The 115,343-nt window shown below is 42.3% G+C and carries 113 protein-coding genes, 5 tRNA genes and 3 other annotated features (1 of these 121 running past the window's edge); of the genes, 18 read left to right on the forward strand and 100 right to left on the reverse strand.

Annotation, left to right across the window (positions count from 1 at the left end; all coding sequences use genetic code 11):
• Nucleotides 1-452 precede the first annotated feature (452 nt).
• The 5 genes from PGY05_RS12670 to PGY05_RS12690 are packed head-to-tail and all read left to right on the forward strand — an operon-like array spanning nucleotide 453 to nucleotide 5,662.
• Nucleotides 453-992, forward strand: coding sequence for a helix-turn-helix domain-containing protein (locus PGY05_RS12670; RefSeq protein ID WP_008374904.1), 540 nt, complete (start codon nucleotides 453-455; stop codon nucleotides 990-992).
• A gap of 21 nt (nucleotides 993-1,013) precedes the next feature.
• Nucleotides 1,014-2,087: an ABC transporter ATP-binding protein gene (locus PGY05_RS12675; protein ID WP_270476072.1), complete on the forward strand. Its 1,074-nt coding sequence runs from the start codon at nucleotides 1,014-1,016 to the stop codon at nucleotides 2,085-2,087.
• Nucleotides 2,077-2,895, forward strand: a complete 819-nt coding sequence (locus PGY05_RS12680) for an ABC transporter permease (protein ID WP_270476073.1) — start codon at nucleotides 2,077-2,079, stop codon at nucleotides 2,893-2,895. The genes PGY05_RS12675 and PGY05_RS12680 overlap by 11 nt, the downstream gene beginning before the upstream one ends.
• Entirely contained in the window at nucleotides 2,895-4,778 is a 1,884-nt protein-coding gene (locus PGY05_RS12685; protein ID WP_270476074.1) for an extracellular solute-binding protein, read from the forward strand. Before PGY05_RS12680 ends, PGY05_RS12685 begins: the two co-directional genes overlap by 1 nt.
• Entirely contained in the window at nucleotides 4,754-5,662 is a 909-nt protein-coding gene (locus tag PGY05_RS12690) for an RluA family pseudouridine synthase (RefSeq protein WP_330673018.1), read from the forward strand. Before PGY05_RS12685 ends, PGY05_RS12690 begins: the two co-directional genes overlap by 25 nt.
• A 241-nt stretch (nucleotides 5,663-5,903) precedes the next feature.
• On the opposite strand, the gene PGY05_RS12695 is transcribed toward PGY05_RS12690, so the two are convergent.
• The 7 genes from PGY05_RS12695 to pap form a co-directional block, all read right to left on the reverse strand.
• A complete protein-coding gene (locus PGY05_RS12695; protein WP_270476075.1) occupies nucleotides 5,904-7,577 on the reverse strand; it encodes a nucleoside kinase in 1,674 nt (557 codons plus the stop codon).
• A gap of 70 nt (nucleotides 7,578-7,647) precedes the next feature.
• Nucleotides 7,648-8,445 (reverse strand): Nif3-like dinuclear metal center hexameric protein, encoded by a 798-nt coding sequence (locus tag PGY05_RS12700; RefSeq protein WP_044999230.1) that lies wholly within the window; start codon nucleotides 8,443-8,445, stop codon nucleotides 7,648-7,650.
• A 10-nt stretch (nucleotides 8,446-8,455) separates the two neighbouring features.
• Nucleotides 8,456-9,172 carry a tRNA (adenine(22)-N(1))-methyltransferase gene (locus tag PGY05_RS12705; RefSeq protein ID WP_270476076.1) on the reverse strand — a complete coding sequence of 239 codons (717 nt, stop codon included), beginning with the start codon at nucleotides 9,170-9,172 and terminating at the stop codon, nucleotides 8,456-8,458.
• Nucleotides 9,173-9,176: 4 nt separating this feature from the next.
• Nucleotides 9,177-10,292, reverse strand: coding sequence for an RNA polymerase sigma factor RpoD (rpoD, locus tag PGY05_RS12710; protein ID WP_008374891.1), 1,116 nt, complete (start codon nucleotides 10,290-10,292; stop codon nucleotides 9,177-9,179).
• A 39-nt stretch (nucleotides 10,293-10,331) separates the two neighbouring features.
• Nucleotides 10,332-12,107 (reverse strand): DNA primase, encoded by a 1,776-nt coding sequence (dnaG, locus tag PGY05_RS12715; RefSeq protein WP_270476078.1) that lies wholly within the window; start codon nucleotides 12,105-12,107, stop codon nucleotides 10,332-10,334.
• A gap of 84 nt (nucleotides 12,108-12,191) precedes the next feature.
• Nucleotides 12,192-13,196 carry a deoxyguanosinetriphosphate triphosphohydrolase gene (locus tag PGY05_RS12720; RefSeq protein ID WP_055155673.1) on the reverse strand — a complete coding sequence of 335 codons (1,005 nt, stop codon included), beginning with the start codon at nucleotides 13,194-13,196 and terminating at the stop codon, nucleotides 12,192-12,194.
• A 3-nt stretch (nucleotides 13,197-13,199) separates the two neighbouring features.
• Nucleotides 13,200-14,663, reverse strand: a complete 1,464-nt coding sequence (gene pap / locus PGY05_RS12725) for a polyphosphate:AMP phosphotransferase (RefSeq protein ID WP_270476079.1) — start codon at nucleotides 14,661-14,663, stop codon at nucleotides 13,200-13,202.
• A gap of 277 nt (nucleotides 14,664-14,940) precedes the next feature.
• Here pap and PGY05_RS12730 point away from each other — a divergent pair.
• A tRNA-Leu gene (locus tag PGY05_RS12730) sits at nucleotides 14,941-15,025 on the forward strand.
• Nucleotides 15,026-15,063: 38 nt separating this feature from the next.
• Nucleotides 15,064-15,148, forward strand: a tRNA-Leu gene (locus tag PGY05_RS12735).
• 295 nt (nucleotides 15,149-15,443) lie between these two features.
• On the opposite strand, the gene PGY05_RS12740 is transcribed toward PGY05_RS12735, so the two are convergent.
• The 11 genes from PGY05_RS12740 to PGY05_RS12790 form a co-directional block, all read right to left on the reverse strand.
• The gene (locus PGY05_RS12740) at nucleotides 15,444-16,202 is read right to left on the reverse strand and encodes a prolipoprotein diacylglyceryl transferase (protein ID WP_270476080.1); all 759 of its coding nucleotides are present in this window, start codon (nucleotides 16,200-16,202) and stop codon (nucleotides 15,444-15,446) included.
• Nucleotides 16,203-16,256: 54 nt separating this feature from the next.
• A complete protein-coding gene (locus PGY05_RS12745; RefSeq protein WP_270476081.1) occupies nucleotides 16,257-16,424 on the reverse strand; it encodes a hypothetical protein in 168 nt (55 codons plus the stop codon).
• A 100-nt stretch (nucleotides 16,425-16,524) separates the two neighbouring features.
• Nucleotides 16,525-18,597: a heavy metal translocating P-type ATPase gene (locus PGY05_RS12750; protein ID WP_270476082.1), complete on the reverse strand. Its 2,073-nt coding sequence runs from the start codon at nucleotides 18,595-18,597 to the stop codon at nucleotides 16,525-16,527.
• A gap of 13 nt (nucleotides 18,598-18,610) precedes the next feature.
• The gene (locus PGY05_RS12755; RefSeq protein WP_173687698.1) at nucleotides 18,611-18,931 is read right to left on the reverse strand and encodes a DUF6110 family protein; all 321 of its coding nucleotides are present in this window, start codon (nucleotides 18,929-18,931) and stop codon (nucleotides 18,611-18,613) included.
• A gap of 306 nt (nucleotides 18,932-19,237) precedes the next feature.
• A complete protein-coding gene (locus tag PGY05_RS12760; protein ID WP_055155676.1) occupies nucleotides 19,238-19,630 on the reverse strand; it encodes a Fur family transcriptional regulator in 393 nt (130 codons plus the stop codon).
• Between the two features lie 27 nt (nucleotides 19,631-19,657).
• Entirely contained in the window at nucleotides 19,658-20,026 is a 369-nt protein-coding gene (locus PGY05_RS12765) for a heavy-metal-associated domain-containing protein (RefSeq protein WP_118217274.1), read from the reverse strand.
• A gap of 1 nt (nucleotide 20,027) precedes the next feature.
• On the reverse strand, nucleotides 20,028-20,159 hold the full coding sequence (locus PGY05_RS12770; protein ID WP_008374867.1) for a hypothetical protein: 132 nt from the start codon (nucleotides 20,157-20,159) through the stop codon (nucleotides 20,028-20,030).
• A gap of 14 nt (nucleotides 20,160-20,173) precedes the next feature.
• Nucleotides 20,174-20,347 carry a FeoB-associated Cys-rich membrane protein gene (locus tag PGY05_RS12775; protein ID WP_117833987.1) on the reverse strand — a complete coding sequence of 58 codons (174 nt, stop codon included), beginning with the start codon at nucleotides 20,345-20,347 and terminating at the stop codon, nucleotides 20,174-20,176.
• Nucleotides 20,348-20,430: 83 nt separating this feature from the next.
• Nucleotides 20,431-22,608 (reverse strand): ferrous iron transport protein B, encoded by a 2,178-nt coding sequence (gene feoB, locus PGY05_RS12780; RefSeq protein ID WP_055155678.1) that lies wholly within the window; start codon nucleotides 22,606-22,608, stop codon nucleotides 20,431-20,433.
• A 49-nt stretch (nucleotides 22,609-22,657) separates the two neighbouring features.
• Nucleotides 22,658-22,876 (reverse strand): FeoA family protein, encoded by a 219-nt coding sequence (locus PGY05_RS12785; protein ID WP_055260881.1) that lies wholly within the window; start codon nucleotides 22,874-22,876, stop codon nucleotides 22,658-22,660.
• Nucleotides 22,877-22,948: 72 nt separating this feature from the next.
• The gene (locus PGY05_RS12790) at nucleotides 22,949-23,158 is read right to left on the reverse strand and encodes a FeoA family protein (RefSeq protein ID WP_022220531.1); all 210 of its coding nucleotides are present in this window, start codon (nucleotides 23,156-23,158) and stop codon (nucleotides 22,949-22,951) included.
• Nucleotides 23,159-23,456: 298 nt separating this feature from the next.
• Here PGY05_RS12790 and PGY05_RS12795 point away from each other — a divergent pair, with 298 nt between their 5' ends.
• Nucleotides 23,457-23,822 carry a metal-dependent transcriptional regulator gene (locus PGY05_RS12795; protein WP_008374860.1) on the forward strand — a complete coding sequence of 122 codons (366 nt, stop codon included), beginning with the start codon at nucleotides 23,457-23,459 and terminating at the stop codon, nucleotides 23,820-23,822.
• 129 nt (nucleotides 23,823-23,951) lie between these two features.
• Here the strand turns inward: PGY05_RS12795 and PGY05_RS12800 are convergent, their stop codons facing one another.
• The 14 genes from PGY05_RS12800 to PGY05_RS12865 form a co-directional block, all read right to left on the reverse strand.
• Nucleotides 23,952-24,728 carry an ATP-binding protein gene (locus tag PGY05_RS12800; RefSeq protein ID WP_055260879.1) on the reverse strand — a complete coding sequence of 259 codons (777 nt, stop codon included), beginning with the start codon at nucleotides 24,726-24,728 and terminating at the stop codon, nucleotides 23,952-23,954.
• 180 nt (nucleotides 24,729-24,908) lie between these two features.
• Nucleotides 24,909-25,265 (reverse strand): 50S ribosomal protein L20, encoded by a 357-nt coding sequence (gene rplT, locus PGY05_RS12805; protein ID WP_055260877.1) that lies wholly within the window; start codon nucleotides 25,263-25,265, stop codon nucleotides 24,909-24,911.
• Between the two features lie 34 nt (nucleotides 25,266-25,299).
• The gene (rpmI, locus tag PGY05_RS12810; RefSeq protein ID WP_022220532.1) at nucleotides 25,300-25,497 is read right to left on the reverse strand and encodes a 50S ribosomal protein L35; all 198 of its coding nucleotides are present in this window, start codon (nucleotides 25,495-25,497) and stop codon (nucleotides 25,300-25,302) included.
• A gap of 33 nt (nucleotides 25,498-25,530) precedes the next feature.
• Nucleotides 25,531-26,025: a translation initiation factor IF-3 gene (infC, locus tag PGY05_RS12815; protein WP_008374852.1), complete on the reverse strand. Its 495-nt coding sequence runs from the start codon at nucleotides 26,023-26,025 to the stop codon at nucleotides 25,531-25,533.
• Between the two features lie 318 nt (nucleotides 26,026-26,343).
• On the reverse strand, nucleotides 26,344-28,866 hold the full coding sequence (locus PGY05_RS12820) for a heavy metal translocating P-type ATPase (protein WP_270476085.1): 2,523 nt from the start codon (nucleotides 28,864-28,866) through the stop codon (nucleotides 26,344-26,346).
• 90 nt (nucleotides 28,867-28,956) lie between these two features.
• Complete coding sequence (locus tag PGY05_RS12825) at nucleotides 28,957-29,265, reverse strand: metal-sensing transcriptional repressor (RefSeq protein WP_022220535.1); 309 nt, start codon at nucleotides 29,263-29,265, stop codon at nucleotides 28,957-28,959.
• Between the two features lie 225 nt (nucleotides 29,266-29,490).
• Nucleotides 29,491-30,849, reverse strand: a complete 1,359-nt coding sequence (locus PGY05_RS12830; RefSeq protein WP_270476087.1) for an RNA-binding domain-containing protein — start codon at nucleotides 30,847-30,849, stop codon at nucleotides 29,491-29,493.
• Between the two features lie 114 nt (nucleotides 30,850-30,963).
• Complete coding sequence (locus PGY05_RS12835) at nucleotides 30,964-31,761, reverse strand: carbon-nitrogen hydrolase family protein (protein ID WP_211133229.1); 798 nt, start codon at nucleotides 31,759-31,761, stop codon at nucleotides 30,964-30,966.
• A 162-nt stretch (nucleotides 31,762-31,923) separates the two neighbouring features.
• The gene (locus PGY05_RS12840; RefSeq protein WP_173824579.1) at nucleotides 31,924-32,076 is read right to left on the reverse strand and encodes a hypothetical protein; all 153 of its coding nucleotides are present in this window, start codon (nucleotides 32,074-32,076) and stop codon (nucleotides 31,924-31,926) included.
• Nucleotides 32,077-32,406: 330 nt separating this feature from the next.
• Nucleotides 32,407-32,643 (reverse strand): hypothetical protein, encoded by a 237-nt coding sequence (locus tag PGY05_RS12845; protein WP_211133227.1) that lies wholly within the window; start codon nucleotides 32,641-32,643, stop codon nucleotides 32,407-32,409.
• Nucleotides 32,644-32,835: 192 nt separating this feature from the next.
• Entirely contained in the window at nucleotides 32,836-33,270 is a 435-nt protein-coding gene (locus PGY05_RS12850) for an NUDIX hydrolase (RefSeq protein WP_270476088.1), read from the reverse strand.
• The gene (locus PGY05_RS12855; RefSeq protein WP_147326313.1) at nucleotides 33,264-33,452 is read right to left on the reverse strand and encodes a hypothetical protein; all 189 of its coding nucleotides are present in this window, start codon (nucleotides 33,450-33,452) and stop codon (nucleotides 33,264-33,266) included. Before PGY05_RS12855 ends, PGY05_RS12850 begins: the two co-directional genes overlap by 7 nt.
• A gap of 117 nt (nucleotides 33,453-33,569) precedes the next feature.
• On the reverse strand, nucleotides 33,570-34,046 hold the full coding sequence (locus PGY05_RS12860) for an adenylate kinase (RefSeq protein WP_270476089.1): 477 nt from the start codon (nucleotides 34,044-34,046) through the stop codon (nucleotides 33,570-33,572).
• Nucleotides 34,047-34,330: 284 nt separating this feature from the next.
• Nucleotides 34,331-34,615, reverse strand: a complete 285-nt coding sequence (locus tag PGY05_RS12865) for a hypothetical protein (RefSeq protein ID WP_306464891.1) — start codon at nucleotides 34,613-34,615, stop codon at nucleotides 34,331-34,333.
• A 147-nt stretch (nucleotides 34,616-34,762) separates the two neighbouring features.
• Between PGY05_RS12865 and PGY05_RS12870 the strand changes: the two genes are divergently transcribed.
• Complete coding sequence (locus PGY05_RS12870; RefSeq protein ID WP_207730833.1) at nucleotides 34,763-34,963, forward strand: aldo/keto reductase; 201 nt, start codon at nucleotides 34,763-34,765, stop codon at nucleotides 34,961-34,963.
• 83 nt (nucleotides 34,964-35,046) lie between these two features.
• Here PGY05_RS12870 and PGY05_RS12875 read toward each other — a convergent pair whose 3' ends face one another.
• Both PGY05_RS12875 and PGY05_RS12880 read right to left on the reverse strand, forming a co-directional pair.
• The gene (locus tag PGY05_RS12875; protein WP_270476090.1) at nucleotides 35,047-35,460 is read right to left on the reverse strand and encodes an EamA family transporter; all 414 of its coding nucleotides are present in this window, start codon (nucleotides 35,458-35,460) and stop codon (nucleotides 35,047-35,049) included.
• Nucleotides 35,461-35,498: 38 nt separating this feature from the next.
• Entirely contained in the window at nucleotides 35,499-35,837 is a 339-nt protein-coding gene (locus PGY05_RS12880; RefSeq protein WP_008374833.1) for a winged helix-turn-helix transcriptional regulator, read from the reverse strand.
• A 617-nt stretch (nucleotides 35,838-36,454) separates the two neighbouring features.
• Here PGY05_RS12880 and PGY05_RS12890 point away from each other — a divergent pair.
• Nucleotides 36,455-38,623, forward strand: coding sequence for a TaqI-like C-terminal specificity domain-containing protein (locus tag PGY05_RS12890; protein ID WP_330673019.1), 2,169 nt, complete (start codon nucleotides 36,455-36,457; stop codon nucleotides 38,621-38,623).
• A 74-nt stretch (nucleotides 38,624-38,697) separates the two neighbouring features.
• Here the strand turns inward: PGY05_RS12890 and PGY05_RS12895 are convergent, their stop codons facing one another.
• Entirely contained in the window at nucleotides 38,698-39,426 is a 729-nt protein-coding gene (locus tag PGY05_RS12895; RefSeq protein WP_195368176.1) for a restriction endonuclease subunit M, read from the reverse strand.
• Nucleotides 39,427-39,451: 25 nt separating this feature from the next.
• Nucleotides 39,452-40,318 carry a DegV family protein gene (locus PGY05_RS12900; RefSeq protein ID WP_270476091.1) on the reverse strand — a complete coding sequence of 289 codons (867 nt, stop codon included), beginning with the start codon at nucleotides 40,316-40,318 and terminating at the stop codon, nucleotides 39,452-39,454.
• Nucleotides 40,319-40,573: 255 nt separating this feature from the next.
• Here PGY05_RS12900 and PGY05_RS12905 point away from each other — a divergent pair, with 255 nt between their 5' ends.
• On the forward strand, nucleotides 40,574-41,932 hold the full coding sequence (locus PGY05_RS12905) for a spore germination protein (RefSeq protein WP_117556251.1): 1,359 nt from the start codon (nucleotides 40,574-40,576) through the stop codon (nucleotides 41,930-41,932).
• A 346-nt stretch (nucleotides 41,933-42,278) separates the two neighbouring features.
• On the opposite strand, the gene PGY05_RS12910 is transcribed toward PGY05_RS12905, so the two are convergent.
• The 7 genes from PGY05_RS12910 to PGY05_RS12940 form a co-directional block, all read right to left on the reverse strand.
• Nucleotides 42,279-42,794, reverse strand: a complete 516-nt coding sequence (locus tag PGY05_RS12910; RefSeq protein WP_173687888.1) for a deoxyuridine 5'-triphosphate nucleotidohydrolase — start codon at nucleotides 42,792-42,794, stop codon at nucleotides 42,279-42,281.
• The gene (nrdG, locus tag PGY05_RS12915) at nucleotides 42,778-43,275 is read right to left on the reverse strand and encodes an anaerobic ribonucleoside-triphosphate reductase activating protein (protein ID WP_008374816.1); all 498 of its coding nucleotides are present in this window, start codon (nucleotides 43,273-43,275) and stop codon (nucleotides 42,778-42,780) included. Before nrdG ends, PGY05_RS12910 begins: the two co-directional genes overlap by 17 nt.
• Nucleotides 43,276-45,408: an anaerobic ribonucleoside-triphosphate reductase gene (gene nrdD / locus PGY05_RS12920; protein ID WP_195368174.1), complete on the reverse strand. Its 2,133-nt coding sequence runs from the start codon at nucleotides 45,406-45,408 to the stop codon at nucleotides 43,276-43,278.
• A gap of 340 nt (nucleotides 45,409-45,748) precedes the next feature.
• Nucleotides 45,749-46,522, reverse strand: coding sequence for an ABC transporter ATP-binding protein (locus tag PGY05_RS12925; protein ID WP_008374812.1), 774 nt, complete (start codon nucleotides 46,520-46,522; stop codon nucleotides 45,749-45,751).
• Nucleotides 46,509-47,396 (reverse strand): ABC transporter permease, encoded by an 888-nt coding sequence (locus PGY05_RS12930; RefSeq protein ID WP_055158458.1) that lies wholly within the window; start codon nucleotides 47,394-47,396, stop codon nucleotides 46,509-46,511. The genes PGY05_RS12925 and PGY05_RS12930 overlap by 14 nt, the downstream gene beginning before the upstream one ends.
• A 30-nt stretch (nucleotides 47,397-47,426) precedes the next feature.
• The gene (locus tag PGY05_RS12935) at nucleotides 47,427-48,446 is read right to left on the reverse strand and encodes an ABC transporter substrate-binding protein (protein ID WP_022220543.1); all 1,020 of its coding nucleotides are present in this window, start codon (nucleotides 48,444-48,446) and stop codon (nucleotides 47,427-47,429) included.
• 182 nt (nucleotides 48,447-48,628) lie between these two features.
• Nucleotides 48,629-48,879, reverse strand: a binding site (T-box leader).
• Between the two features lie 71 nt (nucleotides 48,880-48,950).
• Nucleotides 48,951-49,244, reverse strand: coding sequence for a hypothetical protein (locus PGY05_RS12940; RefSeq protein ID WP_055297095.1), 294 nt, complete (start codon nucleotides 49,242-49,244; stop codon nucleotides 48,951-48,953).
• Between the two features lie 122 nt (nucleotides 49,245-49,366).
• Between PGY05_RS12940 and PGY05_RS12945 the strand changes: the two genes are divergently transcribed.
• Nucleotides 49,367-49,714, forward strand: coding sequence for a helix-turn-helix domain-containing protein (locus PGY05_RS12945; RefSeq protein WP_022220545.1), 348 nt, complete (start codon nucleotides 49,367-49,369; stop codon nucleotides 49,712-49,714).
• 144 nt (nucleotides 49,715-49,858) lie between these two features.
• On the opposite strand, the gene PGY05_RS12950 is transcribed toward PGY05_RS12945, so the two are convergent.
• The 8 genes from PGY05_RS12950 to PGY05_RS12985 form a co-directional block, all read right to left on the reverse strand.
• On the reverse strand, nucleotides 49,859-50,731 hold the full coding sequence (locus PGY05_RS12950) for a bifunctional 5,10-methylenetetrahydrofolate dehydrogenase/5,10-methenyltetrahydrofolate cyclohydrolase (RefSeq protein WP_270476092.1): 873 nt from the start codon (nucleotides 50,729-50,731) through the stop codon (nucleotides 49,859-49,861).
• 25 nt (nucleotides 50,732-50,756) lie between these two features.
• Nucleotides 50,757-51,386, reverse strand: coding sequence for a cyclodeaminase/cyclohydrolase family protein (locus PGY05_RS12955; RefSeq protein WP_055246961.1), 630 nt, complete (start codon nucleotides 51,384-51,386; stop codon nucleotides 50,757-50,759).
• A gap of 115 nt (nucleotides 51,387-51,501) precedes the next feature.
• Complete coding sequence (gene metA / locus PGY05_RS12960; protein ID WP_008374805.1) at nucleotides 51,502-52,428, reverse strand: homoserine O-acetyltransferase MetA; 927 nt, start codon at nucleotides 52,426-52,428, stop codon at nucleotides 51,502-51,504.
• 6 nt (nucleotides 52,429-52,434) lie between these two features.
• On the reverse strand, nucleotides 52,435-53,817 hold the full coding sequence (locus PGY05_RS12965; RefSeq protein ID WP_215633995.1) for an AI-2E family transporter: 1,383 nt from the start codon (nucleotides 53,815-53,817) through the stop codon (nucleotides 52,435-52,437).
• A 159-nt stretch (nucleotides 53,818-53,976) separates the two neighbouring features.
• The gene (locus tag PGY05_RS12970) at nucleotides 53,977-54,297 is read right to left on the reverse strand and encodes a DUF1540 domain-containing protein (protein WP_022220546.1); all 321 of its coding nucleotides are present in this window, start codon (nucleotides 54,295-54,297) and stop codon (nucleotides 53,977-53,979) included.
• A gap of 76 nt (nucleotides 54,298-54,373) precedes the next feature.
• Nucleotides 54,374-56,305 carry a threonine--tRNA ligase gene (gene thrS / locus PGY05_RS12975; protein ID WP_055157604.1) on the reverse strand — a complete coding sequence of 644 codons (1,932 nt, stop codon included), beginning with the start codon at nucleotides 56,303-56,305 and terminating at the stop codon, nucleotides 54,374-54,376.
• A 37-nt stretch (nucleotides 56,306-56,342) separates the two neighbouring features.
• On the reverse strand, nucleotides 56,343-57,206 hold the full coding sequence (locus PGY05_RS12980; RefSeq protein WP_008374798.1) for an aldo/keto reductase: 864 nt from the start codon (nucleotides 57,204-57,206) through the stop codon (nucleotides 56,343-56,345).
• A 282-nt stretch (nucleotides 57,207-57,488) separates the two neighbouring features.
• Nucleotides 57,489-57,698, reverse strand: a binding site (T-box leader).
• Between the two features lie 70 nt (nucleotides 57,699-57,768).
• Entirely contained in the window at nucleotides 57,769-58,278 is a 510-nt protein-coding gene (locus PGY05_RS12985) for an SEC-C metal-binding domain-containing protein (RefSeq protein ID WP_022220547.1), read from the reverse strand.
• 136 nt (nucleotides 58,279-58,414) lie between these two features.
• On the opposite strand from PGY05_RS12985, the gene PGY05_RS12990 reads away from it, so the two are divergent.
• Entirely contained in the window at nucleotides 58,415-58,636 is a 222-nt protein-coding gene (locus PGY05_RS12990) for a hypothetical protein (RefSeq protein WP_055260855.1), read from the forward strand.
• A gap of 4 nt (nucleotides 58,637-58,640) precedes the next feature.
• On the opposite strand, the gene PGY05_RS12995 is transcribed toward PGY05_RS12990, so the two are convergent.
• Nucleotides 58,641-58,799 carry a hypothetical protein gene (locus tag PGY05_RS12995; RefSeq protein ID WP_008374787.1) on the reverse strand — a complete coding sequence of 53 codons (159 nt, stop codon included), beginning with the start codon at nucleotides 58,797-58,799 and terminating at the stop codon, nucleotides 58,641-58,643.
• Nucleotides 58,800-59,081: 282 nt separating this feature from the next.
• On the opposite strand from PGY05_RS12995, the gene asnA reads away from it, so the two are divergent.
• On the forward strand, nucleotides 59,082-60,092 hold the full coding sequence (gene asnA, locus PGY05_RS13000) for an aspartate--ammonia ligase (RefSeq protein WP_008374783.1): 1,011 nt from the start codon (nucleotides 59,082-59,084) through the stop codon (nucleotides 60,090-60,092).
• A gap of 86 nt (nucleotides 60,093-60,178) precedes the next feature.
• On the opposite strand, the gene PGY05_RS13005 is transcribed toward asnA, so the two are convergent.
• Together PGY05_RS13005 and cls are read right to left on the reverse strand one after the other, a co-directional pair.
• Nucleotides 60,179-61,462, reverse strand: a complete 1,284-nt coding sequence (locus PGY05_RS13005; RefSeq protein WP_055157598.1) for an adenylosuccinate synthase — start codon at nucleotides 61,460-61,462, stop codon at nucleotides 60,179-60,181.
• A gap of 219 nt (nucleotides 61,463-61,681) precedes the next feature.
• On the reverse strand, nucleotides 61,682-63,268 hold the full coding sequence (cls, locus tag PGY05_RS13010; protein ID WP_172676493.1) for a cardiolipin synthase: 1,587 nt from the start codon (nucleotides 63,266-63,268) through the stop codon (nucleotides 61,682-61,684).
• 250 nt (nucleotides 63,269-63,518) lie between these two features.
• On the opposite strand from cls, the gene PGY05_RS13015 reads away from it, so the two are divergent.
• On the forward strand, nucleotides 63,519-63,848 hold the full coding sequence (locus PGY05_RS13015) for a hypothetical protein (RefSeq protein ID WP_022220550.1): 330 nt from the start codon (nucleotides 63,519-63,521) through the stop codon (nucleotides 63,846-63,848).
• A 152-nt stretch (nucleotides 63,849-64,000) separates the two neighbouring features.
• On the opposite strand, the gene PGY05_RS13020 is transcribed toward PGY05_RS13015, so the two are convergent.
• The 16 genes from PGY05_RS13020 to PGY05_RS13095 all read right to left on the reverse strand — a co-directional run bounded on the left by PGY05_RS13020 (nucleotide 64,001) and on the right by PGY05_RS13095 (nucleotide 79,830).
• The gene (locus tag PGY05_RS13020) at nucleotides 64,001-65,665 is read right to left on the reverse strand and encodes a glutamine--tRNA ligase/YqeY domain fusion protein (RefSeq protein WP_055297102.1); all 1,665 of its coding nucleotides are present in this window, start codon (nucleotides 65,663-65,665) and stop codon (nucleotides 64,001-64,003) included.
• Nucleotides 65,666-65,871: 206 nt separating this feature from the next.
• A tRNA-Thr gene (locus PGY05_RS13025) sits at nucleotides 65,872-65,944 on the reverse strand.
• 72 nt (nucleotides 65,945-66,016) lie between these two features.
• Entirely contained in the window at nucleotides 66,017-66,655 is a 639-nt protein-coding gene (locus PGY05_RS13030) for a sigma-70 family RNA polymerase sigma factor (RefSeq protein WP_117835247.1), read from the reverse strand.
• 12 nt (nucleotides 66,656-66,667) lie between these two features.
• Complete coding sequence (gene rlmB / locus PGY05_RS13035) at nucleotides 66,668-67,417, reverse strand: 23S rRNA (guanosine(2251)-2'-O)-methyltransferase RlmB (protein WP_008374767.1); 750 nt, start codon at nucleotides 67,415-67,417, stop codon at nucleotides 66,668-66,670.
• Between the two features lies 1 nt (nucleotide 67,418).
• Nucleotides 67,419-67,886: a Mini-ribonuclease 3 gene (locus tag PGY05_RS13040; RefSeq protein WP_055157593.1), complete on the reverse strand. Its 468-nt coding sequence runs from the start codon at nucleotides 67,884-67,886 to the stop codon at nucleotides 67,419-67,421.
• Nucleotides 67,871-69,277 (reverse strand): cysteine--tRNA ligase, encoded by a 1,407-nt coding sequence (gene cysS, locus PGY05_RS13045; protein WP_055157591.1) that lies wholly within the window; start codon nucleotides 69,275-69,277, stop codon nucleotides 67,871-67,873. Before cysS ends, PGY05_RS13040 begins: the two co-directional genes overlap by 16 nt.
• Nucleotides 69,278-69,297: 20 nt before the next feature.
• Entirely contained in the window at nucleotides 69,298-69,972 is a 675-nt protein-coding gene (epsC, locus tag PGY05_RS13050; protein WP_008374760.1) for a serine O-acetyltransferase EpsC, read from the reverse strand.
• A 52-nt stretch (nucleotides 69,973-70,024) separates the two neighbouring features.
• Nucleotides 70,025-70,265, reverse strand: a binding site (T-box leader).
• Between the two features lie 60 nt (nucleotides 70,266-70,325).
• On the reverse strand, nucleotides 70,326-71,456 hold the full coding sequence (locus PGY05_RS13055) for a GNAT family N-acetyltransferase (protein WP_270476094.1): 1,131 nt from the start codon (nucleotides 71,454-71,456) through the stop codon (nucleotides 70,326-70,328).
• Nucleotides 71,457-71,493: 37 nt separating this feature from the next.
• Entirely contained in the window at nucleotides 71,494-72,045 is a 552-nt protein-coding gene (ispF, locus tag PGY05_RS13060) for a 2-C-methyl-D-erythritol 2,4-cyclodiphosphate synthase (RefSeq protein ID WP_055157585.1), read from the reverse strand.
• Nucleotides 72,046-72,048: 3 nt separating this feature from the next.
• A complete protein-coding gene (locus PGY05_RS13065) occupies nucleotides 72,049-72,585 on the reverse strand; it encodes a hypothetical protein (protein WP_270476095.1) in 537 nt (178 codons plus the stop codon).
• Between the two features lie 463 nt (nucleotides 72,586-73,048).
• Nucleotides 73,049-73,122 (reverse strand) — tRNA-Met (locus PGY05_RS13070).
• A gap of 106 nt (nucleotides 73,123-73,228) precedes the next feature.
• Nucleotides 73,229-73,301 (reverse strand) — tRNA-Val (locus PGY05_RS13075).
• A 268-nt stretch (nucleotides 73,302-73,569) separates the two neighbouring features.
• A complete protein-coding gene (gene gdhA, locus PGY05_RS13080) occupies nucleotides 73,570-74,904 on the reverse strand; it encodes an NADP-specific glutamate dehydrogenase (RefSeq protein ID WP_175306099.1) in 1,335 nt (444 codons plus the stop codon).
• A gap of 311 nt (nucleotides 74,905-75,215) precedes the next feature.
• The gene (locus PGY05_RS13085) at nucleotides 75,216-78,974 is read right to left on the reverse strand and encodes a phosphoribosylformylglycinamidine synthase (RefSeq protein ID WP_156333098.1); all 3,759 of its coding nucleotides are present in this window, start codon (nucleotides 78,972-78,974) and stop codon (nucleotides 75,216-75,218) included.
• 150 nt (nucleotides 78,975-79,124) lie between these two features.
• Nucleotides 79,125-79,442, reverse strand: coding sequence for a lipoprotein intramolecular transacylase Lit (locus PGY05_RS13090; RefSeq protein ID WP_330673020.1), 318 nt, complete (start codon nucleotides 79,440-79,442; stop codon nucleotides 79,125-79,127).
• Complete coding sequence (locus PGY05_RS13095; protein WP_270476098.1) at nucleotides 79,336-79,830, reverse strand: DUF1461 domain-containing protein; 495 nt, start codon at nucleotides 79,828-79,830, stop codon at nucleotides 79,336-79,338. Before PGY05_RS13095 ends, PGY05_RS13090 begins: the two co-directional genes overlap by 107 nt.
• 128 nt (nucleotides 79,831-79,958) lie before the next feature.
• On the opposite strand from PGY05_RS13095, the gene PGY05_RS13100 reads away from it, so the two are divergent.
• A complete protein-coding gene (locus tag PGY05_RS13100) occupies nucleotides 79,959-80,837 on the forward strand; it encodes a LysR family transcriptional regulator (RefSeq protein ID WP_173691940.1) in 879 nt (292 codons plus the stop codon).
• 8 nt (nucleotides 80,838-80,845) lie between these two features.
• Here the strand turns inward: PGY05_RS13100 and PGY05_RS13105 are convergent, their stop codons facing one another.
• The 20 genes from PGY05_RS13105 to PGY05_RS13200 all read right to left on the reverse strand — a co-directional run bounded on the left by PGY05_RS13105 (nucleotide 80,846) and on the right by PGY05_RS13200 (nucleotide 106,702).
• On the reverse strand, nucleotides 80,846-83,218 hold the full coding sequence (locus PGY05_RS13105) for an ATP-dependent DNA helicase (RefSeq protein WP_270476099.1): 2,373 nt from the start codon (nucleotides 83,216-83,218) through the stop codon (nucleotides 80,846-80,848).
• A 156-nt stretch (nucleotides 83,219-83,374) separates the two neighbouring features.
• Complete coding sequence (locus tag PGY05_RS13110) at nucleotides 83,375-84,211, reverse strand: Mrp/NBP35 family ATP-binding protein (protein ID WP_022220556.1); 837 nt, start codon at nucleotides 84,209-84,211, stop codon at nucleotides 83,375-83,377.
• Between the two features lie 39 nt (nucleotides 84,212-84,250).
• On the reverse strand, nucleotides 84,251-84,628 hold the full coding sequence (locus PGY05_RS13115) for a RidA family protein (RefSeq protein ID WP_022220557.1): 378 nt from the start codon (nucleotides 84,626-84,628) through the stop codon (nucleotides 84,251-84,253).
• 84 nt (nucleotides 84,629-84,712) lie between these two features.
• Nucleotides 84,713-86,077: an MATE family efflux transporter gene (locus tag PGY05_RS13120; protein ID WP_227084508.1), complete on the reverse strand. Its 1,365-nt coding sequence runs from the start codon at nucleotides 86,075-86,077 to the stop codon at nucleotides 84,713-84,715.
• Nucleotide 86,078: 1 nt separating this feature from the next.
• Nucleotides 86,079-87,263, reverse strand: a complete 1,185-nt coding sequence (locus tag PGY05_RS13125; RefSeq protein ID WP_173685037.1) for an iron-containing alcohol dehydrogenase — start codon at nucleotides 87,261-87,263, stop codon at nucleotides 86,079-86,081.
• A gap of 74 nt (nucleotides 87,264-87,337) precedes the next feature.
• On the reverse strand, nucleotides 87,338-87,886 hold the full coding sequence (locus tag PGY05_RS13130; RefSeq protein WP_070097332.1) for a DUF6465 family protein: 549 nt from the start codon (nucleotides 87,884-87,886) through the stop codon (nucleotides 87,338-87,340).
• Between the two features lie 356 nt (nucleotides 87,887-88,242).
• The gene (gene dnaJ / locus PGY05_RS13135; protein WP_008374725.1) at nucleotides 88,243-89,430 is read right to left on the reverse strand and encodes a molecular chaperone DnaJ; all 1,188 of its coding nucleotides are present in this window, start codon (nucleotides 89,428-89,430) and stop codon (nucleotides 88,243-88,245) included.
• Between the two features lie 218 nt (nucleotides 89,431-89,648).
• Nucleotides 89,649-91,544 carry a molecular chaperone DnaK gene (gene dnaK / locus PGY05_RS13140; RefSeq protein ID WP_173686432.1) on the reverse strand — a complete coding sequence of 632 codons (1,896 nt, stop codon included), beginning with the start codon at nucleotides 91,542-91,544 and terminating at the stop codon, nucleotides 89,649-89,651.
• Between the two features lie 88 nt (nucleotides 91,545-91,632).
• On the reverse strand, nucleotides 91,633-92,271 hold the full coding sequence (gene grpE, locus PGY05_RS13145; protein WP_173691958.1) for a nucleotide exchange factor GrpE: 639 nt from the start codon (nucleotides 92,269-92,271) through the stop codon (nucleotides 91,633-91,635).
• A gap of 36 nt (nucleotides 92,272-92,307) precedes the next feature.
• Entirely contained in the window at nucleotides 92,308-93,369 is a 1,062-nt protein-coding gene (gene hrcA / locus PGY05_RS13150) for a heat-inducible transcriptional repressor HrcA (protein WP_022220707.1), read from the reverse strand.
• An 887-nt stretch (nucleotides 93,370-94,256) separates the two neighbouring features.
• Nucleotides 94,257-94,703, reverse strand: coding sequence for an RrF2 family transcriptional regulator (locus PGY05_RS13155; protein ID WP_008374709.1), 447 nt, complete (start codon nucleotides 94,701-94,703; stop codon nucleotides 94,257-94,259).
• Nucleotides 94,704-94,706: 3 nt separating this feature from the next.
• Nucleotides 94,707-95,639: a cysteine synthase A gene (gene cysK, locus PGY05_RS13160; RefSeq protein ID WP_270476100.1), complete on the reverse strand. Its 933-nt coding sequence runs from the start codon at nucleotides 95,637-95,639 to the stop codon at nucleotides 94,707-94,709.
• 114 nt (nucleotides 95,640-95,753) lie between these two features.
• Nucleotides 95,754-96,935, reverse strand: a complete 1,182-nt coding sequence (gene hemW / locus PGY05_RS13165) for a radical SAM family heme chaperone HemW (protein ID WP_055157567.1) — start codon at nucleotides 96,933-96,935, stop codon at nucleotides 95,754-95,756.
• A 209-nt stretch (nucleotides 96,936-97,144) separates the two neighbouring features.
• Nucleotides 97,145-98,956, reverse strand: a complete 1,812-nt coding sequence (gene lepA / locus PGY05_RS13170; protein ID WP_008374702.1) for a translation elongation factor 4 — start codon at nucleotides 98,954-98,956, stop codon at nucleotides 97,145-97,147.
• Between the two features lie 38 nt (nucleotides 98,957-98,994).
• A complete protein-coding gene (gene holA / locus PGY05_RS13175; RefSeq protein ID WP_195479461.1) occupies nucleotides 98,995-99,984 on the reverse strand; it encodes a DNA polymerase III subunit delta in 990 nt (329 codons plus the stop codon).
• Nucleotides 99,981-101,603 (reverse strand): DNA internalization-related competence protein ComEC/Rec2, encoded by a 1,623-nt coding sequence (locus tag PGY05_RS13180; protein ID WP_330673021.1) that lies wholly within the window; start codon nucleotides 101,601-101,603, stop codon nucleotides 99,981-99,983. Before PGY05_RS13180 ends, holA begins: the two co-directional genes overlap by 4 nt.
• A gap of 305 nt (nucleotides 101,604-101,908) precedes the next feature.
• A complete protein-coding gene (locus tag PGY05_RS13185; RefSeq protein WP_118622595.1) occupies nucleotides 101,909-102,298 on the reverse strand; it encodes a DUF6262 family protein in 390 nt (129 codons plus the stop codon).
• On the reverse strand, nucleotides 102,273-103,562 hold the full coding sequence (locus PGY05_RS13190; protein ID WP_270476102.1) for a tyrosine-type recombinase/integrase: 1,290 nt from the start codon (nucleotides 103,560-103,562) through the stop codon (nucleotides 102,273-102,275). The genes PGY05_RS13185 and PGY05_RS13190 overlap by 26 nt, the downstream gene beginning before the upstream one ends.
• Before the next feature lie 214 nt (nucleotides 103,563-103,776).
• Nucleotides 103,777-105,744, reverse strand: a complete 1,968-nt coding sequence (locus PGY05_RS13195) for a tyrosine-type recombinase/integrase (protein ID WP_270476103.1) — start codon at nucleotides 105,742-105,744, stop codon at nucleotides 103,777-103,779.
• Between the two features lie 13 nt (nucleotides 105,745-105,757).
• Nucleotides 105,758-106,702 carry a tyrosine-type recombinase/integrase gene (locus PGY05_RS13200; RefSeq protein ID WP_270476104.1) on the reverse strand — a complete coding sequence of 315 codons (945 nt, stop codon included), beginning with the start codon at nucleotides 106,700-106,702 and terminating at the stop codon, nucleotides 105,758-105,760.
• Nucleotides 106,703-107,075: 373 nt separating this feature from the next.
• Here PGY05_RS13200 and PGY05_RS13205 point away from each other — a divergent pair, with 373 nt between their 5' ends.
• Nucleotides 107,076-107,765, forward strand: coding sequence for a helix-turn-helix domain-containing protein (locus PGY05_RS13205; RefSeq protein ID WP_270476105.1), 690 nt, complete (start codon nucleotides 107,076-107,078; stop codon nucleotides 107,763-107,765).
• A gap of 255 nt (nucleotides 107,766-108,020) precedes the next feature.
• Nucleotides 108,021-108,641: an AAA family ATPase gene (locus PGY05_RS13210; protein ID WP_270476107.1), complete on the forward strand. Its 621-nt coding sequence runs from the start codon at nucleotides 108,021-108,023 to the stop codon at nucleotides 108,639-108,641.
• Here PGY05_RS13210 and PGY05_RS13215 read toward each other — a convergent pair.
• The 10 genes from PGY05_RS13215 to PGY05_RS13260 form a co-directional block, all read right to left on the reverse strand.
• Complete coding sequence (locus tag PGY05_RS13215) at nucleotides 108,638-109,726, reverse strand: toll/interleukin-1 receptor domain-containing protein (protein ID WP_118622605.1); 1,089 nt, start codon at nucleotides 109,724-109,726, stop codon at nucleotides 108,638-108,640. The two genes, PGY05_RS13210 and PGY05_RS13215, sit on opposite strands and share 4 nt — an antisense overlap.
• A 261-nt stretch (nucleotides 109,727-109,987) precedes the next feature.
• A complete protein-coding gene (locus PGY05_RS13220; RefSeq protein WP_118622607.1) occupies nucleotides 109,988-110,902 on the reverse strand; it encodes a tyrosine-type recombinase/integrase in 915 nt (304 codons plus the stop codon).
• A 249-nt stretch (nucleotides 110,903-111,151) separates the two neighbouring features.
• Nucleotides 111,152-111,472, reverse strand: coding sequence for an LPD28 domain-containing protein (locus PGY05_RS13225; RefSeq protein ID WP_118622609.1), 321 nt, complete (start codon nucleotides 111,470-111,472; stop codon nucleotides 111,152-111,154).
• Nucleotides 111,473-111,547: 75 nt separating this feature from the next.
• A complete protein-coding gene (locus PGY05_RS13230) occupies nucleotides 111,548-111,733 on the reverse strand; it encodes a hypothetical protein (protein ID WP_118622611.1) in 186 nt (61 codons plus the stop codon).
• A gap of 45 nt (nucleotides 111,734-111,778) precedes the next feature.
• Nucleotides 111,779-112,093 (reverse strand): hypothetical protein, encoded by a 315-nt coding sequence (locus tag PGY05_RS13235; RefSeq protein WP_073962193.1) that lies wholly within the window; start codon nucleotides 112,091-112,093, stop codon nucleotides 111,779-111,781.
• A 21-nt stretch (nucleotides 112,094-112,114) separates the two neighbouring features.
• On the reverse strand, nucleotides 112,115-113,512 hold the full coding sequence (locus PGY05_RS13240; RefSeq protein WP_270476109.1) for a phosphoadenosine phosphosulfate reductase domain-containing protein: 1,398 nt from the start codon (nucleotides 113,510-113,512) through the stop codon (nucleotides 112,115-112,117).
• A gap of 9 nt (nucleotides 113,513-113,521) precedes the next feature.
• Nucleotides 113,522-113,719 (reverse strand): hypothetical protein, encoded by a 198-nt coding sequence (locus PGY05_RS13245; protein WP_073962192.1) that lies wholly within the window; start codon nucleotides 113,717-113,719, stop codon nucleotides 113,522-113,524.
• A gap of 93 nt (nucleotides 113,720-113,812) precedes the next feature.
• Nucleotides 113,813-114,244: a hypothetical protein gene (locus tag PGY05_RS13250; RefSeq protein WP_118622615.1), complete on the reverse strand. Its 432-nt coding sequence runs from the start codon at nucleotides 114,242-114,244 to the stop codon at nucleotides 113,813-113,815.
• A gap of 14 nt (nucleotides 114,245-114,258) precedes the next feature.
• On the reverse strand, nucleotides 114,259-114,585 hold the full coding sequence (locus PGY05_RS13255; protein ID WP_118622617.1) for a hypothetical protein: 327 nt from the start codon (nucleotides 114,583-114,585) through the stop codon (nucleotides 114,259-114,261).
• A 16-nt stretch (nucleotides 114,586-114,601) separates the two neighbouring features.
• Nucleotides 114,602-115,343, reverse strand: the 3' portion of a protein-coding gene (locus PGY05_RS13260; RefSeq protein ID WP_270476110.1) for a PcfJ domain-containing protein. The gene runs 1,430 nt beyond the window's last position; the window shows 742 of its 2,172 coding nt (coding positions 1,431-2,172); its start codon lies off the right edge, out of view; its stop codon occupies nucleotides 114,602-114,604.

Below are 115,343 nucleotides of genomic sequence, written 5' to 3' on the forward strand. Positions count from 1 at the left end.
CAACCTGTATAAAATTTTCAATGTTCTTCAATTTAGCCTTGACTTTTTATTTGCAGGCTGCTTCTATTATAACATTCAATCATTTTTTACGCACTAAAAAAGGATGTAGGAATCAACTTCCCACACCCTCATTAGTATCCTACCATTTCCGCTTCCAAACATATGGAATCGACAAATCAAAACTTTCCGGTAATCAGCTAAAATCCCTCGGATTTCCTTTCGATTCGGAGGATTTTTTCATGCAATTTTTTCAAAAGCGATCTGAAGATAATCTAAACTAAAATTAGTCAATTCTTACCCGTTTTTTATTTTTCAAAAAAGCCTCCATTTTCCTTATAAAACGGTTGCTTTTTCTCTAAACTATAGTATAATAAACCTTGTCGTGTGTATAGAAATACTAAACTCTAGGTTTATTTTTATTTTTACAAACAATTTACAGAAAGGAGCTATTTATGAACATAGGACAGAAAGTAAGGGAACTCCGTATTGCGAAAAATCTTACCCAGGAAGAACTTGCAGACCGGAGTGAGCTTTCGAAGGGATTCATTTCCCAGCTGGAACGGGATCTTACTTCTCCTTCTATCGCCACACTGGTTGATATTCTGCAGTGTCTCGGCACCAATCTGAATGAATTTTTCAGCGATGACGAGGAAGAACAGGTTGTCTTCGGTGATGAGGATTATTTTGAAAAAAAGGATACTGATCTGAAGAATACGATTGAATGGATCATTCCAAATGCCCAGCGCAATATGATGGAACCGATCCGTCTTACCCTGGCTCCGGGCGGTGCAACCTACCCGGATCTTCCACACGAAGGTGAGGAATTCGGATACGTGCTTCAGGGTTCCGTCAAAATCCACGTAGGCAATAAGGTCTACAAAGCTAAAAAGGGAGAATCCTTTTATTTTACTCCCCACGCAAAGCATTATATAGAAGCATCGTCTTCTTCCGGGGCACGCCTGATCTGGGTCAGCACTCCCCCAAGTTTTTAAGTACACAGGAGGATTATACATATGCCAAACAAACTGATTGACATTGTTGGTGTTTCCAAATCATATGGAGACAATCTGGTTCTGGACGACCTGAACCTTTATATCAGAGAAAATGAATTTCTCACACTTTTAGGACCTAGCGGCTGCGGAAAGACAACGCTTCTGCGTATCCTCGGCGGATTCGAAAATCCGGACTCCGGAAAAGTAATTTTCGATGGAAAGGACATTACATCCCTTGCACCGAATAAACGACAGCTCAACACTGTTTTCCAGAAATATGCGCTTTTCACCCATATGACCATTGCTGAAAATATTGCTTTTGGTCTGAAGATCAAAGGGAAATCAAAATCTTACATCGATGATAAGATTCATTATGCATTAAAACTGGTCAATCTGGAAGGTTACCAGAACCGTTATCCGGATTCTTTAAGTGGGGGGCAGCAGCAGCGTATTGCCATCGCCCGCGCCATTGTAAATGAACCAAAAGTTCTTCTTCTGGATGAACCTCTCGGTGCCCTGGATTTAAAGCTCCGCCAGGACATGCAGTATGAACTGATCCGTTTAAAAAATGAGCTGGGAATTACATTTATCTACGTTACCCACGATCAGGAAGAAGCCCTCACCATGTCTGACACGATTGTTGTCATGAATCAGGGATACATCCAGCAGATCGGTACACCGGAAGATATCTACAACGAGCCGGAAAATGCTTTCGTAGCCGACTTCATTGGCGATAGCAACATTTTCAATGCCATCATGGTACGCGATAAGCTGGTCAATATTGTCGGTGCCGAATTCCCGTGTGTGGATACCGGATTCGGAACCAACAAACCGGTCGATGCGGTCATCCGTCCGGAGGACATCGATCTTGTAAAACCAGAAGAAGGCATATTAAAGGGTGTCGTTACCCATCTGATTTTCAAAGGAGTCCACTATGAAATGGAAGTCCTTGCCAACAATTATGAATGGCTGGTACACAGCACCGATATGTTCCCGGTTGGCACTGAGGTTGGAATCCATGTTGACCCGTTTGATATTCAGATCATGAAAAAACCGGAATCTGAAGATGAGGAGGCTGTAGGAATTGAAGAATAGCAAACGTCTCCTGGCTGGGCCATACCTTTTCTGGGCAGTTTCTTTCATTATCATTCCTCTGATCATGATCTTCTATTATGGTCTGACTGACAATGACGGAAAATTCACCTGGATGAACCTTGCCAAAATCACAACACCTGAGAATTTAAAGGCTCTGGGGCTTGCACTTCTGCTTGCATTTGTCAGCACAGTGATCTGCCTGATCCTTGCCTATCCTCTGGCAATAATCCTTGTCGGAAGAAATGTAAACCAGTCCAGCTTCGTAGTACTTGTTTTCATCCTTCCGATGTGGATGAACTTTCTGCTCAGAACTCTTGCATGGCAGAACCTCCTGGAGAAAAACGGTGTCATCAACTCCGTTCTCCATTTCTTCGGGCTGCCTTCATGGAACATTATCAACACACCGACAGCGATCATCCTCGGTATGGTCTACAACTTCCTGCCGTTCATGGTGCTGCCGATTTACAATGTACTTGTAAAGATTGACAAAGATGTTATTTCCGCAGCCAGAGATCTCGGTGCCGGAAATATCCAGACATTTACCAAGATCATCCTTCCGCTTAGTGTTCCGGGTATCATCAGTGGAATCACTATGGTATTTGTACCTGCACTTACAACCTTCGTCATTTCCAACCTCCTCGGTGGAAGCAAGATCCTTCTGATCGGAAATGTCATCGAACAGGAATTCCAGCAGGGAAGCAACTGGCATGTAGGAAGTGGACTTTCACTTGTCCTGATGATCTTCATCATTGCAAGTATGGCTCTGATCGCCAAATACGATAAAGACGGGGAGGGCACAGCATTCTAATGAAAAAGAAATTACAGAATTTATATTTACTGCTGATCGTGATCTTCCTCTATGCTCCGATCATGACACTGATGGTTCTGTCCTTTAACAGTTCCAGAACCCGTGCCAAATGGGGCGGATTTACCGGAAAATGGTATGTATCCCTTTTCCAGGATGAAGCGATCATGAGCACCTTATACAACACCCTGATCATCGCACTTCTTTCTGCGCTGATTGCAACCGTGATCGGAACTTTGGCTTCCATTGGAATCCAGAGTATGAACCGCAAGTTCCGTACCTTTATGCTGGGTGTCACCAACATTCCGATGCTGAACGCAGATATTGTGACTGGTGTATCTATGATGCTGCTGTTCATCGCATTCCGTATGACCATGGGATTTTCGACAATCCTGATTGCACATATAACCTTTAATATCCCATACGTCATTTTAAGCGTCATGCCAAAACTAAAGCAGACCAACCGGCGGACCTATGAAGCCGCACTGGATCTGGGTGCTTCCCCGATCTACGCTTTTTTCAAAGTCGTATTTCCGGATATCCTTCCAGGAATTCTTTCCGGTTTCCTGCTTGCATTTACCATGTCGCTGGATGATTTTGTGATCACCCACTTTACCAAAGGACCTGGAATCGATACCCTGTCCACCAAAATTTACAGTGAAGTACGAAAAGGAATCCGTCCGGAAATTTACGCACTCTCAACGATCATGTTTGTAACGGTGCTCTTCCTTCTCTTCCTGATCAATTTAAAACCGGAAAAAGAAGTTCACGAAAAAGACGGCACGATCCGCAAGCCATCCCGTGCACGCCACACGATGCGTCTCGTCGTAACACGTGTCGTACCGGCACTGCTCGTGATCGTCATTACAGCCGGAGGATTTTTCTACAATTCAAAGACAAAGATTTCTGGCTCCGAAAAGGTAATTGTCTACAACTGGGGCGAATATCTGGATCCGGATGTTCTGGATATCTTTGAAGAAGAAACCGGTATCCAGGTAGTTTATGAAGAATACGAAACCAATGAGATCATGTACCCGAAGGTGCAGTCCGGCGCCATTTCCTACGATGTGGTCTGCCCTTCTGACTATATGATCCAGCGTATGATCGAGAATGATCTCCTCGCCGAGATCAACTGGGATAATATTCCGAATATCAAAAATATTGGACAGACTTACATGGATCAGTCCAAAGCATTTGATCCGGAAAATAAATACTCTGTTCCTTATTGCTGGGGAACTGTCGGGATCCTTTACAACAAAACCATGGTAGACGAACCAATTGATTCCTGGTCTGTTCTCTGGGATCCAAAGTACAAGGACAGCATTCTGATGCAGGACAGCGTCCGCGATGCATTCGGTGTTACCTTAAAATATCTTGGATATTCCCTGAACTCAACCGACCTGGACGAGCTGAACGAAGCGAAGAATCTTCTGTTCAGACAGAAACCACTGGTTCAGGCATACGTCGTTGACCAGGTGCGTGACAAGATGATCGGAAATGAAGCAGCCATCGGTGTTATTTACTCCGGTGAAGCCATTTACACACAGAAAGAAAATCCAAACCTGGAATACGTGATCCCGAAAGAAGGATCCAATATCTGGATCGACTCCTGGGTAATTCCGAAGAATGCAGAGCATAAGGAAAATGCAGAAAAGTTCATCAACTTCCTCTGCCGTCCGGACATCGCACTGAAGAACTTTGAGTACATCACCTACTCGACTCCAAATGAAGCAGCGCGGGAACTGATTGAAGACGAGTCCATCCGCAACAGCAAGATTGCATTCCCGGATGCAAGCGAGCTCTCCGGATGTGAGACCTTCAAATTCCTTGGAGATAAAAACGATGCTGTCTACAATGAATTATGGCGGGAAGTGAAATCAAAGTAATGTGGGAAAGAATTCTGAATTATACAATAACCGAACAGAAAACTTCCAATATCCATGAGTTTTTAAAAGCTCATGGATATTCTTCTTCTCTGATCCGGGCAATCAAAGAAGATCCGGAAGGAATCCGTCTGAACGGGGAACCGGTACTGGCACGCACCCTTCTTACTCCCGGCGACCAGCTTGCCATCCGGATTACCGAAACAAAATTCTCCGAAAATATTGTTCCGTCAGATCTGCCTCTTTCGATCGTATATGAAGATCCGGATCTGCTGGTCATCAATAAACCTGCCGGAATGCCAATTCACCCTTCCCAGGGAAATTATGACAACACACTTGCCAATGCCTGTGCATGGTATTTCAAAGAGAAAGGCGAGCCTTTTGTCTACCGCTGCATTAACCGGCTTGACCGGGACACCACCGGTCTTCTGATCATTGCCCGGCATCTTTACAGTGCCTCTCTCCTCTCTGCCATGACGGCACGCCGGGAAATCCACCGGGAATATCTGGCACTTGCCACGGGAATCGTCCCGGAAGACGGAATCATCACTGCTCCAATTGCCAGAAAAGAAGGTTCTACCATCGAGCGCATGGTCGATTTTAAACATGGTGAATATGCCTGCACCCATTACCGCAGGCTTTCCATCACAAATACAGATCCGGTCTACTCTCTGGTTGCCTTAAAGCTGGATACCGGACGCACTCATCAGATCCGGGTGCATATGAATTACATCGGTCATCCGCTTCCGGGAGATTTTCTCTATAATCCGGATTACAGCCATATCAGCCGTCAGGCACTGCACTCACATCATCTGCGTTTCCGGCATCCAATCACAGGAGAAGAAATGCATTTCACAGCGCCTGTGCCTGAAGATATGTTACTCTGATAAATATATTTAAGTGATCCCCTTCCCCGGCACATAATACTCTTTTTATGGAAGAATTTTCCATATGTATTTTCCGGTCAAACAGAAGAAGAGCTCCTGAGAGAACAAAGATATTCATTCTCCCAGAAGCTCTTCTTCTGTTTATTTCTGACGACGAATCACACTAAAAAAACAGCGGAACGGATTCAAACTGCCTCTATAATCTATATCGCTCTCTTACCATGTGACCAGCTTCAACATTCTACAAATCGAAACATCCGCCTCCAATAAATTCCCTCAAAATCGAATTCTGCGGAACATACTCACTTCCGATCCCCACAAAATAATCCAGGAATTTGAGCAGTCTCTTCGCTTCCTGATATTCGGCGCAGTCCTTCTCAATTCCGAACAGAATCGGTTCTGCATAAGCTTTCAGAACTGCCAGCTCATAAAGAAGAGCTGAATTGAACATCACATCCGCGTCTTCCTGATACGGGAAAATATTGTTCTCTTCCCCTCTTCGCACCGACTGCCACATAGCGATCGTCTGCTTTGCCGAAGTACCTCTGGTTCTTGCATCACGCACCATCCGGCGGATCAGACGTCCATCTGTTGATGCGATCCGGTTATGCTCATCGATATTCAGCTGGGTCAGTGCACTGATATAGATCTTGAATTTATTTTCTTTTGGCAGATCATGGGTCAACGCATCATTCAGACAATGAATGCCTTCGATCACCAGAATATCCTGCTCACCAAGCTGCATATAATGTCCGTTATATTCCCGTTTTCCGGTCTTGAAATTGAACGTCGGAAGCTCAATCCGTTCTCCTGCAAGCAGCTTTTTCAGATCGTGATTAAAAAGTTCCACATCCAGTGCTTCCAAACACTCATAATTCGGCTTTCCTTCTGCGTCCAGCGGTGTATCCACACGGTTCTTAAAGTAATCATCCACCGAAATCGGATGCGGGACCAGACCGCTTACCCGGAGCTGGATGGAAAGCCGTCTGGAAAATGTAGTCTTTCCTGACGAAGAAGGACCGGCGATCAAGACAAACTTTTTCTGCGGATTTCCTGCAATCTGCTCTGCGATCTGCGCAATCTTCTTCTCCTGCATTGCCTCCTGTACCAGAAGCAGTTCCTTTGGATTGGTGCTGCCGCCTGTCACATAATCATTCAGTGCCCCTACCGTCTCAATTCCAAGCATATCACCGCCACGCGTAGATTCCTTCAGCACATGAAACAGCTTATTCTGAGGCTGAAACGGAGGTATCTTTTCCGGTTCAGCTGCCTCCGGCATCTGCACTACAAATCCCTCATCATATAAATATAATTTAAAATATTTCAGATAGCCGGTTGATGGAACCATATAGCCGTAATAGTAGTCCTCAAATTCATTGATACTGTAAATATTGACTGTAGACACTCTGCGATACCGGAACAAACGCTCTTTATCCTTCATACCGTACTTGCGGAACATTTCAACCGCTTCATCGGTATGAACCGATCTCTTCCGGATTGAAAGATCCATATCTGCCATTTCATGCATCCGTTCTTCAATCCTTGCAAGCAGTTCCTGATCCAGCTTCTGATCTCCTTTTATTGTACAATAATACCCTTTATCTACAGAAAAATGGATTCTCACCTGTTCTATCTTATCGTGTCCGATTGTATCATATACTGCCTTCACCAGCAGAAAACTTACACCACGGCGATAGGTAAGATTTCCAATTGTCTCGCCTGTCGTCACAAAATGGAGCGCACAGTCCTTTTTCAGCTTCTTTCCAAGCTCCTGAAGCTTTCCATTTACATATACAAGAACAATATCATGTGGGTATCTTTCCTGATATTCCCCGGCAATCTGCAGATATGTGGTTCCTGCCGGAAAACTTCTCTCTTCCCCGTCAATCTGTACTTTGTACATCTGCTGTTCCATATTTACCGCCTTCTTTCTGCCTTACGGCGCTTTGACAAATCTGTCTGTTTTCTCCCCGCTCCCAAACACCTTACGTCAAAACCCAGAATGGCTGCCGGATCTTTGCTGTCCGGATCTCTGCCTCTGGAAATTTCTCCCGGCAAAAATGTTCCATATCTGCAATAAAGATATGCTCCACGCCATAGTGTCCGGCATCAATTACTGCCATTTTTTGCGCAACCGCATCAATCCCCTCATGGTGATCAATGTCACCTGTCACCAGTACATCCACACCTTTTTCCAAAGATACGGAAATTGCGCTCTTCCCGGAGCCCGGAAAAACACCAAGGCGATGTACCTGCATATCCGGCTCTCCAAAAATTTTCACATTCGGAAGATCAAATGCTTTTTTTACCATTTCCGCACAGGATTTTAAATCCATCGGCTGTGCCAGATCAGCAACTCTTCCGATTCCAACCGGAACTTCGCCGGATTCTGAATGCATGCTTCCCGTCACTTCCAGAACCTCCGGTTCACTCAGTTCAAGTACCTTCCCAGCAAGCTCTGCCATTCCCATTACATCATAATTGGTATGCATCGCATAGTAAGAAATGTCATCCCGGATCAACTTCAGTACTCTTCTGCCAATAAAATCCTCGTCATTGATCTTTTTCATTGCTTTAAAGATCATCGGATGATGTGTGATCAGCATATCTGCGCCCCAGTCTGCTGCTTCTTCGATCACTTCATCCGTCGCATCCAGTGCAAGATAGATCCGCTTTACTTCTTTATCGCTTCTTCCGACCTGCAGTCCTACATTATCCCACTCCATAGCATAGTGCTTTGGAAAACGTGCTTCTATTTCTTTTATAATTTCTCTGCAAATCATCATTTTCCTCCTAAAAATACCGGTCAAGCAGGTCTTCTGCTCTCTTTATCATATGCAAAACCTCTGCACTTCTCTCCTTCGTGCGTTCACTCTCCTGCACCCGAAGCTTTTCATACACGCCCTGATTCACAGACAGTTCCTTTTTCAGATATTCTCCCATCACCGGGTGACCCTTCTCTAATAAATATTTTCCATATTCAAGCTCTTCTTCTGCTGCCGGAACACCTTCCGCATAAAGACCTTTCTGCTCTGTCGGGATCACCTTCATCATCGGATAGTATTTGCCATCCTCTTCCACCATGTCCTCTGCAACGATACGAAATCTATGTTCTTCCAGATAACGGCGAACTTTCGCAAGCTCTGACTGCGGCTGCAGGATCAGTTCCTTTAAGCTTCTGGTTTTTGCCAGATCCTCATTCAAAATGTGTATGACAAGACCGCCGCCCATTCCGGCGGCGATCATTGTGTCAGCTTCTTCCATTTTCAAATTCACCAGACCATCAGAAAGACGGGTAACGATCTTCCCATCCAGTCCATGTTCAAGGATATGTGTATCCGCTCTCTCTAATGGTCCTTTGTTAATATCCATGGCAATTGCGGATGGAACCAGCCCGTTCTGTGTCAGATAGATTGGGATGTAAGCGTGATCTGTTCCCACATCCGCAAGACGCATTCCCGGTGTGACAAGATCCGCCACTGCCTGTAATCTTTTTGATAATTCAGCCATCTTCTTAATCCAAATAATCTCTTAATTTTCTGCTGCGGCTTGGATGACGAAGCTTGCGGAGTGCTTTTGCTTCAATCTGACGGATACGCTCACGGGTGACATCGAACTCTTTTCCGACCTCTTCCAGTGTACGTGCTCTTCCATCACTCATGCCAAAACGCAGGCGGAGAACCTTCTGCTCTCTCTCTGTCAGTGTACTTAAAACTTCATCCAGCTGTTCTTTCAGAAGTGTCTGCGCTGCTGCTTCTGCCGGAACAGGTACATTGTCATCCTGGATAAAGTCGCCCAGGTGGCTGTCCTCTTCCTCACCGATCGGAGTCTCAAGAGAAACCGGTTCCTGGGAAATCTTTAAGATTTCACGCACACGGTCTACCGGCATGTCCAACTCTGCAGCGATCTCTTCCGGCGTAGGTTCACGTCCAAGCTCTTGCAGTAACTGTCTGGATACACGGATCAGTTTGTTGATCGTCTCTACCATATGAACCGGTATACGGATGGTTCTCGCCTGGTCAGCAATCGCACGTGTGATTGCCTGACGGATCCACCATGTTGCATAGGTACTGAACTTAAATCCCTTCTGATAATCAAACTTCTCTACCGCTTTGATAAGTCCAAGGTTTCCTTCCTGTATAAGATCCAGAAACAGCATACCACGTCCCACGTAACGCTTTGCAATGCTGACTACCAGTCGCAGGTTGGCTTCTGCAAGACGCTTTTTCGCTTCTTCATCACCATCTGCCATTCTCTTTGCCAGCTCAATCTCTTCTTCTGCTGAAAGAAGCGGAACCTTACCGATCTCCTTCAGATACATACGGACCGGATCTTCGATGCTGATTCCGTCCGGAACAGACAGGTCGATCTTCTCCATATCCACTTCGTCTTCATCCGAAAGCATGATCTCCAGATCATCATCATCCACATTGGAGTCATCATTCATCTGAAGCACATCGATCCCATTGGCCTCCAGGTACTCAAATACCTTGTCCATCTGTGTCGGTTCCAGCTCCATATCCCGGAATGCATCATTGATTTCCTGAATTTCAAGAATGTTCTTCTTTTTCTTCGCAAGGGCAACCAGATTTTTTAATTTTTCCTGAAACTTTACTACGTTCTCTTCCATGTAGTGTCCTTCCTCTCATCGCTTGTTTATATTCTATCCCTAATTAATGGAAATATGCAGTTTATGAAGGTCCTGCACTGCCTTCTTCGCATTCATAAGCCTTTGCAGCCCCTGAATGTCTGTCGGATCCAGATTCCGGGTTGCGGTTTCGATACTGTACTCCTTTACCCGGAGAATCGTCTCCTTGATCGCTTTTTCCTGCTCTCCCGCAGTCGTCAGCTCTTTGATTCTCGTATTGAAAAGTGCTGCCACCGCGCGGTGTTCCTCTTCCTCTGTAAAATAATTCATGATCTGCGCAGGATTCAGTTCTCCTTTTGCATGCTGTTCATACAGAAGTTCAGCAACTTTCCGGTACAGCTCCACCGTAAAATCCTCCGGCGTAACATAACGGCTTACCTGATCAAACAGCTCTTCCCTGTCAATCAGCCAGGTAAGCAGAATCTTCTGTGACCGGATATGACCATCCTCTTTTGGCGTTTCCTGGCGGATCATCTGTCTCGGCTTTGTGGCCGGAGCTGCCATTCCGCTCTGGACTGCTACCTTGACAACCAGCTTCTTAAGTTCTTCGTAGCCGACGTGATAAGTCTTTGCCACCGCTTCTATGTAATTATCACGTTCAATTTCTTCTTCAAAACGTGCCAGCCTTCTCGCCGCCTCTCTGAGGAATTCCGTCTTTCCTTCCGGTGCATTCAGGTCATAACCTTTTTCCAGCATCTCAAGACCGAACATAAAGCTGTTCCTTGCTTTCCTGATCCGCTCTTCAAATGCCTCAGCTCCAAGATTCTTGATGAATTCATCCGGATCCTTGTACGGTTCCATTCGGATCACGCGGGTCGTCACACCGGCCTCCCGAAGGAGCGGAGCTGCCCGGAGTGCCGCTTTAGTTCCGGCTTCATCACTGTCATAGGTCAGATAGACTTCATTCACATACCGTTTGATCAATGCTGCATGTCCTGCTGTAAGTGCAGTTCCAAGTGATGCAACTGCATTGGTAAATCCCGCCTGATGGAGCGAAATTACATCCATATAGCCTTCACATACAATAAAATACGGCTTTCTTGATGTTCTCGCCCGGTGAAGTCCGTACAGATTCCGGCTCTTATCAAAGATCAGAGTCTCCGGTGAGTTCAGGTACTTTGGCTTCCCGTCGCCCATCACACGCCCGCCAAATCCGATCACTCGGTTATTCACATCCATAATCGGAAACATGACACGGTTCCAGAATTTGTCGTAAACTCCATGCTTTTCATCGACATTTACCAGACCGGCTTTGATGATCATCTCTTCACTATAACCCTTCATCTTCAGGTATCGAAACAGATCATCACTGTATTTGCTGGAATATCCAAGTCCAAATGCGGTGATCGTCTCCTGGCTCAACTGACGGTTCTGCAGGTATTCTCTTGCCTGCCTTCCTCCCTCCGTCTTCAGCTGCGCATAATAATACTTGGCCGCCAGCTTGTTCATCTCAAGCAGCGCACTTCTCGTATCTGCTCTTTCTTTCGCTTCTTTTGAATATTCCTCTTGCGGAAGCTCCACACCGGCACGCTGTGCCAAAAACTTGAGTGCTTCTACAAAAGAATAATTCTCATACTCCATAATGAAGGTAAATACATTTCCTCCCGCTCCGCAGCCAAAGCAGTAATACATCTGCTTATCCCTGCTCACAGAAAAAGAAGGAGATTTCTCACTGTGAAACGGGCAAAGTCCGAAATACGAACTCCCCTGCTTCTTCAGCTTCACATATCCGGAAATCACATCTACGATATCATTTTTCGATCTTACTTCTTCTATAATCTCATCTGAATAATACATTATGTCCTACACCTTCCTGGCAGGGTTCGCGCACCTTGCGCAACCCCTACATAATATATATTCGACAAAACTTTTTTATTTCCTTTAAAATTTCCAAGATTGTGGAATAAAAATTTCTTCAAACTTTTTTACGGCAAAATTATCCGTCATTCCTGCTATGTAATCACACACTGCGATCTCCGGCATTTCCCCCTTCTGCAGCTGTTTCAGATACTGCTCCGGCATCTTTTCCATGTGCGTTTCATAATAAGAATACAGATCTTCGACCATTCGGATTGCTTTGTCCTCTTCGCCCTTTGCAAGTGGATTCTCATAAACATGGGTAAACATATATGCCCGCAGCTCCATCAATGCTTCACGGACTTCCTCTGACATGCAGATCTTCGGTTTGTCCATGCTGTTTACGATCACATCATGGGTAAGTGTGTTCAAACGCTCTCTTTTACTGTTGCCCAGAACTTTTCGCAGCTCTTTGGGCAGTTCCTCTTCATTCATGATCCCCGCCCTTACTGCGTCATCAATATCATGGTTCACATAAGCAATCTTATCAGACAGTCTGACGATCTGCCCTTCCAGTGTCGCAGGCATTCCCGCACTTTTGTGATTGCGGATTCCATCGATCACTTCCCAGGTCAGATTCAGTCCCTCCCCCTGTTTCTCCAACACCTCTACTACACGGACACTTTGTTCATTGTGTTTAAATCCACACGGACACACATTGTTCAGAGCTCTCTCTCCTGCATGCCCAAACGGAGTATGCCCAAGATCATGCCCCAGTGCAATTGCCTCCACCAGATCTTCGTTCAGCCTGAGCGCCTTTCCGATCGTCCGGGCGTTCTGCGATACTTCCAGCGTATGCGTTAGCCGTGTCCTGTAATGGTCTCCGATTGGTAGGAGAAACACCTGCGTCTTCTGCTTCATGCGCCGGAATGCCTTACTGTGCAGGATCCGATCTCTGTCCCTCTGAAAAACCGGTCGGATGTCACACTGTGGCTCATTTCTCTTTCTCCCCCGGGAAGCCATGCTTAATGTGGCACAGGGGCTTAGATATTCCTTTTCTCTTTCTTCCATCTGTTCCCTAATTGTCATTTTTTATTTTCTCTCTTCTTTCAGTCGTTTCTCGATTGCTTCTGTCACGCATTCCAGAACTTTAATACGTGCATAGTATTTATCATTTCCTTCCACTACGATCCACGGTGCATGTGGCATAGAAGTCTTTTCCAGCATTTCTTCTACCGCCACCTCATACTGATCCCATTTTTCCCGGTTTCTCCAGTCTTCATCGGTAATCTTCCACTGTTTTTTCGGATTTTCCTGTCTGGCTTTAAACCTTCTCGCCTGCTCATCCTTGTCAATCTGCATCCAGAATTTCAGCACGATTGCTCCTGCATTTACCAGATCCTGCTCCATGGCATTGATTTCCCCATAAGCTCTCTTCCATTCTTTTTCGGTGCAAAATCCTTCAATCCTCTCTACCATCACTCTTCCGTACCAGGTTCTGTCAAATATCGCAATATGGCCGGCTTTCGGCATTGCACGCCAGAAACGCCACAGATAATGATGTGCTTTCTCTGTATCACTCGGTGACGCTGTCGGATTCACCACATATCCCCTCGGATCCATATGTGAAGTCAGACGTTTGATCGCACCTCCTTTTCCTCCGGCATCCCACCCCTCAAAGCCAAGGACAACCGGGATTCTCCTGCGATAAAGCTCTCCATGCAGATGTTCCATCTTTTTCTGAAGCTCTTTTAAGCGTTCCTCATAAACCTCTTTTGGCATGGATTTGGAAAGATCCGTCTTTGCCAGAATGGATTCTGCTGTTTCCCTTTTCATTTCTGTTTTCTTTTCCAGACTGCCTTTTTCTTCCAGTTCCTTTCTTGCGACTGCTTCTTTCATTGCCTGGATCACCGCCTGATAAACAGCCACTTTGGCTTCTTTCTTCTTTGTAGCATTGATCACTGTCCACGGTGCGTAATCTGCATCCGTTTTCCGCAGCATCTCTTCATTGATTGCTTTATACTCTTTAAAATCATGGTTCCGCTTCAAATCGCCTTTGCTTACCCGCCATGCAGTATCCTTGGAAGCAAGCAGTTTCTCAAAGCGCTTTTTCTGTTCTTTCCGGTCAATCTTTAAAAACAGTTTGATGATCACCATTCCATCATCCGTCAGCTGTTTTTCAAACGCACGGATCGATGCAAAATCCTTTTCCAGCTCTTTTTCCGGTGTTTTTCCTTCAAAACGTTCAATCATAACTCTCCGGTACCAGCTGGTATCAAAAATCGCAATTCTTCCCTTTTCCGGGATCTTCGTCCAGAAACGCCACATAAAAGGATGCATCCATTCCTCTTCCGTTTCATTTTTTACCGCATATACTTTAAAGCCTCTTGGATCGAATGCCTGGATCAGATTACCAATCTGAAGCCCTTTTCCTGCTGCTCCATAACCCTCAAACGCGATCATCACCGGGATTTTTTTCTCCCTGCACACTCTTTGCAGTTCTCCAAGCTGCTCTCCCAGTTCTTTTATATCCTTCATTTTTATATTTTTCTCCATAAAATGCCTCCATTTCACCAGTTTCTGCTCTTATTATCCCCAAATTCATTGATAAAACGCGCATTTAACGCACACAATTATATATTATATTACTATATTTTCTCATAATAAGAAAGTAAATTTGTAAAATTATTGAATTATTTATCTTTTCGATATTTTTTGTAATATATTGCGAATTAAAATTTCTTTTAATTTTTTGTTGACTTTGTGTTTAGAATATAGTATTATAGCTTTTGTCAGCGGCGAGCAGTTAAAAACAAAGCTTACTGAGTGATATGCGGAAGTGTCGGAACTGGCAGACGAGCAAGACTAAGGATCTTGTAGGCATTGCGCCTGTGTGGGTTCAAGTCCCATCTTCCGCATTCGGATTTATCCGAATCTGGTAATTAAATATTTTTGTGCGGAAGTGTCGGAACTGGCAGACGAGCAAGACTAAGGATCTTGTAAGCATTGCGCTTGTGTGGGTTCAAGTCCCATCTTCCGCATTATAAAAAGGAATCTCTGATTTTATCAGAGGTTCCTTTTTATAGTACCGAAGCGTGACCTGAACCCATGGTTCAGGTCTTCGCTCCGCTACGGTCGGCGCAGAACACTCGTCCACCGGACGAGTTGCGCCCCATCTTCCGCTTCCTTACCGTAAAATTATCTCTGTTTTTTATCAGAGGTTTTCTTTTTATAGTACCAAAACGTGACCTGAACCCATGGTTCGAGTCTTCGCTCCGCTACGGTCGGCGCAATGCATTCGTCCACCGGACGAACCTGGCCCTATCTTCCGCTTCCTTACCATTTATGCCTTTTTTTATTTACAAGATACAATACAATTCCACCTGCTACGATCACCATGGAGATCCACTGGGAGGTTGAAAACATCCAAGCTCCCCCTCTGTTATCATTTCTCAAAAACTCAACAAGAAATCTTCCCACACCATACAGCAGCATATACAAAAAACCTACGTTTCCCGGTGTACCGTCTTTTTTATTCTTTCTATAATATAGAAGTAACACGATCATGATCAGGAAATCGCCCGCCGACGAAATAAGCTGTGTCGGGATCAGTTTTACACCTGCCGGAGCAAGCCCACCTTCCGGGAAGACCACACCAAATCTGGAGGTCGTCTCCCTTCCATAGCAGCATCCTGCAAGAAAACATCCGATTCTTCCAAATCCCTGTGCCATCGAAATACTTGCCACAGCGAGATCAAAATATTCCAGAAAATAAAGCTTCTTGATTCTGCAATATACAATTGCTGTCAGAAAACCGGCAATAATTCCACCATATACGACAAACCCTTCTGAACCGAGTACCGTCTTCGGATCCTTGATAAACGTCTTAAACTCCACGATCACATATAGAATTTTTGCACCTAAAAAACCGCCGATTACACCGTAAATTCCAATATCCACAATTGCTTCCTGATCCAGACCATTCTTTTTTGCCCGATAAGAAGCCATTACCACACAACAAAGGATACCGATTGCGATCATCAGTCCATATCCATGTATCGTAAACTTTCCTATTGAAAACAGATCAATTTTCACGCTTTTTTCTTCCTCCCTTTTATCAATCTATTTATCATTGTATGGATTATCCCTTCATTTGTCAATCTTATCCTTTTGGATACTATCTGCTATTTTGTTACTGTTCACAGTACCTGTGACCAGCAACGCATCTCGCCATTTTAAATCGCCTTTGGCGATGGGCGAGATGCCATTCAAGATAAAACGTGCATCCTCCGTGCCAATCAGCGTAGTGATTGACACGGGAGTGAACAGTAACGCTATTTTGCCTCTTAATCCAGCAATGGGGCATGATTCAGAGAATCACCCCCCACGTTTAGAGCTATCATTAAATTGTTCTGCCTTACAGAAGATTCTTCATACTCTTCAGCCCAATTGCCAGAGTTGAAGTATTGTGTAAAAGTGCTGATGTCGTCGGCTGGATCACACCGGTTACTCCAAGTACGATCAGACCGGAATTGAATCCAACGATAAAACGGTAATTACTTTGAATCCTCTTCATCAGCCTATTGCTGAGATGTCTTAAGGTCACGATCTGTCCAAGATCATCTGCACCTACCGTAATATCTGCAATCTCACGTGCAATCTCTGCGCCGTTGCTGATCGCAATTCCCACATCTGCCGCAGAAAGCGCCGGAGAATCATTGATACCATCGCCGATCATAATAACTTTTCTTCCGGCTGCTTTTTCTTTTTCTACAAATGCAGCCTTATCTTCCGGCAGTACTTCTGAATAATATTCATCCACACCGACACGCTTTGCGATCGCCGAAGCTGTACGGTCGCTGTCACCTGTCATCATAACAATCTTTCCAAATCCTGTTTTCTTGAGCTCGGCAACTACTGTCTTCGCCTCTTCTCTCAATGGATCTTCAATACAGATCACTCCTGCAAGCTGATTCTCGATTGCAAGATACAGATGTGAATATTCTTCCGGAAGACTGTCAAATAACTCCTGTTTTCCTTCCGGAATTGTACATTTTTCATCTTCAAATACAAAATGAGAGCTTCCGATAATTACATTTTTATCATCAATCGTTGTAGAAATACCATGTGCAACCACATACTCTACCTTGGAATGCATTTCCTCATGATCCAGATTTTTCTCTTTTGCTGCATTTACTACTGCTTTTGCCATAGAATGTGGAAAATGTTCTTCCAGACACGCTGCAATACGGAGCAGTTCATCCGGTGTTCTTCCATCAAATGGAACCACATCCACCACGGTAGGTGTTGCTTTTGTAAGTGTACCAGTCTTGTCAAATACGATCGTATCTGCCTCTGCCACGGCTTCCAGATATTTTCCGCCCTTTACGGTAATATTGTAAAGGTTTGCTTCACGGATTGCAGACAGCACCGAAATCGGCATTGAAAGCTTAAGGGCACACGAAAAATCTACCATCAGGATTGAAAGGGCCTTTGTGACATTTCTCGTCAGCAGATAGGTAAGAGCTGTTCCACCAAGTGAATACGGTACAAGCCTGTCTGCAAGATGTTCTGCCTTGCTTTCTACTCCTGATTTTAACTTCTCAGATTCTTCAATCATCGTAACGATCTTATCAAAGCGGCTGTTTCCGCTTACCTGTTTGACTCCGACTGTGATCTCACCTTCTTCAACCACCGTTCCTGCATATGCATAGCTTCCAACCGGCTTGCGGACAGACACTGACTCTCCGGTAAGAGATGCCTGATTGATCATCGCTTCACCATCCACGATATCGCCGTCAAACGGAATCACAGTTCCCATACGAATCACAATCCGGTCTCCTGCTTTTATCTTGGATGCAGGAACCAGAACTTCCTGATCTTCTGTCTTCAGCCATACCTTACTTACGTTCAGAGACATGGTCCTTGCCAGGTCATCTACGGATTTCTTATGTGTCCACTCTTCCAGAATCTCACCGATTCCAAGCAGGAACATGACGGATCCGGCTGTACTGAAATCCCCACGTGCAACGGATACACCGATTGCAGTCGCATCCAGCACCGGAACCTCAATTTTGCGTGCCCACAGACACTTGATTCCCTTCCAGATATACTTCAGTGACATGACCGATGTATAGCATGCATTCAGTGGATACGGAAGCAACCATTTTCTTGCATAATGAAATACTACTTTATTGAACAGCTTTTCCTGATACTGCGCATTCACTTCACGACCGGAAGTTGCAAGTACGTCTGCCGGAACTTCCACTGTCTGATAGTGAAATTTCTGCAGAAGACGGATTACATCTTCTCTGTCGCCGGTATAATTAATGACTGCATCACAGGTTCTGTCATATACCTTTGCTAATTTGACTGATTCATTGCAGAGCAGATAATACTGTAATATATCAGCCTGTTCATATGTCATTCTTTTTTGAAAAAGCCGGACTCTCATCCGGCCTTTCATCTCATGTTTAATTATAAACTTCACGTTCAGGCGCCTCTTACTCTGTTACTTCGTTGAACTCTGTATTTTCAGCTTCTTCAGCCTCTGCTGCTGTATCTGCATCAGAAAATTCTTCCATTTCAGCAGCTCTTTCTTCGTTGATGCTCTTAGCTTCAGCGTAAATATCCTCTGCATTTTCCTGGATATTTGTAGCTGTTTTCATAACACAGTCTTTTGCGCGAAGAACTGCTGCTGTACAATTTGTGTACACGTTCTTAGCATCCTTGCTTGAAAGCGCTTTGATTCCAGCTGTTCCAAAAAGAACTCCTGATGCAAAAATTCCAACCTTTTTCCAATTTACTTTAGTAATATCAAACATATCTATGTACCTCCTGTTTTTTCATTAACGCCTATTATATGACACGAATCTGAAAATTTCCAGTCTTTTTTTGCTTCTGATAAATTTTCTCACTTTTGCGTAAAATCAGTTTTGTCAAACTTTTTTTCATTATATCTGACACGAATTCGCTATTTTCACCTTAATTTTTACACAACTTTTCACAGTTATCTATATCCATATTTATATAGAAGAAACTCATTTCCCGGTATCTTAAAGAGACAGATACAACCACGGTACCTGCCTCCATATCCGAACCGTTCCGTTTCAGAACGTTTTTTTACAATGTTATGCTTCTTTGAGTGTGATGTTTCTCACATTCTGTCCACCCGAAAATCCACAGGCATCCAGACCAGATTTAATTACTGCTGTCCATTTATCTTCCGGAAGATCAAGAACCGTTCCATCCTCCAGTTCTACCATGCATTCCATCTTATTGCCATCATCCGAAATACGATACATATTCTTGCGGCTGATCGCTCCGATCTGTTCCAGCGTATTGACCATACGGTATACCGTCGCCGGTCCGATACTCGGATCCTTCAGAGACGCCTGATAATAAATTTCCTTGCAGCAATTACATTTTCCTTCCAAAATAACATCGATCAGCATGAGCCGCTGCTTCGTAACCCTACAGCCACTTCTTTTCAGCTGCTCGATTATTCTTTCTTTCGCGTCCATGATAGCCCCTTTCCATGCTGTCGCCTGTTAGGCTCTGATATCAACTACCTTAAATCCTGCTTCCTCGACAGCTTTTTTCAGATCATCATCATCAATTTCTCTGTCATAGCTTACAACTGCTTCTTCTTTTTTGAGATTCACCTTTGCAGATGCACCTTCAATTTTGTCGATTGCTTCCGTTACACTTTTCACGCAATGATCACAGTGCATACCGGAAACCATCACCGTCTTTTTACCGATTGCCGGATGATCCAGAACCTTTTCTTCAATTTCTGTCTTGATCAGTCCAGATCCACCACCACAGCAAGGACTTTCCCCTTTAAAATGTTTAAGCGTACCCTTTAATGCAAAAATAAGAAGTACGATCACGATCAGAACAATAATTGCATCAACCATCTTATTCCTCATCCTTCCGGCGTTCACGCCATTTCTTTATCCATAAAACCAACTGATATATGCTGACTCCTACAAGATAAATGATCAAGAATGCTCCGAATGCGTAGAACATAGAGCCTGTTGAACTTCCCATATGCCTTCCGCCTTTCAGTCTTTCTTCTTTGGTACGGTTTTTCCACTACATCCGCTACACGAACCGCAGTTACCGCTGCATCCAGCGCAACCGACCGGTTTTCCTTCTTTATGGTTTTTATAACCTTTGTAAATCAGATAAATACAATATGCTGCGATCAGTGCCACTATCACAATATTTGCGATCATAACCTTCACCTTGTCTTTCTTTTACACTGGAAGCCGGACACAGGCTTCTGCATCCGGCTTCCGCCTTAAAGTTCTTATAAATCTTATGCGTTTACAGAACGTTTTGAATAAACTTTCTGATTTTTATACGGATCTGGTCTGAACAGCATGAAAAGGATTGCGATAAGGAAAAGGAATCCAACTGCTGTACCAACTCCGAATGCTCCGCCTGTTACGAATGAACCGATCTGATATACACAGAGGCATACGATGTAAGCGAAGATGTTCTGGAAGAGAATTGCGAACCAGAACCATTTTCTTGACTGCATCTGCTGTGCCATTGTAGCAATTGCTGCAAGGCAAGGAGAATCAAGAAGGTTGAACATCAGGAATGTAAATGCTGCAATTGAGCTTGGGAACCAAGATGCAACACCAGCTGCTACGTTGACTGCATCTTCTGTATCACCAGATACATTTGCAAGTACACCCATTGTTGAAACAATTGCTTCTTTTGCTGTAAATCCAGAGATAGAAGCTGCTACCGGCTGCCACTCGCCAAATCCAAGTGGTGCAAAGAGCGGTGCGATCACGCCACCAATCATTGCCATAAGACTGTCTGCGCTGTCTTCTACCATGCCAAAGCTTCCGTCTACAAATCCGAATCCGCCAAGGAACCACATTACGACGCAGGCAAGGAACAGGATTGTTCCGGCTTTGATGATGAAGCCTTTCAGTCTTTCCCATACATGAAGGAGAACTGTCTTAGCCTGTGGAATATGGTACTGTGGAAGTTCCATTACGAACGGTGCCGGTTTTCCTGAGAACGGTTTTGTCTTCTTCAGGATGATCGCAGCCACAAGTACTGCAACGATCCCAATGAAATACATAAGCGGTGCGATAAATGAACTTTCCTGATATCCTGCTACTTCACCGGAAATAACACCACCCATCAGAGCGATAACCGGAAGCTTAGCTCCACACGGGATAAAAGTTGCTGTCATAATTGTAAGACGTCTGTCATTGTCCTGTTCAATAGTCTTAGAAGCCATGATTCCAGGAATACCGCAGCCTGATGAAATCAGAAGCGGGATAAAGCTCTTTCCCGAAAGTCCGAAATGTCTGAACACACGGTCCATGACGAATGCGATACGAACCATGTATCCACAGTCTTCAAGGATAGACAAGAAAAGGAACAGAATCGCCATCTGTGGAACGAAACCAAGAACGGCTCCAAGACCACCGATGATACCATCAACAACAAGTCCCATAACCATGTCGCCGGCACCGATCGCTGAAAGTGCGCTTGTTGCTGCATCCTGAATTGCTACTACAAATACATCATTTGTCCAATCTGTTACAAAGGTACCGACTGTCGTTACAGAAACATAATATACGATCCACATTACCAGCATAAAGATCGGGATTCCGAGGAACCGGTTGGTAACGATACGGTCGATCTTATCAGAAGTTGTAAGTTTTTCTTTTCCCTTCTGAACAGTTGTTGAAACAATCTTCTGGATGAATTTGTAACGTTCGTCTGTTACAATACTTTCCATATCATCGTCATGTTTCTTTTCAAGAGCTTTTCTCTGTGCTTCCACCGTCTGGGCTGCCGCACCGGAAAGTTTCATGCTCTCTACTACCTTGCTGTCGTTCTCAAGGAATTTTACAGCGTACCATCTCTTCTTCTCTTCTGAAACAGAACTCGGAAGAACGCTCTTAACTTCTGCCACAGCACCTTCCAGCTCTGCTGAGAAGATATCTTTCGGAAGATCGATTTCTGACTTCTTAGCAACTTTTACTGCTTCATCGATCAGTTTGTCAAGTCCTTCACCTTTCAGCGCAGATGTCTCGATAATCGGACAGTCAAGTAGCATTGAAAGTCTCTTCACATCAATCTTGATTCCTCTCTTCGCAAGAAGATCTGCCATGTTCAGTGCAATAACAACCGGAACGCCTGTCTCAATCAGCTGAGTTGTCAGATACAGGTTACGTTCAATATTGGTTGCATCCACCAGATCAATGATCACATCCGGATTTTCTTTCAGCACATAGTCACGGCTGACGACCTCTTCCAGTGTATATGGAGACATTGAATAGATACCCGGAAGGTCAGTTACGATAACTTCTTCCTTTGTCTTCTTACTTTTTAATTTACCCTCTTTTTTCTCTACAGTAACCCCTGGCCAGTTACCAACATACTGGTTGGCTCCTGTGAGCGCGTTAAACATGGTAGTTTTACCGCAGTTCGGGTTTCCGGCAAGTGCAATTTTAATTGCCATTCCTTTTTACCTCCTTGTTGTACTACTCTCATGCATAATTATGTATATGCTATTTTACCTGCACACACTGTGCATCATCTTTTCTTACTGTAAGTTCATATCCTCTTACAGTAATCTCAACAGGATCACCGAGAGGCGCAACTTTTCTGATGTACAGCTCGCTTCCTTTTGTTATGCCCATGTCCATAATACGGCGTTTGTAAGCTCCGTCTCCTTCAATCTTGGTCACAACAACAGTGCTTCCAACCTTTGCATCACCTAAAGTCATTGTCGTATCTCCTTTCCTTTAAGCTTCGTAATACAGAATATATATGCAGCGGACCCATCGACCAGCCAGAGGCTAGATCATGATATGCCGCGCCATATCAGAATTAACCGCAACACGTGAATCCTTGATGTTCACGATCACATTACCACCGATTGCAGAAACAACTGTAATTTCTGCACCTGCTACAAATCCGAGATTCGCAAGGAATCGCCTTGTTTCTTCATTTCCACCAATTCTCTTGATCTCATTTACTTCACCAATATTCGCCATCGTTAAAGGCATAATCCCTACCTCCTGTTCTTTTGCGTATTTGGAATTTTGAATGATAATTTTTTTCATTACCAACTTTTGTTCACTAGTTAGTATATGCTAACATTTGTGTGTTGTCAAGCATTTTTTTAAGTTTTATTAAACCATTGTTTTCTGTTACTCATTTTTGCCATTTATCACTTACTTCTAATAGTTATAGCTTCTACTTTTTGCACAAAAAGAGCATTTACAGAACAATATTATTTGAAAAAAAATACAATCCATGGTATCCTATTAGATATAAGAATAAATAGTGAGGTGACCGGAATAAATGGCTAAAAATGAATCTTCCGAAAATTATCTTGAAGCAATATTGATGTTAAGTAAAAAATTACCTGTCGTACGTTCCGTAGATATTGCCAACGAACTTGGTTTCAAAAAATCAAGCGTCAGCATCGCCATGAAGAAACTTCGTCAGGAGAATCATATTACCGTAACAGATGCAGGTTTTATCTATCTTACCGATTCAGGAAAAGAGATCGCGAACATGATCTATGAACGGCATGAATTTATTTCAAAATGGCTGATCGAACTCGGTGTCCCAGAAGAAATCGCTACAGATGATGCCTGCCAGATGGAGCACGTGATCAGCAGAGAAAGCTTTAACGCAATCAAAGAATATGTACGAACACATTAGTAAATGCGTCAGAAAAGGCCGAAAAGTTTATAACTTTTCAGCCTTTTTCTTTGCCCTTTTGCAGACTCTACAGATTTACCGCAACATATTTCATATGCTGTTTTCCGTAATGAAATTACTTTACTGATATTATTCATCAAGGATCTGTCCGTCAAGCGATAAGGTCACGACCTGCCACGGAATAAATTTACCGCTTTCCTGAAGCGCTTTCTTAGCCGCCAGCTCAAGTCCGCCACAACAAGGTACTTCCATCCGCACAATCGTCACACTCTTAATATTATTGTTCTTAATAATCTCCGTCAGCTTCTCCGAATAATCCACATTATCCAGTTTTGGACATCCAATCAAAGTCACATGCCCTTTGATAAAACGATTGTGAAAATCTCCATAAGCATAGGCACTGCAATCTGCAGCGACCAGAAGCTTCGCCCCGTCAAAATATGGTGCATTCACCGGTGCAAGCTTAATCTGTACCGGCCACTGGGAAAGCATACTCTTATTCACGCTTTTCGCCGTCTCCCTTCCTTCCTCTTCGCTCTCTGCATTCTGCATACTCTCCTCTCTGTTCATCATACGCATACGGGTTCCAGGACATCCCCCTGCAAATGGTTTTACCGGTGCTTTAGGTCCTTCTCCCGCATTCTGCTTTGCAGCCTCTTCCTGCTGCTTTTTAAGCATATTCTGCTTCACAGCCTCCGCATCATAAGCCGCCGCCTCACGCTCTACAAAATGAATGGCATCCACCGGACAATTCGGCAGACAGTCTCCCAGCCCGTCGCAATAATCATCTCTCATCAGCTTTGCTTTCCCATTTACCATAGAAATAGCCCCCTCATGGCAGGCCTTTGCACAAGCTCCACACCCATTACACTTCTCCTCATCTATCTGAATAATTCTACGAATCATATTCCTTTATATCCTCCTATTCGAAAAATTTGTATTCCTTTAACTTTACCAGCTTATTTTAGCTTACAACCGCATTTTATTCTGTTGTTATAACAACAATCCACGTAAAAAAACCTTGCGGATTCTCTCCACAAGGTTTTCCCTCTTCTCTCAAACTCTATACGAAATCGTCTGATTTAATTATGCAAGTGCCTTTTTAGCAACTTCAGCTACAGCTGTGAAGCCAGCTGCATCATTAACTGCCATTTCAGCGAGCATCTTTCTGTTCATATCTACACCGGCAACTTTAAGTCCGTGCATAAGCTTGCTGTAAGAAAGACCATTCATTCTTGCAGCTGCGTTGATACGAGCGATCCAAAGCTGACGCATCTGACGTTTTTTCTGCTTTCTTCCTGCGTATGCTGATGTAAGGGCTCTCATTACAGACTGTTTTGCAATTCTGTACTGTTTAGAGCGAGCTCCTCTGTATCCTTTAGCCAGTTTTAAAGTTCTATTGTGTTTCTTCTTAGCGTTCATTCCGCCTTTAATTCTTGCCATTACTTAATCCTCCTTCTATCTTTCCTGCCAAATCTTAGAGATATGGTAAAACTTTCTTCATGTTCTTTACATTTGTAGAATCTGTGATAGTTGACTGTCTAAGATTTCTTTTTCTCTTAGTAGACTTCTTTGTTAAGATATGGCTCTTGTAAGCTTTGTTTCTTTTAAGTTTACCTGTAGCTGTTGTTTTGAAGCGCTTTGCAGCAGCTCTATTTGTTTTAATTTTTGGCATGATGTTTTCCTCCTTAATATAGATAATTTATTTTTAACGTTTTTCAGTTAAAACCATGCTCAGGCTTCTGCCTTCAAGTTTTGCCGGCTTTTCAATGACAGCAACATCTTTCATCTTCTCAGCAAAATCGTCAAGAATATGTTTACTCTGCTGCATATGAGCCATCTCTCTACCACGGAAACGAAGTGTAACCTTTACTTTATTTCCTTTTGAGATAAATTTTCTAGCATTATTCATCTTCGTGTTCAGGTCGTTGGTGTCAATATTTGGTGAAAGACGCACTTCCTTAACCTCGACAGTTCTCTGTTTTTTCTTTGCTTCTTTTTCTTTTCTTGCCTGTTCGTATCTGTACTTACCATAATCGATAATCTTACAAACCGGCGGTTTCGCTGTCGGAGCGATTTTAACCAGATCCAGTTCCGCTTCCTGTGCCAGCTTCATAGCCTCTCTTGCTGACATTATTCCTAACTGTTCCCCACTCTCGCTAACCACGCGTACCTCTCTGTCGCGGATTTGTTCGTTAATCATTAAATCGCTAATTGTTGTGCACCTCCAATAAATAAAAAATAGTGAATAGCTACAGACTATCCACTATCTATTGCATACAATACTTATATCCGGTATTATAAACTCAATATCAAACCGTTAGTCGCCCGATTGCGCTAAGGTGAGAGTGGATACTCTTCTTTGTTGTTCGCTTTACGCAAGTTATAATTTACCACAGATTTCATATGGTGTCAACACTTTTTTTATTTTTTTATGAACCAGCCAATCTTCACTTAGAAAGTGTTTGCCCGAATATTCTGCTCAAATAATTCTATCATGCTTTATTTTTCAGACTTAAACCTACTCAATCCCTGTCACCTTGTAATCTTTGTCTTCAACAGCTTTTTTCAGTACCTCATCGGCTACTTCTGCTGCAAGTGTTACTACCGCTGTTCCATTTTCATGGCTTACTTCTGCCGCCTCTACTCCTTCGATTGCTTCCAGAGTTTTCTTTACAGTTGCCTCACAGTGTCCACACATCATACCTTCGATTTTCATTGTTTTTGTCATTGTCTTTTCCTCCTCTATTTCTTTGACTTTTGACTTTATCTTCTTATCTTTGCTGGCATCATACATTTTAAACCAGTTCAGACGAAGTGCATTGGTTACGACACAGAAGCTTGAAAGACTCATAGCTGCTGCGCCAAACATCGGATTTAATTTCCATCCGAAGATTGGATACCAGATACCTGCTGCAAGCGGGATTCCGATCACATTGTAGAAGAATGCCCAGAACAGGTTCTCATGGATATTTCTTAAAGTTGCTTTACTCATACGGATGGCTGCCGGTACATCACTTAAACGGCTTTTCATCAGAACAACGTCTGCTGCATCGATCGCGATATCGGTTCCTGCACCAATCGCAATTCCCATATCGGCTCTGGTAAGTGCCGGCGCGTCATTGATTCCGTCACCAACCATGGCAACTTTTCCTTTTTTCTTTAATTTCCGGATAACAGCTTCTTTTCCGTCCGGAAGAACGTCTGCGATGACTTCATCTACACCTGCCTGACGTCCGATCGCTTTTGCGGTTCTCTCATTGTCACCGGTCAGCATTACCACATGGATTCCCATATTCTGCAGTTCTTTGACTGCCTTTGGACTGTCCTCTTTGATGACGTCTGCTACCGCAATGATTCCGATCAGCTGATCTTCTTTCGCAAAGAACAAAGGCGTCTTTCCTTCTGCCGCCAGATCTTCTGCCTTTTTCAGCGTTCCTGCATCCACAGAAGTCTTTGTCTGGATAAATTTCTTATTTCCACCATAAATCGTCTTTCCTGCAAGAACTGCGGAAAGTCCGTTTCCAGGTACTGCCTGGAAGTCTTCTACTTCCTCCGCATCCAGTCTGCGCTCTTGGGCTTCCTGTAAAATTGCATGTGCCAGTGGGTGCTCGCTCTTTCTTTCCAGTGCATAAGCAAATCCCAAAAGTTCTTCCTCCGAGATACCCTCTGCCGGTATCATATCCGTTACTTTCGGTTCCCCGCTTGTGATGGTTCCGGTCTTGTCCAAAGCTACGATCTGCATTTTGCCGGTCTCTTCCAGAGATACCGCCGTCTTGAACATGATTCCGTTCTTTGCGCCCATTCCGTTACCAACCATAATGGCAACCGGTGTGGCAAGTCCCAGTGCACAAGGGCAACTGATAACGAGTACGGAAATACCTCTTGCCAGTGCAAATCCTACACTCTGACCTGCGATCAACCATACGATAATCGTAATCACTGCAATCGTAATAACCGCCGGCACAAATATCCCGGATACACGGTCTGCAATCTTTGCGATCGGTGCTTTGGTTGCCGCCGCATCACTGACCATCTGAATGATCTGTGAAAGTGTGGTATCTTCCCCAACTCTGGTTGCCTCGCATTTGAGGAAACCGGACTGATTCATGGTTGCAGCAGATACCTTGTCACCTTCTGCTTTGTCAACCGGAATACTCTCTCCGGTAAGTGCTGCTTCATTGACTGCACTGGTTCCTTCCAGCACGATACCGTCTACCGGTATATTTTCCCCCGGTCTTACTACAAAGATATCGCCTTTTTTCACCTGGTCGATGGAAACCTCTGTCTCCACACCATTTTTCAGGACAACAGCTGTCTTCGGAGCCAGCTTCATCAGACTCTTTAATGCATCTGTTGTCTTTCCTTTGGAATGCGCTTCCAGCATCTTTCCGACTGTGATAAGCGTCAGGATCATGGCTGCTGATTCAAAATAGAACTCATGCATATAAGACATGACGCCTTCCATATCCATCTTCACCTGTGCATCGGTCATTGCAAACAATGCATAGGTGCTGTATACAAAGGATGCCCCTGATCCCAGTGCAACCAGGGTATCCATGTTCGGCGCACCATGAAGGAGTCCCTTAAATCCATTGATGAAGAACTTCTGGTTGATCACCATGATAATTCCGGTAAATAACAGCTGGATCAGTCCCATTGCTACATGATTGCCAGCCAGAAATCCCGGCAGTGGCCAGTTCCACATCATATGACCCATGGAAATGTACATCAGTGGAATCAGAAAACACAGTGATGCGATCAGACGGCGCTTCATGACCGGTGTCTCCCTGTCTTTCAGGGCATCCTCATCCATTGCTGCGCCCTTTTTGGCTCCTGCATCTGCTCCTTTTACCGAAGCACCGTATCCTGCTGCCTCAACAGCCGCAATGATCTCCGACTGGGATGCGGTTCCTTCTACTCCCATGGAATTCGTCAGAAGACTGACCGAACAGCTGGTAACTCCCGATACTTTCGATACTGCCTTTTCCACTCTGCTGCTGCATGCCGCACAGCTCATTCCTGTTACTGTATATTGTTCCACAAAAATCCACCTCACTCTTTGGCTTTATCTGCCTTTTTATATTGTAAAGATCCTCCTGCGCCTGTTGCATGAAAATCTATAACAATCCTGTTATTTCATCAGTTTCTGAAGCGTTACAACCAGCTCATCGATTGTCTCATCTTTTCCCTCGCGGATATCCTCTGCCACACAGGTACGGATATGATTCGCCAGAAGGACTTTATTGAAACTGTTGAGCGCCGCATTGATTGCCGACACCTGAATCAGAATATCCGGACAGTACGCATCTTCTTCTACCATGCGCTTCACACCTCTGACCTGCCCTTCGATCCGACTCAGGCGGTTGATCATGTCCTTGTATTCCTTCTCCGAACGCTCCTTCGTCTTATGACAGTGACAACATTCTTTCTTTTCTTCCATGCGTCTCACCTCTTATTTTTTCTCTCTACGATGGCTATTATATACCCCATTGGGGTATATTGCAAGAAGAATTTTTCTCATTTTAAAATTATATATATACAACAATGAATGCATCCTGGCACGTAGTATCTTTTACTTAACAGAAATTTTCTCAAGATTTCCTATGAAAGCCAAAAGAGAACCTGCAAGCTTTTCATCCACAGGTTCTCTCGTATTGTTTCTATTTTAATATTTTTGAAGTGTATAATAGGTGCTTCTCGCTTTTCCATTCCGTTTCAGGAAATTCTTTTCCACAAGTCCTCTTATCACTCTTGCTGCAGTTGATGCACTTACTTTAAGCAGACTCACAACATCATTCTTTGTAAAATCCTCACAATTTTCGGCATACTCCAGAACTTTTTCTTCCTCATCGCTTAATTTCTGTGTATCCTCCTCATCCGTTTCTGGATTCTTTTCATCCTTCACTTCCGGCTCCGGCGTATCTGTTTTTTCACATAGCACATTGATATTCGGTAATACAATTTTAAAAGTATTTCTCGTCGTCTCAATAACAGGTTTTTCTGCCACATCAGCGTAAGCCCCTATAATCTTACTGATTCCAGTACCACATGCTTCGATTAAATGCAACCGGTAAAAGACATTTGCAAGATCCGGATTTCTGCATATAGAAATACCTGCCATCACATCCTCCAGCTCAATTCCAGGCATCAATCCTCCGATTGATATAAATTCCATCCGGTCTTCATAAATACTGATCAATGCACTTGCACTAAACGCATAATCCCTGTGAACCAGCAAATTTAACAATGCTTCTCTGACAGCGATTTCAGGATAATCCCTGACATCTATCCGCAGCAACTTTTCAATTGTTGCATGTGTCTGATTATGAAAATCAATATAATCGTAGACATCATTCATCTGTTTCATCAATGCCCCTGAAAATTCTCTACGGTCTTTAAATACCGTCTGATCCTTTCCCAGAAAAACAGCTACTTTAATCGTGTGTACACACTGATCCGATAAAAGCATTGCAAGATTACTGTAAAGTCCATCCTTATCAATCAATTTCAATGTCCGCATCTGCTGTATCCCAAACTCAACCTTACGAAGCTGAAATTCTTTCTCTGCCACTTCAAAAGTCAGTTCCTGATTCATGCTACGCATAGCTTCAAAACGATCTCCATCTGTCTCTTTAATCATCTGGCGGATTGCCGCATCTGTAGCAGGAACAGCTGAATATCCCTGTCTGACATAGACTCCTTCTGGTCGCATTCCTTTTTTTGCAATATAATAAGGGCGATCCGTTCCACGTTGAATATCTACAACAACAATCTTTTTCCCATCTTCTTCTAATGTCTCATAATGTAAAAACATCGTGATATCCGGTTTGATCGCATCTCTGACCATATTACTGATCTGCAATGCAGTGCCATCTGGATTATCAAGACCAACTACCGTACCATCATCCTGTACACCAATATATAACTTGCCACCATTACAATTTGCAAAGGCAATAATTTCTTTTTTTATGTCATCAACTACTGCTTCTTTAAGCTCTACTGTTTCATTTTCCCGAAAAATCATTTTATGCCCTCCTCAAATCATATAATATATTTATATTATATACAATCGTGTCAATTGTGTCAATCGTGTCATTTTTTAATGCAGGCAATCATATTTTGACACGATTCCGCCACATTATACATAAAACTCTTTTCTCCTAAGCCGAGTATAAGGTCTTTTCTCCCGCACTTTCCCGGATTTCTCCAAGTTAATATCCACATACACAATCTGCTCTGTGTCATCTGCCCGGGCAAGAATCTCTCCATTTGCATCGACAGCCATAGACTCCCCAGCAAAATCCATCTCCCCTTCCACCCCAACACGGTTACACATTGCGATCGCCACACTGTTCTGAAATGCCTGTACACGTACCTCCCATTCAAACATTTCCGAAGGCTCTGCTTTGGTATTCACCGTCGGGATCAAGATCAAATCTGCCTCCTGCAGGCTTTCCGTCCGGATGCTTTCCGGGTAATGTCTGTCAAAACATACCACAATCCCGATCTTTCCGAATTCCGTGTCAAAGACATGAAATCCATCATCTGACGGGGTATAATAATCCTGCTCATAAAACTGCTCTACCTGCGCAACATGCACCATTTTCTGTATTCCTATGACTTCTCCACTGCGGTCGATCAGAATACTCGCATCGTATGTACCATTTGCTTCCCGTAGATATAAGTTTGGCACTGCCATAATCTGATGCTTTTTGCAGGCATCACAGAATTTTTTTACAATCTCATCTTCTATAGATACGGAATAACTGCTTACATCCCTTCCCAGATATTGCGGAAAAAATTCCGTAAGCTGCACTTCCGGGAACAGCACAAGCTCTGCTCCCTTTTCTGCTGCTTCTGCAATCGCATGCAGACTTTTTTCCATATTCTTTTCTACACTTCCCGAATTTGACATTTGTATCATCGCAAGCCTCATGTTAAATATCCTCCTTACCTCCTTTTACTCCAAAATCAGATATTTCTTCTTATCTGCTGAAGTAAGATTTTTTCCGTTAAGCAAAAAAACGAACAGCGAGTTACCTCTTCACGATTTTTGTCGTTACAAGCGGCAACTCCCTGTCTTTTATCTTCTTACTGTTTATTTAAAAGAAACATTCTCAATAATCACCTGATCAAACATCCTATGAAGTACTCTGCCCTGTTCATCTTCTCCGTTTCCATTCTGATAAACATTTGCTGCATAAACATCATACAAAACTTCTGCTCGCTCCGCATCATCCAGTCCATTCAAGAATTCTGCGATTCCTTCATAAATGGCTCCTGCCAGATTTCCTTCCTGCGGATTATTTTCAACATACCACTCTTAGTTTGTCTCGTTTTGTTCCTTCGCACTTTCTTTAAAAGAAATTGTTCCATCCTTGATTTCCTCAGATATACTTTCAATTCCTTTATCTTTATACCCTGCTTCTTCTGCCACAACAACAATTGTCGCCACTTCGTAGCTGCGTAAGTAATTCCAGTCCAGCGGAGTCCATAAATCCTTTGCCTCTGTTCTCTCTGCTATCGGTTCATACTCTGGAAATGTAAAGCTTGCCGGATCAATCTCATATTTATTCAGATACTATGTCTTTACCTTCTCTTTCACCAGCTCTGCAAGCTTTTCTGTCTCCTCTTCTGTCAGACCATATGCATTTCTTTCGTCGGAAGAATCCGCCTCGTCTGCTGTCTCCGAAGCTTTCTCCGTATCTGTACTCTGTGAAGTCTCGGCCTTTGCAGTCTCTTCTTTCTTTGATGAACACGCCGTTGCCGAAACAGCCATCGAAAGTACCAGCATTCCAATTACAATTTTTCTCTTCATCTCTTTTTCTCCCTGTTCATTACACTTCACCTTTAAATAAAAGCGTAAGCTTATTATACCCCCGGTAATTTTCGTCAATTTCTTATTATTTACAAGGCAAAAAGATTTACCACGGAATATTCTTCCATTGTAAAAGAATCCCGATTTCCTATATCGTAAGACAGGATCGCATATCTGCATGCAGCTACATTATCAAACGTGCCCTCTTCTTGCCGCTTCTTCAATCAGCTTCGGCTGAATTAAAGGATATGTCCAGTCTTTTATCAGTTCATCGCATATGACAATTTTCTCAATTTCACTATGTATCTCTTCAAATGAAAAAATATCTGCCACATAAAGCATTCCAAAGGTCTCTTTTTCTTCATCTTTGTTGACTCTCGTTTTCCCTTTTACGGAATATACGCAAACTGGCTCGATCTTAAAGTCCACCGCTCCTGTTTCTTCTTTTAATTCTCGATTTGCCGCTTCTTCAATGGTCTCTCCTGCTTCTCTGTGTCCTCCAGGCACTTCGTAGATATCCCTTTCTTTGTGTTTGCAAAATACCCATTTTTCGCCAGTTCTGGCAATGATTACAGCAAAATCTAATTGCGAATCTTCTATTTTGTCATAAAATCTGACCTCTAGCATATTTCTTCCTCACAATTCCATTCAAGCATAAATTCTTCTATGTATGTCGTCATGAATTTTTCTCTTCTTTCTGCAATTTTTCTGGCACTATCCGTATTCATTAAATCTTTCAGTAAAAATAATTTTTCATAAAAATGATTGATCGAAGTCGTAGTTCCATTTTGATATTGTACTTTATTCATCCCAATCCTTGGAAGAATATCAGGATTATACATTTCCCGGTTATGATTTCCTCCATACGCAAATGCTCTCGCAATACCGATTGCTCCAAGCGCATCAAGTCGATCTGCATCCTGAACTCATTTCCATGCATCTATCTCTTCCCGCGATTTGAATATAATAATATTTTTATTCTTATATTTTCTTAACATCTCATTGATTTCCGGTATTTCATCCCTTGAAAAATTGATAATAAAATCTCTGAATTCTGCTGACAGTTCTTCTTCCTGCCATGGCATATCTTCTCTTTCACTTCCAATACGCCCTTCCGCGCCCGCAAGCCACACATTTGTTGGCAGATCTAAAAAGAATACCGTATCACATTCTTCAAAACGCATTTCAAGTGTTCTTCCATAATTACCATCGATAATCCATTCTTCCTGCTTTATAATCTCAGATAATTTTGCATCGAATTCCTGCTTTGTTATCGTTGTCCTGTCCGGCTTATGCCAGATCATATCAAGATAATACAATGGAAGTCCTGTTTTGTCTCTGAGTTTTCTTGCAAATGTACTTTTCCCCGCACCGGGACACCCAAGTATCAGAACTTTTTTCATATTTATTTATCTCCTAATCCTTTTCCTAATTAAATGTTAGACTCGTTGATTCATTTTTTATTTTTGAAGTTTATAGTCATCATACACCGTTAAAGAAGCCAACCTCAGTATATCACAAACCTCCAGCAACATTCCCCCACATATCTACTCTGGACATATGAACCATTTCCTTCATTCCGTACATATATCCGCCACTATATCATAAAATAAGCGAGCAAAACGAAATATTATAGCAATCTGATGCATGAATAATTTTAGAATCCTGTAATAAAACTGCACTTTTTTTAGAGTTGTTCAATCTTACATTCATGTTCCTTTGTCTTGCTGTTATAACTGATTCCAACAGCAAGAATGTGTCCTGTATATTCCTTTCTTTCTGCTGTTTTTCCCTGAAACCGCAAAGCGTACTCTTTTTCTTTTATCTGCGCAATTGTCTCTTCCGGCTTATGATCTACTTTCAGTTCCAGTATCATACAATCCTGATCATATCTGATTGGATAAAAAATATTTTGAATCTGATCCACATTATATCGGATATAAGTAAACACCGTCTTTCTTTTTTCTAACATTACGCCGTCTTTTAATTAGTCTTAACTAATTTCATTATATATAACCTCTTTATCCTGGCTTTTCAGCTCAATTCTTCGACATAAAATGTCACCTTCGCATGGGGACCATTTGCGGAAGGACGCAACGATATATTCACCAATCCGGTTCTGACAAAGATCGATGAAAAATACGGAAAAACTGCTGCACAGACAGCCCTTCGTTTCCTCCTTCAAAATGATGTGGTTATCATTCCGAAATCTGTTCACAAAGATCGTATGCAGCAGAACTTTGACCTCTTCGATTTCACACTGACCGCAGAAGAAATGGCAGAAATTGAAGCTTTGGATGGTGGCGAAAACTTCCATTAGTAATTACAGTTTTCATATATCCTCCAACTATCGAATTATATACCCTTTTTATTTCACCAAATCTGTCCGATTTAATTAAAAATTTATAACACCATTATCAATGTACCTGCTCCTATCAAAATACAGCCAATGAGTGATTTTGCAGTAAACTGTTCATGTAAAAACACAAATGCCAATATAAGTGTGATTACCACACTCAGTTTATCTATTGGTACAACCTTTGATGCATCCCCCATTTGTAAAGCTTTATAATAGCACAGCCACGAAGCTCCTGTTGCTAATCCAGATAAGATTAAAAAAATCCAGCTTTTCTTACTGATTTCTGCCAGTCCATTCTGCGCATGAGTAAGAAAGACCATGCCCCATGCCATGATTACTACAACAATGGTTCGGATTGCAGTTGCCAGGTTGGAATTCACTCCTTCTATACCTACCTTGGCAAGAATTGAGGTTAACGCAGCAAATACCGCTGATAAGACAGCAAATATCATCCACATAATAAAACCTTCTTTTCACATAAAAAAATAAGAACTGATCATTTCACCAATCTGTTCTCTTCTCCCCAAATGCAAAGTTGATCCAGTACAGTCATCAATGACTTCCCTCTTTCTGAAAGGCTGTACTCCACCTTCGGCGGGATCTGCGGATATTCCGTCCTGATAATCAGTCGGTCTTTCTCCAGCTCTTTGAGATTGGTACTGAGCGTTTTGTCGGAAATAGTTTTCAGATACCGTTTTAATTCATTGAACCGTACCGTTTCAAACTCCATCAGACAGTATAGAATAACCATCTTATGTTTGCCGGAAATCAGGGACAATGTGTAGGCAAAGCCTGTATCTTCAAAATTTGCATTTTCGATATAGTTCTTTATCATAACACTTTCTCCTTAGATAGTACCTGTCTTTTTTATTAGTACTTGAATTTACGAATTTCCTGTATATAATTATAAGCAGGATAAATCATACTGTCAAATGAATTTCAAGGAGAATTTATTATGAGAGCAAAACTAGTTACTGTTCACAGTAAATGACATTTACTTAGGAAAATTTCTTATCAGAAAAAGGAATTTCCCTTTTTTTACCAGTAACTCAAAAATCTCTTGACATTACATCAATTTTGTGCGGGCGTGTGAAAAAACTCTCGTTTTTTCACACGCCCTTTTTCAACTATATAAATTGATAGTAACGCTCAATTCACCTTCCAATAATCAGCATGAGTCAAACAATCGTCCAGTCCAAATTTGAACCCTTTAAATTAATATTGCTTTCATTCGTATTGCCGTATATAATATTTATTATATGATGCTTATTGACACGCCGAACACTGAAAACGAAATAAAATGATGTGAATACGCCATTTTATGGGAGTTTGAGGTGCTCGAGGATTGCGGGAATTGCTTCGCAATGGAGCAATCCGATTACACCAGTGAGCGGCAAAATTTACTTTTGACACTCACATCATTATTATACGAAAAAAGGAGTCTGCTCGACTATGGATTATATTTCTGTAAAAGAAACTTCGAAGAAATTCCATTTATCTGAACGCCGCATACAAAAACTCTGCGAAACCAACCGGATTGAGGGTTGCAAAATGGTCAGCGGCATCTGGTTGATCCCTGCCACGGCCATCAAACCTTCCGATGAGCGAATGACGAATTCCCCGAAAGATTCCGATTATCTCTCTTTAAAAGAATTATGTGATATACTTTCCATTTCGACCGCAACCGGGCGCAACTGGATCAAGCTTGGCAAACTTATTCCTGAATATACGGATAAAAGAAAGCCTTATTTTACAAAACAATATGCCAAAAAGTTGAAAGCCGAACTGCAATCAGGCAAAAATCAATCGCTGAAAAGCAGACGTAACAAGAAATTTGTCTGTGGAAATTCTCTTTACAGCGCCTATGTTTCTGAAAATTGTCAGAATATCGAACCGCTGCAGCAGATTCTCCGAATTGTAACCGATAAATCCATTGCTCTTTCATCGGATGTAATTCAATATTTCATTGCTGACTGTGCCCTGCATTTGCTCGCCCAAAAGTATGATCTTTCTTTCAAGCATGAAAAAGCGTTGCTGAGCAGATTTTTAAAAAAAGAAATCACCCTGTCTCTATACGACGAACTGATCCATGCTTTGATTGCAGATTCCGAGCGGGCTCTGCTTTTCTGTGAAAAATATTCTCCGCTTTTTGATTTTGATTATGTATACGAACCTGCTGAAGATATTCTTGGTCTCATTTACATTTCCTGTAAAAATATCGGCAGCCGCAAGGCAACCGGTTCCTACTATACGCCTACCAAAATCGTCAAAAAGCTGATTGAGAAGCTGGATATTGCATCAGATGCCAGAATTCTGGATCCCTGCTGTGGAACTGGAAATTTTTTATTGCAGCTTCCAGCACATGTTCGTTTTGACCAGATTTATGGCAATGACACCGATACAATCAGTGTAAAAATCACCCGGTTGAACATGGTTTTGAAATATGACATTCTTTCTGTCAAAACTCTGTACAAGCATATAACCGAAACCGATTATCTTGCATCCGATTCAAAAACCTCTTATCAGTATATCATCGGCAATCCGCCATGGGGATATGAATTTTCCGAGTCGGAAAAGGAAAAGCTTCGCAAAAACTATCGGACTGCTTCCGGGAAAAATATAGAGTCTTATGATTTGTTTATTGAAAAAGCACTACGTAATTTGTCCATAAACGGACAACTCTCTTTTATTCTTCCAGAGGCAATACTTAATGTAAAGGCACATACACCGGTCCGTACTGCCATTATGGAAAGTAATTCCATCCGATATCTTAATTTTTTGGGAAATGCCTTTGATAAGGTTCAGTGTCCCTGCATTATATTGCAGCTCATTCACACCGGAAAGCCACTTTCGACAGTCGGAATGGAAATATCCGACTGTAGTCACTGTACAACCATTCTGACAAACCGTAAAATTTCAGCCGAATATTTCAGCTTTCATACAACGGATGCTGAATATCAGCTGCTTGAAAAAATTCGACATATTCCTAAAACAAAATTCCTTGCCGGAAATGCGGATTTTGCTTTAGGAATTGTAACCGGAAATAATAGAAAATATATATCTTCCCAACAAACAGAAGACAGTGAAATCATATTAAAGGGGACCGATATTTGCAAATATCATATTAATCCGACTCCAAACCATATTGCGTTTCATCCGGAGAATTTCCAACAGGTAGCACCTATAGAAATGTACCGTGCGCCAGAAAAGCTTTTGTATCGTTTTATCAGCAGCCAGCTTGTCTTTGCTTATGATGATAAACAAACACTTTCTTTGAATAGCTGCAACTTAGTCATTCCCAAGCTTGAAGGACTACATATAAAATATATTCTTGCCATTCTTAATTCCAGAGTTGCACAGTTTATTTACAAAATGGAGTTTCACTCCGTGAAGGTATTGCGTTCTCATATTGAAAATATTCCGATTCCGGATGTTGATGCTGATACACAAAATATTATCATTCAGACTGTAGAACCACTAATTAACGGACTGCCTCCTGCTGAAGCACAAATTACCTACGAACAACTTGACCAACTGATTTTTAAATTATTTAATCTTACCTCTAAAGAGCAGGATATCATTAAGCATGCAGTAGATGGAGAAAACAAATTTCTGTTCTGACAAACATAAAACCAGAGATATTCCTGGCTTCCCCTATTCAACAATAGGATTGCCAGGTCTGCTCTGGTTTTTTCTTATCTTCCTTTCTTCTTAACGACATTAAGGACATCTTTTTCAGAAACCAAAAATGGTCTTAGCTCCTCTTCTGTCATAAAAACCTGGCCTTCAAATACAGCTGCTCCCGCAATTCCTGTATTTTCATTCCTATGCTGGGATCCAAGCTTTCCTGTTCTTTGAAGTTCCTCACTTGTAAGTACCCAATAAATCAGCTCATCACGGCAAACACCAATCCAGATAAACACATCACAGCATGATGGCTTCAACTGCTGATAATGATACTTAAACCCATTTGCAATTGCTTCTGAATGCAAATACGCTCTGCTGGCAAGACTTCCACCCGCTTTTGTATCATTTGCCCTACACGCTTTAACTTCTACTCTTATTTCAGGAATCCACAGATCAAATTCTCCATCAAAATCAGGATAAACCGAAACCATATTCTCTTTTGTCGCTTTTACAAAAGCCGGAAACAATTTTAAAATATGCTGCTCACCCCAGGTTTCTCCGAATGTTCTTGGTGCCATCTCAAACAAATACAGATATTGGTTTCTTTTCATATAACTTTCATATATTTCCTGATACTGTTCATATGTAATTGCCTGAGCATTCATTAAATACATCAAAATTCTGCTTTCCGCACTAAATGGAAACACTGCGTTTTCCTGCCTAAAAGCTTCTAAAACTTCAGCATCTGCTCCCGCCTGTTGCAGTAGCTCTTTCAATTGTCTCCGTAATTCTTTCATTTGTATGCCTCGTCTTCACAAAGTCTTATCTCTTATTCCCCATACAGAACACAGCCACAACCCCCGGACCTGTATGTGATCCGATAACTGTTCCGATACAGTTGATCAGAATATTGTGGATTCCCATCTTCTTCTCTACCTGTCTTGCCACAAATTCCGCATCTTCTTTGCAGTCACCGTGTGTGATCATCACAATATCATTATCCCAACCTTCGGACTGCTTCACTGCCATATCCACGATGTGTGTCAATGCTTTCTTTCTGCCACGTTCTTTTCCAATAACCTTCAGTTCGCCATGATCGTCCATGTGGATGATTGGCTTGATCTGGATCATCGTTCCAACAATTGCAGAAGCCTTTGATACTCTTCCGCCTCTATGTAAATGGAATAAATCATCAATCGTAACGTTGTGCATGATATGAAGCTTGTTCTCCTCCACCCAGGCAGCCACTTCTTCCAGACTCTTTCCTGTACGCTTCATCTGAACAGCTTTGTACACAAGAAGCCCCTCTCCCATGCAGGCGCAGAGTGAATCAATTACGATCAGCTTCCGCTCCGGATACTCTTCCTGCAATTCTTCTGCTGCCATCCGGATACTGTTATAAGTTCCGCTAAGTCCGGATGAAAAGGCAATATATAAAATATCCTTTCCCTCTTTCAGATACGGTTTCAGTGCTTCTCTTGCCTGCTCCGGATTGATCTGAGAAGTAGTCGGCATCGACCCTGCCCTGACTTTTGCAAAAAATTCTTCCCCGGTAAGTCCAATCATATCCTCATAAGACTGTCCATCGATCAGATAAGTAAGAGGAATATACGGAACCCCAAGCTCCTCGGTCAGGTATTCCTTCGGTAAATCTACTGTACTGTCTGTCATGATCATATATTCACTCATAAGTGTGCCTCCTTCATCCCTTTAGGGATTTATATATTACTTATAATTATGTACAGTATACCCTCTTTTCCGCAAGATAGCAAAATCTTTTTCCCTTGCTAAAAAAATCTTAAGTTTCTTAATAACTTTTGTCATAATCCGGTATATTTTCCTTTTTTTGTGAAATGCTAAATCTATGCAGAATCCAGGCAGTAAAATATTTCCGGGATTCCAGATTTTCTTAACTTTAAATTATCTCTGAATGGAGGATTCAATATGGAAAAACATACTGTCAGTGCTTCCCTCACCGACAATACAAAATATATGAACCGGGCTCTTCCCGTAAAAAAAAGCTTTGATATTATCGAACGAACTCTGATCATCGGCGGACAAAATAGTGCCTTTTATTTTATTGATGGTTTCACCAAAGATGAAATCATGCTGAAACTTATAGACTCCTTCCTCAATATTTCCGCCGATGATATGCCAGAGGATGCAACTTCCTTTTCTACAAGCTGCATCCCCTATGTGGAAGTTGATATTCTCGGTGACTTTGACAGCATTTTCAAAAATCTTCTGTCCGGTGTCACCTGTCTTTTTATTGACGGCTATGAAGCCGCTATTGCCATCGACTGCCGTACTTACCCGTCCCGCAGCATCGAGGAACCCGATAAAGACAAATCCCTACGCGGTTCCCGTGATGGCTTTGTGGAAACAATCGTATTCAATACTGCCTTGATGCGCCGCCGGATCCGCGATCCGCATCTGATCATGGAAATGTATGAAGCCGGCACTTCCACACGCACCGACGTAGCTCTCTGCTATATGTCCGACCGTGTAGACCGCGAACTTCTGACCACGATCCAGAACAAACTGGAAGAAAGCAAATCCCAGGATTTGAAAATGAGTCAGCAATCCCTCGCTGAAGCTCTCTTTCAGCGCAAATGGTACAATCCATTTCCAAAATATAAATTTACCGAACGTCCAGACACAGCCTGCGCCTGCCTGATGGAAGGAAAAGTGATCATCCTTACTGATACCTCCCCATCTGCACTGATCCTGCCAACCTCCATCTTTGATATGATCGAAGAGGCAAATGATTACTACTTTCCGCCAATCACCGGAATCTACCTGAAAATATCCCGTGTACTGATCACACTGCTGACTGTCTTCATGGTTCCACTCTTTCTGCTCTTTATGCAGAACCCGGCATGGATACCGGAGATCTTCCGCTTCGTTCTGATCGAAGATACGGTCAACATCCCCCTGATCTTCCAAATCCTGATCCTTGAGCTTGCCATCGACGGACTCCGCCTCGCCGCCCTCAACACTCCGAGTATGCTCAGCACCCCTCTCAGCGTCATCGCCGGTATCGTCATGGGGGAATTCTCCGTCGAATCCGGCTGGTTCAACAGCGAGATCATGCTCTACATGGCATTCGTCTCCATCGCCAACTACACCCAGCCCAACTTCGAACTCGGCTACGCATTAAAATTCATGCGTCTCCTACTCCTTATCCTCACCGCCATCTTCAACCTCCCCGGATTCCTCACTGGCTGCCTCATCGTCATCCTCTGTATCACCTTCAACAAAACCCTCTCCGGCCGTAGTTACCTGAACGTAAAATTAAACTAATACCCTGTAGCTTGCAACAAAATTGCAGGCTACACCTACATAACCTTCACCTTTCCCCAACTCCCCCTTCCCACCACTACCTAAATCTCCTCAACCGGTTATCAGTCCAGCCTTGTAAAAAAACGCCTCTCTAATACAGTAAATCCGGCGACCGGGATCAAAAAAATAGTGTTCAATTCACTTATTGTGCAATGAAGATGAAACTCAAAAATTGTGGAAGCCTTTGCTGACACAATTTTCACTCTCAGAGGTTCATCGTAATGCCCTTGCACAATGGAATTGAACACTATTTTTTTAATCCCGGTCGCCAACACAACCTATATTTTAACGCCTCTTTTTTACAACCCTACTTCGTCGTACTTCCAAATCCCCCGTTTCTGACTGCTGTCGCATCGTCATCCACAGTAATTCCATACTCAACAAAAATCCCCTGCATAAAGCCTGTCCCTTTTCCAAGCTCTACCGTTTTATTCTCATTGGTATCATTCGTCAGTTTCGCAAAGATATGACCTTCATTATCAGAATAGAAATAATCGCTGTCAATAATTCCTACCGTATTATTCAGCTGCAGACGGAACTTGAATCCAAGTCCGCTTCTCGGGTAGCATTTGAGTACCCAGTTTTCTTCCATTTCCACACGGATCCCTGTCGGGATCTTGATCGTCTTTCCCGGCTCGATCACAAAATCATCCGGTGCATAGAAATCATATCCTGCACTTCCTGCCGTTGCACGCTTCGGCAGTTTGACTTCTTCATATAAAGCCTTGATCTGATCCTCTGTATACTGCTCACCAAAAGTATCCTTCCATCCTTCCATAAACTGTTCCAGACTTACTTTGTGAAATTTAGCAATTCTCTTCATGTAATACAATTTCTCCTTTTCCTAATGTCTCCGGTACGTTAATAACCATCTGGTTCGCGCTGCCTTTCCAGTGCAGATCCAGTTCTTTCTTCTCAACCTCGAATTCTCCGTCCACCAGAACGTCCAGATAATTTACAATATCCATATTCTTGATATCTTTCCATTCATAACCGGTGTAAAGCCAGATCGTCTTTGACGGAAATTTTTCTTTAATCTCTTTTGCCAGCATCATGACCTCATAGGCATTTGCCGAATGCAGCGGGTCGCCTCCACTGAATGTGATCCCACTGATATAATCCTTCTCCAGTTCTTCAAAAATCTCTGCCTTCGCCTTTTCATCGAAGAAAAGCCCACCATTCGGATCCCAGGTCACCGGATTGTGGCATTCCTTACAGCAATGGTCACATCCTGCGACCCAGAGGACAACCCGCAGACCATCCCCGTTGAGCATATCATCTTTTGTTATATTATGGTAACGCATTTACATACTTTTCCTTTCCGCAATTTCTGCCATCTTGGCATCATTGAGTCTGGTATCTCCCTTGACTCTCGAATAAGACAGATATCCGTTCATACGGTCAATCTTCGTCAGATTCTTGCTTCCACATACCGGACACACATCCATAGACAGCTCTTCATGACCACAGTCATCACAGTAGGCAAGTGACAGATTAATGCCCTCATAAAATCCCATATCCATTGCACGGCGTACCAGTGATTTGATAGCCTCTTTATTATAATTGATCGGGTATTTTACATACTGGATCTTTCCACCGTTACACAGATCCCAGAAACGGTTTTCCAGATCCTGCTTTTCGATCGGTGTAATATCCTCGGTTACATGACAGTGAAAACTGTTGCTCACATACGCCCTGTCCGATACATTTTCCACGATTCCATATTTCTTACGGAACTGCTGTACCTGCACACCACACAGATTCTCAGCCGGTGTTCCGTAAATCGCATACAGATAGCCGTCTTCTTTTTTAAATTCATTGACCTTCATGTTGATATATTCCATGGTCTTGATGGCAAATGCTCCATCCTCTACCAAGGACTTTTTATTATAAAGCTGCTGGAATTCATTGAGCGCCGTAATTCCAAAGGAAGCGGTTGCCGATTTCAGCACCGGTTTAATCTTGTCATGGATCTTCAGATGTCCGCCATAGAAACCACCCTCACAGTAGGCAAGCGGATTCGTAGAAGCACGCAGCTCTCCGAGGTATTCGTAAGTACGGATATGAAGCTTCCGAATCAGTTCCAGGTAATAATCCAGTACCTCAAAGAAATCCCGGTTCTCCTGTCTGGATTTGGCAAGGATCATCGGAAGATGGAGACTGACCGCACCGATGTTGAACCTTCCGACAAATACCGGCTCATCCTTTTCGTCCACCGGATTCATACCGCCTCTTTCATACCATGGAGATAAAAATGCACGGCATCCCATCGGACTGATGACCTTTCCGTAGCGCTTGTAAATACTCGGCACATAGCCTTTTCCGGTAAGGCTGAGCCAGTCCGGATACATAGTCTTTCTGGAGCACTCAATTCCGGCTTCAAAAAGATCTTCTCCCGGCTTTCCAGGTCCATGTAAATTTTCATCATAAAGGAACACGATTTTCGGGAAAAGTACCGGTTTTTTATGTCCCGGCTTTCCCTGTCCTCCTGCTCTTACTTCCAGCATCGTCTTTGTGACAAGCTTTCCATATTCGCTGATATCGGTTCCGCTGGTCATGGTAATAAATGGATAGTCTCCACGGCTTGAGGATACGGAGTTGAACTTATACTCCCATCCCTGGAATCCCTGCTCCATCTCTTTTTCCAGATCCTTCCAGGCAATCTCCTGTGCTACTTCTTCCGAAAGTCCAAGGCTTCTGTATTTGTTCAGATGATTTTCATGGGAACGCTTCGCATAAGGCTCCAGGATCTCATCTACGCTCGGCACGGTAAATCCTCCGTACTGCTGGCTTGCCGCACTCAGTACGATATCTCCGATCACATCAAATGCCGTATCCAGTGTCTTTGGCTCATTGTACCACAGATTTCCCATCTCAAATCCACCGGTCAGTACGCTTTTCACATCAAAGAGACAACAATTCATCGTATCTCTTCGGGCTGACATATCATGGATATAAATATATCCCTCCCGGATTGCCTGTAATTCTTCCACCGTCAGGAAAAATTTCTTATATAATTCTTTGTTCAGCTCATTGAAGATCAGGCTTCGCTTGGTCGATACCAGTGCACTGTCTGTATTACTGTTCTCTTTGTCCCCGATATACATGATCGACTGGCTTTTCTTATAAACCTCGTCAAGCATCTGCACAAAATCCTGCTTGTAATTCCGATAGTCCCGGTAACTTTTTGCCACGATCGGATTCACTTTCTCAAGCGCTCCCTCTACAATATTGTGCATTTCCGGAATCTGAATCTCATGCACTCCGAGTTCTTCTACCTTTTCTTCTACAAAATGACAGATAAAATCAATATCTTTCTGTGAAAATTTGATCAGTGCACGATATGCAGACTTATTGACTGCCACAACGACTTTTTGCACGTTAAATTCTTCTTTTGTCCCATCTTTTTTTACAACTTTCACATTGTTTAAGCTCATCTTCTTCTCCTTTCTGATAACTACAATATATTGTATTCTATTTAAAATGCATACTATATCTTGACCGTTTTCCTCTATTTTAGCACTATCACAGAGAGAGCGTCAATCTGTGAAAATAACCAATTTTCCGGCAGCCAGACAACCAAATCTTCTACAGGCATATTCCTGAAAATCCATTGACATTTTATACCGGACAGGCTTATCCTTCTGTATTCAGACAATAGCCTTTCATTTTGAAAATCCTCGAATAATTTTTCCAAAACCTTTGGAAATACAAAAAGAGATAAGCCGAAACTGTTTCCTTTTCTGCTTATCTCTTTAATTCATAATCTTGTATTTTTTAGTTTCCACACTCAATACTGATCTCATTGAACATCGTCAGGATTTCATCGATCGAGGTATCCTCTTTATCTTTTCCTGCCTTATCCATCACACAATGTCCCTGATGCATCATGATCAGACGATTACCGTATTCTACTGCATAGCGGAGATTGTGTGTGACCATAACCGTTGTCAGATTTTTTTCTTTTACAATCTTATCGGTCAGCTCCATGATCAGTTCTGCTGTCTTTGGATCCAGCGCAGCAGTATGCTCATCCAGGATCAAAAACTCGATTGGTGTCATCGTAGACATCAGCAGTGCCATCGCCTGGCGCTGTCCTCCGGAAAGTGATCCGACTTTGACATGAAGCTTATCTTCCAGTCCAAGACCAAGCTGGGCGAGCTGTTCTCTGTAATAATCAATACGTGCCTTATTCGTTCCCCGTCCAAGTCCGTAGAACCTTCCTTTATTGTCCGCAAGAGACATATTTTCCAAGATCGTCATGGACGGACAGGTTCCCATAGATGGATTCTGATACACGCGTCCGATCTTCTGGTTTCTCTTGTATTCTTTTACCCTTGTGATATCTTTTCCATCGATCAGGATCTGTCCGGATTCTACCGGAATACTTCCGCAGATGATATTCAGCATCGAAGTTTTACCGGAACCGTTACTTCCTACTACAGATACAAATTCGCCCTGATTGATCGTCAGATTGAAGTCCTCAAAAAGACACATCTCATTGACTGTACCCGGATTATAATATTTGTGGATATTTCTAAGCTCCAGCATTCTTCTTCACCTTCTTCTTTCTCTCCATACTAAGCACCAGAATTACCAGGAATAAAACGGCTGTGATCAGCTTCATATCCTGCGGTTCGAAGTTCTTCAGCGCGATTGCCACACAGGCCTTGTAAATGATAGAACCGATCAGTACAGCTGTCGTTGTTTTTACAAAACTGATTTTTTTGAAAATACTGGTTCCGATGATAACACTTGCAAGACCGATTACCATCGCCCCTGTACCACTGGAAATTTCAAATACACGTTCTTCCTGGCAGAAAATACATCCCGCAAGCGAACACAGCCCGTTTGCGATCGCAAGTCCCAGGATTTTCACATTTCCTTCATCCTTTGCCATTGCAGTTACCAGTTTATCGTTATCTCCGACTGCGCGGAGCAGGTATCCGGACTTGGTATTCAGGTAAAGGTCGAGAATGATTTTCACAATTAACGCAATGATCAGAATGATGAGCAATGTAGAGTAAGCGGAAAATCCTGACGGAAGCAGCTTATCCAGTGTATCATTTTTAAAGATTGTCTTCTGGGAAAACAACGGTACATTGGCTGTTCCTGCCACACGAAGGTTGATCGTCCAGAGCGCTGTCATCATAATGATACCTGAAAGCAGATCTCTTACCTTGCATTTGACATGGATCAGTCCGGTACAGATACCGGCTGCCACACCTGCTGCAAATGCAGCCGGAAGTGTCAGATACGGGTTCGCTCCTTTTGTGATCATAAGCGCCGTTACGGCAGCTCCTAATGGAAAGCTGCCATCTACGGTCAGATCTGGAAAATCCAGAATTTTGTATGTTATATAAATTCCCAATGCAAGGATTCCGTAAATCAGTCCCTGCTCCAAAATCGATACTGCAAAGCTCATTGCATTGCTCCTCACTTTTCTAATTCAAATTTAGTTTTCGCTGATAGAATCGTATGTCTCTACTGCGCTGTTTTTCAGATCGTCTTCCACTGTGATTCCAAGATTTTCTGCTACTTTTGTATTCAGGTAAAGTCCTGCTTCTGTGATCGTCTCAAATGGCATTTCAGATGCTTTCTTTTCTCCTTTGAGAACCTTTGCTGCCATCTTACCTGTCTGTTTGCCAAGTGCTACATAATCAAGGCCTTCTGCTGCCAGGCATCCAAGCTTCACCTGTTCGATCTCACTTCCGAATACCGGGATATTTGCTGCATTTGCCTTATCCAGAATGGTTGCAAGTGAGCTTACTACCGTGTTATCTGTCAGGTTGCTGATGCAGTCTACCTGTGACAGAAGATCGTCTGTTGCAAGTGCGATTTCTGATGTATTTGTAATTCCCTTTTCTACAAGTTCAAATCCATAGTCACCGACTTTTTCTTTGTATTCAGCAATTGCAGATACGCTGTTTGCCTCACTTGTTGTATAGAGGATACCAATCTTCTTTGCATCCGGAAGAAGTTCACGGATCATTTTCAGCTGTGCTTCAATCGGAAGTTTATCACTGGTTCCTGTGACTTCTCCAACCGGGTTTCCTTTATCATCTGCAAGCTCTGCTGCTTTCGGATCTGTAACTGCAGTATAGATAACCGAAATATCCGTATCCATCGCAGCATTGTATGCTGTCTGTGCACTTGGTGTTGCGATTCCGCAGATCAGATCTACTTTATCGGATACAAAGCTGCTTGCGATCTGTGATGCAGTTCCCATATCTGCTGCCGAGTTCTTGTATTCAACATTCAGATTCTTTCCTTCCTCGATACCTTCTTCTTTCAGTCCCTCTAAAAATCCTTCACGGCAGTTATCTAAAGATCCGTGCTCTGCAAACTGGGAAATACCGATTGTATAGCTCTTTTCTCCATCTGCTGTCTTGGAATCTGACTTGCTTCCACATCCTGCCATCATTGTTACTGCCATTGCCATTGTTAATAATACTGCGATTGTTCTCTTTTTCATAATTTTGTTCTCCTCTTCTTGATAAATAATTTTCTTTGTTAGCTTTCAAGAGAAGGTGTTTCTTGATTCCGCGCCGTACCACAACAGGAATACATATGTAACATCCTGCCGGAGACTTTTTATTTCATAGGAAGTTCCTTCGGAATTTCCTATGAAATAAAAAACGCCTCAATCCTTCTACGGATTGAGGCGACTAATATCTTCTACTAACGCGGTACCACTCAACTTTAACAGTTTCCTGTCCTCTTTTATGTACTAACATACATCCCTTATTGATAACGGGTTTGGTTCCCGACAAACCATACTCTCAATTATCTGATTTCAGGCTGCCCTCGAAAGTCCATTCAATTATCAACTCCATACAGCAATCCCACCGCCTGCTGCTCTCTGTGATATCGTTCGATAACCTACTCCTCTTTCTCAACGGTTTTACAATTTATGGTTAATATATTACCTCTTTATTCTCTATTTGTCAACCTGGTTTTTGGAATTTTTCAGATTTTTCTACTCCATTTCCACAGCTCCCTGAAAAATATCCTGATAACATACCCCGTAATTATCTAAAATCAGCGAAAAAATCTTACGGTTCTTTTCATATTCCATCCCCAGCTCAAGATAAGCCTTAAGATGCAATAATGCCCCCAGAAGATAGACTCTGTCGTCTTCTGTTTTATAAAATTCATACAAACGGTAAATACTGATTATGAGGAGTTCTTCTTTATCCACTCCAAGTCTTTCACATTCATTCACCGCAAGCTTTATCGCCTCAATATCTGTTCTGTACGATTCCCAATCCATTTCTCTCCCCCCTTTTTTTAATCATATCCTATCACGGCGTTTTTGTAAAGTTAACTTGCATATAATATCATTCTTTTTTCAAATTGAAATGCTACACTACTTTTATGAAGGAGAGATACAGCATGGAAAAGAATTTCGGTACACGCGTTCGGCAGGCACGTCACAAAGCCGGTCTTACACAGGCAGCACTAGCAGAAAAACTAAATCTTGATGAGACAACGATAAGCCGGATTGAAAATGGCAGCCAGGCAACATCCTTTGCAACCATGCTTAATTTTTCAGAAGCATTAGATGTCAAATTTGATTATCTGATCTGTGACTACCTGGATGATTCAATTCATTCAAAGGATCCGATCAATGCCGAGATCCTGGATATGATCACACCGCTTCCTGATAATTATAAACGATTGATCCGTGATAATATCCGACAGTTGTTAGAAAAGATTCCACCAGAGATGGGCGAAAAATAAATGTAGTCTATGCCACCACGGAGGAGAAAAAAATCCTATAGATTCAAGTTGAATCTATAGGATTTTTTCTCTTCCGGGGCGCTCTGGATTACCGGCTGTAACTGTTCTTCGCCCATTTGTATTGTGTTCGACAGAGAGGCGGTGTTACCCTCTGCGTTGTCCGGGTTCGTTCTGACCTGTACGGGCGGCACGCAGCACGTGAGAGGCGAGTACAGAGGTTGTGACGTTTCCTACTCCTCCCGGAACCGGTGTGATATGGGATACTTTTTCCCAGACATTTTCGTAGTCCACATCTCCACAGAGGGTTCCATCTTCCAGTACGTTGATTCCGACATCCGCTACCACCGCTCCTTCGGCGATCATATCGGCGGTGATATGGTTTGCCCGTCCGATCGCAGCTACTATTATCTCTGCTTCGCGACATCTGTCCGCCAGATCTTTTGTGCGTGAATGGCAGATAGTTACAGTTGCATTCTGTCCAAGCATCAGCATGGAAAGCGGTTTTCCAACAACCATGCTTCTTCCGATGACGGTCACTCTTTTCCCCTGGAGTTCAATTCCATAGTGATTCATAATGTGCATCACTGCCTCAGAAGTACAAGGCGCATAAGCAGTTCTGTCACCTTCGAATATTTTTGCAAGATTTACAGGACTCATTCCATCCATATCCTTTGCCGGGTCGATCATCTGTCTGATCTTCTCTACATCGAGCTGCTCCGGAAGCGGCTGGAACAAAAGGATCCCGTGAACCTCCGGATCTTTATTGATCTTACAGAAAGCATCCTCAAATTCTTCCTGTGAAATATCTTCTGGCAGTTCTGCAATGCGGCACTCGATTCCGATCATTTCCATTCTCTTTTTTGCTCCACGTTCGTAGGCAAGATCATTTTCTTTCGCCCCTACCCGAATGATCGTAAGGCATGGATTTACTCCCGCCGCATTCAACTCTTCTCTTTCTCTGATCAGCTTTTCTTTCATGGCTTTTGCCACTTCAGCCCCTCGCATCTGTATGCTCATGTCTTCCTCCTGTCTGTCTTATCTGTTATGGTCTGATACCCTTAAGTACAGCATCATAAGTTGTCTCTTTCAGTTCTTTGCCTGTCGCAATCAGTTGATCAGCCAGATAATTCAGTCTTTCAGCTTCTTCCTGATCCTTCATCATCTTTGTATTGATAAAAATATTAAGAGAAGCTCCTTCAAGGGCTGCCTGTGCAAAGAGGATTGCAACTCCTGCATCGCTGACAGCAAGCCTGCTTCCTTTTTCCCCCAGCACCCGGATCATCTCCATAGTATCTACAATTGTTTTCATGATACACAGTGGTGCTTCTGCCGCATTTTTAAGTGCGGCCTCCATAACTTTTTCCTTCTCTGCTTGTTCTTCCTCTGTCTCTTTTGGCATTCTGTAAGCCTTTGCCAGTGGTTCAAAAGCCTCGGCATCTTCATCTACCATCCGGACCAGATCCTGCTTCTTCTGCTCAAGTTTTTCTCTTATCTCTAGAATTTCTTCTTCAACATCCGCATATTTCTTTTTTCCGACAGTCAGATTTGTAACCATAAGTCCCAAAGCTGATGCGAACGCTCCGACTGCTGCCGATGCACCGCCACCTCCCGGAATCGGTGCTGACGATGAGAGCTGTTCCAAAAAATCAGTTGTTTTCTGCTCCAATAACATATTTTTCCTCCCGCTTATTTTTGCTTTCCTATTATAGCAAAGGATTTCTCTTCTGAAACATAGTACTTTCTGATATGCCTTTCAGGATATCGGTATATGAAATTCTATCTGAATCCTAATGAAAATCCGGTGTCCCCACCATATCATACGGGGTTGCCTGATAAACATAGTAATTCAGCCAGTTTGCATACATACAGTTACCATGTGCTCTCCATGTAAGAAGTGGCTTCTGTGTGCTGTCATTGTCTGGATAATAATTCTCCGGCATTTCAATCGGAAGTCCTTTGCTCAGATCCCGCTTATACTCCTGATCCAGTGTCACTCGGTCGTACTCCGGATGTCCCATCACAAAAATCTGTCTTCCATTCTGTGCCATGATAAGGTATGCTCCTGCCTTTTCCGACTCTGCCAGAATCATCAGTCTCTCATCTGCACGGATCTTCTCAATTGGCACATCTGTATGTCTCGAATGCGGTGCATAAAATACATCATCAAATCCACGTACCAGAGGAATCTTACGGTTCATAACCTTATGTTCAAAGATACCGAAAAGCTTTTTGTCCAGCTGTACTTTATTAATCCCATAATGATAATAAAGTGCTGCCTGTGCTCCCCAGCAGAGATGGATCGTTGAAGTAACATGCGTCTTTGTCCACTCCATGATCTCTACAAGTTCTTCCCAGTAATCCACCTCTTCAAAAGGCATCTGCTCTACCGGTGCTCCGGTTATGATAAATCCGTCAAATTTCTGATCTTTTACATTTTCAAAATTCTCATAAAACCGGTTCAGGTGATTCGCTGAAGTATTCTTTGAAACATGATTTTTCACTGCCAAAAACACAATGTCAACCTGCAGCGGTGTATTGGAAAGGGAGCGCAGAAGCTGAAGTTCTGTATCCTCTTTCAGTGGCATAAGATTCAGAAGTCCGATCTTGATCGGACGGATGTCCTGATGAACCGCACGGTTCTCATCCATTACAAATATATTTTCTTTTTCCAGTATTTCTTTTACCGGAAGGTCATTCTGTACACGAATTGGCATTTCTGCTTACTTCCTCTCTTTTTTATTTTCCCCGTTTTTTACCGCTGTATCATTTTCTTCCGGATTTTCTCTGACAAATCTTCCGCTATCATCCACATAACTCTTTTCCCCATACTCCGAAGTCTGAAGCGGAAGCTTTTTCTTCTCCAGCAAATGATTGATCAGCATTGTAATAATATAATAAACTACTGCAAATGTAGGCACGCCCATGATCATTCCTACAAATCCAAACAGACCGCCTCCGAGCAGGATTGAAAATACAACCCAGAATGCAGATAATCCGGTCGAATTGCCCAAAATCTTCGGTCCGATCACATTTCCATCAAGCTGCTGCAGCACAAGAATGAAGATCAGGAAATACAAGCCCTTGATCGGATCATTCAGCAAAATCAGAACGGCACTCGGAATAGCACCGATATACGGTCCGAAGAAAGGAATGACATTGGTCACACCAACGATTACACTGATCAAAAGTATGTACGGCATCTTCAGGAGCGTAAGTCCAAAGAAGCAAAGCACTCCGATAATCATAGAATCAATGATCTTTCCAATAATAAATCCACCGAAAATCTCATTGCTTTTCTTTGTCAGATGCAGGATCATATTGGCATGATCTGTACGGAACACTGCATAGACGATCTTTTTACTCTGTGCGGAAAATGTTTCCTTACTGAACAGAATATAGACTGATACAATAAGACCAATCAGAAAATTCAGGATCTCACTGACAAAATTGATGATCCCAACCGTCAGGTTTGACATCACTTCATTAACCTTGGTTAAAAGATCCTGTTTGATCCAGTTCTGTAATGCATCCGATCCCTTTTCTAACAGGTTACGTGCCATGACTCCGGCAGGACTGGTATCTTTCTGGATACTTATGATCTTCGTAACCATATCACTGATCTGTCCCGGCAGAGTCTGAACCATGTCACGGATACTTTTATAAAGTTCCGGAATCAGCATATTGCACAGTGCCAGGATCAAAGCAAGCAGCATAACCAGCGCTGCAAAAACACCGACACTACGCGAAACCTTCTTTGCCTTTTCCTGAGACATTTTCTTTTTTAATTGTGGAATCAGCCACCGGTCAATCTGCTTTACGATCGGATTCAGCAAATATGCGATCACCATTCCGTATAGGATCGGCTTTAACACATCAATTACTTTACTGACACCTACTGATATATCATCTATTCGGAGTAACAGAAAATAAAAGATCACACAAGCCGCAATAACAAGGAAAAAGGTAATCCCCTTCCTGAAATGCAGCAAAATCTTTGACGGCCCTCTGTTACCAAATTCCGGACGCTTTTCATAATACGCTGCCGATTTCTTCTTTTCCGGCTTCCCCGAAACCCCTTTCTCTACATTGTCTTTTTTTTCCATTTAATTTCCCTGTCTTTCTTCAAAAGTCCGATTTTTATTATACCTTCTTTCTAACACCCCCGTCAACCTCCCCAACCATCCTTTTCGCACCTTTTCTCTCATTCCTTGCACACAAACAAACAGGTGCAGGAGAAACTCTCCCACACCCATCACTTTCATCTACGCACATCCACAACTGAAAGTTGCACATTCCGTCTCATCACAGCTGCATGCCTTGCTGCCCTCCACACTGATCTTTCCTGCATGGCACTGGCATTCCTTATTGTACTGGCACTCCGTGGCCTTGCAGTCGATCTTGCTTGTCGGACCCGCCTCACCAGTCACATTACTGTAGGTGCCGCTTTTTCTTTCTTCAAAGCTGTCACAGCTTGTCTCTGCAGCTTTCCGTGCAGATTTTCCTCCCACCGTAATTGCGTTCAGATCACAATAAAAATCTTTGTTGTGCATACATGTCTGTACTGTACATTTTAATTCAGGCATAATGTTACCTCCTTTTTGAAAATCAGTATCATTATGCCCGAAAGTTTTATTTCTTATTCAGATTTTATTTAAAACTCTATTTATCGTCTTCTTTTTTTACTTCCCTTGCTGTTTTGGCCTGGATCTCCATCTTGATTGCTGCAAGGAAGTCCGTCAGTGACTTCTGTCCTTCATCCCCTTCAAAACGGCTTCTTACAGATACCAGTCCGTCCTCTTCTTCTTTTGCTCCGACAACCAGCATATACGGGATCTTCTTCATCTGTGCTTCACGTATCTTGTATCCGATCTTCTCTGCACGTGTATCAATTTCTGCACGAACACCTGAATTGTTCAGTTCATCCAGAACCTTCTGTGCATAATCCATATATTTGTCTGAAATCGGAAGCACCTTAACCTGTACCGGTGCAAGCCATGTCGGGAATGCCCCTGCAAAATGCTCGATCAGGATACCGATAAATCTTTCGATCGATCCGAAGATTACACGGTGAATCATGATCGGACGATGTTTCTCACCATCTGCTCCTGTGTATTCAAGGTTAAATCTGAGCGGAAGCTGGAAATCAAGCTGGATGGTTCCACACTGCCATGTTCTTCCGATAGAATCTTCCAGATGGAAGTCGATCTTCGGTCCGTAGAACGCTCCATCTCCTTCATTTACTACATATGGAAGTCCCAGATCGTCCAATGCGCCACGAAGGGCTTCAGTAGCCATATCCCAATCTTCATCACTTCCCATGCTGTCCTCCGGTCTTGTAGAAAGCTCCACATGGTATTTAAATCCAAACAGGCTGTAAACTTCATTGATCAGTTTTACAACGCCTTTGATCTCATCACGTACCTGCTCTGGTGTCATGAAGATATGTGCATCATCCTGTGTAAAGCATCTTACACGCATCAGTCCATGAAGCTGTCCTGATTTTTCATGACGGTGAACCAGTCCGAGTTCTCCCATACGAAGCGGAAGGTCACGGTATGAACGTGGTTCAGATTCATATACAAGAATTCCTCCCGGGCAGTTCATTGGTTTGATAGCGAAATCTTCATCATCGATCACAGTTGTATACATATTGTCTTTGTAGTGATCCCAATGTCCTGATGTTTCCCAGAGATGGCGGCTCAACATAATCGGTGTTGAAATTTCAACATAGCCGGCTTTTTTGTGGATCTCTCTCCAGTAATCAAGCAGCTGGTTCTTCAGTTCCATTCCTTTTGGAAGGAAGAATGGAAATCCCGGTCCTTCTTCTCTCATCATGAAAAGTCCAAGTTCTTTTCCAAGTTTTCTATGGTCACGCTTCTTTGCTTCTTCCATCATATGCAGATATTCTTCAAGCTCTGCTTTCTTCGGATAGGAAGTACCATAAACTCTCTGAAGCATCTTATTCTTTTCACTTCCGCGCCAGTAAGCTCCTGCAAGGCTTGTAAGTTTGAATGCTTTTACCGGTTTTGTGCTCATCAGGTGAGGTCCTGCACAAAGATCTGTAAATTCTCCCTGTGAATAGAAGCTGATTACGGAATCTTCCGGAAGGTCTTCGATCAGTTCCACTTTATATGGTTCATCTTTTTCTTTAAAATATGCGATTGCTTCCGCTCTTGGCATTGTATACTGTTTAATTGGAAGATCTTCTTTAACGATTTTCTTCATCTCAGCTTCGATCTTTTCCAGGTCTTCTGCTACAAGCGGAGTCTCACGGTCAATATCATAATAGAATCCGTCTTCAATTGAAGGTCCGATCGCAAGTTTTGTATCCGGATACAGTCTCTTGATTGCCTGTGCCATAATGTGAGATGTTGTGTGACGGAATGCACCTTTTCCTTTTTCATCATTGAATGTAAGAATGTTCAGCTCACAGTCTTTGTCGATCACAGTTCTTAAATCAACAACTTCTCCGTCAACTTCTCCTGCTGTTGCAACCCTTGCAAGTCCTTCACTGATATCTTTTGCAATATCAATTACAGACATGCTCTGTGCATATTCTTTGCTTGATCCGTCTTTTAATGTGATTTTCATAGTCTTTTTGTTCCTCTCTTTATTTTATAATTTCTGATTATACAACATTTTTCTGTGCAAGCTCCGGATCCGGATGTTCTCCTGACCATCCTGCCTGTGGCATAGTTGCCAGTCTCGATACATCCTCTTCGCTGATCTCAAAATGGAACAGATCCATATTCTGTTTCATCCGCTCCATCGAAGATGATTTTGGAAGCGGAATGATATCATTCTGAAGCAGGAATCTCAGACACAGCTGCGCCGGTGAAACCTGATACTTTCCGGCAAGTTCAAGGATCAGTCCATCTTCCAGAATCCGCCGTCTTCCGATCGGGCTCCATGCCTGCATCTGAATACCATGCTCTTTACAATACTGCACAGCAGCCTGCTGCATATAACCCGGATGCAGTTCCAGCTGGTTGACAACTGGTTTTACTGTTCCATTCTCCAGAATGTTCTTAATATGGTGCGGAAGAAAATTGCTGAGTCCAAGTCCCCGGATTTTTCCTTCTTTCTGAAGTTCTTCCATCGCCCTCCAGGTCTCAAGATCCAGTTCTTTCCAGTTCTCACAGTCAGCCGACGGTCTTGGCCAGTGGATCAGATAGATGTCCAGATAATCGGTACCAAGTCTTTTCAGACTCTTTTCTAATGCATCCTTTGTCTGCTGATATCCCATTTCATCTTTCCACATCTTGGATACAAGGAAAAAATCCTCTCTTGGAAGATTGCTTTCACGGATCGCCTGCCCTAAAAAATCTTCGGTCTGATAAAAGGATGCAGTATCAAAATAGCGATATCCCGCTTCTATGGCAGTCTTTAAAACCTCTACGTTATTCCCTTCTGCTGCTTTGTAAGTTCCAAAACCAACGCATGGGATTTTCATATCATTGTTCAGCTTGAAACAATCGTAAATACTTTCCATTAGATCATCCTTTCTGTAAAAGCTACTGTCTGTAATTCAAGACCGCATATTGCACAAAAGAATTTCATCCAATTCCATTGCGCAAGGGCATTCCGATGAACCTCTTAGAACGAAAATCGTGTTCAGCAATGGCTTCCACGATTTTTGAGTTTCATCTCCATTGCGCAAAAAGTGAATTGGCTGAATTTCTTTTGTGCAATATGCTCCTTCAAATTTTCTAGTACATCTTTTCCAGACAACTTAACTTTTAAAATAAAAAACCTCTGCAACAGATTATCTGCTGCAGAGGACGAGTCACTTTGTATACCCGCGGTTCCACCCCGCTTGTCCTGATTTCCAGGACCTCTTTGTGGATGATAACGGTATCCAGCCGGACTGTTTTACAGCCGCTCGGAGGTGGTCTTCAAACGCTTCTGTAATAAGAGGCTCTCAGCCTAAGACCTCTCTCTCTGGGATTTTTCTGCGTTCTACTCTTCTCTTCATCGCATTTGCTAACATTATACCATGGGATTTTCATTTGTCAACACGTTCAAAAAAATGTATTGAAAATTTCTATCAGAACTTATTTGTTCTTACCACAGCATTTTTTATATTTTTTACCGCTTCCGCACGGACATGGATCGTTTGGATAAACTTTCTTTTCTACGTGGATTGTACGTGCGTTTTTCTGTTCTTTGTAAAGGACTTTTTTCTTTTCTTCTGTAAAAATCTTATCCCACTGTGGCAGTTCATACAGCCAGTCAGCTTTTGCATCTACCATGTTCTTGTAAAGCAGTTCTTTATCAAAAGCAAGACTTACCTCAGTGTCCTCATCCATTGTTTCAATTGGATTAGCCACTTTCAGGCTGTCATTGATTCCATCAAGGAATCCTGTCATTGTAAATACATTAATGCCATATTTTTCAGCAAGTTCCTTTACAGTTCCTTTTACTTCTTCGTCCGGATTCTCAAGCAGCTTTTCATAGATCTCTTTTTCAGTCTGGAAATAGGTTCCCCAGAACTTCTGCAGAGAAGCTTTATCCATCTCTTTCGAGTAAGCGGTATCTCTCCACTGTTCTAATAATGTACTCATACTGTAAATTCTCCTTTTTGTTCTTTATCACTTCATATATCATACAGCATTTTTCGACTGTTTGCAAAACATTTTCTTGTAGAAATTGTTTTTTATCTATATAATAGAGATAAAGTACAGTACGAAGGTGGTTGTTATGAAAAAAATCAAGCGTTTTGCGGCTCTTATCTGTGCAATTCTTCTGTTCCTGATGTACGTCAGCACTCTGGTATTTGCATTTATCGACAAATCCAGATCATTAGGACTTCTGAAAGCATCTGTTGCCTGCACGATTCTTGTGCCGGTTATGAGTTACGCCTACATCCTGGTTTATCGTCTGATCCACAGGAATGATGACGACTTTCACAGTGAATATTAACATCTCATACATAAAGCTCTGCCATCATCCAGGCAGGGCTTTTCTCTTCGCCGAATCTGCCACCGAATCGTTTTTTCTCCTGTTCTCTGATCTTCTGTCTCTTATTTAAATATTCTTCCATGGAAATGACTTCCTGTGTGCTGATATTCTTCTCTTTCTGCATATCTTGTTACCTCCTGTCTACAGTTTTTTCGTCTGTCTGCCTTCTGGTATAAGCCTCATCCGGCATTTCCCCGACATCTTTAATATATGTTCTTATTTTCTGATTTATGACTTTTTCTTTTTTATGATGAATGTTTTATTTTAAGAGTATAGCCGTGTTCTGTGACCTTACTATGGAGATTCTCTAAAAAAATCATAAGTTGTTTCTTAAGAAAATATGATTGACAACACCACGTCAATTCACTAAACTAGACATAGTGAGTAGTAAGAAAGGAAGAACATCATGAACAATTTGCAGATACCGGAGAATTACCATTCTCCACTTACGATCCGCGAGACTGAAGTGGCAATCAAAGAAGTAAAAGACCACTTTGAACGCGCACTTGCCAAATCTCTGCATCTGACGCGTGTATCCGCTCCTCTTTTCGTCCGCCCGGAATCCGGACTGAACGATAACCTGAACGGAGTAGAACGCCCGGTTGCATTTGGCATCAAAGAACAGGAAGACCGCGAAGTTGAGATCGTCCACTCTCTTGCAAAATGGAAACGTTACGCCTTAAAGCGCTACGGCTTTCATTCAGGAGAAGGACTTTATACTGATATGAGCGCTATCCGCCGAGATGAAGATACTGACAACATCCATTCCATCTATGTTGACCAGTGGGACTGGGAAAAAGTAATTTCCAAAGAAGAACGCAACATGGAGACACTGGAATACACTGTAGGAAAAGTATACAGTGCACTTAAAGAAACCGAAGCCTACATGGCACGCCGTTACAATTATATTGAAGAATTCCTTCCGGATGAAATCAGCTTCATCACATCCCAGGAACTGGAAACCATGTATCCGGACAAGACACCAAAGGAACGTGAATACCACTTTGCCAAAGCCAAAGGTGCCGTATTCATCAAACAGATCGGTAAGACCCTTGCCTCCGGACAGCGTCATGACGGACGTGCACCGGACTACGATGACTGGGAACTGAACGGTGATATCATCGTCTACTATCCGGTACTCGATATCGCACTGGAGCTTTCTTCCATGGGTATCCGTGTCGATGAAGATGCACTCCGCCGTCAGTTAAAGGAAGCCGGCTGCGAAGAACGCGCCGAGATGGATTTCCAGAAAGCATTACTGAACGGAAAACTTCCGTACACAGTCGGAGGCGGAATCGGACAGTCCCGAATCTGTATGTTCTATCTCCGCAAAGCCCACATCGGAGAAGTCCAGTCCTCCATCTGGCCGGACGACGTCCTCGAAGAAGCCGCATCCCGCGGAGTGTACTTACTGTAATACATAACCAACCATTATCACAATTTGATAATTTACCATAAAAATGAGGCAGGACTTAAAAAAGCCCTGCCCCTTTTTTTATATTCCTATTTATTTCTGAAGATGATATCATGTCTTCCCGGTCCATTAGAAACCATTGTGATCGGATATCCGATTTCTTTTTCGATAAACTCAATGTAGTTTCTGCAGTTCTCCGGAAGATCTTCGTATTTCTTGATTCCTCTGATGTCGCATTTCCATCCCGGAAGTGTCTTGAATACTGGTTTTGCTTTCTCAAGAAGATGTGTTGTCGGGAATTCTGTTGTAACTTCTCCGTCAATCTCGTATCCTACACATACCGGAATTTCATCCAGGTATCCAAGTACATCAACAACAGTAAATGCTACATCTGTAGCTCCCTGCATACGGCATCCATATTTGGATGCTACACAGTCAAACCATCCCATACGTCTCGGGCGACCGGTTGTTGCGCCGAATTCCCCGCCGTCTCCACCGCGTCTTCTAAGTTCATCTGCTTCTTCGCCAAAAATCTCACTTACAAAGGCACCTGCTCCTACTGCACTTGAGTATGCTTTACATACTGTAACGATCTGTTTGATCTCATACGGCGGGATTCCAGCACCGATCGCACCATAAGCTGCCAGTGTAGAAGAAGAAGTTACCATTGGGTAAATTCCATGATCCGGATCCTTTAATGTTCCAAGCTGTCCTTCAAGAAGGATTTCTTTTCCTTCCTTGAGGGCTTCGTCAAGATACAGAGAAACGTTACATACATACGGTGCTACCATTTCTTTGTATTCCATCAGTTCGTTATATAAATCATCAGGATTGATTAACGGTTTGTGATAAAGGTGTTCCAGCATAACATTCTTCTGCTCTGCTACACGGTTTACCTTTTCTCTAAGTTCAGCTTCGTCTTCAAAAAGCTCGCTGATCTGGAAACCGATCTTTGCATACTTGTCTGAATAGAACGGTGCAATACCAGACTTTGTAGATCCGAACGACTTTCCGCCCAGTCTCTCTTCCTCATATGCATCAAAATTCTTGTGATAAGACATCACCATCTGTGCACGGTCTGACACCAGAATCTTCGGCATCGGAACATCTCTGTCAATGATTGACTGGATTTCCTTGAAAAGAACCGGGATATCTACAGCGACACCATTGCCGATGATACTGGTTGTATGTCCGTAGAAAACTCCTGACGGTAATGTATGAAGAGCGAATTTGCCGTAATCATTGATAATTGTATGTCCGGCATTTGCTCCACCCTGGAAACGAATGATAATATCTGCTTTTTCGGCAAGCATATCTGTGATCTTACCTTTTCCTTCGTCTCCCCAGTTCGCACCTACTACTGCTTTAACCATAATAAATCCTCCTGCGTGTTCTTGGCTATCTGTGAAATATCTCCACAGTGTCATCCCTCTTTTCATCGGGATAACTCCTACTTATAAATATAATCAATGTCCCTTATAAAGACACCGATTGAATTATACTACATTTCAAATAAAAAGTACACTCTTATTTTCAGCTACTTCCCGAAAATTCCGCATTTTTCTTGATTTTACTGCTCTCTGAGTGTTTTCCTACATCAGCGGTGCCACAATTCTTAAAACCTGACCATATATTTTCACAAAAGTGCTCCGGTTTCTGACCTCCGTCATCGTCACCTTCTGGCATTTTGCAAGGGTCTCCTGGAAATCTTTTTCAATATCACGCACCACCGGATTGCGGTAAATGAAAACACCGCATTCAAAATGCAGATAAAGACTACGGTAATCCAGATTGATACTGCCTACTGTCGCCGTATCATCGTCTGAAGTAAATACTTTCGCATGGACAAATCCAGGCGTATATTCATAGATCTCTACCCCGCCTGCGATCAGTTCCTCATAATAAGTCTTCGCAAGATAAAATGCATACGGCTTATCCGGAATATGTGGCATAATAATCTGCACTTCTATTCCACCTTTTGCAGCTCTTGTCAGCGCATCAATCATCTCATTGTCCAGGATCAGATACGGTGTCATAATATGCACATACTTCTTGGCATGATTCAGGATGTGGAAATACACTTCTTCTCCTACATTCTCATGGTCAAACGGACTGTCTCCATATGGGATGATGTAACCGTCTTTGCGGCTGAACCCCGGCTGCTTTTCTGTCAGATACTTTGCATAATCCTCCGGCTGTCTCTCCGTAATATTCCACATCTGCAGGAACATCATGGTAAAACTCTGCACGGCATCGCCTTCGATTTTGATCGCTGTATCTTTCCAGTGTCCGAACCGGACTTTCTTGTTGATATATTCATCTGCCAGATTGACACCTCCGGTAAATGCAACCTTTCCGTCAACCACACAGATTTTCCGGTGATCCCGGTTATTCTGGCTGGTAGAAAGGATGGGTACGATCGGTCCAAATTCCTTGCACTGGATTCCATATTCCCTGAGCTGCTTCGGATACTCATACGGCAAAAGGCTGATACTGCAGGTTCCGTCATACATCAGGCGTACTTCCACGCCCTCTTTCACCTTTTTACGCAGGACCTCCAGGACAGTGTCCCACACATATCCTTCTCCGATAATAAAATATTCCATGAAAATAAATTTTTCTGCCTTATTCAATTCCTCGATCAGAATCGGAAATTTGTCATCTCCCAGTGGAAAATACTGTGCCTGTGAGTTCCCATAAGTCGGAAATCCCACCTGGTTATAAAGAAAATGTGACAGATTGGCATTCGCAACCCTTCCACCTTTCATCGCATGGACGACATATTCATTCTGCTGCATATAAGGTTCAGTCTCCACTCGAAGCTTCTCCAGTCTGGCACCCAGATATTTGGTTCCGATCCCTGCTTTTGTAAACAGATAAAATCCAACTCCAACCACCGGGACAAGGAACACAAACAGGATCCACGTCATCTTAAACGCCGGATTCCCTTTTTCATTAAAAATATAAATCGCTGTAATAAAGGAGAGAAGGGACATCACTCCGTTCATATAGGTACTGTAATTTCCCAGATATGTAAAAGTGAGGACCATAATACCAATCTGAAGAAGGATTAGTAAAAGAATAATTGCAGTATGGCTGTACACTGCACCAAATAATTTGTTCTTGGCACGTTCTTTGACTGTCTTACTGGTATCATGGTATTTTGTAATTTCTCTCATGCGCGGTCTTCCTCTCTTTAGATACTATTGTATATCGTAACACAATTTTTATTCTTTCACAACATTCCAGCTGCTTATAATCGTACAACACTTCCTTATTTTTGTTGTTTTTCTGGTTCTTTTATAAATATTTTACTTTCCCTTTTCAAATAAAAGTATTACAATAAAATTATTCATGTATACTATATTTCATGACGAACTATCTCATCTGCCATATCTGACAGGACGAGATCAAGAAAGGAGCAGCAACATGGCTAAAAATTTTGGTAAAATCCTGCTCGGACTGACTGCCGCAGGCGCAGCTGGTGCCGGTGCATATTACTGGTTAAAGAACCGACATAATGAAGAACCGGAAGACGAGTTCGATGACTCTTTTGAAGAGGATGATTTTGAACTGGATGATGATCTTGGCGAAGTGCCTGAGCGTGGTTACACAACTCTTACTCCATCTTCTGCAAAGGAAGAAACCTCTGAAGAGTCTGAAGAAAAAACTGACGATGCAGAAGCCGGACCAGAAGCCGCTTCCCAGACACCGGAAACTGATTCCGAAGAATCCGATCCGGCTTCAGAAGAAGTTTAAGAAAGAACTTTTCTTACAGCCTATCATTTTCTGCATAAAACCAAAACCCGGAAGAATTTTTCATTCTTACCGGGTTTTTCATTGCCATTTCTTTTCAAAAACTGTCGACTAACACATTATTTGCAATTAAATTCTGAGCAAGACTGCTTTCTTTATTTTGGCAGCTTGAATGAACTCTTCAGCGAAACGATTCTGTTAAATACCAGATGTTCTTTAGACGAATCATGAGAATCCACGCAGAAATATCCCTGACGTACAAACTGGAAGCTTTCATATGCTTTTGCATCTGCAAAGTTTGATTCTACAAAGATTTCTTTCTCTGTAAGAGAATTCGGATTCAGGTTCAGGGAACCGTCTTCTTTATTGTAGACACCCTTTTCTTCGTCGATCAGATTCTCATACAGTCTTACGGTTGCCGGAAGTGCTGTACTTGCCTCTACCCAGTGGATCGTTCCTTTTACTTTTCTTCCTGTGAATCCGGAACCGCTCTTTGTCTCCGGATCATAAGTACAATGTACAACAGTTACTTTACCATCTTCATCCTTTTCAAATCCTGTACAAGTTACAAAGTAAGCATTCATCAGACGTACTTCGTTGCCTGGGAACAGACGGAAATATTTCTTCGGAGGCTCTTCCATAAAGTCTTCTCTCTCAATATAAAGCTCTCTTCCAAATGGAAGCTGACGGCTTCCAAGTTCTTCATTCTCAAGATTATTCGGTGCATCCAGATATTCAATCTGTCCTTCTGGATAATTGTCGATCACAAGCTTGATCGGATCAAGAACTGCCATCATACGTGCTCTCTTAAGCTTCAGATCCTCGCGGATACAGTACTCGAGCATTGCATAATCTACAGAGCTCTGTGCTTTGGAAACTCCACACAGGTCAACGAACATCTTGATAGATTCCGGTGTGAATCCACGGCGACGAAGTGCTGCGATGGAAACCAGTCTCGGATCATCCCAGCCGTCCACAATCTTATCTTCTACAAGTTTCTTGATATAACGCTTTCCTGTAACTACGTTCGTCAGATATAATTTTGCAAATTCGATCTGACGCGGTGGATTTGCAAATTCACATTCTCTTACTACCCAGTCATAAAGCGGTCTGTGATCTTCAAATTCCAGTGTACAGATAGAATGAGTGATTCCTTCGATCGCATCCTCGATCGGATGTGCAAAGTCATACATCGGGTAGATGCACCACTTATCACCGGTATTATGATGTGTCATACGGGCTACACGGTAGAGGATCGGATCTCTCATATTGATATTCGGTGATGCCATATCTATCTTCGCACGGAGAACCTTCTCTCCGTCTGCATACTTGCCTGCACGCATATTTTCAAAAAGCTCAAGGTTTTCTTCCACACTTCTGTCACGGTACGGGCTGTCCTTTCCCGGCTCTGTCAGAGTTCCTCTGTACTCACGGATCTGATCCGCTGTCAGGTCACAGACATAAGCTTTCCCTTTCTTGATCAGTTTGATCGCATACTCATACATCTGATCAAAATAATCAGATGCAAAATAGAGATGATCTCCCCAGTCAGCACCCAGCCACTTGATATCTGCTTTGATAGACTCAACGAACTCAGTCTTTTCCTTTGTCGGGTTGGTATCGTCAAAACGCATATGGAATGTTCCGTTATATTTCTGTGCAAGTCCGTAGTTTAAAAGGATAGACTTTGCATGTCCGATGTGAAGGTATCCATTCGGTTCCGGTGGAAAACGGGTACATACATGATCGTATACGCCTTCTGCAAGATCTTTTTCAATTTCCTGTTCTATAAAATTCTTTGATACAGCTTCTTCTGCCATTGAAGTTCCTCCTCGCATCTCTCTATTACTTCATAATCTGCCATTATATGGCAGTCTTTTTCTTGTCATGCATCTCAATCATTGTCCTGTGGACAGTTTTGATTCATGTCCTTTAGTTTATCACACTTTCCACACACGGACAAGTGAAAAAAAAGCAGACATTGTACCTTCCAACCGGAAATACAACTCTGCTTCTTAAATATATAAGCTGCCTAGCGGAATCGAACCGCCGACCTCCGCCTTACCAAGGCGACGCTCTACCGACTGAGCCAAGGCAGCCTGCGCATTTTCGCGACTCATTTAATATAGCATATCACTGCTTTGCTTGTCAACAATTTTAAAACTATATTTTTACTTTTTTTCAGACCGGCGCATTTCTTCCAGAAGCTGGCGTGCTTTCGCTTTGATCCGCTGCAGGGCATTGTCGATCGTCTTCGGACTTTTGTCCATAAATTCTGCAATATTCAGATATTCCATTCCCTGCAAATGAAGATACAGCACCTTTCGCTCCAGCTTACTTAATTTTTCTTTCAGTTCCTCTTCAAATGCATTCGTATACTCTTCTCCAAGAATCATCAGCTCCGGATTACTCTCTTTCCCTGCTTCGATCGTATCTACTATGGAAAGCCCGTTCTCCTCCGGATTGTCACTGGCAGATGCGTAAATCGACACATAGGAATTGAGCGGCAGATGTTTTTTCCGCTGTGAAGCCTTAATCGCCGTATACATCTGGCGTGACACACAAAGTCCGGCAAAACTTGAAAAGCTTGCACCTTCTTTCGGATCATAATCCTGCACCGCTTTAAAAAGACCGATCATCCCCTCCTGGATCAGATCGTCATTTTCTCCGCCCCACAGATACATGGCACGCGCTTGTTTGCGTACCATGTCTTTGTATTTTTCCATCAGATAATCCGTGATCTCGGTCTTACCTTCCCGAAGCAGTTCAATCAGCTGCTCATCCGTCATTTTCCCCAGATCCATTTTCATTCTCCGATTTTCCTAACTCATGCGCTGACGCACGATCTCATAGGCAAGGACACCTGCTGCCACAGACGCATTCAGGGAGTCAATATCTCCCTTCATCGGAATGGCTGCCGTCATATCACAGGTTTCTTTTACCAGACGTCCAACACCTTCGCCTTCGTTTCCGATCACCAGACCAATCGGTCCTTTCAGATTCACGCGGTACATCACATCCCCATCCATATCTGCACAGACGAACCAGAGTCCCTTTTCTTTCAGTTCTTCCATGGTTTTCACCAGATTGGTGACTTTTGCTACCGGTGTGTAATTCAGCGCACCTGCTGATGTCTTTGCAACGGTTGCAGTAAGACCTGCTGCGCGGTGCTTCGGAATGATCACACCATGCGCACCTGCAAGATTGGCAGTACGGATGATTGCGCCGAGATTATGTGGATCCTCAATATTGTCCAGAAGGATCAGGAAAGGATCTTCCCCTTTCTGTTTTGCAAGCTCCAGCATATCTTCCACCTGCGCATACTCGTAAGCCGCTGCCTGTGCAATGACCCCCTGATGTCTTCCGGTCTCTGAAATCTGGTTCAGACGTTCTTTGGTTACAAAATTCAGGATCGTATCATGCTTTTTTGCTTCTCTTACGATACTTCTGATCGGTCCGTCCTGACATCCGTCAAGAATATATACTTTGTCAATCGGTTTCCCGGAGCGAAATGCTTCCATTACTGCATTTCTTCCCTCGATCTGCTGACTGTTCATCTTTTTTTCTTCCATTCTATTTCTCCTGCTTCTTTTCTTCTTCGCATTCGCTTAAGTGATCCAGACCGATCTTGATCAGATCTGCCATTCTTTTCCATTCTCTTTTCAGGTAAAGCCATCCCATCAACGCTTCAAATCCGGTTGCACGTCGGTAATCGGTCAGTGACTGGTTCTTTGCCGGCGATACTGATTTAGCATTTCGGCCTCTTCTGTAAACAGCATGCTCTTCTTCAGTAAGCAATGGCTGAAGGACACGCATCATCTCTGACTGGGCAGACGCCTGCACCATACTGCTTGTCTCCTGATGTAATTTTTTTACCTGTTTATTTCCTTCGCTGATCACCTTTGTCTTGATGATCAGATCATAAATGCTGTCCCCTATATAAGCCAGGGTAAGAGGTGAATAGCCTTCCGGCTCCACCTCTTTCATCTCAAGCACTTCTTTTATATAGTCAGCAATTTCAAATTCTACGCTTTTTTCCATTGTACTCCTTCTCTGGTATCCTTCAGGATAATTCCCTTTTCCAGAAGCTCGTCACGGATCGCATCGGCTCTTGCAAAATCTTTTGCTTTTCTTGCCGCCTGACGCTCTTCGATCAATTTCTCAATATCTGCATCCAGAAGTTCTTCCTTCTTATCCAGGATCAGTCCCAGAACATCACCGAGTTTTACGATTCTGTCCAGTAATCCCCGGAGATATTCCTTTGAGCTTTCTGCTGTCGCAGTGGTATTTGCATATTTTACAAGTTCAAAGATTGCTGCGATTGCGTCTGCTGTATTGAAATCATCATCCATTGCTTTTTCAAATTCTTCTACATATGCATCAGTTTTTGAAAATGCTTCTTTTTCTTCGGCACTCATCTCTTCTGCTGCCACTGAAGCGATAAGATGTTTCAGATTATCGGTTGCATTGAGAATTCTCTCCAGACCGTTCTTGGATGCTTCCATCAGCTCTGCACTGAAGTTCAGCGGGCTTCTGTAATGTGCGCTCAGCATGAAGAAACGAAGCACCTGGAGATCATACTGCTCGCTGATCTCTCTTACCGTACGGAAGTTTCCGAGTGATTTTGACATCTTGCGGTTGTCAATGTTCAGGAATGCATTGTGCATCCAGTATCTTGCAAATTCTTTACCGTTAGCGGCTTCACTCTGTGCGATTTCATTTTCATGATGTGGGAATATCAGATCTTCTCCACCTGCATGGATATCAATCTGTTCACCAAGATATTTCCTCGACATCACAGAACACTCAATATGCCATCCCGGACGTCCATCTGACCAAGGTGACTTCCAGAAAGGTTCTCCTTCTTTTTTCGGCTTCCAGAGTACGAAATCCAGCGGATCTTCTTTTTCATCCTCACCGCTTACCAGAAGAGAACGTCCACCGGAACGGAGATCATCCAGATTCTTGTGGGATAATTTTCCATAGTCTTTGAATTTTCTTGTGCTGAAATAAACGGTTCCGTTCTTTTCATAAGCATAACCCTTGTCGATCAGTTCAGAGATCATCTCTACCATACCGCAGATCTCCTCTGTAGCAAGCGGATGCTTGGTTGCAGGCTTTACATTCATTCCTGCCATATCTTTTTTGCACTCTGCAATATAGCGCTGTGAAATTTCCTGCGCGGATACCTGTTCTTCAATTGCCTTTTTGATGATCTTGTCATCCACATCTGTGAAGTTCGATACATAATTGACATCGTATCCTTTGTATTCAAAATAACGGCGGACGGTATCAAATACGATCATCGGTCTTGCATTACCGATATGGATGTAATTGTATACGGTCGGTCCGCAGACATACATTCTTACCTTTCCTTCTTCCAGAGGAACGAATTCTTCTTTCTTTTTCGTAAGTGTGTTAAATACTTTCATAAAGCTACTCCTTCTTTTTTCTATGCTTCCTCGATTATTTTTTCTTTCGCGAGTTTTTCTTTCAATGCTTTCAGCTCTTTCTTCAGACGGATATTGTCAGTCTGAAGCTGACGGATATCATTCAATACCGGATCTGGCAGATGGATCTGATCCAGGTCAGCACTCGGAACTTTCTGGTCACCCATGCGTACAATTCTTCCCGGGACACCGACAACGGTACAGTTCGGAGGTACTTCCTCGATAACAACAGATCCTGCTCCGATCTTGGAATTCTTTCCGATCGTAAAGGAACCGATGACCTTCGCACCGGCACTGACCATGACGTTGTCTTCCAGCGTTGGATGGCGCTTGCCCTGCTCTTTTCCTGTACCACCCAGGGTTACCCCCTGATACAGTGTAATATTATCGCCCAGGATTGCAGTCTCGCCGATGATAACGCCGCTTCCATGGTCGATGAAAAGTCCTTTTCCAATGGTTGCTCCCGGATGGATCTCGATTCCTGTTTTTCTTACACCACGCTGCGATACCCAGCGCGCCAGAAAATAATGCTTTTTCAGATACAGCTTATGTGCAATCCTGTAATGAAGCATTACCTTAAAACTTGGATACAGAAGTACTTCTATATCCGATTTGATTGCCGGATCTCGTTCTTTTACTACTTTGATTTCTTCTTTGATATAGGAAATAACTCCCATTTCATTCACCTCTGATTTGGAATTTCCTGTGAAATTAAAAAACTCCGTCTCAAAAAGAGACGAAGTTTCCGCGGTTCCACTCTAAATTAAAAGCAGTTATCCTGCTTTTCTCTCACGGCCTGTAACGTCTGCCACACGTACCCGGCTACTTGTAAAATCTTCACTTTCACGTTCGCCCGGTCAACTCCCGAATGCACTTCATCATCCCTGCTCCCGGATCTGCTTTCAGCCGATGACAGATCCTCTCTGATGGAACTCTGAGGATAACTACTCTTTTCGTTCTCCGTCTTTTCAGTTTTATTCATATCTAGTACATATAGTATGCGATTTTTTCTTTTTTGTCAACCCGCTTATCAGACAATCTCGTTGATAAAAACAGGCGAAAACGGAATCAGTTTACTGATTTCTTCTTTGAATTCTGCTGAAAAGATCTCCTTTTCTTCCTCTTCAATCTTTTCCAGCTCTTTATAGCCAAATACAATCGATGTAAGCGCATCAATACTGATCTTCTGCACAGCATCATCTTTGCCGGTGTGTGCTGTCCTTGTCCGGACTACAAGATGTTCTTCATTGCCTTTTAGCATAAACAGACGGTTATTCTCCCGGATAACCGGATCATACAAAACAAACTCCAGATCCATCTCTTCTTTGCACACCATTGCAGACAGAAGATTTTCTACATTCAAAATCCGCGCCATGATCAAAGGTTTTTTCTTTTCTTCTTTTTGGAGGATGACTCCTGCCTTATCAAAAATATCTTCATATCCCTTCCGGATCAATGGTTCTCTTACTGCAAACCCGTCTTCTTCATCAAAAACAAGAATTCCTCGCATCTCTCCATCCTGCTCTGCGATCAGGATTCCGCCTTTTTCACTTTCCTGTTCCTTCAAAAGGCGCATATAATAAGCTGCATCCCGTTTGGTATATACCTGTATTTTCTGTTTTTCCAGAACTTCTTCCGCAAAATCCCCCAGCTTTTTACAGTCTTTTTCCTCTGCCTTTCTAAGTCTCACGCCGGAATCGTTCTGCAATTCCACGATCTTCTGTATTGTCAGTTCTTCCCCGTCTGTTCCTTTTGCACTCCACACATCGGCTGCATAAATAAACCGGTAATTATGTGGATAGTAAATTTTCTCACTTGCGGGCATCAGGAAAAAGAATGGCATTTTTTGCTGATACAGATCTCTTGCTGTCTTGCTTAATAATTCTGCCATATAACCTCTGTGCCGATAAAGAGGCTCTGTTGCAACTGCAACAATGTATCTGCTCTCTACTGCCTTTTTCCCCATCTGTATTACATAAGGATTCAGCTGCATCATCGCCCGGATATCGTGATCTGTCTCGATCACATAGATTTCGTTATTCTTCGTCTTTTCTGTGTAATAATAGTCCAGAAATTCTTTCGTATCTTCTGTAAATACCTGTTCCCACAGTGTTCTTGTAAGCCCACGTTCTTCCGGCTTCAGTTTTTTCAGTATCTTCATTTTACTTTTTCGCCGTGCCTTTCTATTCAGACTTGATCTACATCTGTCTTGCTGCACAACCTCCACAGCCTGCGCAGCCACCTGCAGGTGCTGCTACGTCTACACTGCTGAAATTAGTCAGCTTTTCGATTGCACAGATTGCCTGGGAAGAAATTCCTTCCCCACTTCCGGTAAATCCAAGACCTTCTTCCGTCGTTGCCTTGACATTTACCTGATTCGTTTCAATATGCAGTGCTTCTGCAATATTCTTTTCCATCTGCTCGATATGTGGGCGCATCTTCGGTCTCTGCGCAATGATCGTCGCATCAATATTCTCAATTACATACATACGATCATCCAGTAGCTTTCCTACATGCTCCAGAAGCTTAATACTGGAAATTCCTTTGTATGCAGGATCTGTATCCGGAAAATGCTTTCCAATATCTCCAAGTGATGCCGCCCCAAGCAGGGCATCCATGATCGCATGCAGAAGTACGTCTGCATCCGAATGTCCAAGAAGCCCCTTTTCGTATGGGATCTCCACCCCACCAAGAATCAGCTTTCTTCCTTCTGTCAGTTTATGAACATCATATCCCATTCCAACACGCATCTTCTACACTTCTCCTTCCTGTCTGGCATCTGCTTTTTTGTCGCTGCTCTTTTCTTCCGGCACATCTTCTGCTTTCTTATCTTCTTTGTCCTCCACAGTTTTCTTTTCTTCGTCTTTTACCGCTTCTGTATCATCTTCTGCTTTCTTTTTCTCTTTTTCACCGTCTTCCGCTTTTTCTTCAGCAGCTGTTTCTTTCCTTTCCTCTTTATCCGCAGACTTCTCTTCTTTTGTATCAGCTCCTACATGAACGTCTGCAACTCCTTTCCCTGAAGAAACCCTTTTTGCCGCTTCTTCGCCATCTTCGTTTTCTTCTGCCCCTGCAGTTGTACCCTGAATTTCTGCCTTTGTCTCTTTTACGATTGTTCTTATATTCCAGATAATCGTAGCCAGTCCAAACAGTGCAAAAAATACTCCGACCAGAATAAAAAGGATCTGGTTTTTCGGTTCTCCGACAATTGTGTCCTTCACAAGTGATATGCCGGTATATACCAGATATGCGCCGATTGCAGCCATGATGATCTGCTTTGTCTTAGATGTCATATGAAAATTCCTCCGTTTTGTCATAATCTAGGGATATTTTATCACATCTTGGGGGGATTGCATAGGTTTTGTTGGGAGTCAGACGAAATGGAGCGGGTTCAGAGGGGACGCAGGAGGAGAAAAAATATCCCACCGGATTCCTTTGTCCAAACATGGAATCTGGTGGGATATTTTTTCTCCTCCTGCTGACTTTCTCTGAAAAGACGGCAGCGCTTGGGAGCGGCTGCCTGGGAAATGTTGAGTTTAAGCACCTATGCAATTGGGGATTTATCAATGGCTTTTGTATTGGAGGGGTACTTTGTTGGGAAATTTTAAGGCAATGGATCGCTTGTAGTTTAATATTTGTGAATTTTATAGTTTGAGTATAAAAGTTGGAATATGGCAAATGATATTCAGCGTTTTCATGAATGATAATATAGATATAACGCAAAAAGAAGCCCCACACAAGGACTCCTTCTTGTAGTAGCGGGAACTGGATTTGAACCAGCGACACCGCGGGTATGAACCGCGTGCTCTAGCCAACTGAGCTATCCCGCCATATGATATGTTTTTGTGCCAGCTCTTCAGAGCTGTGTGCATCGCACGAAGTGCTCGTCACATTTCGCGTTCAATGTTTTCGACTTTAAAAAACTTTCTCGCGAAATGGGACCAATAGGGCTCGAACCTATGACCCTCTGCTTGTAAGGCAGATGCTCTCCCAGCTGAGCTATGATCCCATATGTTCGTCCGTTTTACAACCGACTTCGTTATTATACAATTATCTACTTCTAAATGTCAACTATTTTTTTCATTTTTTTGTTTTATTTTTTACCATTTTTCATTCGATACCATTGAACAGACAAGCGCTGAAAAAAGAATCGTTTGGATTCTTTTTCCAGCGACCGACCACACAACCTATATCATTCAACATTTTCCCATAAACCAGAAAAATCTCCGGATTGCTCCGAAGATCTTTCTGATTATATTTTACATAGAGGATATGTCTTATACAATTCCCTGAGCCTGCATTGCGTCTACAACTTTTTCAAATCCGGCAATGTTAGCACCTACTACATAGTTTCCTTCTGCTCCATAACGTTTTGCTGCGTCTGCTACGTTATGGCAGATATTTACCATGATGTTCTGAAGTTTTGCATCAACTTCTTCGAATGTCCAGCTGAGACGTTCGCTGTTCTGTGACATCTCAAGTGCTGATGTAGCAACACCACCTGCATTAGAAGCTTTACCAGGTGCGAATATTACACCGTTCTCCTGCAGATACTGTGTAGCTTCCAGTGTGGTAGGCATGTTAGCTCCTTCTGCTACTGCAATGCATCCGTTTGCAACAAGCTGTTTTGCATCTTCAAGATGAAGTTCGTTCTGTGTTGCGCAAGGAAGAGCGATATCAACTTTTACTGACCATACACCGCGTCCTTCATGATATTCTGAATTTGGACGGTAATTCTTGTATTCTGTAAGTCTTGCTCTCTTCACTTCTTTGATTTCTTTCAGTGCTGCAACATCGATTCCTTCCGGATCATAAACCCATCCTGTAGAGTCGCTGCATGTTACAACTTTTGCACCCAGCTGCTGTGCTTTTTCAATTGCGTAAATAGCAACGTTACCGGCTCCGGAAACAGCAACTGTCTTGCCAGCGAGGTCTTTTCCTGCAAGTTTGAGCATTTCGCGTGTAAAATACAGAAGTCCGTATCCTGTAGCTTCTGTACGTGCAAGGGATCCACCATAGCTGAGTCCTTTACCTGTAAGAACACCTTCTGATAATCCACGGATTCTCTTGTACTGTCCGTACATATATCCGATCTCTCTTGCACCTGTTCCGATATCTCCGGCCGGTACATCTGTGTCTGCTCCGATATATTTGCAAAGCTCTGTCATAAAGCTCTGGCAGAATGCCATAACTTCACGATCTGATTTTCCTTTCGGATCGAAATCTGATCCACCTTTACCTCCACCGATCGGAAGACCTGTCAGAGAGTTTTTGAAGATCTGTTCGAATCCAAGGAATTTGATAATTCCGATATTTACTGAAGGATGAAGACGCAATCCTCCTTTATATGGTCCAATTGCACTGTTAAACTGTACACGGTATCCTGTATTAACCTGAACCTGACCTTTATCATCTACCCACGGTACGCGGAATTTGATCTGTCTTTCCGGCTCAACGAGTCTTTCAAGAAGAGCGTCTCTTCTGTATTCTTCTTCATGAGCTTCTACAACTGCACGAAGAGATTCCAGAACCTCTTTTACTGCCTGATGAAATTCTGGTTCATCTGGGTTTTTCTTTACTACAAGTTCAATTACTTCATCAACATAAGACATACTACTCAATACCTCCTGAATGTTCTTTTACAAAAATGTGACTTTGCACACTTCTTTGCTAAAAAAAGAGGGACAAACAAATGTCTGTCCCTCCGGAACACCTTTGTTCTTTAACAGAGTAAAGCATTCAGGCGCCTGTGTCAAGATTTTTTTGCATATTTTTCAATTTTTATGAATTTCCACTACATTTTTGTTTCAAATACAGCTGATTTTCATTTTTTTTCTTGATACTTCTTCTCTTTTTTGCAAGTTCGTGTCGACAATCTTGCATTTTCGTCTCATTCGAAGCATTTTATTCCAGATTTCCCGTCTTATTTGAAATATTTCACACCGGATTCAAAGATCTTCATATCCTGTTCACCATAAATATTGATTGCCACGGAATCTGCACGACGTTCTGAATGTGCCATCTTACCAAGCACACGGCCATCCGGACTTGTGATACCTTCAATTGCGCGATAAGAGCCATTGACGTTCCATTCTTCGTCCATAGATACATTTCCATCAAGGTCACAGTACTGTGTTGCAACCTGTCCGTTTGCAAAGAGCTTGTCAAGCCATTCTTCACTTGCAACAAAACGTCCCTCTCCGTGGGATGCCGGATTGGTATAAACTCCGCCAAGCTCTGCCCCCTGCAGCCATGGTGACTTGTTGGTAACAACTTTCGTGTAAACCATCTTGGAAATATGGCGTCCGATGGTATTGTAGGTCAGTGTCGGAGAATCCGGTGTCTGTCCCACAACTTCTCCGTAAGGAACCAGACCAAGTTTAACCAGTGTCTGGAATCCGTTACAAATACCAAGTACAAGACCATCTCTTTCGTTCAGAAGTTTTTCTACTGCTTCTTTGAGTTTTGCATTCTGGAATGCAGTTGCAAAGAATTTTGCTGAACCATCTGGTTCGTCACCAGCTGAGAATCCGCCCGGGAACATGATGATCTGGGATTTTGCAATTTCTTTTTCAAATGTATTCACAGAATCTACGATATCTGCTGCATCCATGTTACGGAATACTTTTGTGATGACCTTTGCACCTGCTCTTTCAAATGCTTTTGCACTGTCATACTCACAGTTTGTTCCCGGGAATACCGGAATAAATACAGTCGGCTGTGCAATCTTGTGTCCGCAGATCACAATGTCTTTTGTATCATACAGCGGAGATTCCACCTTTTCGTCAGAAGCTTCGTCAGATACCGTACGGAATACCTGTTCCAGAGTTCCTGTCCATGCATCTTCTGCTTCTTTCAGTGTGATTTCTGTATTTCCAAATGCGAATTTCGCATCATCTGTCACTTCACCGATCACAGTGTAAGAAATGGAGAGTTCCCCAACCTTGTCTGCCGGAACTTCTGCTACGATGTCACCGAATGCAGGTGCAAAAAGTTCTCTTGCATCCATGCTGTGTTCGATCTTCACACCCATTCCGTTACCGAATGCCATCTTGCTGACAGCTGCGATCACTCCATGGCGGTCAAGTGCGTAAGCCGATACGATCTTTCCGTTGTGAATATCATCAGCGAACTTACCGTACTGATCCATTACCTGTTCATATACCGGAAGCTCATATTCATCTTTTTCAATCTTCATCCATACAAGTTTATTACCTGCTTTTTTCAGTTCCGGAGTAATGATATCTCCTTCTTTGGCAATGTCAACTGCAAAGGATACCAGTGTCGGCGGTACATCGATATGTTCAAATGTTCCGGACATGCTGTCCTTTCCTCCGATTGACGGAAGTCCGTAAGCAATCTGTGCCTTATATGCACCAAGCAGTGCTGCAAATGGCTGACTCCATCTTTCCGGATCCTCTGTCATTCTGCGGAAATATTCCTGGAATGTAAAACGGATCTTGCTGTAATCCCCACCACAAGCCACAATCTTAGCCATAGACTCTGTGACAGCATAGACAGCTCCGTGATACGGACTCCAGCTTGACAGATACGGATCAAATCCATAACTCATCATCGTAACGGTATCGCATTTACCATGCATAACTGGAAGCTTTGCAACCATACTCTGCGTCTCTGTCATCTGGTATTTTCCACCGTGAGGCATGAAAACCGAGCCTGCTCCGATGGATCCGTCGAACATCTCAACCAGACCTTTCTGCGAGCATACATTCAGATCTTTCAGAGTATCCAGCCATTTTTCTTTTACATCGCCAACCTCAACCTGTTTCTTAAGGATGGTATCTTCTCTTGAAGGAATATCAACTTTAACCGTTGTCTCCTGGTGTGCACCGTTGGTGTTCAGGAAGGCACGGGAAATATTTACAATCTCTTTTCCTCTCCATGAAAGAACAAGTCTCGGATCTTCGGTAACAACTGCAACCTTTACCGCCTCCAGATTCTCTTCTTTTGCATAGCCAAGGAATTCATCTACATCCTTCGGATCTACCACAACAGCCATACGCTCCTGGGATTCAGAAATTGCAATCTCTGTTCCGTCAAGACCTGCATATTTTTTCGGTACTTTGTCCAGATTGATCTGAAGACCATCTGCAAGTTCTCCGATTGCAACAGATACTCCGCCTGCTCCGAAGTCATTACACTTCTTAATCAGCTTGCTGACTTCTTCTCTGCGGAACATTCTCTGGATTTTACGTTCGGTCGGCGCATTACCCTTCTGAACCTCAGCTCCACATGTCTCGATGGATTCTTCGGTATGAACTTTGGAAGAACCGGTTGCTCCACCACAGCCATCACGTCCGGTACGTCCGCCAAGAAGAATGATGATATCTCCCGGATCCGAATTTTCACGGATAACTGCACGTCTCGGAGCAGCACCCATAACCGCACCGATCTCCATTCTCTTTGCCACATAATCCGGATGATAGATCTCTTTTACCAGTCCGGTTGCAAGTCCGATCTGATTACCATATGAGCTGTATCCATGTGCTGCACTACGCACCAGTTTCTTCTGCGGCAGTTTTCCTTTCATCGTCTCTTTTACAGATACGGTCGGATCTGCTGCACCGGTTACACGCATTGCCTGGTATACATAAGTACGTCCTGACAGCGGGTCACGGATTGCTCCACCAAGGCAGGTAGCTGCACCACCAAATGGTTCGATCTCGGTCGGATGGTTGTGCGTCTCGTTCTTGAAGTTGACAAGCCACTCTTCTTCCACACCATCTACTTCAACCGGGACAACGATACTGCAGGCATTGATCTCATCGGATTCTTCCTGATCCTGAAGTTTGCCTTCTTTTTTCAGCTTCCGCATTGCCATCAGTGCAAGATCCATCAGGCATACAAATTTGTCTTCGCGTCCTTTAAAGATCTCACTGTGTGTCTGAAGGTATTCTTTATAAGTATCTTCCATCGGCTTTTTGTAATCGCCATCACCGAAGGATACTTCTGTAAGTTCTGTTGAGAATGTAGTATGACGGCAGTGGTCAGACCAGTAAGTATCCAGAACACGGATCTCTGTCATAGATGGATCTCTGTGTTCCTCCCCTTTGAAATAATTCTGGATGTGCTGGAAATCCTTGAATGTCATAGCAAGTCCAAGAGAACTGTATAACTCTTTCAGTTCCGCTTCCGGCATATCTTTGAATCCGTCAAAAATCTTTACATCTGCAGGTTCCTCGAATTTCGTAACCAGTGTCTCCGGTTTTTCAAGTCCTGTCTCTCTGGAATCTACCGGGTTGATGCAGTGTGCCTTGATAGCTTCCATCTCTTCTTCGCTGATCTCACCTTCGATCACATAAGTGGTCGCTGTCTTGATAACCGGCAGCTCATCCTCTTTGATAAACTGTACGCACTGAACAGCAGAATCTGCTCTCTGGTCAAACTGTCCAGGAAGAAATTCTACAGAAAAAATGTGGTCACTTTCTTCGCGCGGGAAGTCCTCTCTGTAAAGCACATCTACCGGTGGTTCTGCAAACACACCGTTGCATGCTCTTTCAAATGTTGCATCAGAAAGATTTTCCACATCATAGCGGATCAGTACACGTACATTCTTCACCGTCTTAATTCCAAGATAACTCTTCACCTCATGGCGAAGTTCTTTAGCCTGTACTGCAAATTCTGGTTTTTTCTCCACATATACACGTTTTACGCCCATAATTTCCTCCATTAGCTTTGGTAGTAATATTGAAACCGCATGCCTTGATCCGGCATAACGGCAGTTTCCTCGATTTTTATTTTACCACATCACCTTTTATAAGTACAATAAATATAACTAAATCTTTTTATAAGTATATCTTATTTATTACAATTACCGTGAATCGCATCTCTTATTTATCTTTTTCTGGACAATACTGCAGACAAAAGATACGATTAAAAACACAGCAAAAATACTTCCGATCCTTATCACCATATCATAGAAAAAGCCCTCCGGAAGCATCCGGATCATATAGTCTTCTGCCGGATCAAGGATCCATAAGTTATTGTTAAAGAAAATATGATGAAAGATCACGAAATATTTGTTAAAGTCTCTTGAGAACAGAAATCCTGCCACCGCGGTAAGTGCCAGAAATACCGCCAGCACCCGCTGATACATCTGCGGGATCAGTCTCTTCCAGTCTGCTTTCATAAGCACAAGTGCCGCCATTGAAAAAAAGCAGTACGATGATCGCTCCCCTCCGGATTGCAAGTCCGCCAAGAAAAAGTCCCTGCACATCTGCCATATGAAGCCGGTCCTTCTCATTGAAAAAATCCTGTATATTTCCTTCCACTTCCGTCTCAATACTCAGTTTCTTCTCGTTGCCCCGCAAATAAGACATCATGAATTTTGTCACCTTCATGATATCCGGCATCTCCATATAAAGTTCATCCGCCACCTTATATTTTTCATATTCTTTTTCATAAAAATTCCAGTCTCCGTATGCACCGATCTCAAAACTGCTGATCAGCAGTATCACGATCAGTGAAATACTCGGCAAAATCGCCAGGATTTTATGCAGCCATTTCTTTTTTGCCATCCTTTTTCTCCTTCTCTTTTTTGTCTATAGTTTAGCAACCCTGTCTTCATTTGTCAAAAATGGTTTTCTCTTGAAATTTTATTTTTTATCACTTATAATACTAATAGGTTTTATAAGGAGGACTAATAATGGATATCAACTATGAATTATATAAAGTATTTTATTATGTTGCAGACACACTCAGCTTTTCTGAGGCTTCCAAGCAGCTCTTTATTTCACAGTCCGCTGTCAGCCAGTCCATTAAAGCACTGGAAAAGAAACTGGATCAGGTTCTTTTCATCCGAAGCACAAAAAAAGTTCAGCTCACCCCGGAAGGCGAGATCCTTCTGCGTCATATCGAACCGGCGATCAATCTGATCAAGCGCGGGGAATCCCAGATCATGGAAACAGCCTCTACCGGCGGCCAGATCCGCATCGGTGCCAGCGACACCATCTGCCGGTATTTTCTGGTTCCTTATCTGGAACGTTTCCACAAAGCTTTCCCTAACGCACATATAAAAGTGACCAATGCCACTTCGATCAAGTGTACGGAACTTCTGGAGAACGGTCAGGTAGATCTCATTGTCGCTAACTATCCGAACGTTTACCTTGGCAATCTTGCCTCCTTCCGAAAGATCCGTGATTTTCACGATGTCTTTATCGCAAACCAGTCCTTTGCGGAACTGCAGGGGAAAAAGCTTTCCCTCAAAGAACTGCAGCGTTATCCGATCATCATGCTGGACAGAAAAAGTACAACCAGTGAATTTCTGCATTCTCTCTTTCAGCAGCATCAGTTGGATCTGGTTCCTGAAATCGAGCTGAGCAGCAACGATCTTCTGATCGATCTCGCACGGATCGGACTTGGCATCGCTTTTATTCCGGACTACTGTGTACCAAAGAATTCCGACCAACTCTTTGTCGTCCAGACCGAAGAACAACTTCCAAAGCGTCAGCTGGTTGCCGCATGGAACGGACATGTTCCGGTTTCCCGCGCGACACAGGCATTTCTGGATTACTTTAATGCATAAAAAGTTTCTTAATTATCCGTCTGTTTTTTCCAGAACAGACGGATTTTTTCTTCCACAATGTCTAACCGGCATCTTTCACAGTCCGCCCATTCTTTCGGGAAAATCTCTTTCCCCTTCTCCCTCTGAAAACGCTCATCCAGAAGAAGTATCACTCCGCGGTCATCCTCTGTGCGGATCACCCTTCCTGCTGCCTGCAAAACCTTGTTCATCCCCGGATACCGGTAAGCATAGTCAAATCCGTAAAGTCCCTTCTGGTCAAAATAGCTTTTCAGGATTTCCCGCTCATTGCACACTTGCGGCAGCCCTGTTCCGATGATCAGTGTCCCGATCAGCTTCTCATTTGTCAGATCGATTCCTTCTGAGAAAATCCCGCCAAGAACTCCAAAACCGATCAGACTTTTCTCTCTTCCCATTTCAAATGCATGCAGGAAATTTTCCCGTTCTTCTTCATCCATGTGCTTCTGCTGAATAACCAGTTCCATCTCTTCTTCATCTGATGCAAGAAGCTGTGTAAATTCCTGATACACATCTTCCATAAACCGGTAAGACGGGAAAAAGATCAGATAATTCCCCATTTTTGCTTTCACTACCCGGAAAATGTATGTCGCATATCGTTGATACATTTCTCTGGAACGCATGGTGTAACGGGTACTCACATCCACACCATTCATAAGCAGTCTCTTCTTTGTATCAAACGAAGAATCAATGTAGACCGCATAGTTGTCTTTTTCCGTACTCAGAAGTCTTTTGTAATACTGGATTGGCAGAAGTGTTGCCGAAAAGAATACAGCACTGTTCCCCTTATCCAGACATTTCTGCAGATTTGCCGCCGGGTTAACACAAAACAACTTCAGAACAAATCTTCCATTCTCCTGATACTCCGTATAGATGACATAGTTCTCATCCAACCCATCATATATATTCAGGAAAGACCTCACTTGAAAATAAAAATCCAATACTGTTTCCCGGACTTCTTTATCCACACATTCCTCGAGATACCGGTCTGTCTCAGATAGTACATTCATAAGCTGGATTCCAAAATGCGAAATATTGTCCAGCACCTTATAGTTTTCACACTCTTTTTTCATTGCCAGAAGAATCTTATTACATGCCTCCAGTCTTTTTGCAAACCGCGGTGCTTCTCCCTTTACCAGTTTCTTCACCGCAAGAAAGTCCTCCTTGCATAACTCTGCACTGTACATCTGCCGTCCACGTTCTACCAGATTGTGTGCCTCATCGATCAAAAACAAATATCCTCCAGCGCCACCTTCTGCAAAGAAACGCCTGAGCCGGGCATCCGGGTCAAACACATAATTATAATCGCAGATCACACCATCCACCCAGGTCGACACATCCAGTGCCATTTCAAATGGACAGACCTTATGCTTTCTTGCCTGCGCTTCCAACACTTCCCGGCTCATCACATCTTCCTGCATCAAAAGCTCATAGACCGCGTCATTTACCCGGTCAAAATGCCCTTTGGCATATGGGCAGTCATCCGGATTGCAGCTTGTCTCCTCACAGAAACAGATTTTTTCTTTTGCCGTTAAAGTGATCACCTTGAACTTCAGATTCTGTTCCCGTAAGGTTTCAAATGCCTGCTCCGCCACCGTCCGGGTGATTGTCTTTGCCGTCAGATAAAAAATCTTCTCACCCAGTTCTTCTCCAACCGCTTTCACTGCCGGAAATACCGTTGAAATCGTCTTCCCCACTCCGGTTGGTGCCTGGATGAACAACTTTTTCTTCCGAAGAATCGTCCGGTAAACAGATACCGCAAGCTCTCTCTGTCCTTTACGATATGGAAACGGAAATTCAATCCCTTTAATAGATGCATTTCTTGCCTTTCTCCATTCAATCTGGAACTTTGCCCATTTTTTATACTGTCGAATAACTTCATCGAACCAGACTTTCAGTTCGTTACTCTGATAAGAATACTGAAACCTTTTCACCTCTTCCGTCTCCATCTGGCAATAGGTCATCTGTACCCCGATCTCATCCACCCCTTCCTGTTCTGCTACCATGCTGGCATAACATTTTGCCTGTGCCAGATGAATGCCTGCCGGCTCCTGCACCCGGTCAAGTTCCCGCAGAACACCCTTGATCTCATCTACCATGACCTGCTCTTTTGTATGAATCAGTCCATCGGCACGTCCTTCTATTTTCAAAGTAAACCCATCACAGACGATCTCTGTCTTAAGAGGTACCTCCGCCTGATAATCCGATCCCATCTGTCTCTGGATCTTCCGGTGAATCCGACTTCCCATCTGCATATTCTCCGGATCTTGTCCGCCTCCTGTTCGATTGTCAATATCCCCTTCTCTTAAAATAAACTCCACAAGGTTTCGCACCGAAATCCGGATCACCGGGAGATTCTCGTCCATGTTCTTTTTGCCTCCGCTTTTTGCTACCTGTTATCATACCATAAACACATGTTCCTTGCCAATTGTATCCGTCCTGCCATGATATGGCTTTTCACATTTTCCGTGCCTCTATAGCTAAAAAGCCCCGGCGATCATCACCTCGCCGGAGCTTTCTTCTTAATTGAACTTGTCAATGATGTTTTTAAGATACTGGTTGTCTGCCTCATAGAACTTCTCCTGTTCTACAATCTCGGCAAGTTTCGGATCGATCGGCATCTTTCCGAGTACTTCTACCCCAAGTTTTTCTGCAATCTCGTCAATGTGGCTTTCCCCAAATACAGATATTTTCTTTCCACAGTCCGGACATTCCAGATAACTGTAGTTTTCCACCAGTCCGAGAACCGGTATGTTCATCTTCTTTGCCATATTGTAAGCTTTCTCTACGATCATCTGTACCAGATCCTGTGGCGAAGTCACGATCACAACGCCGTCTACCGGAAGTGACTGGAATACCGTAAGAGGAACATCCCCTGTTCCCGGTGGCATATCAACAAATAAGAAATCCAGATCTCCCCACATTACATCAGTCCAGAACTGGGTTACTACTCCTGCGATCACCGGTCCTCTCCAGATGACAGGATCTGATTCGTGTTCCAGAAGCAGATTAACCGACATGATCTTCGTGCCATCTTTTGCAACGCACGGGAACATTCCCGCCTCGCTTCCGACTGCACTTCCATGCACTCCATACATCTTCGGGATAGATGGTCCTGTGATATCCGCATCCAGAATACCAACTGAATATCCCTGCTGTACCATCATACGTGCAAGAGATGCTGTCACCATTGATTTGCCGACTCCACCTTTACCGCTGACTACTCCAATTACTTTTTTTACCTGTGAATACGGATTTGCCGGTGCTTTCAGATCTTTCTTCGCACTGCTGCATGAACCCGCATGTGCACAGGAAGAACATGATTCCGGCGAACATCCGCTGCTTTTTTCTTCTGCCATAATGCCAAACCTCCTACTTTTTCAGGATATCTCTCTATCCTATTCTTCCACTGCTGCGATCACTTCAATTTCGCAAAGAAGGTTCTTCGGAAGTGTCTTAACAGCAACACAGCTTCTGGCTGGTTTTGATGTGAAATATTTTGCATAAACTTCGTTAAATGCGGAAAAATCTCCCATATCAGCAAGGAAACAGGTTGTCTTTAATACTTTGTCAAAAGAAGTTCCTGCTTCTTCAAGGATTGCTCCGATGTTCTTGCATACCTGGTCAGCCTGTCCTTCGATAGTATCAGCTTCTACAGTATCTGTAGCCGGATTGATCGCAATCTGTCCTGCCGAATAAAGAATTCCCCCATGTACATATCCCTGGGAATATGGTCCAAGTGCTTTTGGTGCTTTTTCTGTTGATACTAATCTCATGTTGCAAATCTCCTTTTCAAATATATTCTTTCTCTAGCATATCACATCTACCTCAAAATTCCAAATTTATTTTCGCATACAATGTTATGCCAGCTCTGCTTTTTCTCTCGTCACATTCTGAATCCATTTATAGCTTCGGTAGCGCATGACTGTGATCGGTACTTTGATCACCTCATCACTCATCAGAAGGATATAAACAACCTGCACCGGCGCATGAAAGACAAAGGCAGCGATCATACCCAGCAGAATAGAGCATCCCCACATGGTAGACACATCCAGGATCAGACCAAACCTGGTATCTCCTCCTGCCCGGAATACACCCACCACAAGGGTCGTATTGATCGCCTGGCAGAGTGTAAAGTAAGACATAACAAAAAACATAAAATAAAGATACCCCTGCGCTTCCTGTGAGAGTGTCATCACATGATTTGCAATCGGAGCAGCTATCAGAATGATGCCGCCTCCTACCGCACCGGTAATAATACTCAGCCACAAAAATCTTTTTCCATACTCTTTTGCCAGATGAAACTCTTTTGCACCGATGGTCTTACCAAGATAAATGGCAGTCGCATTGGATACACCAAAGGCAACCACCGTTGCCAGCTGTCTTGCGACCTGAGCAACAGAATTTGCTGCCACCGCAGCACTTCCCAGATGACCGATCACTGCTGTATTCGCAGTAGAACCAAGTCCCCACATCATTTCATTCAAGATCACCGGACTCGCATAAATCAGAAAGTCTTTTAGAAGCACCTTGTCGATCTTACGCATATAGACCGGGTGAAATCTAACGTCATGGTTTTTTACTTTTGCATACCAGATTACAATGATAAGTTCTACGATCCTTGCTGTCAGAGTTCCGATTGCCGCACCCATAATTCCCATCTTCGGTAAACCAAATAAGCCAAAAATAAGAAGCGCATTTACCAGGACATTACAAATTAGTGACGCGCTGTAGACAACCGTTGCAATCACAACCTGCTCGATACTCCGCATAATGTAAAGATAGACCTGCGTTGCCGCCATCAGGACATAGGAAAGCGCCACGATCCGCAAATATTTCACACCTTCTGCGATCACGGCCGGGTCACTGGTATAGATATGAAGCAGCACTTCCGGAATGATTTCCGCAACAATGGTAAAAAGAGCTGCACAGCTGACACCGATGGTCATTCCCATTCCAAGGATTTTTTCAATCGTCTGTGTATCTTTCTTTCCCCAGTACTGTGCGGTCAAAACCGTTGCACCTGATGTTGTACCGAAAAGGATCAGTGTCATGACAAACTGTATCTGCCCTGCAAGGGATGCACCTGAAAGAACTTTTTCGCTGACTCTTCCAAGCATCAGCACGTCTGCCGCCGTCACACCCACATTGATCAGATTCTGAAGTGCCATTGGGATTACAAGTGCGAACACTTGTCTGTAAAATTTTCTCTTATTTATTTCCATCTTATTTTCCTGCTGCTTTCCGAAAAATCTGGTATACATCTTCGGCAGTAAGTTCTTTGATTTTTGAAAGTTTTACAGTGTCATTTAATGTCGCAGCCATAGCAAGTTCCCGCAGATCTTCCTCTGATACTTCTCCGATCTCCAGTTCCTTTAAATTTGTCGGCATATGAATCTCACGGAAATATTCTACCGTCCGGCGAATTCCCTCTTTTGCGGCTTTCGCCACGTCTTCTTCCTCTACGCCCCACACTTTTTTTGCGTAATGCGCAAATCTTTCTTCATCGTTTTTATAGACATATTCTGCCCAGGATCCCCAGACAGCTGAAAGGGTTGCCCCATGCGCCTTATCATATTTTGCACCAAGTGCATGTCCGAGCTTATGTACAGAAAAATCTTTTGCTCTTCCGAGACCTGTCAGACCATTATGTGAAAGACTTCCTGCCCACATGATTTCACTCATGGCATCGTAGTCTGTCGGATTCTCCAGACCTTTCTTTCCATTTTCAATCACAACCCGCAGAACTCCCTCTGCAATCTCATCTGTCATCTGATTTCTCGTATTCGGAATAAAATAACGTTCCAGCGTATGCATCATGATATCTACGACTCCACATGCAATCTGATATTTTGGAAGCGTATAGGTAAGAACCGGATTCATGATCGCAAACTTCGGGCGGTTCAGGCCGGTGCTGATTCCTCCCTTTTTCCCTGTTTCTTCGTTTGTCAGAACTGCGGAATCGCTTGTTTCACTTCCTGCTGCCGCAATCGTAAGTACGCATCCTACCGGTGTCGATCTGGTAAGTGTGATTTCACCACCCCAGATCTCCTCCAGAGACCAGTCCGGGTTTGCCACACCATGGGCGATTGCCTTTGCTGTATCAATAGAACTTCCACCGCCTACTGCAAGAAGAAAATCCGCACCGAACTCAATTGCTTTCTCAACGCCTTCCTGTGCATATGCCATCCGGGGGTTTGGCTTTACTCCGCCAAATTCCTCATAAGCAAGTCCTTCTTTTTCCAGTGCTTCTTCTACCTGCGCAAGAAGTCCGCTTTTCTTTACACTTCCACCGCCATATACGATAAATACACGGCTTCCACCCCATTTCTTAACTTCTTTCCCAACTTCTGCCTGTGTGTTTTCTCCAAACAGGATTTCTGTCGGGGTATACTGTATAAATTTTTGCATTTTACCTCTCTCCTTAAAAAAATCCGAACCGTTCAATAAAGATTGCGGTTCGGACTAAATCTTTCAGTCTTATCTTATAACCATACTTTTCCGGTATGTTCGCCATTGATTACATAGTATACTGCATAATCTTCCGGTTTTACATAAAGCTCAATACTCTTGATCTCGGAAATTTTATGTTTCTGTTTTGTCCAGTCTTTTTTTACTGAAGCAATCATATCTTTTGTGTTTACTTCTTTTTCACCATACTGAAGAACAACTTCTGTTTTGATTTCTTTCTTTGCCGCAGATTTTTTTGCTGTTGTTTTTGGTGCTGCTTTCTTTACTTCTTTTGTAACTTTCTCTGCAGTTTTCTTCACTTCTTTTGCAGCTTTTTCAGCTGTTTCTTCTACTGTTTTTTTCACTTCTCCTGCAGCTTTTTTTACTTCCTGCGCTTTCTTTTCAACAGTAGCCTTTACTTCTTTCGGCTGTGCTTCTTTTTTAGCAGTTTCTTTTACTTCTTCTACTTTTTCGCTGACTTTATCTTCTGCTGCTTTAACTGCTGTTTTTACTTCTTCTTTAGTTTCTGCCGCTGCCTTTACCTCTGCTGCCTTTGTTTCTTTTATCTGTTTTTTCAGTGCCATATTGGTTTGCCCTCCTTAACCGCTAAGCCTTACTATTTTAAATCCGCAAAACTGACAATACGCTGTGTTATCATTTGCTCTTTGACATTATAGCATACTAAATGAAAAAAGTCACATTTTTTCATTTAATTTTACATGCCTCCGTGTTATACTATAAAAAGGACGAGAAAAGGAGGTACGTGTTATGGGTATTTTATTAGTAGCACTGATCGGTGTAGCAATCATCGCCGCTGTCGTTGTTGCTTCTTTCACTGCCGTTCTCGGAGGTGTCATCGGAGGAGAACTGGAAGACGAAGAAGAATAGTAAAAAAGTGGCTGCGAAAAACTCAATCGGGTTTTTCGCAGCCACCTTTTTATTATTCTTCAAATGTTTCTTTTAACTTATCCATGAACCCTTTTTTCTTAGCTTTACCCTTCGATTCAGAAGCCGGCTCTTCCTGGTTCAGTGTATTTCCTGTCAACTGATCAAAATGTCTAAGCACTTCTTTGGCTTCCGGACTTAATTTTTCCGGGGTCTGAATAACCAGCGTCACATAATGATCACCTCTGACCTGAGGATTTCTCAAAGAAGGTACCCCTTTTCCTTTCAGGCGTACTTTTGTATCAGTCTTAGTTCCCGGTTTTACGGTATAGATCACATCACCATCAACCGTCTTGATTCGCACATCACCACCAAGTGCTGCCTGCGCAAACGAAATTGGTGCAGTTGAGAAAATATGAACATCCTGTCTCTGGAAGATTGGATGTCTGGAAACCGTAACTTCTACCAGAAGGTCTCCCCTCGGTCCGCCATTCACACCCGGTTCACCTTTCTCACGGATTCTTACGCTCTGACCATTGTCAATACCTGCCGGGATTGTGACTTTGATCTTCTTGCGGCTTGAAGTATAGCCTGTTCCACCACAGTCCGGACATTTCTCACGAATGATCTTACCTGTTCCATGACAGTCCGGACAGGTCTGCACATTCTGCACCGTTCCGAAGAACGACTGTGATGTATAAACAACCTGACCTTTTCCACCACATTTTGAACAGGTCTCCGGACTTGTTCCCGGTTTTGCTCCTGTTCCGTTACACTTTGTACATGGATCTTTCAGAACGATATCCAGTTCCTTCTCGCATCCAAAAATTGCTTCCTCAAATGTAATCCGGACACCTTTACGGATATTGGCGCCTTTCATCGGACCATTGTTCGCACGTCCGCCTCTTCTGCCACCGCCAAACAGATCACCGAAGATATCACCAAAAATATCACCAAAGTCTGCCCCGTTAAAATCAAAACCGCCATATCCACCGGCTCCGCCTGCACCGCCTTCAAACGCTGCATGACCAAACTGATCGTACTGACGCCGTTTGTCTGCATCACTCAGAACAGCATAGGCTTCAGAAGCCTCCTTGAACTTCTTTTCGGCTTCTGCATCTCCTGGATTCATATCCGGGTGATATTTTTTCGCCAAAGCTCTGTATGCTTTTTTCAGAGTCGCATCATCCGCATCTCGTGATACGCCCAGGATCTCATAATAATCCCTTTTTGCCTCTGCCATAATCCTACCTCACTTAGATATTTCTCAAAGTATTTTAATACAGAATGTACCCTGGCACATTCTCATGCCCGCGCCGGCTCTCTGCAACATCTTCTTTGCACATGCAGTTCACCTAACCGGAGGCTTTTTATGTCATAAAAAACTATTTTTATTTATGATACATGAAATCTGCAAGACGGTATAATGCCGCCTTGCAGTTTCTCATCTTATCTTACGGATTAAACTTCTTTGTAATCTCCGTCAACTACGTCATCTCCGTTAAATCCTTCCGGAGCCGGTCCTGCTTCTGGTGCAGGTCCAGCCTGTGATCCTGCCTGACCAGCCTGTGCGCCTGCCTGACCAGCCTGTGCGCCTGCCTGTTCGTAAACCTTTGTGAACAGTTTCTGAGCGCTTTCCATCAGTTTTTCTTTTCCTGCTTTGATTTCTGCAACCTGAGCATCTGTAAGTTCTTCTGTATTCGCTTTTGCAAGCAGATCTTTCAGAGCCTGTACGTCAGCTTCTACTGCTGCTTTGTCTGCTGCATCGATCTTATCTCCAACTTCGCCAAGTGCTTTTTCTGTCTGGAATACCATAGCGTCGGCATCGTTCTTAGCATCGATTGCTTCTTTACGTTTCTTATCCTGAGCTTCAAATTCTGCAGCTTCTTTTACAGCTTTGTCGATATCTGCATCAGACATATTAGATCCTGCTGTAATTGTGATGTGCTGTTCTTTTCCTGTTCCCAGATCTTTTGCAGATACATTTACGATACCGTTTGCATCAATATCGAATGTAACTTCGATCTGTGGGATTCCACGTGGAGCCGGCGGAATTCCATCCAGTCTGAACTGTCCGAGGGACTTGTTATCTCTTGCAAACTGTCTTTCACCCTGTACAACATTGATATCAACGGCTGTCTGGTTATCAGCTGCTGTAGAGAAGATCTGGCTCTTCTTTGTCGGGATTGTTGTGTTTCTCTCAATCAGTCTTGTAGCTACACCACCCATTGTTTCGATAGAAAGTGAAAGTGGAGTTACATCAAGAAGAAGGATGTCGCCTGCGCCTGCATCTCCTGCAAGCTTACCACCCTGGATAGAAGCACCAAGTGCTACACATTCATCCGGGTTAAGAGATTTACTTGGTTCTTTTCCTGTCAGACGTTTTACTTCTTCCTGAACTGCCGGGATACGTGTAGATCCACCAACAAGAAGTACCTGACCTAAGTCTGCTGCTGTAAGTCCTGCATCAGAAAGTGCACGTCTTACCGGTTCCTGTGTCTTTTCTACAAGGTCACGTGTCAGTTCATCGAATTTAGCTCTTGTAAGAGTCATATCAAAATGCTTCGGTCCTTCAGCTGTTGCTGTGATGAACGGAAGGTTGATGTTTGTTGTTGTTGCAGAAGAAAGTTCTTTCTTTGCTTTTTCAGCTGCTTCTTTCAGTCTCTGAAGTGCCATTCTGTCTGTTGACAGGTCTACGCCTTCTTTTGCTTTGAAATCTGCAAGCATATAATCTGTGATCTTCTGGTCGAAGTCATCTCCACCAAGTCTGTTGTTACCAGCTGTAGAAAGAACTTCGATAACGCCGTCACCGATCTCGATAACAGATACATCAAATGTACCACCGCCAAGGTCGTATACCATGATCTTCTGTTCTTTTTCATTGTCAAGTCCATATGCAAGAGCTGCTGCTGTAGGCTCGTTGATGATACGTTTTACATCAAGGCCTGCAATCTTACCTGCATCTTTTGTAGCCTGACGCTGAGCATCGTTGAAGTAAGCCGGAACAGTGATAACTGCTTCCGTAACTTTTTCTCCAAGATATCCTTCTGCATCTGCTTTCAATTTCTGAAGGATCATAGCTGAAATTTCCTGTGGAGAATATTTCTTTCCATCGATGTCTACTTTATGATCTGTACCCATCTCACGCTTGATAGATGAGATTGTCTTTTCTGCATTTGTTACTGCCTGACGTTTTGCAGGTTCACCTACAAGACGTTCTCCTGTCTTTGTAAATGCTACTACAGATGGTGTAGTTCTTGCTCCTTCTGTATTTGCGATTACGACCGGCTGTCCACCTTCCATAACCGCTACACAACTGTTTGTTGTACCTAAGTCAATACCAATGATTTTGCCCATTATGAAGACCTCCTGTTAATATAATAAAAATTGTATTTTGCTTTGTTATTTATATAAAGTGTATCGTAAATGCGGTACACGGTATATCTTAGTTTGCTACCTTTACCATGCTGTGTCTTACGACTGAGTCACGGTACATATATCCTTTCTGGAATTCCTCGGCTACTACATTTTCACCAAGTTCTTCATCCTCCACATGCATCACTGCATTGTGGAAATTCGGATCGAATTCCTGACCAACTGCTTCGATCGGTTTTACTCCGATTCCTTCCAGTGTGCTCATCATTTGTTTATAGATCTTATCCATTCCATCTACGAACGGATCATCTTTCTTTTCTTCCGGTACGGACTGAAGTCCGCGTTCAAAGTTGTCTACAATCGGAAGAATTTTTTCTACAACATCTTTGGCTCCGATCTCATACATCGCTGACTTTTCTTTTTCAGTACGCTTTCTGTAATTATCGAACTCAGCCATGTGTCTCGTAAGTTTGTCTGTCAGATCTGCGATCTGCTCATCCTTTTTATCTTTTTTATTCTTCTTTTCAAACAGCTTCTTTTTCTTTGGTTCTTCAGTATCTTCGGAATTCGTCTCTTTACCAACAGCTTCTTCCTCTGTTGCTTCGGTTTCTTCCGGTTCCTGCCCTTTTGCCTCCTGCTCTTTGGCTTCTGCCTCCGCAGCTTTCTTTGCTTCTTCCACTGCTTCTTTTACCATTTCTTCATTACTCATCTTTTTATCCAATGGTTCTTCCACCTTTCTTACTTCTTATTCGAGCTTTTTCGGCTCATCCCTGTGGAATATGTCATCCAGCTCTGCCATCAGTGTCTTAAGCGTCTTCATGACATGTTCATAATCCATTCGCTTCGGTCCGATGATTCCGATGGTTCCCTGCATGCCCTCGCCCAACTCATATGTTGCTGTGACTACGCTGCAGTCTTTCATGTTCTCCACATTCGATTCATCTCCGATGTATACCTGAATGTCTCTGTCTTCACCGCCGTTTGCCATTGACTTTGTTACCAGAGCGGCAAGCTGCTGCTTTTCTTCAAAAGCACTGATGATCTCCTGTGCGCTCTGCTTATCACTAAGCTCCGGATACTTGAAAATATTCGTCGCGCCACTGGTGTAAATCTCCATGTCGTCATCCAGCTGGATCACATTCGCTACTGCATCCAGGACACTGCTCATCACACCACTGTGGATCCCTGCCTGTTCTTTCAGTCTTGCGATCACTCCCAGATTGATCTGCTCTAGTGAAGTTCCATTCAGCGAAGTATTCAGAAGCATATTCAGCTTCAATAGTGCTTCATTGCTGAGCGGCTCATCCAGTGTCACGATCTGGTTCTTTACAATGTTGCCTTCCATCACGATCACAACGATCAGCTGATGGTCATCAACCTGTGAAAGCTGGATAAATTTTAATTTGTTCCCGTTGTAAGTCGGAGTCGAAATCATCGTCGCATAATTCGTGTTGTTCGCAAGAACCTTTGCAACCTGCTTCAGAAGTTCTTCCATCTTGTCAGCCTTCTCAAGCATCTGACCTTTGATTTCGGTAATCTCCTGTTCTTTCTGGCTCATCAGCATATCCACATACCATCTGTAACCTTTATCCGACGGAATCCTTCCTGCTGATGTGTGAGGCTGCATAATATAACCAAGCTCTTCGAGATCTGCCATCTCATTCCGAATTGTTGCCGAACTTAAATTCAGATCCGTATACTTGGAAATCGTTCTGGATCCCACAGGCTCTCCGGTCTCAAGATAGTTCTTAATGATTGCATGTAAGATCTTCGTCTTCCGCTCATTAAGTTCCTGTATGGCTTCCATATGCTACCTCCTTTTTGTTATTAGCACTCGTTATGTCTGAGTGCTAACATTTTCTACGCTTATAAATGTACCACTTACTATTCACTTTGTCAACAGGGTTTATGATTTTTTTATTTTTAGTCCGGTTCCACCCGGATATGCTGTCGGATTCCAATTCAATCGGCAAACCATTCCGATGAGCCTCTGAAAGCGAACATTATGTCAGCAAAGGCTTCCATAATGTTCTGAGTCTCATCTCCATTGCCTCAAATGAATTGGAATCCGACAGCATATCCGGGTGGAACCTCACTCAAGCCTATAATAATCGACTTGATTTGGGCGCTTACAGGACATACTATAAAGGATTTACTTGCTTTTTTAACAATACTGTATTGCGTGGGGCGGGACTTAATGGCTGCGCCATTTTCGTCCGCAAATATTGGAATCGGACTGTTTGAAGATGATGTATTTTCTACTTCCTGGGATTAGGCTGTTTTGAGATGATGCATTTTCTACTTTCTGGGAGCTCCACACTTCCACTTAAACAACAACTGGCTGGAGCAACCGGTTTTTTCCGCACATCATCAGACTGGGGCGTCCCGTCTGTATGTTTTCTGTCTTCCAGGAAGAGGGTGGGGAGTTTTGGAGGAAGGGAGCGGGCGACCAGGCAGAAAAGAAGGGATTCCAATTCATTTGAGGCAATGTAGATGAGACTCAAATCATTGTGGAAGCCATTGCTGACACAATGATTGCTTTCGGAGGCTCATCGGAATGGTTTGCCGATTGAATCGGAATCCCTTCTTTTCTGCCTGAACCGCCTGCTCCCTTCCTCCCAAACTCCCCACCCGACCGTCAAACCAAAAAATACACACCTCAGCCTCCCGGTCTGATGGTGTGCATTTCTTCTATTATATATAGTACATATCCTGACTGTATTCACTGTATTCCTGATATTTTTGTTCGAGGTCAGAGAGAAACAGATTCTCAAGGATATCCTGTAGTCCTCTGTTCAGACGTTCGATAACTTCACTCTGTACAGCCTGAGCCGCAGCTCTTCCATTCTCGGCGCCTTCTACATCCTCTTCTTCGATGAGATAATCACCTTCCAGCGCACGTAATATTTCCGCAACCGAAATCTTTGTGGCAGGCTTCGCCAACAGGTATCCCCCCTGCGGTCCTTTCACGCTTTTAATGATTCCGGCTTTTCTGAGTGCCGCAAATACCTGTTCCAGATACTGCGGTGAAATACTGTTACGCTCTGCAATTGCTGCAAGTGCAACATGGGATTCTTTTGAGTATACGGACAGGTCGATCAGTGCCCGAAGTCCGTATCTGCTTTTCTTTGAAAAATTCATATTCTACTCCGTGAAGAGCGGTGTGGAGTAATATCTGTCTCCGGTATCCGGAAGCAGTGCCACAATCGTCTTTCCTTTGTTTTCCGGACGTTTTGCAAGTTCGATCGCTCCATAAAGTGCGGCTCCCGAAGAAATTCCTACCAGGATTCCTTCTTTCTTTGCAAGCAGCTTTCCTGTTGCAAAAGCGTCATCATTTTCTACAGTAAATATTTCATCATATACAGTTGTGTTGAGTACGTCCGGTACAAATCCTGCTCCGATTCCCTGAATCTTGTGAGGACCACCTTTTCCTGTAGAAAGTACCGGTGAGCTTGCAGGCTCCAATGCAACGATCTTCACATCCGGATTCTGGGATTTCAGATATTCGCCGACACCGGTCAGTGTTCCACCTGTACCAACACCTGCGATAAACAGATCTACTTCTCCGTCTGTATCCTTCCAGATCTCTGGTCCGGTTGTCTTTCTGTGTACTTCCGGATTAGCCGGATTAACAAACTGTCCAGGGATATAGCTGCCCGGGATCTCTTTTGCAAGTTCATCTGCTTTTTCAATCGCACCCTTCATTCCCTTTGCACCTTCTGTCAGAACAATCTCTGCTCCGTATGCTTTCAGGATGTTTCTTCTTTCTACACTCATTGTCTCCGGCATAGTAAGAATGATACGGTATCCTTTGACTGCTGCAATCGATGCAAGACCGATTCCCGTATTTCCCGAAGTAGGCTCAATGATAACAGAACCTTCTTTTAATAATCCTTTTTCCTCAGCATCCTCGATCATTGCTTTGGCAATTCTGTCTTTTACACTTCCGGCCGGGTTAAAATATTCCAGTTTCACAAGGATTCTTGCCTCTAATCCTAATTCTTCTTCAATATTTTTCACCTCTACAAGAGGAGTATTTCCAACAAGCTCTAAAACACCATTATAAATTTTTGACATCGTAAGTTCTCCTTTCTTTCCTACTGTTTTGATAGGTTTAACTCGATGATGTCATTATATGCCTATAAAACCTATTTGTCAAGTATACTTTATATTTTTCTGATTTTCCAAATTTTACTCTTCCAGCAGAAACTCTACAAACACACTGTTGCTGACATCGATCCCCCGTTTTGTAAGCCATACTCTGTCATCATCTTGCTCAAGAAGCTTTAAGCTTTCCAGTTTGCAGATCGGTTCACCGTAAATATCCTCCAGACTCTTCCCAAAATACTCTGAAAATTCTTTTTTTGAGATTCCGTTCATTTTCCGCAGTCCAAGAAACATAAATTCCTCCATCTCCTCAGTTTCTGTCAGAAGCTCTGCCTGAAATTTGTTCCTGTAGGAATGTGCATACTCCCTTAACTGATCCGGGTTCGTGTAGCGACTCATTTTTCCTTCCAGCTTCCTGCATTTTCCAATCAGATCCCCGGGAACCAGAGATGCCGCACCAATTCCAAATCCCAGATACGGAATTCTCTCCCAATATCCCAGGTTGTGCCGGCAGGCATATCCCTCCTTAGCATAATTGGAAATCTCATAACGGTGATATCCGTTCTTCTCCATCAGCGTTTCCGTATCCCAGTACATCTGACGCTCCGCATCCTCATCCGGAAGCTTTGGTCCTTCTTTTGCCTCGTCTTCTACATATTTTTTATAGAAAGTTGTTCCCTCTTCCAAGATCAGACTATATGCAGAAATATGCTCCGGGGAAAGTGCCATTACCTGCTCCAGTGTACGCCTCCAGCTTTCCACCGTCTGCCCCGGAATTGCCGAGATCAGGTCTACATTGATATTTGAAAAACCATTGGCTCTCGCCAGATGATATGCTTCCCGAAATTCTTCATAAGTATGGATTCTTCCAAGCAGACGAAGTTCCTCATCATTGACCGACTGCAGACCGATACTCAGACGATTCACCCCTGCCTGTCTGTACTTTCGCAGTTTTTCTTCCGTTACCGTTCCCGGATTCATTTCCATAGTGATCTCTGCGTCCTCATCCAACGTAAATATTTCCCTGACCGTATCCATCAGCCGCCCAATCTGCTCACCGGTAAGAAGAGATGGGGTTCCGCCTCCGAAAAAAATGGAAATCACCCTGTAATTCTGCACTGTATCCGGACAGTTTCTGATCTCGTCGACCAGCATTTTCACATATTCCTCTTTTTCCTTTTCTCCGGCCGGACCGGAAAGGAAATCACAATATGCACATTTTTTCACACAAAACGGAATATGAATATATAGTTCTAAAGGCTGCATCTGCTTTTCTCCTTTTCTGTTCAAAAGGCAGGAACCTTTCCCTCGGAAACCGCTCCTGCCTTTTTGTGTATACGATGAGCCAAGTACAGATTTGTGCTTGCACAAGAATCTGTACTTGGCGAATGTACATCATCGAGCTGTTAAGCGAGATAGTGTACAAAGTATACGAATCGAGTAGGAGCCAGCCTGCTCGATTATCCTTTGTCTATCTATTTGTCGTCCAGTTTTAATACACTCATAAATGCCTTCTGTGGAATTTCTACATTTCCAACCTGGCGCATACGCTTCTTTCCTTCCTTCTGCTTTTCCAGAAGCTTCTTCTTACGGCTGATATCACCGCCGTAGCACTTGGCAAGTACATCCTTACGCATGGCTCTTACTGTCTCACGGGCAATGATCTTGCTTCCGACAGCTGCCTGGATCGGAATTTCAAAAAGCTGTCTCGGAATCTCTTCTTTGAGCTTCTCACACATCTTTCTTCCTCTCTCATAAGCACTTCCCGCAAATACAATAAAGGAAAGAGCATCCACTTCTTCTTTGTTGATCAGGATGTCCAGCTTGACCAGATCAGATTTGACATAGCCGAGCATTTCATAATCAAAAGACGCATAACCGCGGGATCTGGATTTGAGCGCATCAAAGAAATCATAAATGATCTCATTCAGAGGCAGGTGGTATTTCAATACTGCTCTGGTCTCTTCGATGTATTCCATTCCCTGATATTCGCCACGTCTTTCCTGACACAGATCCATGATCGCACCGATAAATTCGGATGTCACCATAATCTCTGCTTTTACCATCGGCTCTTCCATAAAATCAATTTCTGACGGATCCGGAAGATTAGACGGATTGGTCAGGTCGATCACTTCTCCGTTGGTCTTGTGCACCTTGTAGATAACGCCCGGCGCAGTTGTCACCAGATCCAGATTGTATTCTCTTTCCAGTCTCTCCTGAATGATCTCCAGATGCAAAAGTCCAAGGAAACCACAGCGGAAACCAAATCCCAGCGCAAGAGAGGTCTCCGGTTCAAACTGAAGTGCCGCATCGTTGAGTTGCAGTTTTTCCAGTGCATCTCTCAGATCCGGGTATTTGGAGCTGTCTGCCGGATACATTCCGCAGTACACCATCGGGTTGACCTTTTTATATCCCGGAAGAGGCTCAGAACATGGATTTTCCGCGCCTGTTACGGTATCACCCACACGGGTGTCCTTTACATTTTTCAGGCTGGCTGTAAAATATCCAACCATTCCTGCTGAAAGCTCATCACAAGGGATAAACTGTCCGGCACCAAAATATCCAACCTCCACAACATCAGCAGTTGCACCTGTCGCCATCATATGAATCGGCATTCCTTTCGTGATACATCCTTCTTTGATACGGCAGAATACGATAACGCCTTTATACGGATCATAGAGAGAATCGAAAATCAGTGCCTGAAGCGGTGCATCTGGATCTCCTGTCGGAGAAGGGATCTTTGTCACGATCTGTTCCAGAACCTGATCTACATTAAGCCCTGTCTTTGCCGAGATCAGTGGTGCATCCTGCGCTTCAATTCCGATCACATCTTCAATCTCTTCGATCACACGCTGCGGCTCTGCGCTTGGAAGATCAATCTTGTTGATAACCGGCATGACATCCAGATCATGGTCCAGTGCCAGATATACATTTGCCAGTGTCTGCGCTTCTACGCCCTGTGCCGCATCAACGACCAGGATTGCTCCATCACAAGCTGCAAGACTCCGTGACACTTCATAGTTAAAGTCTACGTGTCCCGGAGTATCGATCAGATTAAAGATATATTCCTCCCCATCCTTTGCCTTATAAACCGTGCGGACTGCCTGTGATTTGATTGTGATACCACGTTCTCTTTCCAGATCCATGTTATCCAGCACCTGTGCCTGCATCTCTCTGCTGGTCAGAAGACCTGTCTGTTCGATAATACGGTCCGCCAGTGTGGATTTTCCATGGTCAATATGTGCAATAATACAAAAATTCCGAATCTTTTTCTGATCCATATGCATATTTTCAGTCTCTCCTTTTTCTTCTTATCTATATCTGATTACTTTTCCCGTTTGCTACTGTACTGCACCAGAAAGAGTTCCACCGAGAGGATATCTCCCATCTTTCCGGTTTTTACATCTTCTTCCGTCTGTACACCAGCTTCTACGATCCCACGCAGCTCTTTCCTGGTAAATGCCTTCGCCTGTGCCCGGTACTTTCCTACCAGGAATGGCATGATTCCCACCTTGGCGGCAATCTCTTTTGGCGGAATCCCAGTACGGTCCATCTCTTTTACCTCCATCAGAATACGGAACTGTCTGGTCAGCAGGTAGAGGATCCGCATCGGCGGTTCCTTCAGTGTCAGAAGATCATAATAGTAATCCAGCGCTTTTTTCTGCTCTTTTGCTGCAACCGCATCTACCATATCAAAAATATGGTTTCCGATCTGCGTAGTACAGATTTCATCAATATCTGCTGCCGTGATCTCCGTGTGGTTCATGCAGTAACAGAATAATTTTTCCAGCTCCTGCCCGAGATTTTCCATGTCATTACCAGTCTTTGCAAGCAGATAGCGCACTGCTGCCTCCGACATCTGAAGCTTCTCCTTTTTCGCCATCCCAAGGATCCAGCGGATCAGTGTCTTTTCATCCTGCCGCTTCAGTTCTACAATATGACCTTTCTCCTTGATCGCTTTGTAGAGCTTTCCTCTCTTATCCAGCTCTGATTCCACAAAGATCATATAAGTGGTCTCCGGCATGTCCTTCAGATATTCTGCCAGCTCCGGTGTCGCATTTTTCAGAAAACCGGTATTTTCCAGAACGATCAGCCTGCGCTCTGCAAAAAAAGGTAAGGTCTCGGCAAGGTCGATAATCTCCTTCGGGTTCGTGTTCTTCCCCTCAAAATAACGATAATTCATCGTGTCACCTTCCGGAACCATCGCTTTGACGAAACGGTTTTTATATAATTTTTTCAGATAAGCTTCTTCTCCGTATAGAAGATAAATCTGCTTAAACTGTCCTGTCTTTAAATCTTCATTCAAACTTTTCATGGACTTTGGATACCATATTCCCTTCCATCTGTATACATACTAACAGCACCTCTGTCTTTCGTATTATATAGGCTTACGCCCCATTTTGCAAGTCTTTCCAGTGTTTCCGCATGCGGATGTCCATAACGGTTTTCTTTTCCGGATGAACAGAATGCTGCCCGTGGTCGGATCACTTCCAGAAGCTCTTCGCCGGTCGCATTTCTTGATCCGTGGTGTCCGACTTTCAGCAGATCATAACACGCCGGAAGTTCTCCTTTTTTCCGGAGATTCTTTATTCTCTCTGCCAACAGCTCTTCTCCGGTATTTTCCAGATCTCCGGTAAAAAGCATGGTAATTTTTTCATATTGCAGGTGAAGTACCAGAGAATTTTCATTTCCATTTTCAGATGGCTCACCTTCTCCAGGCCAGAGACAACGCATCTTCAATTTTCCAGACAGAAAAATAGTATCCATCTCCATTACCCGTACCTTCGTTCCTGCCTCTTCTGCCAGATTACATAATTTAATAAGCCTTTCATCCCAATATTTCTGTTCCGGAAAAATCAGATACTGGATTTCTACTCCATATTTTCTCCGTTCCAGAAGTTCTTCCACTGCATTTAAGTGATCCACATCCCCATGCGTCACCCACACATAATCCAGCCTCTTTACGCCCCGGAATTTTAAAAATGGTTCCAACCGGTATCTTCCTACTGCATCTACCGAACTGCTTCCGCCGTCGATCAGGTAATTTTTTCCGTTTCCGTCCCGAAAGAAAAAACAGTCGCCCTGTCCCACATCCAGCATAGTCAGCTCCATCTGCCCTCGTTTCCACTTTGGGATCCCAAGCAGGATGAGCAGGATCCCAGCTGTCACAAGCTGTCTTACCACCTGTTTCCCGGTTTGTCTGCCCTCTTTCTTTTCCTTCCTTTTTCTCCACAAATAAAATAGAAGAACCCCATAATAACAGGCAATCTGCCAGAGCCGTGGTCTTCCCGGAATCCACCTTGCCCCCGGAAGTTCCAGGAGCAGACCGCTCCCTTTTTCATAAAAAAGCAAAATCCACTCTGTTATTTTCCAAAGTGCGCTCTGCATTATATTTCCTGCCCCACACGGAATCAGCATGACTGCCATCCCTGCACTCCCGCAAAGCAGAAGCACGGATGCCATCGGAATTACCAGAAGATTCCAGGCTGGCGCATACAGGCAGGTTTCATAATAGTGCCACAATGTAACTGGCAGCAGAAAAAACCAGAGCCTCACCGACATCCGGACACTGTCTGAAAATCTGCCTTTTTTATTTCCCAAACCAATCAGATAGATACCGAGAACCGCAGCAAAAGAAAGCTGGAACCCTGCCGTAAAAAGCCGCAACGGATTTGCCAGAAGCAAACCAATTTCCGCAATCCCAAGTGCCGTCAATCCATCGTATTCCCTTCCTGTCAGCTCTGCTCCCATCCGGATCAGAAACATGATAAACGCCCGCAATGCCGAAACACTCATTCCGGTCATCACCACATAGCTCTCAAGAAGCAGACTTCCCACTACACCGGCCTGTAAAATAGAAAATCCGGTTTTCCTAAGCCCCCGGTAAAGTCCGTTGCCAAAAAAAGAAATATGCAGACCGGATATTGCCAGAATATGTACCCCACTCTCAGGAAAGCCGGAAAATCAAGGTCTTTACATGATACACAGTGTTTATTGTGTTCCCCATTTAACAAACTAATACCAAACACATTTTTCTCTTCAGACAGCCTCTCTATAAAATAAAAAGTAACAGCTTACTCTTTTTCTGTAAAAATCACAAAATTATAAAAAAATGAGGGCGAAAACATCTTACTGTCTTCGTCCTCGAATTATTAAAACATAAGAGAAAAAACTTCAGAAAACTCACATCCACGCTGATCTATTTCTTATTTACTTTTCCAATTCTACAGGTATAAAATTTACAATCCTTTAATAAACGCAACTTCTTTTTTCTTAAGAGCTTTCTTCAACTTTTCATTCTCTGCCTTTAAATCCTTATTCTCTTTCTGAGATTTTTCATACTCCATTTTTATTAACTCATTCTGCCGCTCCAAAGCATAATCCAGAATCACTTTCTTTTTCTGATGGAACACCTTGCCTTCCTGCTTCTGTCTTGCCTCATTCAAAAACTTGCTTACAGTCGGATTCTTATAGAAGAAAGCCCTTGACAATCCGGTTTTCCGAACTAGTTCACAAACCAAAAGTTGCTCTTCTTTATCCAGCATTTCTTTAATCGTGCGGATCGCGCGGTCAATTTTTTCCTTACTCGCCTTTTGATTAGACTCAACCATTTTTGAATACTTGCTCATATCCATCCCACTCCTTAATAATTTCACTTAAAATCTCATCCATCGTCTTTCTTAATTCTTCGGTTTCCTTTACCAGTAGCTTTCCGCTTGCCCGCCGATACCGATATACCGTATTCACTCCTCTATGCCCTAATAGATGTGCAATAGCAGCATCATCCAGATGCAGTTCCACAAGTTTCATGCCATAACAGTGCCGGAATAAATGTGTGGCAAAGCCCATTCGTTCTCCGTTGTCTTTGCAAATATCATTTTCGTGTATCAATGTATATACACGGTGTTTCAGCATAGAATATTGAAACGGCAGGGAAGGGTTCGACTCATTTACGAATACATATTCCGTTTCCCCGTACCTTTCGTATGTATACTCTATAGATTTCTGAATTAACTTAGCCACATCATCTGGAATCGGTTTTTCATAATAAGAGGTCTTTACCTGATACATTCGAACAATATAATGTCCATTTTCCTGATATAAGCAGTCTGTTCGCAAGGTAAGTGTATCAGAAATCCTTCCACCAAGCATCTGATGCAGGATCAGCGCACGTGCCACCTGTTCTTCCATATTAACAATATAATAGTTCAAACGCTTTATTTCCTCGTCAGAATAAATTTTAAATGCTACTTCCGGTGCTTTTGGCATGTCCTGCTTAATAAACAATTTCCCCAACTTGGGCTTGTCAATCACTTTTCCAACCTGCTGCAGCATGTTTTTTAAATTTGCCATTTCCGTTTTTAAGTTTCTTTCCTGGCCTCTTTCCAGATTGATGTAAGTCAAGTATTCTTCAATGTTTAATCGCCCTACTTCTCCTAAACTTTTAATCTCTGGATTTCTCTTGGCAAGAAACTCAGAAAACCGTCTTACCGCACGTATCTCTCCCTGTAACGAACCTACCGATAAATATTTAATCCGGATATAAGATGCCCGTTTTACCTCTTCCCTTATCGTCTCTTGTATGATTCCTGTAAATTTTATTGTCCTTATTACATCTATCGGATTCTGTCTGACCTCAAATCCAAAATTTTCCAGTTTCCACACATCTTTTTCCCATTCTGACCGTTTATCTTCCGGCTCTAAATAACGAAGCAGAAGACGTAGATACTTGATCGGTGCCGCATCCTCCTGTAAATTCTTACCCATACTTTTCATATGATGCTTTCGTGTGATTTGATAGCCATGATTTAATAGCCATGCCCTAAATTTCTTAACAAGGACTTCTTCTGGTATTGCCCTGAAGCTGTGCAGAAACGGATATTTATCTTTCATAAATCTAGCAAGTAGATTGTAAAGAATTATGTCTCCATTTACGGTAGACATACTCAACTCTTCTCCGCGGCTTCGTATGAATGTTTCCATTTCCTTTTTCTGCCCTTCCATTGTCAAAAGATCCAAATTATAAAAATGTTGTTCCATAACTCTAATATTTTTTTCAGAAATACATCCTTTTCTTTGATAGCAAGGAAGTTCTTTTATGTAAATCCTAGTTTCCATCTTTGTCACTTCTTTCTTTCCATTCACTTACCAAACTTTTCTGTTCTTTATAATATTGTTCACTTGACATATCCACATGTTTCTGAATACAGTCAATATACCGTCTTGTCATATTTTCATGTTTATGACCTAAAAATTCCCGGATTGCCTGTATGGACGCCCCGCGTTCATATAAAGCTGTGGCTACACTATGCCGATAATCGTGCGTTTGGAACACATGATCTCCGCATCTAATTCCCTGTTTTTTGCACCATGCCACCATTTCATGCCAATAGTGTGTTGACAAAAATGGTCCTCCTTTGGAATTTTGGAACACATAAGAGTCTATACCGATTTTCTTTCGTTCTATATAAACCATCATGCTACGATATAATATCATCGGGATTGGAATTACCTTTTCCATCTTCATTTTGTGCTGGTAAATCCTAAGCCAGGCAACCCCCTCCTTCAGATAATATCCTTCCCGTTTTATGGAACATACTTCATTGATTCGTAACCCCAAGCACCATAAATGCAGATACATAAGCCTCATGTCTTCTGGCAACTGGTTTAATTTCTGTAAGATCTCCGTCACCGTATTCTGTGGTACGGACCGATAATGATGTGGTACCGGTTCCCGCTTTATATAATATTCTGAATAAAACGGAACCTTGCTATAATATCCCCTCGCTGTCAGGAATCTAAAAAAGCAATGGATTTCAGCCACCTTATCGTTAAATGTTGCAATTTCAACACATTCCTTTTGCAACTCTCTCATATATAAATCAATCTCTGCTGCAGTTAATTTATCTACTGCAAGTTTTTCTTTATCAAGAAAACGCAGAAAAGCTTTTGTAATATACGTCCGTGCCCATATATTTTGAACAGCAGCTCCAGTTACACCCAACTGATATTTTACATACATCTTTAAATATTCTCGGTTATGTTTATCTAATATATCTAAAAATGAAATTCGTTTTACCGGTCTTGTCGGATCATAACGGGTTATATCAAACTGGAAACGCTCCAAATACCATACATTTGCATCCCAGTTAATATCTTTAGCCTGCAAAAAAAGGATTCTCTGTACTTTATCCACAATCTGAGGATATCGGTTATTTACAAGAGGAACTTCTTTTGCTTTACTAAAATACTCATCAATCTGATTTTGTTCTAGCTGTGTTAGATCCGAAATCCCTCTGTCTATGCAATACACATAAAAGAAATGCAAAGGGGCAAGATACCCCCGCCGTAATTTACGCTCAGAAAAGTTTTCTAATGCATAATTTAGAACTGTAAAAATCTGATATTTCAGTCTCTGTGATGTCTTAATTGAAAAATCCCATATAATTCCTTCTGCATCCTTGCAATAGTAAAATTCCTTTGCCAAATTATAATCCGGATGATAACCCAAGTAAATTCTCTTCTCTTGATACTTTAGCCGAATTCTAGTTTCCCTTATACTGTTATTTCTTTTTTTAATATCAGATAACTTTAGTTTATCTAAGCCGCTTAGATACCATGGACGGTTTCTTTTATTTATGGTTTTCTCCAGATATTGTTCATAACTCACCCTGACATCCCAGTCAATTTCTTCCAAACTATATATCTTCTTCTCCACCATAAATGCATACACTTTGTTCTTAAGAGTCTGTTCTACTGTGTCACATTCTTCCAGCTCTTCTTTTAGTTTTACAAATTCTTTTTGCTTATGAAACATTCTCCAATCCCGTAAAGATTTTTGGTATACACCTATCAACTTTCTGTCTTTAATTCCATGTTCCTGAAGCCATAGTGCATACGAATCAATCAAACTATCTTCAATTTCTGTTACATCGTACACATTTTTCAAATATAAATACTCTATCCCACGCTTTATAAATCTCTTTTCCCTTACCGGGCACTCCTCTATCTGTCTTTCTAAATATTCGGCATTCTTCTTTTCTTCATAAAAGCAATTAACCACTTCCATTGTCATATTTAACCAACTCCTATAACAATTTATCCGCCATATATAATGCTGCATTTTTGCGAAAAAGCTCTTCACTTGCTTCAACCAACTCTTCATTGCTAATGTTCAGATAATTAATAGTTGTCTGTAGATTCCTATGCCCCAGCGCCTGACTGATCAATTCCAAACTCCATCCATTCTTCCGGCGCTCGTTTGCAAAATAGTGCCTGAGCATATGAGATGTAACTTTAATCTGTGTCTTCTTTTGTAAACGGCGAAGCATTGCATTGACTGCATCTTCTGTTAACGCTTGTCCGGCATGTTCTCCAGATAATGTAATAAACAAATATTCTGATTCTCGCAATAATTTTCTGTACTTAGCATAGTAAAAGAGCAGAATGTCAAAAGTATCTTTGCTAACCTTTGCCCACCTGTCTTCCTCATATTTTGCACGCACTTCATTTTCATTGTCTACTCTTGGCTCAACGCGTATCCGACACCCTTGGTAATCAATGTCCTCCACATAACGTACCCCTAAAAGCTCTCCAATGCGAAATCCGGTCTCAGCTAATAAAAGAAGTAACAACTGATCCCTGCAATTTGTACATGCATCCAAAAGAACGATAATATTTTTTCTCTCTATGGTTCTCCCTTTTGATGAAACTGCATTCAAATATCCATCAAATGACCGGCACAGCTTGGTCTTTCTAACGCCTATAGCATTTGTATACGAAATTGTCTTATCTGAAAGAACCAGCAATGAGCCAAACTGTTCATATTCCATTTCAAGAAATTGATAAAAACCAAACACATCATGTAAATATGCATTGCAGGTCCCATTATCTGGAATTTTCCTTACTTCCCCGGAAATATGCTTTCCTCCTTTAACCCAATAGAGAAAGTTCTGAAAAAATTCCATTTGTGCACTATAAGTCATCTCATAAACATCCTCAAACTGTCTCCCCTGTTCTTTCAAATATCCCATAAAATAGGATAATGAAAACGCAATACGCTTTACTGTATTGGGGGAACGATTTGAAGTTGTCTTATGCTTCAAATATTTTGTTGGATATACACAGATACTGGCATCCTCTGTCCGGCGAATCAGAAAATAAACTTTTCCATCATATCTCACATTTCCAACCTCATAAGTCTTCAAATTTCGATCACCCCCTCTTTTACTATATCTACATTATACACACCTTTTCTTTTTTATGTCAATTATTATTGATATGGATTATTATATATTGATTTTCTTTTGTTTTAAATCTACACACTTAGCAAAAATAATTTCCCCTACTAATTATCTGATTGATTGTTCCATTCCCACATGATATAGTGAAAATGGAGGTTTTATTATGAACAGTCAATTTGATAAATCAGCATTTTCAATACTCCTCAAAAGAGCACTTGGAAATCGAACACAAAAAAGTTTTGCCGAAGATATTCAAATGAGCAAGGAGCACCTTTCCCGTTTAGTAACGCAAAAACGGGAGACTCCACCTACTATAGATACTTTAACCAAAATTGCCTTAAATTCACAAAACAGAGTTTCTTTGCAAGAGTTACTTTCTGTTTGTGGCTATGATCCAAACACTATATCCGTTCCTGCTACCATCAATCATATGATGGAGACCGTTAAGCTTGCTTTATCGCATATTCCATATGATTTTTCCGAACATTTATGTGATAACACCAGCTTTTACCAAATGACTTCATGTTTTGCAAACGGTCCCATTCACCGTTGGTATTTTCATTTTCTTTCAGACAATACTTTTGGAACTGTAGAGCATGAACTTTCTACCAATCTTTTAAGTTTAATATCAAAAGAAATGAAGTCTGACGACAAAATCAGCTTTGTTACTTCGATTCCTTTGTTATTTCAGTACTACATGGAACACCGGCCTCATAATTTAAACTTAAACCTTTCGTTCATTCTAATTAACGAACATACATTAACTGTTTCAAAAGAAATAGTGCTTCAAACTGCCAGCTCAATACCTTATGAAGTTTTAAACAACTATACATTCCCATCAAACCCGGAATAATTCCGGGTTTTTTTATTGCATTAGCTCACAATTTTATAATGTTTATCCTCTTAAAATATAAAAAGTATGCATCTTCTACATTTCTGTAAATTTTCACACAAAAAACTCCTAGAATCACTTTACTCTAGGAGTTTTTATGTTGGTCTGGTTTTCCATCCAATCTGTCTGCGTTGCAGTTGTAAATATTATAGATAATTTGTAGTTATCTGTTGTGAATATATATATATTAATGTTGCATGAGTTAAAGGGAGAATTATGGAAAGAAAATATACATTACCTCAGAACTTAGTCCTTTTAATATCTGGTGTTCCTGGTGTTGGGAAAACCACTCTTTCTAATGAACTTCTTAAGATACATAAAGAAATCCGACTAGTCGAAGAAACGGATATAATACGAGAAATTTTAAGAGGATATAATGATTATTTGTTTCAAGAGCATGGTTTTTTGCAAAATAATATTTATTCGCATCATAAATTTCTGACTTATGATATGGCAAAAAACCAAGGTAAAATCATGAAAAACTCTATTATAAATATTATTCAACGTCAACAAAGGAAAGGAATTCCATCTATTATAAATGGTGTACATATTATTCCTGAAGAATTATATGTACACCTAAAGACATCCAATATTGTATACATTAATTTATATGTAGATTCAGAAAAAATCCTATGGGCCCGTTTGAAAAAGCGAGATTCTCAAAAATATAAATTAGAATGTATACCTCTTTTATATCAAACTAACATTGATTTGAAGAATAGTATATTACGTTTAGGAGAAAAGATTTCTTGTTATAATATTAATGTAAGCTTAAATTCAATCTCAGAAACGCTTGCTGAAATAAATGAAATCTTTTATCATTTATATGGTAATTAAAATAAATCTACAGCACCATTCCAAACAGCGCAATACTTTTCGATACATTCTTTTCCCCGTTCAGAAGTGGCACTGAAAACTTCAAATTTTGAATCTGTCATTATTTGAGGTTGACCATTTTCATCAAAATGTGGTTTAGAATAAATAATACAATTATCTAAACGAATTATAATTTCTTCTCGCCGATTAGAATATTTGCGAAAACATTTTTGGAGGATTCGATTATCACCAATCTGATATTTGGCTCTTTTTATTGTAGCATCTAATTCTTGTAAAAAGATATCTTGTTGTTTGTGTGCAAATTTTACTTCTTCCGCTTCAGGATTTAAAAACATACATCTAAAATCGATGCCAGCCATATTGTCTATTATAGATTTTTCTTCCAAATATTCAAACAATTCCTTGAAATTTCCACCAAATAATTTCATGTTTTTTCTTCCATAAATCCACAGGTATTTTCCAGTATATAAGAATGACTGCACAACTGCTTTCCATAAATCAAATGTTTCAAATCCAGTCATAAAATATGCTGTTTTATTTCTATAAATAGGACTTTTTACTTTGAAAGATTCATTATTTAACAATATATCAACAAAATCTTCACACTGTATATCCACCTGACGATATTTATCTTTTATATTTTCTACATTTTTAATAAAATTTGAAAGAACATTTCTCGTATATGATGAGTCACGTAATCCAAAACAATTTATAAATGATGCTTCAAAATCTGCACCATTTATATTAATTTCTCGAACAACATTCATTGGATTATCTATCCATGAATGCCAATTGGGATCATTATCAAATAAAAGTGGAATAACCGTTTTGTTTAATCCACAAGCAAACCCCGCTTCATAAAGTAGCCAGGGTGATTTTTTATTTTCTTTGGTAAAGCAAAGTAATAGCAAATCACAGTCTTCTATTTTTTTAATTATTTTCTCTTGAACTTTTTCGCCTGCTGAAATATTTTCCTCTGACATAAACACATTTGAATGAGGATCAAGGCTTTCTATAAGATATTTTATTTCTAATGCAAATTCTCTACTCTTAGCTTTAGACCAACTCACAAAAATATTTGGCATATTATATTTTCTTCCTCCATTTTATTGTCCTAAATTCAACAGATAACTACAAATTATCATGCTAATTATAACAAATTTCTCCAAATTTTTCCATACCACATCCAAATTTTCTTGTACCTTTATATTTCCTGAATCATATACTAAAGGACCGTACAATTTCGTATATTTCGGAGCCTTGTAAAGTAATATTTTCGGTATATTTCTATCACAACAAGACCGCCTATAAAGCCGGTCAAAAAAATAATATTAAGTTCCTTTTTTCTATGCCACTTTTATTTTCATAGCATTACGCGGATGATATTGTTGAAGAATCTCCGCCTGTTTTCTAGCTGCTACATGTATATATATCTGTGTCGTTTTAATTGAACTGTGACCTAGAATTCGCTGTATACAGCTAACATCTACTCCTTCTTCAATTAAATATGTGGCGAAAGAGTGCCGGAACATGTGAGGCGTAATGTTCCTACGGATTCCTGCAGCTTTGGTATATTTTTTCAACATAAGTCTGATAGACTGCTCTGTAAATCTCCCACCCCGATTATTCACAAAGAAAAATCCACAAGCTTCTATTTCTTTTTTATTTTCTAAATAGTATTCTCTCATCCATTCCAATACTTCTTGATTTCCAATTTGAACATAACGTTCTTTATTCCCCTTCCCCTTAAAACAAATCAAACCTGATTGTAAATCAACACACTCCACTCTAATATTAGAGATTTCATATACTCTTGCCCCAGTTGCAAAGAACATCTCTACTATCATAATATCACGCTGCCAAGTTCCAACCATTTTGCCCTTAGAATCAGGTTTATGGTTATACATATAATTTAGAAGACTTTCAATCTCTTCCCGTGGAATAATCCTAGGTAATACTACTGCTTCTTTAAATTTTACTTTTATTTTTCTAAATGGATTTTCTTCAATTAATTCCTCTTCTTCCAGATAATTATAAAATGCTTTTACACTTGCCAGTTTACGTTTCACTGTCTTTTGCTTGAAATCTATATGTAGCTTCGTAATATACTTCTCGATCTCCGCCTTTCCGGGCTCTTCTCCCTCTACCCATTCAAAATACTGTCTCAGATCAATCCGATATGCTTTTAATGTTTTATCGTCAAGCTCCTTTCGATATTTGCAAAACACTAAATATTGCTCTTGTAACTTTCGTATCTCCATAGCAGGCTCCTCCAAAATCTTTTTTGAAAAAGTGTAGCATATACACAATAGAAAATTCCATCTTCTCTCTACAAATCTTTACTGACAATAAGATATTATCTTATTAAAATCCGAGATGAACATCATGATAGACTTTGATATTACACCGATCAAAGAATTTTATAATCGGATACCAATTATATGGATGATGTATCATTGCTGAATCCAAAAAAAGCGATCTGGCTATGCCAGACCGCTCATTTCATATTATTACATATTATTCTCAGACCATGCTTCCAGTTGTATTCCGATGTTTCCAGTATATCCCCAGTCATCAGTTCCTATATATCTTCGATCTTCTCCATTATTAATGAGCGATACTTTAGATATTACTGTTCCCCAAAAATTCACTAGAATATGAGAACTTATTTCACATGGGATCCCCATACACTCATCATCATGCCGCACTTCATAACAGTAAAAGCCTTCTGGAACACTTTCTCTTTGAATTCTTTCCGAAGAAAAAAGTGCCAAAGTATCAAAAATTTCTATTTCCTCAAAAGTTTCTTTCCTTGCATCATATCTATCCATATTTACCTCTTCTTTCTACTACGAAATATCTACCTGTCAGAATAAAACACAAAAGGTATCTCTATTTAAGACCTTTTAATATAGGCATGTATTCAAATACTGCTTCACCACATTTAATCCAGACTGGTTTTCAGACGGTATTTTACTTTCCTCTTCCAACCATTCAAGAAACTCTCTTCTTTTTTCTTCACATTCCCGCACAACACCCCTAAGTCTTCGGATTTCCTGCTGGCAAGAAATTATTCTTTCTTCATCTGTCATATCAAACTTCTCCTATTCTCTTTTTTCGTAATATAAATAATAACACTAATTCATTTTGCAAATCCAATTCTCTTCAGTAGCTATTTCGTTTGCTTTCAGTTGATGTTCCACCTTTGGTCCAGCAAGTAAGAGCATTCTGAACAATTCCGGAAGATGCTCTTTTCCCAACTTTTCCTCAAACTGCTGTATCCACTGCTCCTGAATTTTATTTGAAATACTTATCTTCCGGCAGTCAAATCCATAACCTTCTGGTGCTGTCATCTGCAATTCATCTGCCACTTTTTCATAAAAGATTGTCAAACTCATCGTTTCAATGAAAGCATCTACTGTTTCCTGTGTTATTTCTTTTACCGTTTTCATTTATAATCTCCTCCTATCAGATTAACAAGGTCCTCCTGCTGCACCATGAAAAGCTCCTGCCGGGTATTTCCATTTGCCTTTTACATAAACAGACTCGACTGGAAACTCTCCCGTAAGCAGACTTTGAATCGCTTCTTTATCACCATGATATACACATGAGTCCGCACTACCGATATAAGTTTCCAAATCGCAATGGTTATCCAGCGTAAATCCAAGAATTTTTTCGTCCTGGCATAAAAGAGCATATTCTTTCGGATACAGTTCCCTGATTCCTGCAAATAATCGGGGAGTAGAAAAAATACACATTGCACAACTACAGCGGTTCCAACCTGCCCGGTAACAAGGATGTGGGTTTACTTTATGCCGCTTCAGCACTTCCCAAATATCTCTTTCACTGTAATCAATAACCGGACGCCATTGGTGTACAGTACGGTGGTGTTTGGAAACTGCATTGGTACGGTGAATTTCTATTTCATTATATTTGCTTCTCCCAACGGATTCACCACGTCTTTCTCCCGATACAATTAATAATTTTATATCCTTTCGTGTCTTTGTTAAATTAGCAGTCACACTATCCTGAACAGATGCCTTTAAACTTCCGCTACACCAACGTCCCTGATGTGTGCTCCCTTTTGCTGGAAATTTTTGTCTTTTACCACCCGTATTCTCTAGTTTCTGCATACTGTTCATGTTTCGCAAAACGGTATCTGCTACCATGATCTTTAGATAAGCAGAACACCAGCACCGACTCAAATCTCCACTTTTCATTGGAAATTTCATTCGATAACCGAATTCCGCCAGTTTATTTTCCATTTCTGATATTGCTGCCGCTTTTAACTTTTGACATTCCATATACTTTTTTGACGGAGGACATTGATAAATTTCCCCTGTCTCTGGATCTACCCATTCAATTAATTCTGATGTCCCAATACGATACAGTTCTCCAAAAAATCCGTTTTTCCTCCAGGATACCCGAAGTGGAATCTGTTCTGCTTCTGCAAATGAGCGTATATAATTTGCAGTACATCTCCAATCCATAGTTCGTGAAGGGTGTCCACCGTCTATATCATGATGCCAAAACTCGATTTTGGATTTTGGTACGCCTAACTCCAATAGCTTGTAATAACAGGCAATGCTGTCCTTACCACCAGATATTAAAACTATAACCAAATCATACATTTCCAAAGGCAGTAATTCTTCAAGATAGATCTTTTTCATATACTCTGTGTCTTTCCTTCCAGAAACCCTTGGACGGATTCTTTTACCCATTCCATAGATCGGAATATCCGATTTTCCATATATAACCGGAGTCTCTTTGGTACAATCAGCATCCCGAATGAAATCCGGCTGGAACAGAGTAAGCTGACCGTTTGACTGCTGAAAATATCCTTCCGTTTTCTTCAATACTATCCACCTCATTTTAAAATCCTATTTCAAACATTCTTTTTCTACCAAAAGTGCTGTTTTCCTTTGCCCTGAAAAATATGATTTTCCATTGTAGATCCAAGTACTCCCACGTGGTGCAGTCATTGAACCGGTAATCTTTCTCCAGCCTGTAGGCATTGCTGTATATAGTTCTACATCTGTTCTTATTGCAAATTCTATAATCCTGTCAAATTCTCCCATCCTTTCCTCCCTTACGTTTCCACCTTTGCTACTTTGCGTAAAAAGGAAAGAATTTTATCTTTCCTTTTTACGTCTCATCATATTTCCGTAGCTTTATGTATGCTGACAGTTTTTCTTATATCCTTTTAGGTACAGGTTATAATCATTCTCCCTTGTTATAAACCTAATCCAGTAGTCTGCTGTGCGGCCATTCATAAAAAAATTATACTCATTTTCACCCACATGCGAAGATGGATGTCCCTTACAAAATTTTCTTAATATTTCCAGATTATAAAACTGTGTCACCAGACAGCGATAAATGTCCTGTGATTCCCGGTTAAATGCTTTCGTCCAAAGCTCACCTCTACAAGGAAAATAGTTACCATGCCATCCGTCTTCATTCCAGTATGCACGAATATGTCCTATTTGGGCGTCCGGATGTTTCCCTGACTGTAAAGAATCCGGTGCTTCTGAGCAATGCTCAAACACATCACGAAAATTGCAGGTTTCCATCAGCTCAAACAACATACTTTCCTTTTTACTCATATAACCCCTTCTTTCTATGCGGCATTTTCCTCCGTCATTTGTGTATCACATTCCGGACAACTATATAAAATTCCATGTTCTGTAATCTGCTCGCAAAGTTCTTTATCACCGATCATGTGCCATAACAGATTGTCCAAAACGCCTTTCAAAATTACATTTTCACCATTCTTACCAGATATGCTTCCGTATCGTAACGTTAACTCCTGAAACAGCATTTCGTAAGAAAGCTTTCCGGTCTTAGAATTTTTGACAGCACTATGGATTACCTGCTGCATATTTTTCCTTTCTTTCCATAGTTTCTGAAGCTGCTCTTTTCCTGTCATATCTATTTTATTATTCATGGTCCTCCTTTTCCAATTACGCTGCATGTTCAAAGGTATCCGGCATTTCCATAAGATCTGCTTCCAATACATCTGCCAGATATTTTCCCTGAAACAACCCGCCATTGATTTTTACTTTCTTTTTGCGCATCTCAGCATAAGATTCTATGCGAAGCTGCCTGCTCTTGTCTGCCAGTTTTTTATCACTTGCCGTAATCCTTTTCTGTATTTCTCTCTGCCACTCTTTTAAGAATTCAGATGCCTCTTCAATGTCTTTATTCTGTCTGTCATATTCTGTCCGTTTCTGTCGTATTACTCCGCCCGGCTCTACTTCTAATGTATAATACGGTTTGTCCGGCTGTTCTGTCTTACGCAGAAACAAAATATAAGTTTCCTGCTCATTGATGCGTTCCAGATACTCTGTTTTCTTATCTATGCAATGGTGAAGTGCCTGTCCTTCCTTTAAAATGTCTTCAATACAATGTGGAGCTAAAACAGTAAATATTTCATTGCCGTATTCATATTTTTTGTCTAAACCTGAGAGGATTTCATTGATGTTCGGATATTTGTCAGCAAGTTCTCCCGCTGTTACAGACAGGCGATTTTCTTCAATATATTGAATAATTTCTTTATGGCGCTGATATAATTTGGATGTCCGATACACAATCTCATCATCCGTATCCATCTTAATCCTCTTTGCCATTGAAAGATAATCCTGCCATGTGATAAGCACCTGAGAAATACTGTCTTTTCGCCGTCCTTTCTGACGAGTCAAATAA

This window comes from Coprococcus sp. AF51-11b1 (assembly GCF_027682785.1).
GTDB lineage: Bacteria > Bacillota > Clostridia > Lachnospirales > Lachnospiraceae > Allocoprococcus > Allocoprococcus comes.

Excerpts from the sequence above, each read along its gene's own strand:
- PGY05_RS12670 (WP_008374904.1), top strand. The coding sequence starts at position 453 with ATGAACATAGGACAGAAAGTAAGGGAACTCCGTATTGCGAAAAATCTT.
- PGY05_RS12675 (WP_270476072.1), top strand. The coding sequence starts at position 1,014 with ATGCCAAACAAACTGATTGACATTGTTGGTGTTTCCAAATCATATGGA.
- PGY05_RS12685 (WP_270476074.1), top strand. The coding sequence starts at position 2,895 with ATGAAAAAGAAATTACAGAATTTATATTTACTGCTGATCGTGATCTTC.
- PGY05_RS12690 (WP_330673018.1), top strand. The coding sequence starts at position 4,754 with ATGGCGGGAAGTGAAATCAAAGTAATGTGGGAAAGAATTCTGAATTAT.
- PGY05_RS12695 (WP_270476075.1), bottom strand. The coding sequence starts at position 7,577 with ATGGAACAGCAGATGTACAAAGTACAGATTGACGGGGAAGAGAGAAGT.
- PGY05_RS12700 (WP_044999230.1), bottom strand. The coding sequence starts at position 8,445 with ATGATTTGCAGAGAAATTATAAAAGAAATAGAAGCACGTTTTCCAAAG.
- PGY05_RS12705 (WP_270476076.1), bottom strand. The coding sequence starts at position 9,172 with ATGGCTGAATTATCAAAAAGATTACAGGCAGTGGCGGATCTTGTCACA.
- rpoD (WP_008374891.1), bottom strand. The coding sequence starts at position 10,292 with ATGGAAGAGAACGTAGTAAAGTTTCAGGAAAAATTAAAAAATCTGGTT.
- dnaG (WP_270476078.1), bottom strand. The coding sequence starts at position 12,107 with ATGTATTATTCAGATGAGATTATAGAAGAAGTAAGATCGAAAAATGAT.
- PGY05_RS12720 (WP_055155673.1), bottom strand. The coding sequence starts at position 13,196 with ATGACAATTAGGGAACAGATGGAAGAAAGAGAAAAGGAATATCTAAGC.
- pap (WP_270476079.1), bottom strand. The coding sequence starts at position 14,663 with ATGGAGAAAAATATAAAAATGAAGGATATAAAAGAACTGGGAGAGCAG.
- PGY05_RS12755 (WP_173687698.1), bottom strand. The coding sequence starts at position 18,931 with ATGTTTGATATTACTAAAGTAAATTGGAAAAAGGTTGGAATTTTTGCA.
- PGY05_RS12760 (WP_055155676.1), bottom strand. The coding sequence starts at position 19,630 with ATGGACGCGAAAGAAAGAATAATCGAGCAGCTGAAAAGAAGTGGCTGT.
- PGY05_RS12765 (WP_118217274.1), bottom strand. The coding sequence starts at position 20,026 with ATGGTTGATGCAATTATTGTTCTGATCGTGATCGTACTTCTTATTTTT.
- PGY05_RS12770 (WP_008374867.1), bottom strand. The coding sequence starts at position 20,159 with ATGGGAAGTTCAACAGGCTCTATGTTCTACGCATTCGGAGCATTCTTG.
- PGY05_RS12775 (WP_117833987.1), bottom strand. The coding sequence starts at position 20,347 with ATGATCGCAAATATTGTGATAGTGGCACTGATCGCAGCATATTGTATT.
- feoB (WP_055155678.1), bottom strand. The coding sequence starts at position 22,608 with ATGGCAATTAAAATTGCACTTGCCGGAAACCCGAACTGCGGTAAAACT.
- PGY05_RS12785 (WP_055260881.1), bottom strand. The coding sequence starts at position 22,876 with ATGACTTTAGGTGATGCAAAGGTTGGAAGCACTGTTGTTGTGACCAAG.
- PGY05_RS12790 (WP_022220531.1), bottom strand. The coding sequence starts at position 23,158 with ATGCCTTTAACGATGGCGAATATTGGTGAAGTAAATGAGATCAAGAGA.
- PGY05_RS12795 (WP_008374860.1), top strand. The coding sequence starts at position 23,457 with ATGGCTAAAAATGAATCTTCCGAAAATTATCTTGAAGCAATATTGATG.
- PGY05_RS12800 (WP_055260879.1), bottom strand. The coding sequence starts at position 24,728 with ATGATTCGTAGAATTATTCAGATAGATGAGGAGAAGTGTAATGGGTGT.
- rplT (WP_055260877.1), bottom strand. The coding sequence starts at position 25,265 with ATGGCAAGAATTAAAGGCGGAATGAACGCTAAGAAGAAACACAATAGA.
- rpmI (WP_022220532.1), bottom strand. The coding sequence starts at position 25,497 with ATGCCAAAAATTAAAACAAATAGAGCTGCTGCAAAGCGCTTCAAAACA.
- infC (WP_008374852.1), bottom strand. The coding sequence starts at position 26,025 with ATGATTAACGAACAAATCCGCGACAGAGAGGTACGCGTGGTTAGCGAG.
- PGY05_RS12825 (WP_022220535.1), bottom strand. The coding sequence starts at position 29,265 with ATGGAAGAAAAGAAAGAATGTTGTCACTGTCATAAGACGAAGGAGCGT.
- PGY05_RS12830 (WP_270476087.1), bottom strand. The coding sequence starts at position 30,849 with ATGATTTTTCGGGAAAATGAAACAGTAGAGCTTAAAGAAGCAGTAGTT.
- PGY05_RS12835 (WP_211133229.1), bottom strand. The coding sequence starts at position 31,761 with ATGAGGCTTGCGATGATACAAATGTCAAATTCGGGAAGTGTAGAAAAG.
- PGY05_RS12845 (WP_211133227.1), bottom strand. The coding sequence starts at position 32,643 with ATGAAGAGAAAAATTGTAATTGGAATGCTGGTACTTTCGATGGCTGTT.
- PGY05_RS12850 (WP_270476088.1), bottom strand. The coding sequence starts at position 33,270 with ATGCTAGAGGTCAGATTTTATGACAAAATAGAAGATTCGCAATTAGAT.
- PGY05_RS12855 (WP_147326313.1), bottom strand. The coding sequence starts at position 33,452 with ATGAATAAAGTACAATATCAAAATGGAACTACGACTTCGATCAATCAT.
- PGY05_RS12860 (WP_270476089.1), bottom strand. The coding sequence starts at position 34,046 with ATGAAAAAAGTTCTGATACTTGGGTGTCCCGGTGCGGGGAAAAGTACA.
- PGY05_RS12865 (WP_306464891.1), bottom strand. The coding sequence starts at position 34,615 with ATGTTAGAAAAAAGAAAGACGGTGTTTACTTATATCCGATATAATGTG.
- PGY05_RS12875 (WP_270476090.1), bottom strand. The coding sequence starts at position 35,460 with ATGTGGATGATATTTGCTGTCTTATCAGCGGTATTTGCTGCGTTAACC.
- PGY05_RS12880 (WP_008374833.1), bottom strand. The coding sequence starts at position 35,837 with ATGATAAAGAACTATATCGAAAATGCAAATTTTGAAGATACAGGCTTT.
- PGY05_RS12890 (WP_330673019.1), top strand. The coding sequence starts at position 36,455 with ATGGATTATATTTCTGTAAAAGAAACTTCGAAGAAATTCCATTTATCT.
- PGY05_RS12895 (WP_195368176.1), bottom strand. The coding sequence starts at position 39,426 with ATGAAAGAATTACGGAGACAATTGAAAGAGCTACTGCAACAGGCGGGA.
- PGY05_RS12900 (WP_270476091.1), bottom strand. The coding sequence starts at position 40,318 with ATGAGTGAATATATGATCATGACAGACAGTACAGTAGATTTACCGAAG.
- PGY05_RS12905 (WP_117556251.1), top strand. The coding sequence starts at position 40,574 with ATGGAAAAACATACTGTCAGTGCTTCCCTCACCGACAATACAAAATAT.
- PGY05_RS12910 (WP_173687888.1), bottom strand. The coding sequence starts at position 42,794 with ATGAAGAGAATTGCTAAATTTCACAAAGTAAGTCTGGAACAGTTTATG.
- nrdG (WP_008374816.1), bottom strand. The coding sequence starts at position 43,275 with ATGCGTTACCATAATATAACAAAAGATGATATGCTCAACGGGGATGGT.
- nrdD (WP_195368174.1), bottom strand. The coding sequence starts at position 45,408 with ATGAGCTTAAACAATGTGAAAGTTGTAAAAAAAGATGGGACAAAAGAA.
- PGY05_RS12925 (WP_008374812.1), bottom strand. The coding sequence starts at position 46,522 with ATGCTGGAGCTTAGAAATATCCACAAATATTATAATCCGGGTACAGTC.
- PGY05_RS12930 (WP_055158458.1), bottom strand. The coding sequence starts at position 47,396 with ATGAGCTTTGCAGTATCGATTTTGGAGCAGGGACTGATTTACGGAATC.
- PGY05_RS12935 (WP_022220543.1), bottom strand. The coding sequence starts at position 48,446 with ATGAAAAAGAGAACAATCGCAGTATTATTAACAATGGCAATGGCAGTA.
- PGY05_RS12940 (WP_055297095.1), bottom strand. The coding sequence starts at position 49,244 with ATGGATTGGGAATCGTACAGAACAGATATTGAGGCGATAAAGCTTGCG.
- PGY05_RS12945 (WP_022220545.1), top strand. The coding sequence starts at position 49,367 with ATGGAAAAGAATTTCGGTACACGCGTTCGGCAGGCACGTCACAAAGCC.
- PGY05_RS12950 (WP_270476092.1), bottom strand. The coding sequence starts at position 50,731 with ATGAGCATACAGATGCGAGGGGCTGAAGTGGCAAAAGCCATGAAAGAA.
- PGY05_RS12955 (WP_055246961.1), bottom strand. The coding sequence starts at position 51,386 with ATGTTATTGGAGCAGAAAACAACTGATTTTTTGGAACAGCTCTCATCG.
- metA (WP_008374805.1), bottom strand. The coding sequence starts at position 52,428 with ATGCCAATTCGTGTACAGAATGACCTTCCGGTAAAAGAAATACTGGAA.
- PGY05_RS12965 (WP_215633995.1), bottom strand. The coding sequence starts at position 53,817 with ATGGAAAAAAAAGACAATGTAGAGAAAGGGGTTTCGGGGAAGCCGGAA.
- PGY05_RS12970 (WP_022220546.1), bottom strand. The coding sequence starts at position 54,297 with ATGCCTGAATTAAAATGTACAGTACAGACATGTATGCACAACAAAGAT.
- thrS (WP_055157604.1), bottom strand. The coding sequence starts at position 56,305 with ATGAAAATCACATTAAAAGACGGATCAAGCAAAGAATATGCACAGAGC.
- PGY05_RS12980 (WP_008374798.1), bottom strand. The coding sequence starts at position 57,206 with ATGGAAAGTATTTACGATTGTTTCAAGCTGAACAATGATATGAAAATC.
- PGY05_RS12985 (WP_022220547.1), bottom strand. The coding sequence starts at position 58,278 with ATGAGTACATTATTAGAACAGTGGAGAGATACCGCTTACTCGAAAGAG.
- PGY05_RS12990 (WP_055260855.1), top strand. The coding sequence starts at position 58,415 with ATGAAAAAAATCAAGCGTTTTGCGGCTCTTATCTGTGCAATTCTTCTG.
- PGY05_RS12995 (WP_008374787.1), bottom strand. The coding sequence starts at position 58,799 with ATGCAGAAAGAGAAGAATATCAGCACACAGGAAGTCATTTCCATGGAA.
- asnA (WP_008374783.1), top strand. The coding sequence starts at position 59,082 with ATGAACAATTTGCAGATACCGGAGAATTACCATTCTCCACTTACGATC.
- PGY05_RS13005 (WP_055157598.1), bottom strand. The coding sequence starts at position 61,462 with ATGGTTAAAGCAGTAGTAGGTGCGAACTGGGGAGACGAAGGAAAAGGT.
- cls (WP_172676493.1), bottom strand. The coding sequence starts at position 63,268 with ATGAGAGAAATTACAAAATACCATGATACCAGTAAGACAGTCAAAGAA.
- PGY05_RS13015 (WP_022220550.1), top strand. The coding sequence starts at position 63,519 with ATGGCTAAAAATTTTGGTAAAATCCTGCTCGGACTGACTGCCGCAGGC.
- PGY05_RS13020 (WP_055297102.1), bottom strand. The coding sequence starts at position 65,665 with ATGGCAGAAGAAGCTGTATCAAAGAATTTTATAGAACAGGAAATTGAA.
- PGY05_RS13030 (WP_117835247.1), bottom strand. The coding sequence starts at position 66,655 with ATGAAAATGGATCTGGGGAAAATGACGGATGAGCAGCTGATTGAACTG.
- rlmB (WP_008374767.1), bottom strand. The coding sequence starts at position 67,417 with ATGGAAGAAAAAAAGATGAACAGTCAGCAGATCGAGGGAAGAAATGCA.
- PGY05_RS13040 (WP_055157593.1), bottom strand. The coding sequence starts at position 67,886 with ATGGAAAAAAGCGTAGAATTTGAAATTGCTGACTATATAAAAGAAGTG.
- cysS (WP_055157591.1), bottom strand. The coding sequence starts at position 69,277 with ATGAAAGTATTTAACACACTTACGAAAAAGAAAGAAGAATTCGTTCCT.
- epsC (WP_008374760.1), bottom strand. The coding sequence starts at position 69,972 with ATGGGAGTTATTTCCTATATCAAAGAAGAAATCAAAGTAGTAAAAGAA.
- PGY05_RS13055 (WP_270476094.1), bottom strand. The coding sequence starts at position 71,456 with ATGAAGATACTGAAAAAACTGAAGCCGGAAGAACGTGGGCTTACAAGA.
- ispF (WP_055157585.1), bottom strand. The coding sequence starts at position 72,045 with ATGCGTGTTGGAATGGGATATGATGTTCATAAACTGACAGAAGGAAGA.
- PGY05_RS13065 (WP_270476095.1), bottom strand. The coding sequence starts at position 72,585 with ATGACATCTAAGACAAAGCAGATCATCATGGCTGCAATCGGCGCATAT.
- gdhA (WP_175306099.1), bottom strand. The coding sequence starts at position 74,904 with ATGTCTTATGTTGATGAAGTAATTGAACTTGTAGTAAAGAAAAACCCA.
- PGY05_RS13090 (WP_330673020.1), bottom strand. The coding sequence starts at position 79,442 with ATGAAAGCAGACTGGAAGAGACTGATCCCGCAGATGTATCAGCGGGTG.
- PGY05_RS13095 (WP_270476098.1), bottom strand. The coding sequence starts at position 79,830 with ATGGCAAAAAAGAAATGGCTGCATAAAATCCTGGCGATTTTGCCGAGT.
- PGY05_RS13100 (WP_173691940.1), top strand. The coding sequence starts at position 79,959 with ATGGATATCAACTATGAATTATATAAAGTATTTTATTATGTTGCAGAC.
- PGY05_RS13105 (WP_270476099.1), bottom strand. The coding sequence starts at position 83,218 with ATGGACGAGAATCTCCCGGTGATCCGGATTTCGGTGCGAAACCTTGTG.
- PGY05_RS13110 (WP_022220556.1), bottom strand. The coding sequence starts at position 84,211 with ATGGCAGAAGAAAAAAGCAGCGGATGTTCGCCGGAATCATGTTCTTCC.
- PGY05_RS13115 (WP_022220557.1), bottom strand. The coding sequence starts at position 84,628 with ATGAGATTAGTATCAACAGAAAAAGCACCAAAAGCACTTGGACCATAT.
- PGY05_RS13120 (WP_227084508.1), bottom strand. The coding sequence starts at position 86,077 with ATGGAAATAAATAAGAGAAAATTTTACAGACAAGTGTTCGCACTTGTA.
- PGY05_RS13125 (WP_173685037.1), bottom strand. The coding sequence starts at position 87,263 with ATGCAAAAATTTATACAGTATACCCCGACAGAAATCCTGTTTGGAGAA.
- PGY05_RS13130 (WP_070097332.1), bottom strand. The coding sequence starts at position 87,886 with ATGGCACTGAAAAAACAGATAAAAGAAACAAAGGCAGCAGAGGTAAAG.
- dnaJ (WP_008374725.1), bottom strand. The coding sequence starts at position 89,430 with ATGGCAGAGGCAAAAAGGGATTATTATGAGATCCTGGGCGTATCACGA.
- dnaK (WP_173686432.1), bottom strand. The coding sequence starts at position 91,544 with ATGGGCAAAATCATTGGTATTGACTTAGGTACAACAAACAGTTGTGTA.
- grpE (WP_173691958.1), bottom strand. The coding sequence starts at position 92,271 with ATGAGTAATGAAGAAATGGTAAAAGAAGCAGTGGAAGAAGCAAAGAAA.
- hrcA (WP_022220707.1), bottom strand. The coding sequence starts at position 93,369 with ATGGAAGCCATACAGGAACTTAATGAGCGGAAGACGAAGATCTTACAT.
- PGY05_RS13155 (WP_008374709.1), bottom strand. The coding sequence starts at position 94,703 with ATGAATTTTTCAAAGAAAAGCAGATACGGACTTCGGGCACTGATCGAC.
- cysK (WP_270476100.1), bottom strand. The coding sequence starts at position 95,639 with ATGTCAAAAATTTATAATGGTGTTTTAGAGCTTGTTGGAAATACTCCT.
- hemW (WP_055157567.1), bottom strand. The coding sequence starts at position 96,935 with ATGCAGCCTTTAGAACTATATATTCATATTCCGTTTTGTGTGAAAAAA.
- lepA (WP_008374702.1), bottom strand. The coding sequence starts at position 98,956 with ATGCATATGGATCAGAAAAAGATTCGGAATTTTTGTATTATTGCACAT.
- holA (WP_195479461.1), bottom strand. The coding sequence starts at position 99,984 with ATGAAAAGTTTGAATGAAGATTTAAAGACAGGACAGTTTAAGCAGATT.
- PGY05_RS13185 (WP_118622595.1), bottom strand. The coding sequence starts at position 102,298 with ATGAGCAAGTATTCAAAAATGGTTGAGTCTAATCAAAAGGCGAGTAAG.
- PGY05_RS13190 (WP_270476102.1), bottom strand. The coding sequence starts at position 103,562 with ATGAAAGATAAATATCCGTTTCTGCACAGCTTCAGGGCAATACCAGAA.
- PGY05_RS13195 (WP_270476103.1), bottom strand. The coding sequence starts at position 105,744 with ATGACAATGGAAGTGGTTAATTGCTTTTATGAAGAAAAGAAGAATGCC.
- PGY05_RS13200 (WP_270476104.1), bottom strand. The coding sequence starts at position 106,702 with ATGGGATATTTGAAAGAACAGGGGAGACAGTTTGAGGATGTTTATGAG.
- PGY05_RS13205 (WP_270476105.1), top strand. The coding sequence starts at position 107,076 with ATGAACAGTCAATTTGATAAATCAGCATTTTCAATACTCCTCAAAAGA.
- PGY05_RS13210 (WP_270476107.1), top strand. The coding sequence starts at position 108,021 with ATGGAAAGAAAATATACATTACCTCAGAACTTAGTCCTTTTAATATCT.
- PGY05_RS13215 (WP_118622605.1), bottom strand. The coding sequence starts at position 109,726 with ATGCCAAATATTTTTGTGAGTTGGTCTAAAGCTAAGAGTAGAGAATTT.
- PGY05_RS13220 (WP_118622607.1), bottom strand. The coding sequence starts at position 110,902 with ATGGAGATACGAAAGTTACAAGAGCAATATTTAGTGTTTTGCAAATAT.
- PGY05_RS13225 (WP_118622609.1), bottom strand. The coding sequence starts at position 111,472 with ATGGATAGATATGATGCAAGGAAAGAAACTTTTGAGGAAATAGAAATT.
- PGY05_RS13230 (WP_118622611.1), bottom strand. The coding sequence starts at position 111,733 with ATGACAGATGAAGAAAGAATAATTTCTTGCCAGCAGGAAATCCGAAGA.
- PGY05_RS13235 (WP_073962193.1), bottom strand. The coding sequence starts at position 112,093 with ATGAAAACGGTAAAAGAAATAACACAGGAAACAGTAGATGCTTTCATT.
- PGY05_RS13240 (WP_270476109.1), bottom strand. The coding sequence starts at position 113,512 with ATGAGGTGGATAGTATTGAAGAAAACGGAAGGATATTTTCAGCAGTCA.
- PGY05_RS13245 (WP_073962192.1), bottom strand. The coding sequence starts at position 113,719 with ATGGGAGAATTTGACAGGATTATAGAATTTGCAATAAGAACAGATGTA.
- PGY05_RS13250 (WP_118622615.1), bottom strand. The coding sequence starts at position 114,244 with ATGAGTAAAAAGGAAAGTATGTTGTTTGAGCTGATGGAAACCTGCAAT.
- PGY05_RS13255 (WP_118622617.1), bottom strand. The coding sequence starts at position 114,585 with ATGAATAATAAAATAGATATGACAGGAAAAGAGCAGCTTCAGAAACTA.